Below are 82,757 nucleotides of genomic sequence, written 5' to 3'. Positions count from 1 at the left end.
AGGGAGCTTGCTCCCGCTGGACTGCGCAGCAGTCCCCCACTTGAGCGACCTTAACCAGCAGGCACACCGCATGTGAGGTTGGGACTGCTGCGCAGTCCAGCGGGAGCAAGCTCCCTCGCCACAACGGTGCTATCGATGATTACAAATCGCTAACACAGGTCTTTTCCTGACCGATGCGTCAAGGCGTAGAATGGGCCGCCTGTGTGCATAATTTTTCTGGACGCTCTGCCCTTGAATGCCGTGACTGAACGCTCTGACGCCGCCCCCCTCACCCGCCCTGCCCGAGTTCGCCTGGAGCTGAGAAACCTGCTCGGCCTGGCGCTGCCGATCATGGTCGCGCAGCTGGCGACCACCGCGATGGGTTTCGTCGACGCGGTGATGGCCGGCCGGGTCGGGCCGCGAGATCTGGCGGCGGTGGCCCTGGGCAACTCGATCTGGGTGCCGGTGTTTCTGCTGATGACCGGCACACTGCTGGCGACCACGCCGAAAGTCGCCCAACGCTTCGGTGCCGGCACCCACAGCGAGATCGGTCCGATCGTGCGCCAGGCCCTGTGGCTGGCGCTGGTCGTGGGCGTGCTGGCGACCGCCATGCTGCTTGGCGCCGAGCCGATTCTGCACATCATGAACGTCGATCCCGAACTGATCGGTCCCTGCATGCAATACCTGCACGGCATCGCCAGCGGCTTGCCCGCGGTGGCGATCTATCATGTGCTGCGCTGTTTCAGTGACGGCCTCGGGCGTACGCGGCCGGCGATGGTCCTGGGTCTGTGCGGGCTGGCGCTGAATATTCCGCTGAACTACATCTTCATTTATGGCCATTTTGGCGTGCCGGCCATGGGCGGCGTCGGCTGCGGCTGGGCCACGGCGATTGTCATGTGGGTGATGGCGCTGGGCATGGCGGGCTGGGAACGCTGGGCGCCGGCGTATCAGTCGAGTCAATTGTTCAGTCGTTTCGACTGGCCGCAATGGACGGTGATCAAGCGTCTGCTGAGCATTGGTTTGCCGATCGGCATCGCGGTGTTCGCCGAATCGAGCATCTTCGCGGTGATCGCGCTGTTGATCGGCAGCCTCGGCGCAACGGTGGTCGCCGGGCATCAGATCGCGCTGAACTTCAGCTCGCTGGTGTTCATGATCCCCTACTCCCTGGGCATGGCCGTGACCGTTCGCGTCGGTCAGGCGCTCGGGCGTCAGCAGCCGCGTGAAGCGCGCTTCGCTGCCGGTGTCGGCATGGGCACGGCGCTGGCCTACGCGTGTATTTCCGCGAGCATGATGCTGTTGCTGCGCGAGCAGATCGCGACCATCTACACGGCTGATCCGACGGTGATTCACGTGGCGGCGATGCTGATTGTGTACTCGGCGCTGCTCCAGTTTTCCGACGCGATTCAGGTGACGGCGGCCGGCGCGCTGCGCGGCTATCAGGACACGCGGGTGACGATGATCCTGACCCTGTTTGCCTATTGGGGCATCGGTTTGCCGGTGGGCCACATTCTGGGGCTGACCGACTGGTTCGGCACGCCGAGCGGCCCGAGCGGGCTGTGGCAGGGTTTGATCGTCGGTTTGAGTTGCGCGGCGCTGATGCTGTCGATCCGCCTGACGCGCAGTGCACGCAAGAGGATCCGCATCAGCAGTTCGGCGGGTTAAGCGAGTTTCTTGCGGATCCAGTAGAGGTAGGTGCCTGCCTCTTCGTGCTGCGCGACCAGCTCGTGGTCGAGGAATACGCAAAACTTGGGGATATCGCGACGGGTCGACGGGTCGGTGGCAATTACCTTGAGCAAGCCGCCGGGCGTCAGGTCACGGATGTGCTGGTGCAGCATCATCACCGGTTCCGGGCAGTTGAGACCGGTGGCGTCGAGGGTGCCGTCTACCGGCGTATCAAACATTTCACTCATGATTCACTCCTGAAACTGGCCGGCATTGTCGCGCAATGCCGGGTTAACAGTCATCTGTGGCAAACACCCAACCTGTAGGAGCCGGCTTGCTGGCGAAACGGGCGCCGCGGTGGGTCGTATACACCGCGTAACGGCCATCGCCGGCAAGCCGGCTCCTACAGAGTTTGCGTCCAGTCAGCGGGATTTGGGCTTCTTCACATCCAGCCGACGCAAATGGCAGGTCACTTCTTCCCGATCGTGATACAGCTGCTTGCAGCCGATCTCGACCCGGATCCCGCGCTCTTTGAAGCCATCGGCGATGCGTTCGAGCAAGCGTTTCACTTCGGCATAACGTTGTTTCATCGGCAACTTGAGGTTGACCACCGCCTCGCGACAATGTCCCTCGCCGATCCACTCCTCCAGCATCGCCGCGTTGCGCGCAGGTTTCTCGACGATATCGCAAACCATCCAGTCCACCGGCTGACGAGGCTTGTAGGTGAAGCCGTCGGCCATCAGGTGTTGTACCAGCCCGGTGTCCATCAGGCTTTCCGCCATGGGACCGTTATCAATGGCGGTCACCAGCATGCCGCGATTGACCAGTTGCCAGGTCCAGCCGCCAGGCGCGGCGCCGAGGTCGACGCCGGTCATGTCGCTGTGCAGGCGCTCGTCCCACTGATCACGCGGGATGAAGTGGTGCCACGCCTCTTCCAGCTTCAGCGTCGATCGGCTCGGTGCCTCACGCGGAAACTTCAGGCGCGGAATGCCCATCGGCCACATCGCCGAGTTGTTCGACTCGGCCAGGCCCATGAATACTTCACGGCCGCTTTTGAAGGTCAGCAACAAACGCGGCTTGTGCGCATCGTCCACCAGTTTGCCGGCCGCCATCAGCGCTTTGCGCAGGTGGCCTTCAAACTTCTTGCAGAAGTTCGACAGTTCCTTGCCGTCGTTGGTGTCGACCATCTCCAGCCACAAACTGCCGCACAACGGGAGATCGGCCATGTGCGCAAGGATCACGCTAATGCGATCGGTTTCCGGCAAATCAATAAACATTCCGCGCGCCCACTGACGCGGGAAAATCAGCTCGGCGAAACGCTGGCCGCGCATCAGGCGCTCGGCGCCGTCTTCTTCGGTGCAGATGAATTCGGCGCAGGCGCTGGCGGTCTTGGCCTTGGTATAACCGGCCACGTTCAGCCGCGCGGCGTGCTCGGAAATCTCCGAGCAGACTTCGCCTTCGAAGCCCGGTCGGCAATGCATAAAGAGGGTGTTCATCAAATCTCCTGGGCAATCGGCAAACCATCGATGCGCAAACTTGCCCTGTAGCAAAGCCTGTCACGAAAACCGGCGCATGATAGCCGAGTTCGGAACCCTGGATGCGCTCATAGAGTCCAGTTATTAGCCAGCTACTTAAAACAGGGCTAGCTTTAATGCTCTGTCCGTCCCCTCAGTCCGTAGCCGTGCGGACTCAAAGGAGTGATCGTAATGCCGTCTGTTAATAGCCTGAATAGTCTTAAAACCTTACAAGTCGACGACAAGACCTACCATTATTTCAGCCTGCCCGACGCTGCCAAGAGCCTCGGTGATCTCGACAAGCTGCCGATGTCGTTGAAGGTCCTGCTGGAAAACCTCCTCCGGTGGGAAGACGAAAAAACCGTCACCGGTGCCGATCTGCGGGCGATTGCCGCCTGGCTCAAGGAGCGTCGCTCGGACCGGGAAATTCAGTACCGCCCGGCGCGGGTATTGATGCAGGACTTCACCGGTGTACCGGCCGTGGTCGACCTCGCCGCCATGCGCGCGGCGATGGCCAAGGCTGGCGGCGATCCGCAGCGGATCAATCCGCTGTCGCCAGTGGATCTGGTGATAGACCACTCGGTGATGGTCGACAAATTCGGCAGCGCCAGCGCGTTCGAGCAGAACGTCGACATCGAAATGCAGCGCAACGGCGAGCGTTACGCCTTCCTGCGCTGGGGGCAGAGCGCCTTCGATAATTTCAGCGTGGTGCCACCGGGCACCGGCATTTGCCATCAGGTGAACCTGGAATACCTCGGCCGCACGGTCTGGACCAAAGACGAGGACGGTCGTACCTATGCGTTTCCCGACACGCTGGTCGGCACCGATTCCCACACCACCATGATCAATGGCCTCGGCGTCCTCGGCTGGGGCGTCGGCGGCATCGAAGCGGAAGCGGCGATGCTCGGGCAACCGGTGTCGATGCTGATTCCGGAAGTGATCGGTTTCAAACTCACCGGCAAGTTGCGCGAGGGCATCACGGCGACCGACCTGGTGCTGACCGTCACGCAGATGCTGCGCAAGAAAGGCGTGGTCGGCAAATTCGTCGAGTTCTACGGTGATGGCCTCGCCGACCTGCCCCTGGCCGACCGCGCGACCATCGCCAACATGGCCCCGGAATACGGCGCTACCTGCGGTTTCTTCCCGGTCGACGACGTGACCCTGGAATACCTGCGCCTGTCCGGTCGTCCGCTGGAAACGGTGAAACTGGTCGAGGCCTACAGCAAAGCGCAAGGTCTGTGGCGGCTGCCCGGCACCGAACCGGCGTTCACCGACAGCCTGGCCCTGGACATGGGCAGCGTCGAAGCAAGTCTGGCCGGGCCGAAACGCCCGCAGGATCGCGTCTCGCTGCCGAATGTCGCGCAAGCGTTCAACGAATTCATCGAACTGCAATTCAAACCCGCCAGCAAGGAAGTAGGCCGCTTGGAGAGTGAAGGCGGCGGCGGTGTTGCAGTGGGTAACGCTGATCTCGTCGGCGAAACCGATTACGAATACGACGGCCGAACTTATCGTTTGAAGAACGGCGCGGTGGTGATTGCTGCGATCACCTCTTGCACCAACACCTCCAACCCGAGCGTGATGATGGCCGCCGGGCTGGTGGCGAAAAAAGCTGTGGAAAAAGGCCTGACCCGCAAACCCTGGGTGAAGAGTTCGCTCGCGCCCGGCTCGAAAGTGGTCACCGACTATTACAAGGCTGCAGGGCTGACCCAGTATCTGGACCAACTCGGTTTCGATCTGGTCGGTTATGGCTGCACCACGTGCATCGGCAACTCCGGGCCATTGCCGGAACCCATCGAGAAAGCCATCCAGAAGGCTGACCTCACAGTCGCTTCCGTGTTGTCGGGTAACCGCAACTTCGAAGGCCGCGTGCACCCGCTGGTGAAAACCAACTGGCTGGCCTCGCCGCCCTTGGTGGTCGCTTACGCGTTGGCCGGTACGGTGCGCACCGACATCAGCAGCGAGCCGTTGGGCAATGACCAAGATGGCAACCCGGTCTACCTGCGTGACATCTGGCCCAGCAGCGAAGAAATCGCCGAAGCGGTGAATCAAGTCAACACCGCCATGTTCCACAAGGAATATGCCGAAGTGTTCGCCGGTGACGAGCAATGGCAGGCGATCGAAGTGCCGCAGGCGGCGACGTATGTCTGGCAGGACGATTCGACGTACATCCAGCATCCGCCGTTCTTTGATGACATTGGTGGCCCGCCGCCGGTGATCAAGGACGTCGCGGGCGCCAGGGTGCTTGCGCTGCTCGGTGACTCGGTGACCACCGACCACATCTCCCCGGCCGGCAACATCAAGACTGAAAGCCCGGCCGGCCAGTACCTGCGCGACAAAGGCGTGGAGCCGCGCGACTTCAATTCCTACGGTTCGCGGCGCGGCAACCATGAAGTGATGATGCGCGGCACCTTCGCCAACATCCGCATTCGCAACGAGATGCTTGGCGGCGAGGAAGGCGGCAACACGATCTACATCCCTACCGGCGAACGGATGGCGATCTACGACGCCGCCATGCGTTACCAAGCAGCGGGCACGCCGCTGGTGGTCATCGCCGGACAAGAATATGGCACCGGATCGAGCCGTGACTGGGCGGCCAAAGGCACCAACCTGCTTGGTGTGAAAGCCGTTATCGCCGAAAGTTTTGAGCGGATTCACCGCTCGAACCTGGTGGGTATGGGCGTACTGCCGCTGCAATTCAAACTGGATCAGAATCGCAAGAGCCTGAACCTCACTGGCAAGGAGACGCTGGATATTCTTGGCCTGACAGGCGTTGAGCTGACGCCGAGGATGAACCTGACGCTGGTGATCACCCGCGAAGACGGCCGCCGTGAAAAAATCGAGGTGCTGTGCCGGATCGACACGTTGAATGAAGTGGAATACTTCAAGTCGGGCGGGATTCTGCATTACGTACTGCGGCAGTTGATCGCGTCGTGATTGTCCGCTGACAACAGCACCGCCTTCGGGCGGTGTTTTTGTTTATGGCCGCAGGTCCCTATAATCCGGCACCGTTTCGCGAGCAACACTAACTCCCCCTGTAGGGAAATGAGTGGTGCCTGCGGAATCTTGACACTAGGACATCAAATGCCCGCCCTGCCATGGACGTATCTCGCCCTCCTCTCCCTCGGCTACGCACTCGCGCTGATCTTCGGCCAACTGAGCTGGCTCGCCACACTTTCGGTGGTGTTGCTGCTGATCGCCGCCGTTGCCGTGCGCCAGCGGGAGATTCGCATTGCGCCTTACCTCGGTCACGCACTGTTCCTGTTCATGGCATTGGCGCTGGCGTTGCACTGGTTGCCGGGTTTTCACGGTGGTCGTGTCATCGCGCCACAGCGTTTTACCGATGATGCGGTGCGTTTCGCCATGTACCTGAACCTGGACAAACCGCTGATTGGTTTCTGGTTATTGCTGGTCTGCCCATGGATCGTCGGCCGGCGCTCACTGCGCCTTTCCTGTTATGCCACGGCGCTGGGCCTGGTGTTGAGCAGCGTGCTGGCGCTGGGCGGCGCGCTGTTGCTGGGGCTGATCAGTTGGGCGCCGAAATGGCCCGATCAGGCGTGGCTGTGGGTGCTCAATAACCTGCTGCTGGTGACGCTGGTCGAGGAGGCACTGTTTCGCGGCTACATTCAGGGCGGTCTGAGCCGGCGCTTCAAGCACTTGCCTTATGGCGAGGATCTGGCGTTGCTGCTCGCATCCTTGCTGTTTGGCCTGGTGCACGCAGGCGCGGGCTGGCAGTGGGTGTTGCTGTCCGGGCTGGCCGGGCTAGGTTATGGGCTGGCTTACCGGTTCGGTGGGCTCGGGGCAGCCATCGCCACCCATTTCGGCTTGAACTTGCTGCACTTCGGCCTTTTTACCTACCCGATGCTCGCCGGCTGACGCAACGCTGGTTTTGCGACGCGCCGCTGATTATTGAAAAATTAACTTCAATAAATTCCTGACGGCGCCGACAACCTCCCAAAGCCTCACGGATTGAAAAAGCCATGCGCAACAACCAGCCTGTTACACAACGCGAACGGACTTTTCCGGCTCAGCAGCGGTTGATTTCCACCACCGATGCCAAGGGCGTGATCACCTACTGCAACGACGCCTTCGTCGAGATCAGCGGATTTTCGCGTGACGAACTGATCCGTGCGCCGCATAACCAGGTCCGTCACCCCGACGTGCCGGCCGCGGTGTTCGCGCACATGTGGGGCACATTGAAACAAGGCCTGCCATGGATGGGCATCGTCAAGAACCGCTGCAAGACCGGCGACCATTACTGGGTTAACGCCTACGTGACGCCGGTGTTTGAAGGCAAGCAGGTGATCGGTTACGAATCGGTTCGGGTTAAACCGACTGCCGAGCAGATTCGCCGTGCCGAAGCGCTTTATCAACGCATCAACCAGGGCAAGTCGGCCATTCCTTCGACGGACAAATGGCTGCCGGTGCTTCAGGACTGGCTGCCGTTCATTCTGGTCAGCCAGTTGAGCTTCATGATCGGCGCGACGCTTACCTCGCAATGGGGTTTTGCGTTGGCGGCGGGCCTGTCGGTGCCACTGGGCCTGCTGGGCTTGAGCTGGCAACAGCGTGGCCTCAAGCGCTTGCTGCGATTGGCTGAACAGACCACCTCCGACCCGCTGATCGCGCAGATGTACACCGACAGCCGCGGCGCTCAGGCACGTCTGGAAATGTCGATTCTCAGTCAGGAAGCCCGCCTGAGAACCTGTCTGACCCGTCTGCAGGACACTGCCGAGCACCTGACCGAGCAAGCGAAACAGTCCGACACGCTCGCACATAACAGCTCTACCGGGCTGGAACGTCAGCGCGTGGAAACCGAGCAGGTCGCCACCGCCGTCAACCAAATGGCCGCCACCACCCAGGAAGTCGCCAGCCACGTGCAACGCACGGCCGACGCCACTCAGGAAGCCAATCGCCTGACCGGACGTGGTCGCGACATTGCCGGGGAAACCCGCGAGGCCATTCAGCGGTTGTCGGTGGTGGTTGGCGAAACCGGCCAAACCGTCACGCAACTGGCCAAGGACAGCGATGAAATCGGCGGCGTGGTCGACGTGATCAAAGGCATCGCCGACCAGACCAATCTGCTGGCACTCAACGCAGCGATCGAAGCGGCGCGCGCCGGCGAGATGGGTCGCGGCTTTGCGGTGGTGGCTGACGAAGTTCGCCAACTGGCGCAGCGCACTAGCGAGTCGACCGGACAGATTCACGCGCTGATCGCCAAGTTGCAGCACACCGCGAGCACTGCCGTGCAAACCATGGAAGCCGGACATCGTCAGGCTGAAGAAGGTGTGGCGCGAGTGCTGGAAGCGGATCAGGCGCTGGTGGGGATCAGCGAAGCGGTGGCGAACATCACCGACATGACCACGCAAATTGCGGCGGCAACGGAAGAGCAAAGCGCAGTGGCTGAGGAGATCAGTCGCAACATCAGCAATATTTCGCAACTGGCCGATCAAACGTCCGAGCAGGCGCAACACTCGGCGCTGCTGAGTGAAGAACTGACGAAGACGGCGAATACCCAGTATTCGCTGGTGGAGCGGTTTAACCGCTGATAGATACTGGAAAACAAAACCCGGACGGCGAAAGCTTCCGGGTTTTTTATTGTCGGTTCTGAATGAAATGTCCGGCAAATTCTTCTGATTTCCCAAGCCTAGAAATTCATGGGCTAAAGCCTACAACCAAGCCAGAATCCACCGACTTGTCTGTTTCAGAGACGAGCTCTATTGTTTGCCGCTCAAAACTTATTCACATAAGCTGGTCAGCATGAATACACATCCTTCGGAGGCTCCGATGGCCACCACCAGAAAGACCGACAAACCCGGCAAAAAGGAAGTTCGTGGTGAACTGACGTTCCTGGATGTTCGGCAGGCCGCGCGTGATGGGCAGAAGGTGTTCGATAAATTTGTGATCAGTGGCGGGCTACCCATTACGAAGTAGGCCTGAATGCCAGCGGTCAAAATTTCTGCTCTTTTTGAACAAATCAGTAACTGGCAAAATTTCGCCGCACACTTTCAAGATATGCAGTGAGTTACCCGGTATTTTTGGCCGGGATGAACGACTCGACTTAGGCTTCATGCACCACATCCACCTTGCGTCCACTCGATCGATACAACTGCGCTGGGCCAAAATCGATCGCCAGTATTACCGCACCGCTGCACGCGGCGACGCTGCCAATGATTTCTGGCTGATCTACGCCTATGACACTTTCCGTGATGAGTATTTGCTCTTGACGGTCACAGGTCCAGACGCCCTAACCGAGGAGAATGGGGTTCATTTCTTCGAACGATACAGTGCGAAATTGTCGAACCACTGGATAGTGGGCAAGCTTCATTTTCCTGACCTGAATGACTTCTAGCTCCAGACAAGGGCTGATCGGTGGATCGGCCTTGGCGCAATCATCGGTGCAAAAAACTGACCACGGCCTGCGCAGCCGCCGCCAAATGCTGCTCATGGGTAAACCCCGAAACCTTCAACGGCTTCAAGTCATGATCCCCCGCGGCTAACCAAAACACCTCGATCTGCGCCGATAACTCATACCCTTCAACCGTCTCGCGATTGCCCAGCGCATCCCTTTCGCCTTGCACAATCAGCGTCGGCGTTTTCAAAGTGGCCAGATGCTCAACCCGAGGTTTCTCCGGTTTTCCCGCCGCGTAAAACGGATACCCCAGGCACACCAGCGCATCCGCGCCCAATTCATCCGCGAGCAAACTGGCCATCCGCCCGCCCATGGATTTGCCGCCGACTGCTAACTGCCCAGTGACATGGCGTCGCACCACGGCGTACACCTCACGCCAGCATTCCAGCAGTTTCGGCGCAGGGTTGGGTGGCCGTCTGCCGCCGTCGACACGCCGTTGCGCCATGTATGGAAACTCGAAGCGCAGCACGTTGATCCCATGCGCAGCAAGGCGTCCAGCCATGTCGTTCATCCAGGCACTGTCCATCGGCGCGCCGGCCCCATGGGCCAGAATCAGCGTGGCCGAGGCCGGTCCCGCCGCTGCGTTCCACAGCCAGCCATGTTCGCGCACACACTGCGCCCATTGATCCCCGTCAATACTGGCCTTGTGCTGTTTGGTCATGCTTGCCTCGCTTTTAGTCTGCCTATAACTCCAGACAAGGGACGCGCTGCTTTATCGCAAGCGCGATCACCTCGACTGAACCGTGGATGGGGAACCATGAACACTTCTATCAGTACCGCCTACAACTACAAGGTGGTCCGCCAATTCGCCATTATGACGGTGGTGTGGGGCATCGTCGGCATGGGGCTCGGGGTTTTTCTCGCGGCTCAATTGGTCTGGCCCGAACTCAATTTCGATTTGCCGTGGACCAGTTTCGGCCGCCTGCGCCCATTGCACACCAACGCGGTGATCTTTGCTTTTGGAGGCTGCGCGCTGTTCGCCAGCTCGTTCTACTCGGTGCAGCGCACCTGCCAGGCGCAGTTGTTCGCGCCAAGAATCGCCGCATTCTGCTTTTGGGGCTGGCAAGTGGTGATTCTGCTCGCGGCCATCAGCCTGCCGCTGGGCTACACCAGCTCCAAGGAATACGCCGAACTGGAATGGCCGATCGACATTCTGATCACCATTGTCTGGGTCGCCTACGCCGTGGTGTTCTTCGGCACGATCATGCAGCGCAAGACCAAACACATCTACGTCGGCAACTGGTTTTTCGGGGCGTTCATCGTCACCGTGGCGATTCTGCACATCGTCAACAACCTTGAGCTGCCGGTGAGCTTCGGAAAATCCTATTCGGTGTACGCCGGGGCGACCGACGCCATGGTGCAGTGGTGGTACGGGCACAACGCGGTAGGCTTTTTCCTGACTGCCGGGTTCCTCGGGATGATGTACTACTTCGTGCCGAAACAGGCCGAGCGCCCGGTGTATTCCTATCGCTTGTCGATCGTGCACTTCTGGGCGCTGATCACCCTGTACATCTGGGCCGGCCCGCACCATTTGCACTACACCGCGCTGCCGGACTGGGCGCAGTCGCTGGGCATGGTGATGTCGCTGATCCTGCTGGCACCGAGCTGGGGCGGGATGATCAACGGGATGATGACGCTCTCGGGCGCCTGGCATAAGTTGCGCAGCGATCCGATCCTGCGCTTCCTCGTGGTGTCGCTGGCGTTCTACGGCATGTCGACCTTCGAAGGCCCGATGATGGCGATCAAGACCGTCAATGCCCTCTCCCACTACACCGACTGGACCATCGGCCACGTTCACGCCGGCGCGCTCGGCTGGGTGGCGATGATTTCGATTGGCGCGCTGTACCACATGATTCCGAAAATCTTCGGCCGCGCGCAGATGCATAGCATTGGCCTGATCAACGCGCACTTCTGGCTCGCCACTATCGGCACCGTGCTCTACATCGCCTCGATGTGGGTCAACGGCATCGCCCAGGGCTTGATGTGGCGCGCGATCAACGAAGACGGCACGCTGACCTACTCCTTCGTCGAAACCCTGGTGGCCAGCCACCCGGGCTTCGTCGTGCGACTGGTCGGTGGCGCGATCTTTCTCAGTGGCATGTTCCTGATGGCCTACAACACCTGGCGCACCGTGCGGGCCTCGCAGCCTGCCGAAGTCGCCGCTGCCGCGCAGATGGCTTGAGGAGTCCGCCATGAAACACGAAACAATCGAGAAAAACGTCGGCCTGCTGATGCTGCTGATGGTCCTGGCCGTAAGCATCGGCGGCTTGACCCAGATCGTCCCGCTGTTCTTTCAGGACGTGACCAACAAACCGGTGGAAGGCATGAAGCCGTACACCGCATTGCAACTGGAAGGTCGCGACATTTACATCCGTGAAGGCTGCGTCGGTTGCCACTCGCAAATGATCCGGCCGTTCCGCGCCGAGACCGAGCGCTATGGGCATTACTCGGTGGCCGGAGAGAGCGTATGGGATCACCCGTTTCTGTGGGGCTCCAAGCGCACCGGTCCGGACCTGGCGCGGGTCGGCGGTCGCTATTCCGAAGACTGGCACCGCGCGCATTTGTACAACCCGCGCAACGTCGTGCCGGAATCGAAAATGCCGGCCTATCCGTGGCTGGTGGCCAATCAACTCGACAGCAGCCACACCGAAAGCAAGATCAAGACAATGCGCACCCTCGGCGTGCCGTACACCGACGCAGACATCGCCGGCGCCACGGAATCGCTCAAGGGCAAGACCGAAATGGACGCCTTGGTCGCCTACCTGCAAGTGCTCGGCACTGCGATCAAGAGCAAGAGGTGAGCCATGCCCTTTGAAATCATCAGTGAGATCAGCAGCGGAATGATCCGCGGCCTGGGCACGGTCGTGGTGTTCGTGGCCTTCATCGGGCTGACGTTGTGGGTTTTCAATCGCAAGCGCAATGCGGATTTCGCCGAAGCGCGCCTGTTGCCATTTGCCGACGAGCCACCCACCGACAGCACTCAAGAACCCGTCACGAGGAGCACCCGCCCATGACCACTTTCTGGAGTACGTGGATCTGCGTACTGACCATCGGCAGCCTGATCGGCCTGACCTGGCTGCTGATCGGCACGCGCAAGGGCGAAACCAAGGGCAGCGTCGACCAGACCATGGGCCACAGCTTCGACGGCATCGAGGAGTATGACAATCCGCTGCCGCAGTGGTGGTTCGTGCTGTTCGCCGGCACGCTGGTATTCGCCGTCGGCTATCTGGTGCTTTATCCCGGCCTGGGCAACTGGAAAGGCATTCTGCCAGGGTACGAGGACGGCTGGACCGGCGTCCACGAATGGGAAAGGGAAATGAACAAGGCGGACGCCCGGTTCGGGCCGATCTTCGCCAAATTCGCCGCGATGCCGCTGGAGGAAGTGGCTAAAGATCCGCAGGCGTTGAAAATGGGTGGACGCCTGTTCGCCTCCAACTGCTCCGTGTGCCACGGCTCGGATGCCAAGGGCGCGTTCGGTTTCCCCAACCTCGCCGACAATAACTGGCGCTGGGGCGGCGATGCGCAAATGATCAAGACCACGATCATGGGTGGGCGCATGGCGGCGATGCCGGCCTGGGGTGAGATTCTCGGAGAGGCGGGCGTGAAGAATGTCTCCGCTTATGTACGTCATGAACTGGCCGGGTTGCCGTTGCCAGCGGACACCAGTGCCGATCTGCAGGCCGGGCAGCAAGCGTTCGCCGCCACGTGCACGGCTTGTCATGGAGCCAACGGTCAAGGCACCGAGGCCATGGGCGCGCCGAATCTGACGCAACCGGCCGGCTACATCTACGGGACGAGCCTGGCGCAACTGCAGCAGACCATACGCCATGGTCGTCAGGGTCATATGCCGGCGCAGAACGAGTTGCTCGGCAATGATAAAGTGCAACTGTTGGCGGCTTATGTGTACAGCCTCTCGCATGGGCTGGATACAGAACGCCTGCAGGCTGAACGCAAAAGCGAATAGTTCTCGACCGCTCTACTGCTGCATTCCAGCGGAATGCGGCAGTTCCCTGCCCCTTTGCGACCAAGTGTCGCACCCTCCCTTGGTACGCCTTTCGGTTCCCCGCATTCGGGTCTAAGCTTTCCCCGATGCGGCGAATATCTGCCGGTAAATAGTCGATTTCATCTGATGTGTTTGAACACATTTGCTCAAGGACAGGCCGCAAAGGCAGGTAGTTAACGGCTATGGTGCTCATTACGGACATTATCCTGCCCTCTGCGTTTGAACACACCCCGTTACAGATGACTTGAACCCTCTGACCTGTTCGCTCACTGCGACATTTTGTCCATGGGTAATTTTGCCCTTACGCGGCGCATGGAAAGGCCGCAGAATCAGCTTCTGAAAGCATTGACGCAGGTCATGGCGCGTTGCAATGACCCCCCGCTTTCTACATACTTGCGGCCGATTTTTACTCCTAATAAAACACCCAAACCGTGGAACCTTAGAATGAGCACAGCAATCAGTCCGACTGCTTATAACTATAAGGTAGTCCGCCAGTTCGCCATCATGACGGTGGTCTGGGGGATCCTTGGCATGGGGCTCGGTGTCTTCATCGCCTCGCAACTGGTCTGGCCGGAGTTGAACTTCGGTCTGGCATGGACGAGCTTTGGACGCCTGCGCCCGTTGCACACCAACCTGGTGATTTTTGCCTTCGGTGGTTGTGCACTGTTTGCCACTTCTTATTACGTCGTGCAGCGAACCTGCCAAACGCGACTGATTTCCGACAGCCTTGCGGCCTTCCACTTCTGGGGATGGCAAGCAGTAATCATCGGCGCAATCGTCACCCTGCCGATGGGTCTGACCACCACCAAGGAATACGCCGAGCTGGAATGGCCGCTGGCTATTCTGCTGGCCATTGTGTGGATCGTTTACGCGCTGGTGTTCTTCGGTACCATCGTCAAGCGCAAGACCAAGCATATCTATGTCGGTAACTGGTTCTACGGTGCTTTTATCGTTGTGACGGCGATGCTGCACATCGTCAACCACGCCTCGCTCCCGGTCAGCCTGTTCAAGTCCTACTCCGCCTACTCGGGCGCTACGGATGCGATGATCCAGTGGTGGTACGGCCACAATGCGGTGGGTTTCTTCCTGACCACCGGCTTCCTCGGGATGATGTACTACTTCGTGCCGAAGCAGGCCGAGCGCCCGATCTACTCCTATCGCCTGTCCATCGTGCACTTTTGGGCGCTGATCACCCTGTACATCTGGGCCGGCCCTCACCACTTGCACTACACCGCGCTGCCGGACTGGGCGCAGTCGCTGGGCATGGCGATGTCGATCATCCTGCTGGCTCCAAGCTGGGGCGGCATGATCAACGGCATGATGACCCTGTCGGGCGCCTGGCATAAGTTGCGCACCGACCCGATCCTGCGCTTCCTGGTCGTCTCGCTGGCGTTCTACGGCATGTCGACCTTCGAAGGCCCGATGATGGCCATCAAGACCGTCAACTCGCTTTCGCACTACACCGACTGGACCATCGGCCACGTACACGCCGGCGCGCTCGGCTGGGTAGCGATGATCTCGATCGGCGCGATCTATCACATGATCCCGAAACTGTTCGGTCGTGCGCAGATGCACAGCATCGCGTTGATCAACACGCACTTCTGGCTCGCGACCATCGGTACCGTGCTTTACATCGCGTCGATGTGGGTCAACGGCATTACCCAGGGTCTGATGTGGCGTGCAATCAACGATGACGGCACCCTCACCTACTCGTTCGTCGAAGCGCTGCAAGCCAGTCATCCTGGTTTCATCGTCCGCGCCGTGGGCGGTGCGTTCTTCGCCAGCGGCATGCTGTTCATGGCCTACAACGTATGGCGTACCGTACGTGCCTCGAACCCGGCTGAAGCCAAAGCTGCTGAACAGATTGCTGTAGTTGGAGCTCACTGATGAAGCATGAAGCAGTCGAGAAGAATATTGGCCTGCTGGCCTTCTTCATGGTCATCGCCGTCAGCATCGGCGGCCTGACGCAAATCGTTCCACTGTTTTTCCAGGACGTCACCAACAAGCCGGTTGAAGGCATGAAGCCCCGCACCGCGCTTGAACTGGAAGGCCGCGACGTCTACATGGCCAACGGTTGTGTCGGCTGCCACTCGCAGATGATCCGCCCGTTCCGTGCTGAAACCGAACGCTATGGCCACTATTCGGTAGCCGGTGAAAGCGTCTGGGATCACCCGTTTCTGTGGGGTTCCAAACGCACCGGTCCGGACCTGGCCCGTGTCGGCGGTCGTTACTCCGATGACTGGCAGCGTGCGCATTTGTACAACCCGCGCAACGTAGTGCCGGAGTCGAAAATGCCGGCCTACCCGTTCCTCGTGGAAAACAAGCTCGACGGCAAAGACACCGCGAAGAAAATGGAAGTCTTGCGCACGCTCGGCGTCCCTTACACCGACGAAGACATCGCCGGTGCCAGGGATGCAGTGAAGGGCAAAACCGAAATGGACGCGCTGGTGGCCTATCTGCAAGGCCTGGGCACCATCATCAAAAGCAAACGGTGATTTAGATGGATATCGGGATGATTCGTGGCCTGGGCACCGTTGTTGTAATGGTGGCCTTCATCGGACTGGCGCTGTGGGTGTTCAGCCCCAAGCGCAAGTCGGAGTTTGAAGACGCGACCTTGCTGCCTTTCGCGGATGATCCCGAAGCCATCAAGCACGTCGAGCAAGCTTCTAGGAGTAACAAAGAATGACTACGTTCTGGAGTCTGTACGTCACAGTCCTCAGTCTGGGCACCATCTTCGCCCTGACCTGGCTGCTGCTGTCCACCCGCAAGGGTCAGCGCGCCGAGCAGACGGAAGAAACAGTCGGCCACTCTTTCGACGGGATCGAGGAGTACGACAACCCACTGCCAAAATGGTGGTTCATGCTGTTCGTCGGCACCATCATCTTCGCGCTGGGTTACCTGGTGCTGTACCCGGGCCTGGGCAACTGGAAAGGCCTGCTGCCAGGTTACAACTACCTGGATAACGAGAAGCAGACCGCGTTCGCCAACGGCCAGAGCGGCTGGACCGGCGTTCACGAGTGGGAAAAGGAAATGGCCAAGTCGGACGCCCGTTTCGGGCCGATTTTCGCCAAGTTCGCTTCCATGCCTATCGAAGAAGTCGCCAAGGACCCGCAAGCCCTGAAGATGGGTGGCCGTCTGTTCGCCTCCAACTGCTCGGTCTGCCACGGCTCCGACGCCAAAGGCGCCTATGGCTTCCCGAACCTGACCGACGCCGACTGGCGCTGGGGCGGTGAGGCAGAAACCATCAAGACCAGCATCATGGGCGGCCGTCACGCCGTGATGCCAGCCTGGGCGGAAGTGATCGGCGAGCAAGGCGTGGCTGATGTTGCTGCGTACGTCGTGACCAACCTGGATGGCCGCAAGCTGCCGGAAGGCGCCAAGGCTGACCCGGTCGCCGGGCAGAAATTGTTCGCGGCCAACTGCGTGGCTTGCCACGGTCCTGCCGGTAAAGGCACGCCGGCCATGGGCGCACCTGACCTGACACATCCGGGCGCGTTCATCTACGGCTCGAGCTTCGCACAACTGCAGCAGACCATCCGTTACGGTCGCCAGGGCCAGATGCCTGCGCAGCAGGATTTGCAAGGCAACGACAAGGTTCACCTGCTGGCCGCTTACGTCTACAGCCTCTCGCATGGCGAGAAAGCTCCGGCGGAAGACAAGCAGTAAGGCAAACGCCTGACGCAACAAAAAAGGCCCTGTCCATGTGAATGGACGGGGTTTTTTTTAAGGATTTTTTCTGACGTTGCGACCGGAGGCAGGATATTTCGATGCCTCCGGGTTGTGAGATGATTTTTAAGGTAGTAACGTTTCTACAACAGAATCTCACACGGGACGGCGAACATGTCGATCACTACCATTTCCAGCCGCGAATTCAACCAGGACACAAGCAGTGCCAAAAAAGCTGCTTGCCAAGGCCCGGTTATCATCACCGACCGTGGCAAGCCAGCTCATGTACTGCTAAGCATTGAGGACTATCAAAAACTGACTGGCGTGAACGCAAGCATTGTCGACCTGTTGATGATGCCGGAAGCGGCAGACATCGAGTTCGAGACCGAGCGCGCCGTCATCACTCATCGCCCTGTGGACCTGTCCTGATGTTTTTACTGGATACCAACGTTATTTCCGAGCTGCGCAAACCTCACGCTGACCCAAACGTTGTGGCTTGGGCGAAGAGCGTCATCGCGCCACGCATGTTCATCTCGGCGATCACCTTGAAGGAGCTGGAAACCGGTGTGCTGCGCATGGAGCGACGGGACGCCGCGCAGGGCAAGATATTGCGCAGCTGGCTCAAGCGACATGTCATGCCGGCGTTCGATGCCCGCATCCTTCCGGTTGACGCCGCTGTAGCATTGCGCTGTGCGGGTCTGCATGTGCCAGACCGCGCCAACGAGAGCGATTCACTGATCGCTGCGACTGCTCTGGTACACGGACTGACCGTCGTCACCCGCAACGTCGGTGACTTTCAATCCAGTGGCGTCGCCCTGCTCAACCCTTGGACTGAATAAGCGCCGCGCTTCTCGAAACGGTCCATAATTCACCTGTCAATTGATTCAAGTCATTACACCATCAATTGAATTATCCCAACGCGACCAAAGGTCGCACCCTTGATCCAGAGCGACAGGCGTATCATTGCGCCACTGCAACATCCCTTTTGACCGCGGTCGGCATGTACTGACCGAGGCAATTTTCCACTGCCGTGGGATGCAACTGATGAGCAACCAGATTCCGGTACACGACGTCACTCCGCCTGCCAAAGACGCGAGCAAAACCGTCGATCTTTACGCATCGCGAGAGAAAATCTACACCCGTGCTTTCACCGGTCTGTTCCGCAATTTGCGCATGATCGGCGGCGCCGGCCTGTTCCTGCTTTATTTCGGTACGGTCTGGTTGAAATGGGGCGGCCATCAGGCAGTCTGGTGGAATCTGCCCGAACGCAAGTTCTTCATCTTCGGTGCGACCTTCTGGCCACAAGACTTCATCCTGCTCTCGGGCATTCTTATCGTCAGTGCCTTCGGCCTGTTCTTTATCACCGTTTACGCCGGCCGCGTCTGGTGCGGCTATACCTGCCCGCAAAGCGTCTGGACATGGATTTTCATGTGGTGCGAGAAGGTCACCGAAGGCGACCGCAACCAGCGCATCAAGCTCGACAAGGCGCCGATGAGCGCCAACAAGTTCTTGCGCAAGTTCAGCAAGCACACCTTGTGGTTGCTGATCGGTTTCGCCACCGGCATGACCTTCGTCGGCTATTTCTCGCCGATCCGCGAGTTGACCCTCGACTTTTTCACTGGCCAGGCTGATGGCTGGTCGTATTTCTGGGTCGGTTTCTTCACCCTCGCCACGTACGGCAATGCCGGCTGGCTGCGTGAGCAAGTGTGCATTTACATGTGCCCTTACGCGCGTTTTCAGAGCGTGATGTTCGACAAGGACACCTTGATCGTTTCCTACGATCCGCGTCGCGGCGAGTCCCGTGGTCCGCGCAAGAAAGGCGTTGACTACAAGGCCATGGGGCTGGGCGATTGCATCGACTGCACAATGTGCGTTCAAGTCTGCCCGACCGGCATCGATATCCGCGATGGCCTGCAAGTCGAATGCATCGGCTGTGCCGCCTGTATTGATGCCTGCGACAGCATCATGGACAAGATGGACTACCCGCGCGGCCTGATCAGCTATACCACCGAGCACAACCTGTCGGGGCAGAAAACCAATAAACTGCGGCCGCGCCTGATCGGTTACGCCGTGGTCTTGCTGACCATGATGGCGCTGCTCGCGGGTGCGTTTTTCATGCGTTCGCTGGTGGGCTTCGACGTCAGCAAGGATCGCGTGCTGTACCGCGAAAACGCCGAAGGCCGGATCGAGAACGTCTACAGCCTGAAGATCATGAACAAAGACCAGCGCGATCACACTTACCTGCTGGACGCGGTCGGTCTGCCGGATCTCAAACTGCAGGGCAGACGAGAAATAAAAGTCGCCGCCGGAGAAATCTTCAGTCAGCCGGTTGAGCTCTCCATGGCGCCGGAAAAGCTGCCGTCGAGCACCAACGAGGTGAAATTCATCCTCAAGGATGCCGACGACGCCGGGATTCACGTTGAAGCCAAGAGCCGATTCATCGGCCCACAAATTCGTTGAGAGAAGTGAACATGCCTGCAACAAACGCCGCAAGTCCTTGGTACAAGCACCTTTGGCCCTGGATCATCATTGCCATTCTGGCGTGCTCGGTGACGCTGACGCTGTCGATGGTGACCATCGCGGTGAAAAACCCGGACAACCTGGTCAACGACAACTATTACGAAGCCGGCAAAGGCATCAACCGGTCACTGGACCGTGAACTGTTGGCCCAAACCCTGCTGCTGCGCGCCAACGTGCACCTGGACGGCGAGACTGGCGAAGTCGATGTGCGCCTGAACGGCAACAGCCAACCGGCCAGCCTCGAGCTGAACCTGATTTCGCCGACGCAGCCGGAAAAAGATCGCAAGATCAGCCTGGTGCAAAGCGGCTCCGAACCGGGTCGTTATATCGGCCAGGTGAACGACAAGGTTGAAGGTCGACGCTTTGTCGAGTTGCTAGGCGTGCAGGACGGCCAGACCTGGCGCATGTTCGAGGAAGAACAGGTCAGCCACGACAAGGACATGCTGCTGGGTGACGAACCGCTGCAAGGCGCCGAAGACCTGAAAAACTAAAGTCGCGCTTCGCGCATCGCGAGCAGGCTCGCTCCCACAGTGGATTTCTGGTGTACAACATTTTGTGCAAGACACAGATCAAATGTGGGAGCGAGCCTGCTCGCGATGAGGCCCTTCCAGACGACATAGATCCGAATGATGACCACGCCAACCCCCTGCTACCACTGCGCCCTGCCCGTTCCGGCTGGCAGCCGCTTCACCGCCGCCGTCCTCGGGGATACCCGCGAATTCTGCTGTCCGGGTTGCCAGGCTGTGGCCGAAGCCATTGTGGCCGGGGGTCTGGAAAGCTATTACCAGCATCGCAGTGAAGCCTCGGCCAACCCGGAAGGCTTGCCGGTGCAACTGGTCGATGAGCTGGCGCTGTACGATCGCGCCGACGTGCAACAACCCTTCGTCCGCCACGACGGCGAACTCGCCGAAACCACCCTGTTGATGGAAGGCATCAGCTGCGCCGCGTGCGGCTGGTTGATCGAAAAACATTTGCGCAGCCTGCCCGCTGTCGCCGAAGCGCGCCTGAACCTGTCCAATCACCGTCTGCATGTACGCTGGGCCGATGCGCAATTGCCGCTGAGCCAGGTCCTGAGCGAACTGCGCCAGATTGGCTACGCCGGTCATCCTTATCAAGCCGACCGGGCCAGCGAACAACTGGCCGGCGAGAATCGTCTGGCGCTGCGGCAACTCGGCGTCGCAGGCCTGCTGTGGTTTCAGGCAATGATGGCGACCATGGCCACCTGGCCGGAATTCAACATCGACCTCAGCCCCGAGCTGCACACCATTCTGCGCTGGGTCGCACTGTTCCTGACCACACCGATCGTGTTCTACAGCTGCGCGCCTTTCTTCAAAGGCGCGCTGCGTGATTTGCGCACCCGGCACCTGACCATGGACGTTTCGGTGTCGCTGGCGATCGGTAGCGCCTATATCGCCGGCATCTGGACCTCGATCACTGGCGTGGGTGAACTGTATTTCGATGCGGTCGGCATGTTCGCGCTGTTCCTGCTGGCCGGGCGCTATCTGGAGCGCCGCGCCCGCGAACGCACCGCTGCCGCCACCGCGCAACTGGTCAATCTGCTGCCGGCCTCGTGCCTGCGCTTGAGCGCTGATGGCCAGAGCGAACGCATCCTGCTCAGCGAATTGCGCGTGGGCGATCACGTGCTGGTGCATCCCGGCGCGATCCTTCCGGCGGATGGCAAGATTCTCGAGGGGCAGTCGAGCGTCGACGAATCCCTGCTGACCGGCGAATACCTGCCGCAACCCCGCACGCCCGGCGATGCCGTCACCGCTGGCACACTGAATGTGGAAGGCGCGCTGACTGTCGAAGTGCTCGCGCTCGGGCACGACACGCGGCTGTCCGCGATCGTGCGCCTGCTCGACCGCGCCCAGGCCGAGAAGCCAAGGCTGGCGGAAATTGCCGACCGGGCCGCGCAATGGTTTTTGCTGCTGTCGCTGATTACCGCTGCCGTCATCGGTCTGGTCTGGTGGGAGCTGGATTCCTCGCGCGCGTTCTGGATTGTCCTCGCCATGCTTGTCGCGACCTGCCCGTGCGCGTTGTCCCTCGCCACACCAACCGCGCTTACCGCCGCCACCGGCACGTTGCACAAGCTCGGTTTGCTGCTGACTCGCGGCCATGTGCTGGAAGGCCTGAATCAGATCGACACGGTGATTTTCGACAAGACCGGGACGCTCACCGAAGGACGCCTGGCCCTGCGTGCCATCCGTCCGCTCGGCGCGCTCGACAGCGATCAATGCCTGGGGCTTGCTGCCGCCCTGGAAAATCGCTCCGAACACCCGATTGCCCGTGCGTTTGGCCGTGCACCGCTGGCCGCTGAAGACGTTCAGAACACCCCGGGGCTGGGCCTTGAAGGCCTGGTGGGCGAGCAACGTCTGCGGATTGGCCAGCCGGAATTTGTCTGCGGATTGAGTGGTGCAGCCGTTCCGTCGATGCCCGATGAACCGGGTCAATGGCTGCTGCTTGGCGGCGCTGATGGGCCGCTGGCGTGGTTTGTGCTCGACGATCGTTTGCGCGACGACGCGCCCGCGCTGCTTGCTGCCTGCAAGGCGCGCGGCTGGCGGACGCTGCTGCTGTCGGGCGATAGCTCGCCGATGGTCGCCAGCGTGGCGGCGCAACTAGGCATCGATGAAGCCCGGGGCGGATTGCGTCCGGACGATAAACTGCAGGTGCTGCAGCAGCTGCACAAGGAAGGTCGCAAAGTGTTGATGCTCGGCGACGGGGTCAACGACGTGCCGGTTTTGGCCGCCGCCGACATCAGCGTGGCGATGGGTTCGGCGACTGATCTGGCGAAGACCAGCGCCGATGCCGTGCTGCTTTCCAATCGACTCGACGCGCTGGTACAAGCCTTCAGTCTCGCTCGACGGACCCGGCGGGTGATCATCGAGAATTTGCTCTGGGCCGGGTTGTACAATGGCCTCATGTTGCCGTTTGCCGCCCTCGGCTGGATCACGCCAGTGTGGGCCGCGGTCGGTATGTCCATCAGTTCGTTGACCGTAGTGTTGAACGCGTTGCGCCTGACTCGCCTGCCGAGCGCGCCCGCCGCCAACGCCACGCCAGAAACCCGCCCGCTGCCGGCCTGAGCCGCGCGGGCATGGAGCTCACCCATGCCAGCTCTCTACGTGATGATCCCGGCCGCGCTGCTGATCGTTGGCATCGCGATCTATATTTTCTTCTGGGCAGTCGACAGCGGTCAGTACGACGACCTCGACGGCCCGGCCCACAGCATTCTGTTCGACGACCAGGACCCGAATCACCAGGCCGCCGTCGATGAGGCCAGCGGTCAGCCGGTGAAACCGGACGACAAGGCTCCACCCCATGCTTGAGTTGGCGCCACTGCTGGTGTCTGCACTAATCCTCGGCCTGCTTGGCGGCGGCCATTGCCTGGGGATGTGCGGCGGTTTGATGGGTGCGCTGACCCTGGCGATCCCCAAGGAACAACGCAGCCGTCGTTTTCGTCTGCTGCTGGCTTACAACCTTGGACGAATCCTCAGTTATGCCACGGCGGGGTTGCTGATCGGGCTGGCGGGATGGGCTGTTGCCAACAGTCCGGCGGCGATGTTCATGCGCGTCCTTGCCGGTTTGCTGCTGATCGCCATGGGCCTGTACCTGGCGGGATGGTGGAGCGGCCTCACCCGCATCGAAAGCCTTGGTCGCGGGCTGTGGCGGTACATTCAACCGGTTGCCAACAAACTGCTGCCCGTCTCGAGCCTGCCTCGCGCCCTCCTGTTGGGCGCACTGTGGGGCTGGCTGCCCTGCGGACTGGTTTACAGCACGTTGCTGTGGGCAGCGAGCCAGGGCAATGCGCTCGACAGTGCATTGCTGATGCTGGCTTTCGGCCTCGGTACCTGGCCTGTATTGCTCGCCACCGGCCTGGCCGCCGAGCGCGTCACGGCGCTGTTGCGCAAACGCAGCGTGCGCATGACCGGCGGCTTGCTGGTCATCCTCTTCGGCCTCTGGACCCTGCCCGGCCCGCATCAGCATTGGTTGATGGGTCATTAGGAGATCGCAGCCTTCGGCAGCTGCTACAGGTCGGCGCTCCCTTGATGCAAATCAACACGTCCCGAGCGCCTGCCTCATAGACTGGCTGACACTGCCAGCCTATCCGGGGAACGCCCGCATGATGCTCGACGCCATTCGTTGGGACACCGATCTGATCCGCCGATACGACCTCGCGGGACCGCGCTATACCTCCTATCCGACGGCCGTGCAGTTCGACAGCCATGTTGGCACTTTCGACCTTTTCCACGCTCTGCGCGAAAGCCGCAAGGCCCAGCGGCCGCTGTCGCTGTACGTGCATGTGCCGTTCTGCGCGAACATTTGCTACTACTGCGCGTGCAACAAAGTCATCACCAAGGATCGCGGACGCGCCTTGCCCTACCTGCAACGCCTCGAGCAGGAGATTCAGTTGATTGGCTGTCATCTCGACCCGGCGCAAAAGGTGGAGCAATTGCACTTCGGCGGCGGCACGCCAACCTTTCTGAGCCACGATGAACTGCGCCAGCTGATGGCCCGACTGCGCAAAAGCTTCAACTTGCTGGACGACGACTCCGGCGATTACGGTATTGAGATCGACCCCCGGGAGGCCGACTGGTCGACCATGGGCCTGCTGCGGGAACTGGGTTTCAACCGGGTCAGCATTGGCCTGCAGGATCTTGATCCAGCGGTGCAACGCGCGGTCAACCGCCTGCAAAGCCTCGAAGAAACCCGTGCAGTGATGGATGCTGCGCGAACCCTCCAGTTTCGCTCGATCAACATCGATCTGATCTACGGCCTGCCGAAACAGACTCCGGACAACTTCGCCCGCACAGTCGAAGAAGTCATCAGCCTGCAACCCGACCGCTTGTCAGTGTTCAACTACGCGCACCTGCCGGAACGCTTCATGCCGCAACGGCGCATTCACAGCCACGAGCTGCCGACCGCTGCGCAAAAGCTGGAAATTCTGCAGCGCACCATCGAGCAGCTGACCGCCGCCGGCTATCGCTACATCGGCATGGACCATTTCGCGCTGCCCGACGATGAGCTGGCAATTGCTCAGGAAGAATCCACCCTGCAACGCAATTTCCAGGGCTACACCACCCACGGTCATTGCGACCTGATCGGTCTGGGTGTTTCGGCGATCAGTCAGATAGGCGATCTGTACTGTCAGAACAGCAGTGACCTGAATCACTACCAGAACGCCGTGGCTTCGGCGCAACTGGCGACCCATCGCGGCTTGGTATGCAACGCCGATGACCGCCTGCGCCGCGCGGTCATCCAGCAGTTGATCTGCACGTTCCATCTGGAATTTGCCGACATTGAACAGGCCTTCAACATCGATTTTCGCGGCTACTTCGGCGCGCTGTGGCCGCAATTGCAAAGCATGTCCAGCGATGGCCTGATCGAACTCGATAACGAAAAAATCACCGTGCTGCCCGCCGGCCGGCTATTGGTCCGTTCCGTGTGCATGGTGTTCGACGCGTACCTGGAGCAACAGCACCGCCAACGGTTTTCCCGAGTGATTTGAATGCCTAAGGCAAAATCGCCGCAAGCTGGCCTGAATGTCCTGTCGTGGGTTACCCTTACGTCTTATGTGTGTTTTTCCCACAAGGATTGAAGAAATGTCTAAGCCAGTCAAATTGCGTGCTCACACCCAGGCCCATTGCAAGGATTGCAGTCTCGCCCCCCTCTGCCTGCCACTGTCACTGAATCTGGAAGACATGGATGCGCTGGACGAAATCGTCAAGCGCGGTCGCCCGCTGAAAAAAGGCGAATTCCTGTTCCGCCAGGGCGACGTTTTCGAAGCGGTTTATGCCGTCCGCTCGGGCGCCTTGAAGACCTTTGGCCTGAGCGATGGCGGTGAAGAACAACTCACCGGCTTCCATTTGCCGAGCGAACTGGTCGGGCTGTCGGGTATGGACACTGAAAAGCACCCGGTCTCGGCGCAAGCGCTGGAAACCACCTCGGTGTGTGAAATCCCCTTCGAACGCCTGGACGAACTTGCGCTGCAGTTGCCGCAACTGCGCCGGCAATTGATGCGCGTGATGAGTCGGGAAATTCGCGACGACCAGCAAATGATGCTGCTGCTATCGAAAAAGACTGCCGACGAGCGCATCGCCACTTTTCTGGTCAACCTGTCGGCGCGCTTCCGGGCTCGCGGCTTCTCGGCCAACCAGTTTCGTTTGAGCATGTCGCGCAATGAAATCGGCAATTATCTGGGCCTGGCGGTGGAAACCGTGTCCCGGGTTTTCACGCGATTTCAGCAGAATGAGCTGATTGCTGCCGAGGGCAAGGAAATCCACATTCTCGACCCGATTCAGCTGTGCGCGCTCGCGGGCGGCGCCATCGATAGTTGATCCGATGGATGGTGGCTGAGCGAAACGGTTCAGCCACCGTTATACTGCGTCGTTTGTAGCCTGCCAGGACACCTCGACGATGGTCTTCGACTCCTTCGACATCAAATCCCTGATCCGCCCCGTGATCGATTTCCCGAAACCCGGCGTGATCTTCCGCGACATCACCCCGCTGTTCCAATCGCCTACAGCGTTGCGCCTGGTGATGGACAGTTTCGCGCACCGCTACGTCGAGGCCGATTTCACCCACATCGGCGCCATGGATGCCCGTGGTTTTCTGATCGGCTCGGTATTGGCCTATCAGTTGAACAAGCCGCTGGTGCTGTTCCGCAAGCAAGGCAAACTGCCGGCCGACGTGTTGGCTGAAGGTTATGCGACAGAGTACGGCGAAGCGTTTCTCGAAGTTCATGCCGACAGCCTGTGCGAAGGTGATTCTGTGGTGATGTTCGATGACCTGATCGCCACCGGCGGCACCCTGATTGCAGCAGCGAACCTGATTCGACGTATGGGCGCGCGGGTGCATGAGGCGGCCGCGATTATTGATCTGCCAGAGCTGAACGGTTCGCAGCGATTGCAGGATATGGGCATACCGACGTTTTGCCTGACGCAGTTCGCGTTGACTGATAAGTAAGGCGGCGCACTCCAGGGATCATCGCGAGCAAGCTTTGCTCCCACAGCGAAGCTTTGGCTCCGACACCACGGGGTCAGAGCCCCATCTGCTTGCTGATGATCTCGTTCATCACTTCCCGCGTCCCTCCGCCGATCGACAGAATCCGGTTATCGCGGTAAAGCCGCTCCACCAGACTTTCGCGCATGTATCCCAGACCACCGAGAATCTGCACCGCATCGTGGGTGATCCGGTCAGCCGTGTCGGTGGCGAAATTCTTGGCCATCGAAATCTCCTTGATCACACTCTGCCCCGCCGCCATTTTTGCAGCCTGCCGATAAGTGAACTCCCGCGACACTTCCAGCGCCGTGGCCATCTCGGCGAGGCGATGCTTAAGCACCTGAAATTTGCCGATCGGCTTGCCGAACGCTTCGCGCTGCCGGGCCCACTTGAGGCTTTCTTCGAGCGCCAATTGCGCGGTCATATTGGCCATCAGTGCCAGGGCAAGGCGCTCGCTCTGGAAATTGCCCATGATGCAGGCGAAGCCCATGTTCTCGGCGCCGATCAAATTGCCTACAGGCACCAGGCAATTGTCGAAGAATAACTCAGCCGTGTCCGACGCCCACCAGCCCATTTTCTTCAACTGCCGACCGACCGTGAAACCCGGCGTGCCTTTTTCGATCAGCAACAGGCTGATGCCACCGAAACCGGTTGCGCCTGTGCGCACCGCGACGGTGTAAAAATCAGCGCGAACACCGCTGGTGATGAAAGTTTTGCTGCCGCTGACCCGGTAAAAATCACCTTCGCGCACGGCTCGGGTTTGCAAATTGGCCACGTCGGAACCGCCGCTGGGCTCGGTCACCGCCAGCGCGCTGATTTTTTCACCGGTCAGCACGGCCGGCACCACGCGCTCGCGGACTTCAGGACGGGCCCATTTGAGAATCGGCGGCAGGCCGATGTCCAGAGAGCCGAGGCCCGCGACCAACCCGCCGGAGCCACAGCGCAGCAATTCTTCGCTGGCGGCGATCTTGGCGAACAGGTCACCTTCGTGGCTTCCGCCCAGCGCTTCGGGATAACCGATGCCGAGGATGCCCGCTGCGCCTGCCTTGAGGTAGAGCTCGCGGGGAAAGCTTTCAGCTTCTTCCCACTGATCAATGTCCGGAAGGATCTCGCGCTCGACGAAACGTCTGACGCTGTCACGGACCAATTGGTGGCCGGGATCGAAGTATTCCTGAAAGGCAGGCATCGGCGAACTCCACTGAGGGGTTCAGCGAAGTTAACCGAGCGCTTGCTTGGTTTTCAACAGGATTGTGTGAAGCCGACGCACCGATTTGTTTGCATCGCGAGCAGGCTCGCTCCCACAGGAATTTTGTGAACGCTAGATACAATGTGGGAGCGAGCCTGCTCGCGATGGCGTCATTTCAAGTTTTACAAGGCTATCGGCTTACGCCCCGCAAACGAATGCGCCAGCGTCCCGCCATCGACCAACTCCAACTCGCCGCCCAGCGGTACGCCGTGGGCGATGCGGGAGGCAATCAGACCTTTGTTATTGAGTAACTGGGCGATGTAGTGTGCGGTCGCTTCGCCTTCGACCGTCGGGTTGGTCGCGAGGATGACTTCGGTAAACGTGCCTGCTTGCTGAATGCGCTCGAGCAATTGTGGAATGCCAATCGCTTCCGGCCCAAGGCCGTCCAGCGGCGACAAGTGGCCCTTCAACACAAAATAGCGACCGCGGAACCCGGTCTGCTCCACCGCATAAACGTCCATCGGCCCTTCCACCACACAAAGCAACGTGTCGTCGCGACGGGTGTCGGCGCATTGCGGGCACAGATCATCTTCAGTGAGTGTGCGGCACAAACGGCAGTGGCCCACCCCTTCCATGGCCTGGCTCAACGCCGATGCCAGACGCGAGCCACCGCTGCGATCACGCTCGAGCAGCTGCAATGCCATGCGTTGGGCAGTTTTCTGACCCACGCCCGGCAGAATTCGCAGGGAATCGATCAGTTGACGAATCAAAGGGCTGAAGCTCATGAGGAAACATCCGACAACATAACGAGACGCGGTTTATACCCGCGCCTCTGATGAGCGTCAAATAGCGGGCGACAATTACTCAGTCCTGAGCAACCCGCACCACCAGTTTGCCGAAGTTGCGCCCTTCCAGCAGACCGATGAATGCCTCGGGTGCGTTCTCCAGTCCATCGACCACGTCCTCCCGGAACTTGACCTTGCCGTCGCGTACCCACGGCGCCATTGCGCTGACGAATTCCGGCTGACGATCGCCGTAGTCGTCAAAGACGATGAAGCCTTGAATGCGTACCCGCTTGGTCAGCAATGTGCGCTGCAGCAACGGCAGGCGATCCGGACCACTCGGCGCTTCGTGCGCATTGTAGGAGGCGATCAAACCGCACAGCGGCACGCGTGCCTTGGCGTTGAGCAATGGCACAACGGCGTCGAACACCTTGCCGCCGACATTTTCGTAATAGATGTCGATGCCCTCGGGGCAGGCTTGAGCGAGCTCTTCGGCGAAATTGTCGCTCTTATGGTCGACACAGGCGTCGAACCCCAGCTCTTCCACCACGTAGCGGCATTTTTCCGCGCCGCCGGCCACGCCTACCACGCGCAGGCCCTTGATCTTCGCCACTTGGCCGACAACCGAACCGACAGCACCAGACGCGGCGGCCACGACCAGGGTTTCGCCTTCTTGCGGTTGGCCGATGTCCATCAGGCCCATGTACGCGGTCATCCCGGGCATGCCCAACACACCCAGCGCCATTGATGGGCTTGGCAGACCGGACGGCACCGGCATGATGTCGCGCCCGTCGCTGATGCTGTGGCTCTGCCATCCCGTCGCGCCGACGACCAAATCCCCTTCATGAAATTTCGGATTAAGTGAGCGCTCGACGCGGCTGACAGCACCGCCGGTCATCACTTCACCGATTTCTACCGGTGCCGCGTAGGACGGAGCGTCACTCATACGCCCGCGCATGTAGGGATCAAGCGACAGGTAAAGGGTCTTCAGCAACACCTGACCATCGGCGAGATCAGGCAGGGCTTCCCTTTCCAGACGGAAATTTTCCGGGGTCGGCGCGCCTGTCGGGCGGGACGCCAGTACGAATCGTTGGTTGAGGGTCAATGCGTCTGGCATGTGAGCGTCTCCTTTGATCGATGAAAATTGGCGGTATACGGAGCAGACCTGTTTGGGGGTGGGGGGTTCGATGTTTCGTCATGTGGACCGGAATGAGCTCATCGCGGGCAAGCCTTGCTCCCACGAGGTTGAGGAGATCCTGGGGAGTGGAGGTGATCTGTGCGAGCAAGCGGTGCGGCATTCCGACTCGGCCGCCATGGCGGCGCTACTGACAAAACAAAAATGCCAGGCGCGATGCCTGGCATTTTTTGTAGCTCATCCAAACCGCGTTGGCGAATCAGAACGGCAGTTTCATCCCCGGCGGCAGTTGCATGCCAGCGGTCATGCCGGACATTTTGTCCTGGCTGTTGGCTTCGATCTTGCGCACCGCGTCGTTGACGGCGGCGGCGAACACGGCTTCCAGCATCTCGCGGTCATCCTCGCTCAGACCTTCAACCATGCTCGGGTCGATGCTCACACGCTTGACGTCGTGACGACCGGTCATCACCACGGTGACCATATCGCCGCCGGCTTTACCGGTGACTTCGGCGTTGGCCAGTTCTTCCTGCATTTTGGCCATCTTTTCCTGCATCTGCTGTGCCTGCTTCATCAGGCCGGCCATGCCACCTTTCATCATGGGAATCACCTCAAAGTACTTGGATTAAAACAGCGTCCGGCCCTGCGACCAAACGCCTTCAGTTATTAGCCCTGACTGACCAGAGCTTCGACAGGTTCAATAGTATCGTTGCGGATGACCGCACCGAACTGCTGCATCATTTGCTGGATGAACGGATCACCATGGATCGACGCCTCGGCCTCGCGCTGGCGGTCGACCCGTCGACGAGACGCCGCCTGAGCCGGAGTTTCCTGCTCGGGCTTGATCAGTTCCATGCTCAGGGACAGCGTGCGTCCGTGATACTGGTTCAATGCGTCGTTGAGACGGCGTTGCTGGGTCGCGTTGAACAAGGCGCTATGGGCCGGGTCCAGGTGCAGCAACCAATTGTCGCCATCAACGGCGATGAGCGTGCAGTTGGCGGCGATGCTGCCGGTCATACCGGAAATCGGCAATTTCGGGAACAGCTCCAGCCATTGCAGCGCCAGACCGGTCGCCGGCATCGCGGCCGGTTCAGGTTCGGGTTCCGGCGTCGGTTCGGCAGCGTGCTCGCTGGCCAGCTCATCGAGGTAGCTGTAGGACGAATCCATGTCAGGCTCGATGTAATCTTCATCCAGCGGCGGCTCGTCATCAAGGTCGACGCCGGGCGTCGCGGCATCGACTTCGGCCACAGACGGTTCCGGAATCGGCGCGGCAGCCCACTCGGGGGCATCGGGCACGACACTGTCCGGGGTTGGCAACGGCATCGGTGGCAATTCGGGCTGCTCGGCGGCGGTTTCCAGCATGGGCTCTACCGCAGCCTGCTGCACCACTTCGGGCTCGACCGGGTCATTCCACGGCAGGTCGACAACCGGTTCGATCGCGACCGGCTCCGCTAAGGGCTCCGGTTCGGCAACCGGCGCCACCGGTTCAGGCTCGGGCGGCGTGCTCTCCACAACGGGTGCAGCCGCCATAGGAGCTACCGGCGCAATGACAGGCGCGGCAGCCACTGAATGTGCGGAATCAACTGTGGCCTGGCTGATCCCCACTGGCTTTAGCGGTTGCCTCGGGGCGTCTGCCGTGTCTGCCGGGCGGAATGCGAGCATCCGCAGCAGGACCATCTCAAACCCACCGCGGGGGTCTGGCGCCAGCGGCAAATCGCGGCGCCCGATCAGGCCCATCTGGTAGTAAAACTGTACATCCTCGGCCGGTAATGCCTGGGCCAGTGCCAGCACCCGGTCACGGTCACCGTGGCCATTATCGACGCCTTCAGGCAACGCCTGGGCGATGGCAACCCGGTGCAGCACATTGAGAATTTCCGAAAGCACGCCGTTCCAGTCCGGCCCTTGTTCAGCCAGATGGCGGACGGCTTCGAGCAACGCCTTGGCGTCGCCTTCGATCAACGAGTGCAGTACGTCATAGACCTGGCCGTGATCGAGGGTGCCGAGCATCGCCCGCACATCGGCGGCCATGACCTTGCCCTCGCCGAAGGCGATTGCCTGGTCTGTCAGGCTCATGGCGTCGCGCATCGAACCATCGGCGGCGCGACCCAGCAACCACAATGCATCGTCCTCGAACGGCACGTTTTCCACACCAAGAACGTGGGTCAAATGCTCGACCACGCGCTCCGGCGTCATGTTCTTCAGGGAGAACTGCAGGCACCGCGAGAGAATGGTCGCAGGCAGTTTCTGCGGGTCGGTGGTCGCCAGGATGAATTTGACGTAGGGCGGCGGCTCTTCAAGGGTTTTCAGCAGCGCATTGAAGGAATGGCTGGACAGCATGTGCACTTCGTCGATCAGGTAGACCTTGAAGCGCCCGCGGCTTGGGGCGTATTGCACATTGTCGAGCAGCTCGCGGGTGTCCTCGACCTTGGTTCGGCTCGCGGCGTCGATCTCGATCAGGTCGACAAAGCGGCCTTCATCGATTTCACGGCACACCGAGCACTCCCCGCAGGGTGTCGAAGTGATACCTGTTTCACAGTTCAGGCATTTCGCGATGATCCGCGCAATCGTGGTCTTGCCCACCCCGCGCGTACCGGTGAACAAGTAAGCGTGGTGCAGCCGCTGGCTGTCCAAGGCATTGATCAGAGCCTTGAGCACATGGGTCTGGCCGACCATTTCGCGGAACGAGCGCGGACGCCATTTACGTGCAAGAACCTGATAACTCATCGAAAACCGTCGCCACTGGAAAGCAGAAGCGGCTAATGCTAGCGGAGCAAGGGCAAAATTGCATCCGGTGCGCTCGTCTATTCTGGCTAAGATGCATTTTGCGGGCGCTCGCAGCTCGGTTTTCATTTGTATCGGAGTGTTTATGCGGCTGGCCTTGGGGGCAATGCTGTTGATGAGTCTGTGCGCTGCCGCCACCGAGCCGCCACTGCGCTTCGTGGTGCCCGACAGTTGGGCGATGCCGATGGTGCAACTGGAACGCGGCCGCCCAATCCAGGGCATCCTGCATGACGTCATGATCAGCCTCGCGACCCAGGTCGGCGCACCGGCGCAATTTCATGTATTGCCCCGGGCGCGTGTGCAAAACGCCATGGAACGCGGCGAGGTCGATATTCGCTGCTACGCCGCGCAGTCATGGCTGCCGAATCAGTCCGGCGACTACATCTGGAGCATTCTGCTCTGGAGCCAACCGGATCTACTGGTCAGCAAGCAGGCGTCAGCCACACCGATCGTTACGGCAGATCTGCCGCGACAATCCATCGGCACCGTGCACGGCTACAGCTACCCGACCCTGCAACCGCTGTTCGATACTGAGCGCCTGCTCCGAGAAGACGCACGCAATCAGGAGCAGGTGCTGGAGAAACTGCTGGCCGGGCGTTACCAATATGCGGTGAGCAATCAGTGGACGCTGGAGTGGTTCAACCAACGTCTGCAGCCCGAACAGCAACTACAAGGCGTTGCGGTATTGCAGGTGCACAAAGTCGGCTGCTTTGTGCGCAATGATCCGAACGTGCCGGTGCAGCGAATTCTGCGCACGCTGTTGAGGATGAAAATGTCCGGGGAAATTGATGACATTATTCGTCTATACATCGGCGGAAAACCCGCAGTCGATGGGGCCAATCGCTAAGACCCGGGGTGGGCCAGCGCTGCAATTTCCAATTGCGAGCCACAAAACGCAGACGAAAAAAAATCCGCCCCGGACAGCGTCCGTTGGCAGAGCATGAAAATAATAATGGGTAGGTAACGCGAAAGACATCCGTGTTGCGTTATGGAGGCAACCCCACCAGCCACACCCCGGCACACAATGTTCCCGCTGTGGCTGCTTCCTTCCGGATCTGACCAGGTTCACGGGTAATCGTTGCGGGGGGACCGATGGGGTCACCATAACGACGCTCGCCTGACGGTGAGCCGCGCCATTGTACCTGTCTGAGACGAAGTTACAACCGTTCGCGAAGATTAAAAAATATGAATGGGTTCAAGGACATGCACATCAAGCAAAACAGCGGCCGGGTGGCCGACGTTGCTCCCGCGCATCACCGCACCCTGTAGCAGCTGTCGAGCCTGCGAGGCTGCGTCCGGCTGCGCAGCAGTCGGTTAAACCCGCCGCTGCGAACTGTCAGCCCGACCGTGAACGCCGGGTTTACGACTGCTGCGCAGCCGGACGCAGCCTTCGGCAGCTGCTACAGGTTTGGGTGATTTTGCGGGAGGTTACAGGTCTTGCACCACCTCATCCGCCCTGCCGCCCTCTTGCTGGATCACCAAGTGGATGAAGTGCAGTTTGGCTATGACGGCTGGCGGCAGAACGAACGGATAGAAATCCGGCTGGCCCATGCTGCGCGACAACTCGTTGAGCATGCCGGCCAGTTCGATCCAGGCGTTGACGAATGACAGGAACGCCGCGCCACCCGGATGCTCGGGGTCGTAAAGCGTGCTGGGTGGAAATGGTTGGTAGTCGAGATCCATTTCCCGCGCACTCATGCCGAACCCCAGCGCGGTGTCCACGGCATCCATCATGTGCAGGTAGTGAGCCCAGGTTTCCGCCCAGTCTTCCCACGGGTGCATGGTCGCGTACTCGCTGACGCAGCATGTTTGCCAGTCGAGCGGTGGACCCTGCTGATAATGCCGCTCCAGGGCGTCGGCATAGCTGGCGCGCTCGTCCCCGAAAAGCGTGCGAAACGGCTCCAGCCATTGGCTGCCGGCGATCAAGCGATCCCAGTAATAATGCCCGACCTCATGCCGAAAATGGCCGAGTAAAGTGCGATACGGTTCGTGCATTTGCACCCGCACCTGCTCGCGATGGGCGTCGTCCGCTTCCTTGATGTCGAGCGTGATCAAGCCATTGGCATGGCCGGTGGTGGGTGGTTTACCCTCGAGATCGACGCCGATGAAATCGAACGCGAGCCCACCCGCCTCGTCCACGGTTTTCGGAATTACCTGCAAACCGAGGCTGATCAGCTGTGCAACCAGACGCCGCTTGGCCGTTTCTACTTTGCGCCAGCGTTGGTGGTTTTCGAGTATCGTCAGATCAGGAATAGTGTGATTCAAGCGGCAGGCGCTGCACAGCACCTCATGATCATCGGCCGGCAGTAACCAGTTACACGCGGCCGGGGAATCGAGGTTGCCACAGCGGCGGAAGATCCCGGCCTCAGGCTCGGCATCAAGTCGCCAGGTATCCGGCTGGGGACCCGGTTGCAGCGACGACAGGCGACTGTGCTGCGGCTGATAACCCAACATCGCCAGGCAGGCCAGGCATTGAGTGTTGGGAGAGAACAGCGACTGCCCGCAGCGGCACTGCCAGACCTTGCTGTTGCGCGAACGCTCGCCCATGAACGGCGCGGCGATGCGTGAGCTGAGCTGTTCGAAGAAGCGGTACATGGCGATCTCTCCCTGGGGGCTTGCCAAGACTAGATCATTACCCTGTCAAGATCGTTCCCGCTTACTGCGCGACGGCTGATATCGCCTTCGCGAGCAGGCTCGCTCCCACAGTGGATCGCATTCCGCAGAAGAAACACGGTCGACCTGTGGCAGCGAGCGTTCCCGTTTACTGCGCGACGGCTGATATCGCTTTCGCGAGCAGACTCGCTCCCACAGTGGATCGCATTCCGCAGAAGAAACACGGTCGACCTGTGGCAGCGAGCCTGCTCGCGATGGGCATCACGCGGTAATGCCGTGCGAACTCAAAAACGCCACAAACGCCTCTTCATCCATCACCTTCAACCCCAGCTCATTGGCCTTGGTCAACTTCGAACCTGCGCCCGGCCCGGCCACCACGCAATGGGTCTTGGCCGAGACCGAGCCTGCCACCTTGGCACCGAGGCTTTCCAGTTTGTCCTTGGCGACATCGCGGCTCATCAATTCCAGCGAACCGGTCAGCACCCAGGTCTGTCCGGCCAACGGCAACCCTTCGACGATTTTTTTCTCGCTCTGCCAATGCATTCCGAAATCGCGTAACTGCTGTTCGGCGGCTTCAGCGAGTTGACGGTTTTCAGCGATCGCAAAAAACTCTCGCACGGAATTTGCCTGTTTCTCCGGCAGGGCCTGACGCATGTCCAGCCAGTCTGCGGTGAACACGCCTTGCAGCGAACCGAAGCGGTCCGCCAGTTTCTGCGCCCCGCCCGGCCCTACCGAAGGAATGTGCAATTTGTCGAGGAAACCGCCCAGCGTGGTGCTGGCCGCGAATTCGGCGCCCAGGTCGCCCTGATCCTGAATCTGCAAACCGTGCTTGAGCAGATCCTTGATGACCTGCTGGTTGTGCTCTTCCTCAAAAAAGCTGTGAATCTCGTGCGCCACTTCCAGGCCCACATCCGGCAGATACGTGAGCACATGCGGCAGCGCTTGCTGAACCCGCTCCAGCGTACCCAGAGAGCGCGCCAACACTTTGGCCGTTTCTTCGCCGACATCAGGAATGCCGAGCGCGTAAATAAAGCGCGCCAGACTTGGCTTCTTGCTGTCCTCGATGGCGCTGAGCAGCTTCTTGCTCGACAGCTCGGCAAACCCTTCCAGGTCGACAATGTCGTCAAACTTCAAGGCATACAGATCGGCCGGCGAACCCACCAGACCTTCGTCGACCAATTGCTCAACGCTTTTGTCGCCCAGACCTTCGATGTCCATCGCGCGGCGCGAGACAAAGTGAATGATTGCCTGCTTGAGTTGCGCCCCGCAGGCCAGGCGGCCGACGCAGCGGTATACCGCACCTTCGCTTACGGTTTCGCGACCCTTGCTGCGCTTGACCAGTTGCGTGCGCTCAACTTGCGAGCCGCACACCGGGCAGTGCTCGGGAATCTGCACTGCCCGGGCGTTTTCCGGGCGGCGCTCGGTGACCACTTGCACCACTTGCGGAATCACGTCGCCCGCTCGGCGAATGATCACCGTGTCGCCGATCATCAAGCCCAGGCGTGCTACTTCGTCCATGTTGTGCAAGGTCGCGTTGGCCACGGTGACGCCGGCCACTTTCACCGGTTTCAAACGGGCCACGGGGGTGACCGCACCGGTACGACCGACCTGAAATTCCACGTCGAGCAACTCGGTGAGTTCTTCCATCGCCGGGAATTTGTGGGCGATGGCCCAGCGCGGTTCGCGGGCGCGAAACCCGAGTTCGCGCTGGGACGCGATACTGTTGACCTTGAATACGACACCGTCGATTTCATAGGTCAGGTCGTTGCGGCGTGAACCGATGTCGCGGTAGTAATCCAGGCACTCGTCGATGCCGTGGGCGAGTTTCAACTCGCGGCTGATGGGCATGCCCCATTGCTGAAGCTGCTTGAGATTGCCGATATGCGTGTCGGCGATGTCGGCGGAAATCTGGCCGATGCCGTAGCAACAGAATTCCAGCGGGCGGTTGGCGGTGATCTTCGAGTCCAACTGACGCAAGCTCCCCGCCGCCGCATTGCGCGGGTTGGCGAAGGTCTTGCCGCCTACCTCTAGTTGCGTGGCGTTTAGACGCTCGAAACCGGCCTTGGACATGAACACTTCGCCGCGCACTTCGAGGGTCGCCGGCCAACCGCTGCCTTGCAGCTTCAGTGGAATATTACGCACCGTGCGCACGTTGACGCTGATGTCTTCACCGGTGGTGCCGTCGCCGCGAGTGGCGCCGCGTACCAGCACGCCATCCTGATACAGCAGGCTGACCGCCAGGCCATCGAGTTTGGGTTCGCAGCTGTATTCCACCGCCGCTCCGCCGCCGAGCAAATCTCCGACCGGCAGATCGAGGCCTTCCGTCACCCGGCGATCGAACTCGCGCATGTCGGTTTCTTCGAAGGCGTTGCCGAGGCTTAGCATCGGCACTTCATGGCGCACTTGCGTGAACGCAGACAGCGCCGCGCTACCGACGCGCTGGGTCGGCGAATCGCTGGTCACCAGGTCGGGATTGGCCGCTTCCAGAGCCTTGAGTTCATGAAACAAGCGGTCGTACTCGGCGTCCGGGATGCTCGGCTCGTCCAGCACGTGATAGCGATAGTTGTGCTGATCCAGCTCAGCGCGCAGCTCTAAAATGCGGGTTTTAGCGGCGGTCATGGGTGTTCTCTCATAAAGCAAAAGAGCAGCCGAGGCTGCTCAATCTGATTTCATTTTTGTAGCAAGAGATCGCAGCCTCGTTTCACTCGACAGCTCCTACAGGTATTGCTGTGTCTGTAGGAGCTATCGAGTGCAACGAGCTGCGATCTCTTCGTCCTTAACGCTTCTGCGTCAAAGCACGACGCTCGAATTCAACAATGCGCTGGCGGTAATGCTCGATCGTCTGAGCCGTCAGAACGCTGCGCTGGTCATCCTTCAGCTCGCCGTTCAATTCTTGCGACAATTTACGTGCCGCGGCGACCATCACATCAAAAGCCTGCTTGGGATGACGCGGGCCTGGCAGACCGAGGAAGAAGCTCACGGCCGGGGTGCTGAAGTGGTCGATGTCGTCCAGATCGAAGATGCCGGGCTTGACCGCATTGGCCATCGAGAACAGCACTTCGCCGTTACCGGCCATGCTTTCGTGGCGATGGAAAATATCCATCTCGCCGAAACGCAGGCCGCTTTCGAGAATGTTCTGCAACAGCGCCGGGCCCTTGAAGCCCGCCGCATCACGGCAGATCACACTGATCACCAGCACTTCTTCAGCTTGCGGCTGCTCTCTGTCACTGGCCGATGGCGACGGTTTGGTGTCATCCGGGAAATCATCAGCACTGCTGAAGCTCGGGCCGCCGTCCAGATCCAGGTTCAGATTCAAATCACCTTGCGAAGGCTCACCGTGCCCGCGCTTGCCGCGCTTGGAACCCGATTCACGGGTTTCCCGGGCAGGCATGCTCACCGACGGCAAATCGTGCTCGTCCAGCTGCGGCTCCTTGTGGGTATCCAGTACCCGCGGCGGGCCCAATAGCTCGGCGCTGGTGTCCTCGTCGGGCAGATTGGACAAATTGCGGTCGAGACGAAATTTCAGTTTTCCCTTGCCGCCGCGCATCCGGCGCCAGCCATCGAAAAGAATACCGGCAATGACAATAATGCCGATGACGATCAGCCACTCGCGCAGACCGATTTCCATGTAATCCCGTGCCTCTATAAAAAATGCTGAAAAATAAGGGGTTTACAACTCGCAAACCGCTTTAAAACGTGGCGCCAACTCTATGTTCTGACAGGCGTTTTGCCCACGTATACGAAAAATTGACATTAAACTAGCACGACCAAAGGCAACTTTACACCGTCTGTCTCAACAGCTTCGACGATTATGTCGATTGGCCAGCAAGTAAAGGACGGTAAAAAAGTCCTACAGACTAAAAATACTTACCCTACAAGCGAATTCCTAGGCATCCACCATCGCCATCGCTTCCTCGACATCCACTGCCACCAGTCTCGAACAACCTGGCTCATGCATCGTCACCCCCATCAATTGATCAGCCATTTCCATGGCGATCTTGTTGTGGGTGATATAGATGAACTGCACCGTCTGCGACATCTCTTTGACCAGCCGGGCGTAGCGTCCGACGTTAGCGTCATCTAGTGGCGCGTCAACCTCATCGAGCATGCAGAACGGCGCCGGATTCAACTTGAAAATCGCAAAAACCAGCGCCAGCGCGGTCAAGGCTTTTTCACCGCCGGACAGGAGATGGATGGTGCTGTTCTTCTTTCCGGGCGGTCGCGCCATGATCGTCACCCCTGTATCGAGTAGATCTTCGCCCGTCAGTTCCAAATACGCGCTGCCACCACCGAAAACTTTTGGGAAAAGCGCCTGTAAACCGCTGTTGATCTGATCAAAGGTATCTTTGAAACGGTTACGGGTTTCCTTGTCGATCTTGCGAATCACGTTTTCCAGCGTATCAAGCGCTTCCACCAGATCGTCGTTCTGAGCGTCCAGATAACGTTTACGCTCGGATTGTTGCTGATACTCGTCGATGGCTGCGAGGTTGATCGCGCCCAGTCGCTGAATGCGCGCGGCGATGCGTTCGAGCTCTTCTTCGGCGTCTTTCTCGTTGGCCTCGGCGGTCAACGTGGCGAGCACGCCGTGAAGGTCGTAGCCGTCTTCCAGCAACTGGTCCTGCAGAGTCTTGCGGCGCACGGTCAGGGCTTGCCATTCCATGCGCTGCGTTTCCATCTGGCCACGGATCAGCTGCGATTGCTGTTCGGCCTGGCTACGGCGTTTTTCGGCGTCGCGCAGTTCGCGGTCGGCGTCTTCCATGGCGATCTGCGCGGTCTTGAGTTCCTCGTCGACGGTCATGCGCTTGTCGAGCAGCTCTTCGAGTTTGAGGCGCAACTCTTCCAGCGGTGCCTCGCCCTCCTCCAGATTGAGGCTCAGTTGCTCGCGCTTTTCAGTCAGGCGCTCGGACTGCATCTCCAGCCGCTCAAGAGCCTGGCGCGTCGAGTCATGCTGCGCCTTGAGCGAGCCCAGACGCACCGCCAGTTGATGCGCGTGATCCTTGTGCTGTCGGGCTTCCTGACGCACGCGATCGAGGCGCTCGCGCAGGCTGTCGCGCTGGGCCAATAATAATTCGCGCTGTTCGGTATCGAGCGCCATGGCGTCGAGGGCATCCTGCAATTGCAGGCGTGCTTCGCCGACACTTTCGTGCTCCAGCGCGCGCTGTTCGGCCAGCTCGGTGAGCTCTTCGTCGAGACGAGTGCGGCGCAAGGTCAGTTGTTCGGCCTTGGCTTTGCCAGCGGACAACTGCGCTTTCAATTCGCCCTGCTGACGCGCTTCGTCTTGCAGCAGACGGCGCAAATGTTCGCGGCCGTTTTCCTGCTGACGCTGCTGCGCGCGCAGATTTTGCAGCTGCGTTTCCAGGGTGTCGACCGTGGCTTCGCGCTCTTCACGCTCAAGGCTCAGGTCCTGAATTTCCTGGCCGCGCGCCAGCACGCCGCTTTCCGCTTCACTGGCGCGACGCACGCGTAAAAAGTGCCGACCAACCCAGTAACCGTCGCGGCTGATCAGGCTTTGCCCGGCCGACAACTGACCGCGCAGGGCCAACGCCTGTTCGAGGCTGTCGACCGGTTTGACGTGTGCCAGCCATGGCGACAGATCAATGTTCGCCTCGACCTTGTCGAGCAAAGTGCCAGGCACCCGCACGCCATCGCTGGCCGGGCTCACCAGACGCAGATCACCCTGGGAAAAACCGGCCAGATCATAGTCTCCAACGTCATCGACCAGCACCGCTTGCAGGTCGGCGCCGAGCACGGTTTCCACCGCCAGCTCCCATCCGGCTTCGACCTTCAAATCTTCGGCCAGACGCGGGCGATCCAACAGTTGCTGTTCTCGCAACCATTCTGCCGTTCCAGTGCCTGGGTCGAGCGCGGCTTGCTGCAAGGCTTCAAGTGAAGCGAGACGCCCGTTCAGACGTTGCAAATCGCCTTGGGCCTGCTGCTGCGCGGTCAGCGCTTGCTGCAACTCCTGACGCAACTGCTCGAGGCGTTCGACCTGCGCTTCTTCACTGGCCTGCAAATCTTCAAGCGTGGCTTCGGAGGCCGCCAACTGCTCGCTGATTTCCATGATCGCCGCATCTTCCGGATCGGCCGAAAGCAACGCCCGCTCTTCGCCGAGGCGCTTCTGGCGATCCGCCAGACGCTCCATGCTGGTTTCCAGCTGCTGAATGCGCGACTGCTGAACCTCGGACTGACGCCGCGGCTCGGCAGACGACAGGTTGAAGGCGTCCCACTGTTCCTGCCACGCGTGCATGGTGGTTTCGGATTCTTCCAGCGCGGCAGCGGCTTCTTCAGCGGCGGCACTGGTGACTTCCTGCTCGGGCGTGAGCATGTCGAGCTCTTCGCCGAGGGTCAGCAGCAACGTGCGGTCATGGCCCAGATGCGATTCGGTTTCCATGCGCGCGCGCTCGGCTTCTTTAAGGTCATCCTGCAATTGCCGTAAACGTTGCTGACCATGCTGAATGCTCTGCTCGACCCGCGCGATGTCACCGCCGACCGAATAGAATCGGCCCTGCACCAGATTGAAGCGCTCGGAGAGGTCGTGATGGCCGTCACGCAAGCGTTCGATGCTCGCATCGGCATTGCGCTGCTCGGCGACCAAGGCTTCGAAACTGACTTCCTGGGTGCCGATCACCGCTTCGCGCTGCCCGACCTGCTCATTCAGCGCCTGCCAGCGCAAGGCGGACAATTGAGCCTTGAGTTGCCGCTCCTCGCCTTTGTATTCCTGATATTTCTTTGCCGCCTCGGCCTGCCGGTGCAAGCGTTCAAGCTGACGCTCCAGCTCTTCGCGCAGGTCAGTCAGGCGGGCGAGGTTTTCGTGGGTGCGGCGGATGCGGTTTTCAGTCTCGCGCCGGCGCTCCTTGTATTTGGATATGCCGGCGGCTTCTTCGATGAAATTGCGCAAGTCTTCGGGCTTGGACTCGATCAGCTTGGAGATCATCCCCTGCTCGATGATCGAATAGCTGCGCGGGCCCAGGCCTGTACCCAGAAAAATGTCGGTAATATCACGACGTCGGCATTTGGTGCCGTTGAGGTAGTAAGTGGTCTGGCTGTCGCGGGTCACCTTGCGGCGAATGGAAATTTCCGCATAGGCGGCGTACTCGCCGAGCAGGGTGCCGTCGGAGTTGTCGAACACCAGCTCGATGCTGGCCTGACTCACCGGTTTGCGACTGGTCGAGCCGTTGAAGATGACGTCGGTCATCGACTCGCCGCGCAGATTTTTTGCCGAGCTCTCACCCATTACCCAACGCACGGCGTCGATAATGTTCGACTTGCCGCAACCATTGGGTCCGACTACTGCGGCCATGTTACTGGGGAAGTTCACCGTGGTCGGGTCGACGAAGGACTTGAATCCCGCCAGCTTGATGCACTTCAGCCGCACCCTTAAGCGTCCGCCAGGGCGGAAACCACCAGATCGCTGCTGCGCTGGGCATAGGCCGTCAGCACTTCGCGGATCAGTGGAAAGTCGCGAGCGAGCACGGCCGCGAGCAAGCGTTCGAACAGCTCGAGGAATTCGCTCATCGACGCCTTGCGCTGGTCGAGGGCAAGGAAATACGCGCGGCTCATGGCCGGTTGGAGATTCTCGACAGTTTCCTGCAAGTATGGATTGTTGGCGAACGGGTAAGCCGCGCGCATCACGCTGAAGCTGTCGTCGACAAAAGTGCGGATGTCCTGACGCTCGCAACTGGCCGCCAGACGCTGCTGAATCTGCACGAACGGCGCCATGTCGGCCTGAACCTGCCAGCCTTTGGCGACGGCGTTGCCGAGCAGAATGTACAACTCGCTCATCAGCGTGCACAGGCTCTGCACCTTGTGCACGGTGAGTTCGGTCACGTGGGCGCCACGGCGCGGCAGAATCGCGATCAAGTGGCGGCGTTCGAGGATCAGCAAGGCTTCGCGGACCGATCCGCGGCTGACGTTGAGTGCCAGCGTGACCTTCTGTTCCTGAATGCGCTCACCGGGCTTCATTTCGCCACGAATGATGCGCTCGGCGAGGTGGTGGGCGATTTGCTCGGCGAGGCTGTCCGGCGCCTTGAACGTCATGGTTGTCCCTTCAAACTCTTTGGTCTTCACAAGCGGCGCAGTGTAGCGCAAGTGAAGGGTCGTGGCGGAGTGCCCACTCGGCGGTTTTGGCATGATTCCCGCAAAAAAAGCAGGGTATCCCGTGAGGGTCAATAATGAAGTAACACGTTGTTGATCGACAAAATGAGCTTTCCTGACCTTTAAGTCAGAAAATCATTGACCACAAAGTCAGACCTGATAAATTCGGTCCACGTCGGTTAACAACAATAATGAGTCTGCGAGGCCTTCCGTGATCCAGTTTTTACTTAACCAGGAACTCCGTAGCGAGCACGCCCTGGACCCAAACCTGACCGTGCTCAATTATCTGCGCGAACATGTGGGCAAACCCGGCACTAAAGAAGGCTGCGCCAGCGGTGACTGCGGCGCGTGCACCGTGGTCGTCGGCGAACTGCAGACGGATGACAATGGCCGCGAACATATTCGCTATCGCAGCCTCAACTCGTGCCTGACGTTCGTCTCGTCGTTGCACGGCAAACAACTGATCAGCGTCGAAGACCTCAAGCACCAGGGCGAACTGCACAGCGTGCAAAAAGCCATGGTCGAGTGCCACGGTTCGCAATGCGGTTTCTGCACCCCGGGCTTCGTCATGTCGCTGTTTGCGTTGCAGAAGAACAGTGAGCAGCCGGATTCCCACAAAGCCCACGAAGCCCTCGCCGGCAACCTCTGCCGCTGCACCGGCTACCGACCGATTCTGGAAGCGGCCGAGCAATCCTGCTGCGCCAAGCAGCCCGATCAGTTCGATGCCCGCGAAGCGGACACCATCGTGCGCCTGAAAGCCATCGCCCCCACCGACATCGGCGAACTCAACAGTGGCGACAAGCGTTGCCTGGTGCCGCTGACCGTGGCCGACCTGGCCGACCTCTACGACGCTTACCCGCAAGCACGTTTGCTGGCCGGCGGCACCGACCTGGCGCTGGAAGTCACCCAGTTTCACCGCACCTTGCCGGTGATGATCTACGTCGGCAACGTGGCCGAAATGAAGCGCATCGAACGCTTCGCCGATCGCCTGGAAATCGGCGCCGCGACCGCCCTCTCCGACTGCTACGAAGCCTTGAAGAACGAGTACCCGGACTTCGGCGAATTGCTGCAGCGCTTTGCCTCGTTGCAGATCCGCAACCAGGGCACCTTGGGCGGCAACATCGGCAACGCCTCGCCGATCGGTGATTCACCGCCGCTGCTGATCGCGCTGGGTGCGCAGATCGTTCTGTGCAAAGGCGAAACCCGCCGCACCCTGGCGCTGGAAGATTACTTCATCGATTACCGCGTTACCGCTCGGCAGGAAAGCGAGTTCATCGAAAAGATCATCGTGCCGCGTGCCAGTGCCGAACAACTGTTCCGCGCCTACAAGGTTTCCAAGCGTCTTGACGATGATATTTCCGCGGTCTGCGCCGCCTTCAATCTGCGTGTCGACACTGGCGTGATTGCCGACGCCCGCGTGGCTTTTGGCGGCATGGCTGCGATCCCGAAACGCGCGGCCAATTGCGAAGCCGTTCTGATCGGTGCGCCCTTCAACAGCGCCACTATCGAACGCGCCTGCGCCGCCCTCGCCGAAGATTTCACGCCGCTCTCGGACTTCCGCGCCAGCAAGGAATATCGCCTGCTGGGCGCGCAGAATCTGCTGCGTAAATACTTCATCGAACTGCAAACACCGCACATCGAGACTCGGGTGACCGCTTATGTCTAATCATCACGCTGTAGAGAAGACTCAGGCTGAACTGGCTGAACTGTTCGCCAAGGATTTGACCAGCGGCGTCGGCCGTAGCGTCAAGCACGACAGCGCCGCCAAGCATGTGTCCGGTGAAGCGCAGTACATCGACGACCGCCTGGAATTTCCCAACCAGCTGCACGTGTACGCTCGCCTGTCGGACCGCGCCCACGCGAAAATCATCAGCATCGACACCAAGCCCTGCTATGCCTTCGAAGGTGTGCGCATTGCCATTACCCACGAAGACGTGCCTGGCCTGAAAGACATCGGGCCGCTGCTTCCAGGCGATCCGTTGCTGGCGATAGACGATGTGCAATTTGTTGGTCAACCGGTACTCGCGGTGGCCGCCAAAGACCTGGAAACCGCACGCAAAGCAGCGATGGCGGCGATCATCGAATACGAAGATCTGGAGCCGGTGCTGGACGTGGTCGAAGCCCTGCGCAAACGTCACTTCGTGCTCGACAGCCACACGCATCAGCGCGGCGATTCGGCCGGCGCGCTGGCGACCGCCGAGCACCGTATTCAGGGCACGCTGCACATTGGCGGCCAGGAACACTTCTACCTCGAAACCCAGATCTCTTCGGTGATGCCGACCGAAGATGGCGGGATGATCGTCTACTGCTCGACGCAAAACCCAACCGAGGTGCAGAAGCTAGTCGCCGAAGTGCTTGACGTGTCGATGAACAAGATCGTCGTCGACATGCGCCGCATGGGCGGTGGTTTTGGTGGCAAGGAAACCCAGGCCGCGAGCCCGGCGTGCCTGTGCGCGGTGATCGCGCACCTCACCGGCCAGCCGACCAAGATGCGCCTGCCGCGCGTCGAAGACATGTTGATGACCGGCAAGCGTCACCCGTTTTACGTTGAGTACGATGTCGGCTTCGACAGCACCGGGCGTCTGCACGGCATCGCGCTGGAGCTGGCTGGCAACTGCGGCTGCTCGCCGGACCTCTCCGCGTCGATCGTGGACCGGGCGATGTTCCATGCCGACAACTCGTATTACCTGGGCGATGCGACCATCAACGGTCACCGCTGCAAGACCAACACCGCGTCGAACACCGCCTACCGTGGTTTCGGCGGCCCGCAAGGGATGGTCGCGATCGAAGAAGTGATGGACTCGATTGCCCGTCACCTGGCACTCGATCCGCTGGCCGTGCGCAAGGCCAACTACTACGGTAAAACCGAACGCAACGTCACCCATTACTACCAGACCGTCGAGCACAACATGCTCGAGGAAATGACCGCCGAGCTGGAAGAAAGCAGCCAGTACGCCGAGCGCCGCGAAGCGATTCGTCGCTATAACGCCAACAGCCCGATCCTGAAAAAAGGCCTGGCGCTGACGCCGGTCAAATTCGGTATTTCCTTTACCGCGAGTTTTCTCAATCAGGCCGGCGCGCTGATCCACGTCTACACCGACGGCAGCATCCACCTGAACCACGGCGGCACCGAAATGGGCCAAGGGTTGAACACCAAGGTCGCGCAGGTTGTGGCCGAAGTGTTCCAGGTAGAAATGGACCGCGTGCAGATCACCGCGACAAACACTGACAAGGTGCCAAATACTTCGCCGACGGCAGCTTCCAGCGGTGCCGACCTGAACGGGAAAGCGGCGCAGAATGCGGCAGAAATCATCAAGAAACGCCTGGTCGAATTTGCTGCGCGGCAATACAAAGTCAGCGAAGAGGACGTGGAGTTCCACAACGGTCATGTGCGTGTGCGCGATCACATCCTGACCTTCGAAGCGTTGATCCAGCAGGCGTATTTCGCCCAGGTGTCGCTGTCGAGTACCGGCTTTTACAAGACCCCGAAAATTTTCTACGACCGCAGCCAGGCGCGCGGCCGGCCGTTTTATTACTACGCATTTGGTGCCGCGTGCGCCGAGGTCATCGTCGACACCCTGACCGGCGAATACAAGATGCTGCGCACCGACATTCTGCATGACGTCGGTGACTCGCTGAACCCGGCCATCGACATCGGCCAGGTCGAGGGTGGCTACATTCAGGGCGCGGGCTGGCTGACCATGGAAGAGCTGGTCTGGAACAACAAGGGCAAGCTGATGACCAATGGCCCGGCCAGCTACAAAGTCCCGGCCGTGGCGGACATGCCGCTGGACCTGCGCGTGAAGCTGGTCGAAAACCGCAAGAACCCGGAAGACACGGTGTTCCATTCCAAGGCCGTCGGCGAGCCGCCGTTCATGCTCGGCATCGCCGCGTGGTGCGCGATCAAGGACGCCGTGGCGAGCCTGGGCGATTACAAACATCAACCGAAAATCGACGCGCCGGCGACGCCGGAGCGGGTGTTATGGGGCTGTGAGCAGATGCGCCAGTTAAAGGTGGCGAAGGCTGTTGAGGCTGAAGTTGAGCTGGCTTCGCTCTAGGGACCGAGGCGGCTGGATTGCCAGCAAGCCGGCTCCTACAGATAGGCGGTGATTCGCGTTTATGCGGGCGACGCAAACTTTGTAAGAGCTGGCTTGCTCGCGAAGAGGCTCGAACAGACAACACAGATGTCGAGGTGAAACATGTACAACTGGATCGACGCCCTCGCTAACCTGCAAAATCGCGGCGAACCGTGCGTGTTGGTGACCATCATCGAAGAGCTCGGCTCGACGCCGCGCAATGCCGGTTCGAAAATGGTCATCAGCGCTAACCAGAGCTTCGACACCATCGGTGGCGGGCACCTGGAGTTCAAAGCCATGCAGATCGGCCGCGAGATGCTCGCCAGCGGTAAACAGGACACGCATCTTGAGCGCTTCAGCCTCGGCGCCAGCCTCGGCCAGTGCTGCGGCGGCGTGACCGTTTTACTGTTTGAACCGATGGGTCAGGTGCAGGCGCAGATCGCCGTATTCGGCGCCGGCCATGTCGGGCGCGCACTGGTGCCGTTGCTCGCCAGCCTGCCTTGCCGCGTGCGCTGGATCGACTCGCGGGATGCCGAATTCCCCGAACACATCCCCCACGGCGTGCGCAAAATCGTCAGCGAAGAACCGGTGGATGAAATTGATGATTTGCCCGCTGGCAGCTATTGCATCGTCATGACGCACAATCATCAGCTCGACCTGGAACTCACCGCCGCGATCCTCAAGCGCAACGACTTCGCCTACTTCGGCCTGATCGGCTCGAAGACCAAACGGATGAAGTTCGAACATCGTCTGCGTGATCGCGGTTTTGACAGCAGCGTGCTGCAACGCATGCGCTGCCCGATGGGCATCGGCGAAGTCAAAGGCAAGCTGCCTGTGGAAATCGCCGTCTCCATCGCTGGCGAAATCATCGCCACTTATAACGCCGATTTCGGCCAGCACACTGCCAGTGCCGGATCATCGATTGCCAAATTGCTGCCTGCGTCCCGGCGCAGCCAGGCTTCGAACTAACTGCCACGAATTGAGAACGACAATGCCTTTGACTCGCAAAGCTTATCGCGCCGCCATTCTGCACAGCATCGCCGACCCCGCCGAAGTCGGTATCGAGGCGTCTTATGAATATTTCGAAGACGGCTTGCTGGTGGTCGACAACGGTCAGATCAGTGCCGTCGGCCACGCCAGCGAGCTGCTGCCGACGCTGCCGGCGGATATCGAGATCACGCACTATCAAGACGCCCTGATTACTCCCGGCTTCATCGATACGCACATCCACTTCCCGCAAACCGGCATGGTCGGCTCGTATGGCGAACAGCTGCTGGACTGGCTCAACACTTACACCTTCCCGTGCGAAAGTCAGTTCGCCGACAAGGCCCATGCCGATGAAGTCGCGGACATTTTCGTCAAGGAACTGCTGCGCAACGGCACCACCACCGCACTGGTGTTTGGCAGTGTTCATCCGCAATCAGTGAACTCGTTCTTCGAAGTCGCCGAGCAGCTGGACCTGCGAATGATCGCCGGCAAAGTGATGATGGATCGCAATGCGCCGGACTATCTGGTCGACACCGCGGAATCGAGCTACGTCGACAGCAAGGCGCTGATCGAGCGCTGGCACGGCAAGGGTCGCCTGCACTACGCGGTCACTCCACGCTTTGCACCGACCAGCACCCCGGAACAATTGACCCTCGCCGGTCAGTTGCTCGGCGAATACCCGGATCTGTACATGCAGACCCACATCAGTGAAAACCTCAAGGAAGTCGAGTGGGTCAAGGAGCTGTTCCCGGAGCGTAAGGGTTATCTCGACGTTTACGATCACTTCCAGCTGCTGGGTGAACGCTCGGTATTCGCCCACGGCGTGCACCTGTGCGACGACGAATGCGCGCGGCTGGCGGAAACCGGTTCGGCGATCGCCTTCTGCCCGACCTCCAACCTGTTCCTCGGCAGCGGCCTGTTCAATCTGCCGATGGCCGAGAAGCATAAAGTCAACGTGGGCCTGGGCACCGACGTCGGCGGCGGCACCAGTTTCTCGCTGCTGCAGACCCTGAACGAAGCATACAAAGTGATGCAGTTGCAGGGCGCGCGGTTGAGCCCGTTCAAGTCGCTGTACCTGGCAACGCTCGGTGGCGCGCGGGCACTGCGTCTGGAAGACAAGATCGGCACGCTGCAGCCGGGCACCGATGCCGACTTTGTGGTGCTGGATTACAACGCGACCCCGTTGCTGAGCTATCGCCTGAAACAGTCCACCAACATTGCCGAAACGTTGTTCGTGTTGATGACGCTGGGCGATGACCGGACGGTGCTGCAGACGTATGCGGCCGGGAATCAGGTGCATCAGCGGTAAGATTTCTTCGGGCAAAAAAAATCCCCCGCGATCGTCAGATACCGGGGGATTTTTTTGATCCTCTGTGGGAGCGAGCCTGCTCGCGATACACCTGAGGGCGCCACGGGGTGTCAGGCTTCTCGCGTAATCGTTAACGACCATCGCGAGCAGGCTCGCTCCTACAGGGGGCGGTGTTAGATTTTGGCGCTCGAACGCCCAGGCTTTTTGGTCTGCAACAAATGCGAGAACACCGCATGTAAATCATCCGACGCGCTTTCTTCGTCGAGGTTGAGTTTGCTGTCGATGTGGTTCATGTGATGCATCATCAGATCGACCGCCAGCGTAGCGTTGCGCGCTTCGATCGCGTCGATCAACTGGGTGTGCTCGTCATAGGAACAGTGCGAGCGATTGCCGCTTTCGTACTGGGCGATGATCAGGGACGTTTGCGACACCAGGCTGCGCTGAAAACTGATCAGCGGGGCATTCCTTGCCGCTTCGGCCAGCTTCAGATGGAATTCACCGGAGAGACGGATACCCGCGCCACGATCACCACGGGAGAAGCTGTCGCGCTCGTCGTTGACCATCTGCCGCAATTCGGCGATCTGCTCGGCCGTGGCATGCTGCACGGCCAGTTCAGTGATGGCCCGCTCCACCAGACGCCGTGCCAGAAACACCTGACGAGCCTCTTCGACGCTCGGGCTGGCAACCACGGCGCCGCGGTTCGGACGCAGCAGTACGACGCCTTCATGGGCCAGACGCGAGAGTGCGCGGCGAATGATAGTGCGACTGACCCCGAAAATTTCCCCCAACGCTTCTTCGCTCAACTTTGTGCCGGGCGCCAGGCGCTGTTCGAGGATGGCCTCGAAGATATGCGCATAGACAATATCGTCCTGGGTGCCGCTGCGGCCGGCTTTGCCTGCCCGCGGTTGTTTCTTGAGGGGTTGCAACTGTTCGTTCATGGGCACTCGAGTCGGGAGAACTGCGGCGAATAGACCGTGACTGTAATACGGCACAGTGGGTCGCTGGCAAGTATCGCGTAAAAAACACGCCGATTGTACACAATGAATGGTGGCAACACGACTGTACGGCTGTTTGCGGCTTCGGCTGTATTGCGACGGGTCATCACATTTGAGTTTAGGCTTAACCACAGAATCCGCCGCTTTGCGCAGGGACTGTGGGAGCAAGGCTTGCCCGCGATGGCGATTTCGCAGACGCCTTCGCGGGCAAGCCTTGCTCCCACAAGATTGTCGATCGAGTCACCCTCTTTATCAAAACAAGGAAACACCGCCGTCATGAACGACGCTACGCGCACACAGCTTCGTCCTCTCGCCGACACTTCACCGTCAGCCATCGTCGCCGGCTTTATCGCGATGATGACCGGCTACACCAGTTCTCTGGTGTTGATGTTTCAGGCCGGCCAGGCGGCGGGGCTGAGCAGCGGGCAGATTTCTTCGTGGATCTGGGCGATTTCGATTGGCATGGCGGTGTGTTCGATCGGCCTGTCGCTGCGCTATCGCACGCCGATCACCATTGCCTGGTCGACGCCCGGCGCGGCGCTGCTGATCACCAGCCTGGGCGGCGTCAGTTATGGCGAAGCGATTGGCGCCTACATCACCTGCGCGGTACTGGTAACAATTTGCGGCCTGACCGGCAGCTTCGAGCGGCTGGTGAAAAAGATTCCCGCATCGCTGGCGGCCGCGTTGCTGGCAGGGATTCTGTTCAAGATCGGCAGTGAGATCTTCGTCGCCGCGCAGCATCGCACGGCGCTGGTGCTGGGCATGTTTTTCACTTACCTGCTGATCAAGCGGTTGTCGCCCCGCTACGCCGTGCTCGCTGCGCTGCTGATCGGCACCGCGCTGTCGGGATTCATGGGTCTGCTGGATTTCAGCAACTTCCATCTGGAACTGGCGACGCCGGTCTGGACCACGCCGCACTTCTCCCTGGCCGCAACGATCAGCATCGGCATCCCGCTGTTTGTGGTCGCGATGACCTCGCAGAACATGCCGGGCGTCGCCGTTCTGCGCGCGGATGGTTACAACGTGCCAGCCTCACCGCTGATCACCACCACCGGTATCGCCTCTTTGCTGTTGGCGCCATTCGGTTCCCACGGGATCAACCTGGCGGCGATCAGCGCGGCCATCTGCACGGGGCCGCATGCCCATGAAGATCGCAATAAACGCTACACGGCGGCGGTCTGGTGCGGGATTTTCTACGGCATCGCCGGGGTGTTCGGTGCGACGCTGGCAGCCTTGTTCGCCGCGTTGCCGAAAGAACTGGTGCTGTCGATCGCGGCGCTGGCCTTGTTCGGCTCGATCATCAATGGCTTGAGCATTGCCATGACCGAAGCGAAGGAACGGGAAGCGGCGTTGATCACCTTTATGGTCACGGCGTCAGGGCTGACGCTGTTCTCCATCGGTTCGGCGTTCTGGGGGATTGTCGCGGGGGTGTTGACGCTGGTGATTCTGAATTGGCGCAAGGTCTGAAAAGATCGCAGCCTCGTTGCACTCGACAGCTCCTACAGGGTAAGCGTATTCCAACTGTAGGAGCTGTCGAGTGCAACGAGGCTGCGATCTGTTGATCTTCAGGCATAAAAAAACGGCGACCCTAGGTCGCCGTTCTTTTCACAACATCAAGCTCCCGGATTGATCGGCTTTTCCGGGTACCAGACGTCGATCAGCGGGCTGACCGTCGCTTCGGTCAGTTCGCTGCGGCCTTTGAGCCAGGCTTCAACAGCAGCACGCTGCTCTTCGGACACCGAGCCGCGCTTCTGCAGGCAAACCAGACCGAAGTCGTCGCCGCCGACATAACCCAGACCGTTGGCTTCCATGGCTTCTTTCAGGAACGCGTCGAGGAAAGCATCAATGGCTTCATCAGCCAAATCTTCTTTGAAATCCAGGTTCAGCTCGAAACCCAGCTCTTGAAATTCATCGACGCACAGTTTTTTGCGCAGACGCTGGGAACGGTTAGTCGCCATTGGAACAATCCTCATAAGTAATAACGGGCGGCACTTTAGCAGTTTAAGCGGCCAATTGCCCGACTCTCTGGGTGGCGCTGGCGACCGTCGGTAAAAAAATAGCGGATTAGAAGACCGGGGCACGGCACAAGCCGACACACCTTGGGGCATAATGCCGACACTTTCATGACCACTGAGGGAATTTTTCAGCATGCCCTCGTCTTTTTCCCCCTCGGCTGTAGGGTTTTATTTCACATGATCAAATCTTTGCGTCCACTGTTACTGGCCGGTTTTCTTCTCCCGCTGGCCTTCACCGTTTCCGCCGCCCCTATCAATACCGGTCTGACGCCCAACATCGAAAAGGCGCTCAAGGCCAGCAAACTGCAAACCAACGCCCTGTCGCTAGTGATGATCCCGCTCAACGGCCCTGGCACGCCGACCATCTTCAACGCTGACGTTTCGGTCAATCCGGCCTCGACCATGAAACTGGTGACCACGTACGCCGCGCTGGAAATGCTCGGCCCGAACCATCAGTGGAAAACCGAGTTCTACACCGATGGCACCCTCAGCGGCGGCATCCTCAACGGCAACCTGTACCTCAAGGGTGGCGGTGATCCGAAGCTGAACATGGAAAAACTCTGGCTGCTGATGCGCGATCTGCGTGCCAACGGCGTAACGCAAATCACCGGCGATCTGGTGCTCGACCGCAACTTCTTCGTGCAACCGCAACTGCCGGACTTCAATGACGACGGCAATAACGACAACAAACCGTTCCTGGTCAAACCCGATTCGTTGCTGGTCAACCTCAAGGCACTGCGCTTTGTCGCGCGAAATGACAACGGCCGGGTGCTGATTTCAGTCGAGCCGCCGATCGCCACCGTTCGCATCGAAAACCAGGTCAAGGCCGTCAATTCCAAGCAGTGCACCGGTGGCGTGCGTTACAACCCGGTCAACCAGCCCGACGGCAGCGTCACCGTGACCGTCGGCGGTCAGCTGGGCGATGGCTGCAGCTCACAGACTTACCTGTCGCTGCTTGATCACGCGACCTACACCGCCGGCGCCGTGCGCGCCATCTGGAAAGAACTGGGCGGCAGCATTCAGGGGCGTGATCGACTGGCGACGGTGCCAAGCGGTGCCAAAGTACTCGCGCGAGCTTATTCGCCGGACCTGGCGGAAATCATTCGCGACATCAACAAATACAGCAACAACACCATGGCGCAGCAGTTGTTCCTGAGCCTCGGCCAGCGCTTCCGCACCGACGCGGATGGCGACGATGCCAAGGCAGCGCAGCGCGTAGTGCGTCAGTGGCTGGCGAAGAAAGGCATCACCGCACCCCATTTGGTGATGGAAAACGGCTCCGGCCTGTCCCGCGCCGAGCGTGTGAGCGCGCGTGAAATGGCTGGCATGCTGCAGGCAGCATGGAAGAGTCCTTATTCGGCCGAATTCATCAGCTCGATGCCGATTGCCGGCACCGACGGCACCATGCGCAAGCGTCTGAAACGTACGGCGATGGCCGGCGAAGCTCACGTCAAGACCGGCACCTTGAACACTGTACGGGCGATTGCCGGTTACAGCCGCGACATCAATGGCAATACCTGGGCGGTCGTGGCCATCCTCAACGACAAAGCCCCGTTTGGTGCTTCGTCGGTACTGGATCAGGTCCTGCTCGACCTGTATCGCCAGCCGAAATTGCCGGAAACCGCTTCGGTGCTGTAACGAACACCGATCCCAAAAGGTAGGAGCAAGCTTGCTCGCGATGACGCCGCCACATTCAGCCAATGTGTGACTGACAAATCGCAATCGCGAGCAAGCTTGCTCAGGACCTGCGCATAGGCTGGTTTCATTGCACCTCACCCTCAACCCGATCCCGACCTGCCTGTTTCGCCGCATAAACCCCCGAATCCGCGCGCAGCAGCAAGGCGTCGGCGCCTTCTCCGAGGCGCCAGCTGGCGATCCCGAAACTCGCGGTGACGATCCCGACATCGTCGATGGGTGTGCTGCGCAAGCCTTGCCACAACTCCAGTGCCAATATGCGGGCATGCTCGCCGTCGATGTCCGGGCAGAGCACCATGAACTCTTCGCCGCCCAGACGACAGAACACATCAGTGCGACGCAGGCGATGGCCGATCCGGGCGCAAACGGTCTGCAGCACTTTGTCGCCCACCGCATGGCCGTGTAGATCGTTGATGCGCTTGAAGTGGTCGATGTCGAGCATGATCACCGAGAGCTGACCACCGCCCCGCTCGACCCGGGCCATTTCCGTAGTCAGGCGCTCTTGAAAGTAGCGGCGGTTGTGAATGCCGGTCAGCGAATCAGTGATCGACAGTGCCCGCAACTCCTCTTCCACTCGCTTCAAATCGGAAATGTCCGAAATATAACCGTGCCAGAGTACGCCGCCACCGGGCAGCTCTTCGGGCGTCGCCTCGCCGCGAACCCAGCGCACGCCGCGCTGCGGCAGCTGCACGCGGTATTCCTCGCGCCACGGGCTGAGCGTTTCCGCCGAACCGCGAATCGAGGCGCGAACCCGGGTGGAGTCTTGAGGATGGATGCGGGTGAAAATCGCTTCGGCGTTGAGCAGCAGCACGTCGGGCTCCAGCTCGTAGATCTCGCGGATGCCGTCGCTGGCGTAGATCACACTGAATCGCCCGTCGAACTCCATTTTGAATTGATAGATCCCGCCAGGAACATGTGCGCTGAGCTTCTTCAGCAACGAGTCCCGGGCCGCCAGCGCTTCGTGTACACGCTTGCGTTCGGTGATGTCGATGCAGATGGCCAGGTGGCCGACCCACAAACCTTGCTCGTCGAGCAGCGGCGTCGCCAGCATGTTGACCGTCAAGTGGCTGCCGTCGTGGCGCAACAGCGTCCATTCCCGCGCTTCATGGCCGCCCTCCTCGCCGCCCTCGACCAGCATCGCCTGGCAGGTCGGAACCGGCTTGCCGTAGCGCGCGCTCAGCTCGGCCGAGCGTGCCGTCAGTTCGCGAGGAAAGTGCAGGCTTTCCAGGGTCATGTGCCCGACCACCTCCGCACTCGTGTAACCGAGCATCTGTTCCGCGCCGGCATTGAACGTGCTGATCACACCGCGTAGATCAGTGGCAATGATTGCCACTTGGGTCGCTGCATCCAGCACCCCGCGCAGTTGCCCGTGAGTGCCGCGCAACTCCTGCTCGCGGGCGTGCAGTTCCTCGGTGCGCAGGGCAACCAGTTTCAGCGCGCGCTGACGCTGACTCACCAACACGTAGAGCAACGCACTCAGCATCAGACTGAGCAAACCACCCAGCACCACTACGCTGGTCACCGACGAATGATTGGCTTTTAAAAATGCCTCGCTGGGCTGGATGTCCACCTGGTAATCATGATCGGCAAGGCGCAGCAGCCGGGTCGCCGCCAGATCACTGGGCGCCGCACGGTTCGCGGATTCATAGAGAACTTCGTGCTGATCATCGGTGGACAGGTCCAGAATGCGCACGGCGAGGTAATCGCGCGTGGCTTCAGGCAACCCATCCGCAAGCAACTGACGCATGCTGATCACGGCCATCACATAACCGTAAGGTTTGCTTTCGCCGGCATTGATGACCGGCGCCACCAGCAGCACGCCGCGAGCATTAGCGGGTTCGATGCTGACCAGATGCATCGGCTGCGACACCGCCATCTGCCCATGCTGGTCGGCCCGTTCCAGCGTGGCACGGCGCAAAGGTTGCGCGAGCAGGTCGTAGCCCAGCGGCGCACCGAGTTTGCTTTGAGTTCGGCTGAACAGCACCGGGACATACTCATCGCGGTCTCCGGCCAGTTGCAGTTGGCCGTTGGCGTCCAGCTCGCGAATGCTGAAGCCGGGCAAGCCTCCCTCGCGCATACGCCGCTCCAGCACGGGCCGCTCGGCCTTACTGACGCGCAATGCAAAGGAATACGCCTGAGTGCGGCGCAGCAGCGGCTGGGTATAGCCGTCGAATTCGTCGCGGTCGACGTTAACGGAATTGATGAAAAATCGGCGCAGGCCATCGAGGCGCTGCTGCTGATCATCAAAACGTTCTTCGATACGGCTGTAACGCTCATTGGCGAGCAGTTGGAAACGTTGCCGTAATTGTTGGTGAAACAAATTCAGCGTCGACCAGGCCAGCAATCCGGTGAAAAACCCGCCGATCAGCAATACCAGCAGCGCGACCCGCAGGGCCGAAACATCTTCACTGATAAAACCCAGAATCTTCGGGCGCACGGCGTGCAACGACATAGAGGCAACTCATAACGCCAGGTGCCGGAAAAGCCCATTGGCCATGATTGAGTTATAGCTATTAGCCACTAATTTGACCAGCACAGAAATGAACTGCAGGAGCGTCCACTGGCCGCTCCTGCAGTTCATTGTGGTGTTAACGTGCCATTATTTTCCAGGCCCGATGGATCTTGCCGTTACGGGCGAAATCCGGATCGATGGTCTTGGCCGTGATTTCTTCCACGGCGTAGCGTTCGGTCAGGTTCGGCTCAAGCTCAAACTTACGGAAGTTGTTGGAGAAATACAGCACACCACCCGGCGCCAGACGCGCCATGGCCAGGTCGATCAATTGCACCTGATCGCGCTGCACGTCGAAAATCCCTTCCATGCGCTTGGAGTTGGAGAACGTCGGCGGATCGATGAAGATCAGGTCGAACTCATCACGGCAGGCGTCCAGCCAGACCATCACATCGCCCTGCTCCAGACGGTTCTTGTCAGAGAAACCGTTCAGCGACAGGTTGCGTCGCGCCCAGTCCAGATAGGTCTTCGACAGGTCGACACTGGTGGTGCTGCGCGCGCCACCTTTGGCGGCATGCACGCTGGCGGTCGCGGTGTAGCTATACAGATTGAGGAAGCGCTTGCCCTCTGCTTCCTTCTGAATCCGCAAGCGCATTGGCCGGTGATCGAGGAACAGGCCGGTGTCGAGGTAATCGGTGAGGTTGACCAGCAGCTTGACGCCACCTTCGTTGACCTCGACAAATTTGCCCTGGGCGGCCTGTCTCTCGTATTGCTTGGTGCCACTTTGACGTTCGCGGCGCTTGACCACCACGCGGCTCTTGTCGACGTTCAACGCTTGCGGAATCGCAGCCAAGGCATCGAACATGCGCGCCGAGGCTTTTTCCGGATCAATGGATTTTGGCGCAGCGTATTCCTGCACGTGGACCCAATCGTGGTACAGGTCGATGGCCATCGAGTATTCAGGCATGTCGGCATCGTAGATGCGATAGCAATCGATGCCTTCACGCTTGACCCACTTGCCCAGCGCCTTGAGATTTTTCTGCAAACGGTTGGCAAACATTTGCCCGCCTTCGCTCAAGCGCGGTTGCTCGATCACCACCGGGGCCGGTTTGATCGGGTTGCCGTTCTTGTTGTATTTCTCGTATTTGCCCGGCGCCACGTCGTTGTCGGCGACTTCGACTTCGGCCTGCTCTCGCTCGACCTGACGCTGTTCCGGGGTGCGACGCTCACCGGTGACAAACTGATCCGGCGTAACCTTGATCAGCAGCAGTTTGCACGGCAGCGCGCCGTTCCAGAACGAATACTGTTTGTGACTGCGGATGCCCATGCGCTTGCCCAGGTCCGGCGCGCCGGTGAAAACGGCGGCTTCCCAGTTAAGGCAGGCCTGACGCAGACGTTCGCCCAGGTTCTGGTAGAGGTAAAGCAAACTCGCTTCATCGCCCAGACGCTCGCCGTACGGCGGGTTGCAGATGACCAGGCCTTTCTGGTTCTGGTCCGGACGCGGCTCAAAGGTGCCGACTTCGCCTTGGTAGATCTTGATCCACTCGCTCAGGCCGGCACGTTCGACGTTGTTGCGGCCCGGTTGAATCAGGCGCGGATCAGCTTCGTAGCCACGAATCCACAGCGGTGGTCTGGCCAGACCGGCAGCGGCACGCTCGGTGGCTTCTTCGTGAAGCTTTTTCCACAGTGCCGGGACGTGGCCCAGCCAGGCGGTAAAGCCCCACTGCTCGCGACGCAGGTTCGGCGCCATGTCGGCGGCGATCATCGCCGCTTCGACCAGGAACGTGCCGACACCGCACATCGGGTCAGCCAGCGCGCCACCGTCGGCGGCAATGCGCGGCCAGCCCGAGCGAATCAGAATCGCGGCCGCGAGGTTTTCCTTCAACGGCGCAGCGCCCTGCTGCAGACGATATCCGCGCTGGTGCAGGCTGTGGCCGGAAAGGTCGAGAGACAAAATGGCTTCGCCACGGTCCAGACGCAGGTGAATGCGCAGGTCCGGGTTGAGTTTGTCGATGGAAGGACGATCGCCTTGCGGCGTACGCAGTTTGTCGACGATCGCGTCTTTGACCTTCAAGGCGCCAAAGTGCGTGTTGTCGATGCCCGAGCCGTGCCCGCTGAACTCAACGGCCAGGGTGCCGTCGTTGAGCATGTGGTCTTGCCATTCGATGTCGAGCACGCCGTGGTACAGGTCCTCGGCGTCCTTCATCGGGAAACGCTTGAGCACCAGCAGCACCCGGTTTGCCAGACGCGACCACAGGCACAGACGATAGGCAGTTTCCATGGTGGCCATGCCGCGCACGGCAGAGGTGTGCTCGCGCGCTTCTTCAAGGCCAAGCCCGACGGCTTCCTCAATGAGCAGGCCTTCAAGGCCTTTTGGGCAAGTGAGGAAGAGTTCGAAACGATCGGACATGGTGATTCCAGAGCCTTTGGCTAGTGGACCGGCAACGCATTGCCGGCCCGGTTTTCAATCAGGCGCTTTTCTTGAAGAGCGCCCGCGTGGCACGAAGGTGTGCCGTCCCACCCGTGCTGCTCGGGTCAAATGAGCTTAGATGCACAGGCAGATAAAAAGCGTGATGCAACAAAATCTAATAAAGCGACCCTTCGTCGAATAATACTCGCAGCAACACGAGCGATTCTCGTTAAAGGTTTGAACCTGTCATTTACCGTGGGGGCCGATCATACCGGGGTTTGGCCAATAAACCTGCACCGAACATCATGTTACTTATGGCCATAGCACCTTAATGGTTACGTGCTTATGACAAAACGATCATTCCATCTGTGTGACTCATTGGTTAGAACTCAACACAGGTTGACGTCGCAACGGCGTCAACACCTTGGCTCGCGACGCCGGCAGCGAGCCCCAACGGCAGAGATTTTCTGCCAGACCTCAATTCGAGGTCAACGCGATAAATACAGTCAACAAGTGAGGGCAACACCCTATGAGAAGACTTAAGCGTGATCCGTTGGAAAGAGCATTTTTGCGCGGATATCAATATGGCGTTGGTGGCAAATCCCGTGAGCTTTGCCCATTTACTCTACCGTCGGTACGTCAAGCCTGGATTAACGGCTGGCGAGAAGGACGCGGCGACAACTGGGACGGTATGACCGGCACTGCGGGAATCCACAGACTCAACGAACTTCACGCCGTCGGCTGACACAGGGCTTAACACTCCGACACGACAATCTGATTACGTAACGACTTACCACGCACGCCCCATCCGGGCGGCGGGCTTCGGCCCAAGGGCTCCTTCGAGGAGCCCTTTTTTATGCTTTGGAAACGCGGTCACATGTAGCAGCTGTCGAGCACCGCGAGGCTGCGTCCGGCGGCGACGCCGCCGTGAAACCAGCCAATGCGATCAATCTGATGAACCGTGGGTGCAGAACTTACGACTACTTCGCAGCCGGACGCAGCCTCGCAAGCTCGGCAGCTGCTACAGATCAGCGCAGTGCCGCTATCGCATCCACGGACTCACGAATCAACGCCGGGCCTTTGTAGATGAAACCGGAATAAATCTGCACCAGGCTCGCACCCGCGGCGATTTTCTCGGCGGCGTGCCTGCCTTCGGTAATGCCGCCCACGGCAATGATCGGCAAGCGCCCGGCCAACTCCGACGCCAACACCTTAACGGTGTGCGTGCTCTTCTCGCGCACCGGCGCACCGGAAAGGCCGCCCGCCTCATCACCGTGCTCCATGCCTTCGACGCCGACGCGACTCAGGGTGGTGTTGGTCGCGATCACCGCGTCCATTCCGGTTTCGATCAGCGCCTGCGCGACCTGCGCAGTTTCCTCGTCGATCATGTCCGGGGCGATCTTGATGGCCAACGGCACATGTCTGCCGTGACGCAAGGCCAGTTCCGCGCGGCGGGTAGCAAGGTCGGCCAGCAGTTGCTTGAGCGAATCGCCGAACTGCAGGCTGCGCAGCCCCGGCGTATTTGGCGAGCTGACGTTGACCGTGACGTAACTGGCGTGGGCGTAAACCTTGTCCAGGCAGATCAGGTAATCATCGACAGCACGTTCGACCGGCGTATCGAAATTCTTGCCGATGTTGATGCCCAGCACACCTTTGTATTTTGCAGCTGCCACCCGCGCCAGCAAGTGATCGACGCCAAGGTTGTTGAAGCCCATGCGGTTGATGATCGCCTCGGCTTCCGGCAGACGGAAAATCCGTGGTTTCGGATTACCCGGCTGCGCACGCGGAGTGATGGTGCCGATTTCGACAAAACCGAAACCCAGTTGCGCGAAACCGTCGATGGCCGCGCCGTTCTTGTCCAGACCGGCCGCCAGCCCCACCGGGTTCGGAAAATCCAGGCCCATGACGGTCACCGGCATTTTCGCTGGCGCCTTGCTGAGCATGCCGTTGAGGCCCAAACGCCCGCCCGCGCCAATCAAGTCCAGGGACAGATCGTGGGAGGTTTCCGGGGAAAGTTTGAACAACAGCTGACGGGCCAGGGAGTACATGGGCGGCGTGGTCTCGAGTGCGGCGAAATGAGGCGGCGATTATAGCCGGGCATCACCGTCGTGCGCGAGGCACGCAGCTAAATCCACCGGCACTGGCATATGCCTTGCACCAGTCACTGCATCAGCACTCATGCCAACGACGGGATGAGTCGAAAGACAATGGCGTCGTCACAAGGCTCGGTTCTCGCGGGAGCCTGGGACGGCGTTTTTTTTGGAAGGTGTTTGCTCATGAAACAAACCACAGCCGGCCCGTTGGCCTGGGTCAACGGCAGCGACGCCCCGGAAAAGACCGAAATCAACCTCGGCTTCATGGCCCTCAGCGACTGCGCCTCGCTGGTGGTCGCAGCCACCCAGGGCTTCGCTCAGCCCTATGGGCTGAGCTTGAATCTCAAGCGTCAGTCGTCCTGGGCCAACCTGCGCGACAAACTGGTCAGTGGCGAACTCGACGCCGCGCACAGCCTGTACGGTTTGATCTACGCGGTGCACCTAGGCATCGGCGGCGTGGCCTGCACTGATATGGCCGTGTTGATGGGCCTGAACCAGAACGGCCAGAGCATCAATCTGTCCCATGGCTTGCAAGCGCTGGGCGTGACCGGTCCTGAAGCACTGGAACGACACGTGCACCAAACTCGCCCAAAACTGACCTTCGCCCAGACCTTCCCGACCGGCACCCACGCCATGTGGCTGTATTACTGGCTCGCGAGCCAGGGCATTCATCCACTGCACGATGTCACCAGCGTGGTGGTGCCGCCGCCGCAAATGGTCGCGCACCTGCAGGCCGGGCGCATCGATGGCTTTTGCGTTGGCGAGCCCTGGTCTGCCAGCGCAGTACAACACAACCTCGGGTTCACCATGGCGACCACGCAGACCCTCTGGCCGGATCATCCAGAGAAGGTGCTGGGATGCACCCGCGCCTTTGTCGAGCAATACCCCAACACCGCGCGCGCGCTGGTGATGGCGATTCTCGAAGCGAGCCGCTTTATCGAACAAAGCACCGAGAATCGTCGCAGCACTGCGCAGTTGCTGAGCGCGCCGGAGTTCCTCGACGCACCGCTCGACTGCATCGAACCACGCCTGCTCGGCGATTATGACGACGGTCTCGGCAATCGCTGGCAGGACCCCCACGCGCTGCGCTTCCACGGTAATGGCGAGGTCAATCTGCCTTATCTGTCGGACGGCATGTGGTTCATGACCCAGTTCCGCCGCTGGGGATTGTTGCGCGACGATCCGGACTACCTCGCGGTGGCCCGGCACGTGCAGCAACTGGACCTGTACCGGGAGGCCGCCACCGCTGTCGGGGTTGCTGCCAACGTGGCGGACATGCGCAGCAGCCAGTTGATCGACGGCAAAATCTGGGACGGCTCCGACCCCGTCGCGTATGCCCAGAGCTTCAAGCTGCACGCCCTGAGCGACAGCTCCGCCCTTCTCGCCCGCCGCTGACAGGAGATTGCGAACATGCTGCGTATCCTGCTGATCAACGACACTGCGAAAAAAGTCGGGCGCCTGAAAGCGGCGCTGATGGAAGCCGGGTTCGAGGTGATCGACGAGTCCGGCCTGACCATCGACCTGCCCGCGCGCGTCGAAACGGTGCGCCCGGACGTGATTCTGATCGATACCGAGTCACCGAGCCGGGACGTGATGGAGCAAGTGGTGTTGGTTTCCCGCGACCAACCGCGGCCGATCGTAATGTTTACCGACGAGCACGACCCGAATGTGATGCGCCAGGCGATCAAGGCCGGGGTCAGTGCCTACATCGTCGAGGGTATTCACGCACAACGTTTACAGCCGATTCTCGACGTCGCCATGGCACGCTTCGAAAGCGACCAGGCTTTGCGTGCGCAACTGCATGCCCGCGACCAGCAACTGGCCGAGCGCAAGCGCATCGAACTGGCCAAGGGCATGCTGATGAAGATGAAAGCGTGCAATGAAGAAGAGGCCTACACCCTGATGCGCCGTCAGGCGATGAGTCGCCAGCAGAAGCTGATTCAGGTGGCGGAGCAAATTATTGCGATGAGCGAGTTGCTGGGCTGAAGCCCTGTGGCGTCTGCAACGGCCCTTTCGCGAGCAAGCCCGCTCCCACCCTTGGAATGCATTTCAAATGTGGGAGCGGGCTTGCTCGCGAAGGACACGACTCGGTTCCAGACTGTTGGCACAAATCTCGCTATGTAATCACCACAGGTAACCAACGGCGGTTGCCCCACCCACGACAAAGACGTCGCTCACCTGGTTTGCCTCACCGCGAATCGGGTGGCGGCGTTTTTTTGTTTTGGCCCCGCGACACGGGGTCGGTGGTGCGGCCGTGCGGGCGCCCCACTCGCAAGCTCATGACTCTTTTCGAGACGACCAACCGCTGAGGTGCGCGATGAATTCAAGCTTCTGGAAATCCGGCCATACCCCGACCCTGTTCGCGGCCTTTCTGTATTTCGACCTGAGTTTCATGGTCTGGTATCTGCTGGGCCCGATGGCGGTGCAGATCGCCGCCGACTTGCAGTTGACCACCCAACAACGCGGCCTGATGGTCGCCACGCCGATTCTGGCCGGCGCCATACTGCGCTTCATCATGGGCATGCTCGCTGATCGCCTGTCGCCGAAAACCGCCGGGCTGATCGGCCAGGTGATTGTCATCTGCGCCCTGTTCGTCGCCTGGATGCACGGCATTCACAGCTACGAACAAGCGCTGCTGCTGGGGCTGTTCCTCGGCATGGCTGGTGCGTCCTTCGCCGTCGCCTTGCCGCTGGCCTCGCAATGGTATCCGCCGCAGCATCAGGGCAAAGCCATGGGCATCGCCGGTGCCGGCAATTCCGGGACGGTGCTTGCTGCGCTGATCGCCCCGGTACTGGCGGCCGCGTTTGGCTGGAGCAACGTGTTCGGCTTTGCGCTGATCCCGCTGATCGTGACGCTCATCGTCTTCGCCTGGCTGGCCAAAAACGCTCCCGAGCGGCCGAAAGCCAAGTCAGTCGCCGACTATTTCAAAGCCTTGGGCGACCGAGACAGCTGGTGGTTCATGTTTTTCTACAGCGTCACTTTCGGCGGTTTCATCGGCCTGGCCAGCGCCCTGCCCGGCTACTTCAACGATCAATACGGGCTGAGCCCGGTCACCGCCGGTTACTACACCGCCGCCTGCGTGTTTGGCGGCAGTCTGATGCGCCCCTTGGGCGGCGCGTTGGCCGACCGCTTCGGCGGCATCCGCACCCTGTTGGCGATGTACACCGTAGCGGCGATCTGCATTGCTGCCGTCGGTTTCAACCTGCCGAGTTCCTACGCGGCACTGGCCCTTTTCGTCTGCACCATGCTGGGTTTGGGTGCGGGTAACGGGGCGGTTTTCCAGTTGGTCCCGCAGCGCTTTCGTCGAGAGATCGGCGTGATGACCGGCCTGATCGGCATGGCCGGCGGCATCGGCGGTTTCGCACTGGCCGCAGGCATGGGCGCGATCAAGCAGAGCACCGGCAGTTATCAACTGGCGTTGTGGTTGTTCGCCAGCCTCGGCGTGCTTGCCTGGTTCGGTCTGCACGGTGTGAAACGTCGCTGGAGAACCACTTGGGGCTCGGCCGCCGTGACGGCGGCGCGGGTCTGAACACTGAATGAGCCTGCAACTGAGTTTCGCCGAAGCCAGCGCCACCGGGCCGCGCGAGGAAAATCAGGACGCCTTGCGCCTGGTGACACCCGCGCCGGCGCTGGCAGCGAGCAAAGGTTACCTGTTCGCCATCGCCGACGGCGTCAGCCAGTGTGCAGATGGCGGCCTCGCCGCGCGTTCGACCCTGCAGGCACTGGCGCTGGATTATTACGCCACCCCGGAAACCTGGGGTGTCGCGCAGGCACTGGACCGCTTGCTGCTCGCGCAGAATCGCTGGTTGCAAGCCAACGGCGGTGGCCAACCGCTGCTGACCACGGTCAGCGCTTTGGTGATGCGCGGCAGGCGGTTTACCTTGGCCCACGTCGGCGACTGCAGGGTTTATCGCTGGCACGCTGACCAGTTGCAACGCATCAGCGAAGATCACGTCTGGGATCAACCGGGCATGCAGCACGTGCTGAAACGCGCGCTGGGACTGGATCAACACGTGGTGCTGGATTTTCTCGACGGCGAGTTGCGTGTTGATGAAAGTTTTGTCCTGCTCAGCGATGGCATCTGGGCTGTTTTGGGGGATACGGCTATTGCGGCTATTCTGCGCGACCAGCCGGATTTATCCAGCGCCGCCCAGACGCTGGTCAGCGCGGCGCACCTGGCCGGCAGTCAAGACAACGCCAGCGCGATGTTGGTGCGGGTCGACGCGCTTGGCGAAACCAGCATTGGCGATGCGCTTATTCATCTGCAGCAATGGCCGCTGCCCCCCACGCTGAAACCGGGCCAGATGTTCGAAGGCTGGCAGATTGACGGGGTTCTTGCGCAGAGCCAGCAATCGCTGCTTTATCGAGTGCGCGATACGCAACAGCAATCCTGGTTATTGAAGACGTTACCGGCGGCACTACATGACGATCATCTGGCCGGGCAGGCGTTGCTGTCTGAGGAATGGTTTCTCAAACGCGTGGCCGGGCGGCATTTTCCGGAGGTGCATGCGGCCAGTCAGCGTCAGCATTTGTACTACGTGATGCGCGAATATTCCGGTTCCACCCTCGCGCAGTTGCACGCGCAGGCGGGGCCGTTGCCTTTGGCGCAATGGCAGGACCTGGCTGAGCGCTTGCTGCGGGCGCTGGGCATGCTGCATCGCCGGCAAATTTTGCATCGCGACATCAAACCGGAAAACCTGCTGCTGGGGGACGACGGTGAGTTGCGCCTGCTGGATTTCGGTCTCGCCTACTGCCCCGGCTTGTCCGAAGACCAGGCCTGCGCCCTGCCCGGCACCCCCAGCTACATTGCGCCAGAGGCTTTTCGTGGTGATGCGCCGACTGCGCAGCAGGATTTGTATGCGGTCGGCGTGACCCTGTATTTCCTGCTCACCGGGCATTACCCCTATGGTGAAATCGAAGCTTTTCAGCGTCCGCGATTTGGCCTGCCGGTGAGTCCTGGTCGCTATCGGCCGGATCTGCCGGAATGGCTGGCGCAAAGCCTGGAGCGCGCGGTTGCGGCGGAACCCGCAGGGCGATTTGAAACGGCGGAAGAATGGTTGCTGCTGCTGGAACAGGGCGAGCGTCGCAGTTTGAGTGTGCGCCCGCGACCGTTGCTGGAGCGCGAGCCGTTGAAGGTCTGGCGGACCATGGCACTGGTTTCGCTGGTGGTGAATCTGGTGTTGCTGGTGTTGGTTTTTCGTGGCTGAAAGATCTCAGCCTCGTTGCACTCGACAGCTCCTACAGGCCAGCGCCTACAAGCGAATCACGTTTCCCCGTAGGAGCTGTCGAGTGCAACGAGGCTGCGATCTTTTGCCTCAAAACGGGCACTTCGCCTTAATTCGGTGCAGCAAAGCCCTCCTTCACTCAAGCAATACCCGCAGATCCGCCGGGCCGCACAACTTGGCACAACCACTGCATTACCCATCCCATCACACATAAAGCCCAGCCTTCAACGATGAAGGGTGCGCTGCCCGAGAGAACGGGACCAGGACAAAGGTGTCCTCGCTAGGCAACTAGCGGGACGCCTTTTTTTGTTTGCGCGAAATATGTCGAGCACGACCTGAGCGCCTGATGAGGCCAGTGCGGACTCCCCGGAGAACCTGATGAAAAAATTGAAACTGGTGATGATCGGCAACGGCATGGCCGGGACTCGTACCCTGGAAGAGCTGCTCAAATTGAGCGACGAGCTGTACGACATCACGGTCTTCGGCGCTGAACCGCATGCCAACTACAACCGTATCCTGCTGTCACCCGTGCTGGCCGGCGAGCAAACGTTCGAGGAGATCGTGCTCAACGACCTCGACTGGTACTCCAGGAACAACATCACGCTGCTGCTCAACCGCAACGTGGTGGAAATCGACCGGATCAAACGCCGGGTCATCGCCGACGACGGCACCGAGGCCGAATACGATCGCCTGCTGATCGCCACCGGTTCGACGCCTTTCATCCTGCCGATCCCCGGCAACACCCTGCAGGGCGTGATCGGCTACCGCGATATTGCCGACACCCAGACGATGATCAACACCGCGAAAACGCATCAACACGCGGTGGTCATCGGCGGCGGGCTGCTAGGCCTGGAGGCGGCCAACGGACTGATGCTGCGCGGCATGCACGTCACGGTGGTGCACATCGGCGAATGGCTGCTCGAGCGACAACTCGATAAAACCAGCGGCCAATTGCTGCAAGCCGCCCTGGAAGCCCGGGGCCTGCAGTTTCGCCTGCGTGAACAGACGCTGGCCCTGCACGATGCCGGCAACGGGCGGGTTGGCTCGATTGAGTTCAAGAACGGCGACATCCTTCCCGCCGACCTGGTGGTGATGGCTGCCGGCATCCGTCCGCGCACCGAACTCGCGGAAAAATCCGGCCTGCCGTGCACTCGGGGGATTCTGGTCAACGACACGATGCAAACCTACGACCCACGGATTTACGCAATCGGCGAATGCGCCAGTCACCGTGGCATCGCCTATGGCTTGGTCGCGCCGCTGTTCGAACAGGCCAAGGTGTGCGCCAACCACCTGGCTCAATTGGGATTTGCCACTTACAAGGGCTCGGTGACCTCGACCAAACTAAAGGTTACCGGCATCGACCTGTTCTCCGCCGGCGACTTCATGGGCGGCGAAGGCACCGAGACCATCACCCTCTGCGACCCGATCAGTGGGGTTTATAAAAAACTGGTGATCAAGGATGACGTATTGGTTGGCGCCTGCCTGTATGGCGATACCGCTGATGGCGGCTGGTATCTCCAGAAAATTCGCGAGAACCACGGCATCGGGCCTATTCGCGATCACTTGATGTTTGGCGCCCAATCGATCGTCGCGACCGTTGACGAGGACGATGACCTGGCGCCCGTTCCCCTGCAGGAAGCCAGCTGATGAACCGTCAGATCACGGCCTCGACGTGCTGTTACTGCGGCGTCGGCTGCGGCGTGCTGATCGAACATGACGGCGAGCGCATCCTCGGCGTCAGCGGCGATCCGGCGCACCCGGCCAATTTCGGCAAACTGTGCAGCAAAGGTTCGACCCTGCACCTGACCGGCGACCTCACCGCCCGCGCTCTATACCCCGAATTGCGCCTGGGCAAAGGCCTCGCGCGCAGCCGCACCGACTGGGACACCGCGCTCGATCACGCCGCCAATGTCTTTGCCGAGACCGTCGCCGAGCACGGGCCGGACAGCGTGGCTTTTTACATCTCCGGCCAGTTGCTCACCGAAGATTATTACGCCTTCAACAAACTGGCGCGGGCCCTGGTGGGCACTAACAACATCGACAGCAATTCGCGGCTGTGCATGTCGTCTGCAGTGGTCGGTTACAAACGCAGCCTGGGCGCTGATGCACCGCCGTGCAGCTACGAAGACCTGGAACTGAGCGACTGTGTGATGATCGTCGGCAGCAACATGGCCTACGCCCACCCGGTCTTGTTCCGACGCCTGGAGGAAGCGAAATCCCGTCGGCCGCAGATGAAAGTCATCGTCATTGACCCGCGTCGCACCGACACCTGCGACCTGGCGGACTTGCACCTGGCCATCCTGCCTGGCACCGATGTAGCCTTGTTCCATGGGATTGTGCATCTGTTGCTGAAGGAAGAGTGGATTGACCGCGAGTTCATCGAAGCACACACCGACGGGCTGGAGGAACTTGAGGCGTTGGTGCGCGATTACACGCCACAGAGCGTGTCGGAGCTATGCGGGATCAGTCCCGCGCAACTGCGCCAGTGCGCCGAATGGGTGGGCACTTCGCCGAGCTTCCTGTCGCTGTGGTGCATGGGCCTGAACCAATCGACGGCGGGCAGCGCAAAAAACAGCGCCTTGATCAACCTGCACCTGGTCACCGGGCAAATCGGCCGTCCCGGTGCCGGACCTTTCTCTCTGACCGGTCAGCCGAATGCCATGGGCGGCCGGGAAACCGGCAGTTTGTCCAACCTGCTGCCGGGCCATCGCGAAGCGGCCAACGCTGAACATCGCGCTGAAGTAGCGGCTTACTGGGGCGTCGAACAACTTCCGGCAAGTACGGGGCTGACCGCCATCGAGCTGTTCGAGCAGGTGCGCAGCGGCAAAATCAAGGCACTGTGGATCGCCTGCACTAACCCTGCGCAATCGCTGCCTGATCAAAATGCCGTGCGCGCGGCATTGCAGGCCTGCCCTTTTGTGGTTTTGCAGGAAGCTTTCCGCACTACAGAAACGGCCGCCTTTGCAGATCTGCTGCTACCGGCCGCGAGCTGGGGTGAAAAGGAAGGCACGGTGACTAACTCCGAGCGGCGGATTTCCCACGTGCGGCAAGCGGTAGTCGCACCGGGTGAAGCCCGTCCGGACTGGTCGATTACCGTGGATTTCGCCCAACGCCTGGAGAAGCGTCTGCGTCCAGGCCAAACCAGCCTGTTTGCCTTCAAGTCACCCGCGCAGATTTTTGATGAATACAAACTGCTGACCCGCGGCCGCGACCTGGACCTGTCGGGCATCAGCCATGAGCTGATCGACCAACTCGGTCCTCAGCAATGGCCCTTCCCCTCAGGCGCGACGCACGGCACGGCACGGCTGTATCTGGATGGGGTTTTCCCCACCGCCAACGGCCGCGCGCGGTTCATTGCCGATCCTTACCTCGCGGCCAAAGAGCAACGGGATGCAGAGTTTCCGCTGACCTTGCTGACCGGGCGTCTGCGCGACCAGTGGCATGGCATGAGCCGAACCGGCACGGCCGCGCAATCATTCGGTCACGTCAGCGAAGCGCAGTTGAGCCTGCACCCGGATGAGCTAGGTCGGCATTCCCTGCAATCGGGCGATCTGGTCAGCCTTCAAAGTCGTCGAGGTTCGCTGATTGTTGCCGTCGCCAGTGACGACAGCCTGCGCCCCGGGCAGGCCTTCCTGCCCATGCATTGGGGCGACCGCTTCCTCAAGGGCGGTGTCAATACAATCACTCAACCGGCGTTCGACCCCTTGTCGAAACAGCCGGAGTTGAAATACAGCGGCGTGCGTCTCGAACCGGCGAATTTGCCATGGACGCTCTTCGCTCTGGTCGAAGGTGATGTTCAACAGCATTTTGAGACGCTACGACCGCTGTGCGAGGCGTTTTCCTACGTCAGCCTCAGCTTGGCAGGTCGAGAACGGCCAGCACTGCTCATACGCGCCGCCAGCCTTGCCGTGCCGGAGCCTGCCGTGCTGCACGCTATCGACCAGTGCCTGGGCCTGAGCGAAGGACCGGTGCTGACCTATGACGACCCGGGACGTTCGATTGGTAAACGCGTACGCATCGAAAACGGCCGGATCACCGCGATTCGTCTCGCGGGTGAAACCCTTGCCCAACATTGGCTGCAAAACCTCTGGCTCGAAGGTCGCGCGGACCAGGAGTTGCGGCGCTGGTTGCTGGCGCCGCTGAGCGCACCGCCGGGCAACGCCAGCATGCCGGCGGCGGGCAGCAAAATTCTTTGCAACTGCATGAACGTCAGCCAGGGCGCCATCTGCACCGGTATCAGCAGCGGTCTGGATTTACCGGGTTTAAAACAAAAATTGGGCTGTGGCACGCAATGCGGTTCCTGCGTTCCGGAAATCAAGCGCCTGCTGGCTGCCGCTGCGCAGCCGCTCGCCATCATCTCCTGAGGAAAACACTATGAATGCAAAAGTCTGGCTGGTGGGTGCAGGCCCCGGCGACCCGGAACTGTTGACCCTCAAGGCTGTTCGGGCACTGAACGAAGCGGCTGTGGTGTTGATCGACGATCTGGTGAACGGGGCGGTGCTTGAGCATTGTCCGCACGCGCGGATCATTCCGGTTGGCAAGCGCGGAGGATGCCGCTCGACGCCACAGGCGTTTATTCACCGGCTGATGTTGCGCTATGCCCGCCAAGGCAAATGCGTGGTGCGGCTCAAGGGTGGCGATCCATGCATTTTCGGTCGGGGCGGTGAAGAGGCGCAGTGGTTGCGGGAACAGGGAATCGAGGTCGAACTGGTCAACGGCATAACTGCCGGTCTTGCGGGAGCGACGCAGTGCGGCATTCCCCTGACTTTGCGTGGTGTGGCACGCGGCGTGACGCTGGTGACGGCGCACACGCAGGATGACAGCAGCCTGAACTGGCAAGCGCTGGCGCAAAGCGGCACGACCTTGGTGATTTACATGGGCGTAGCGAAGTTGAGCGAGATCCGCGAACAGTTGCTGGCCGGAGGCCTGGCTGCGGATACGCCGGTGGCGATGATTGAAAATGCATCCTTGCCGCATCAACGGGAATGTCGGAGCAACCTCACAGCAATGCAGGAAGATGCCTACATCTTTGTATTGAAGAGCCCGGCTATTCTTGTGATCGGTGAAGTGGCGGCGTACGGAGTACAGAGCGAATGGCAGCAAAACTTGCCCGCGATAACGGCAGACCAGTCAGCTTGAATGTTGCTGATTTCCCTTTCCCCAGGCAAATCGCAGACAAAGAAAAGCCCGGCCTGAGCCGGGCTTTCCTCAGAGCTGCGGCTAATTACTTAGCGTTAGCTTCAACCTGCGCTTCTACGCGACGGTTTACAGCGCGGCCAGCGTCAGTAGCGTTGTCAGCAACTGGGCGGGATTCGCCGTAGCCAACAGACTGAACGCGGGACGATTCAACACCGTACTGGTTGGTCAGAACTTGCTTAACGGCGTTTGCACGACGCTCGGACAGTTTCTGGTTGTAAGCGTCAGGACCGACGGAGTCAGTGTGACCTTCAACAGTAGTGCTGGTGGCTGGGTACTGCTTCATGAAGTCAGCCAGGTTCTTGATGTCGCCGTAGCTGTCGGTCTTAACAACAGATTTGTCGAAATCGAACTTAACGTCCAGCTCTACACGAACAACTTCAGCAACTGCTGGGCAGCCATCAGCGTCAACAGTTACGTTGGCTGGGGTGTCCGGGCACTTGTCAACGTTGTCGCAAACGCCGTCGTTGTCGCTGTCGGAGCAGACTTCAGCCGGTGCTGGAACTGGAGCAGCAGCAGGCTTGGAGCCGCCACCGAAGTTCACACCGATACCAACGCTAGGAGCCCACTCAGTGTCGCCCTGGTCGATATTGTACTGAGCTTCAACGCCGGCACGGGCGTAGAAGTTGTCAGTGAAGTACAGCTTGGCACCGCCGCCAACGTTGGCGAAGGTGGAACGGTTGCGGCCGTTGCTGCCATTCTGGTCGATGCTCTGGTCCGAGAAACCGGCCGAGACGTAAGGACGCAGCATGTCACCTGGGTTATTGAAGTGGTACAGAGCGTCCAGAGCGGTGTTAGCGCCTTTAACGTTCGTCCCGTCTTCAGTGCGCGCGTTGTGCACTTCGTCGTAGGCCAGACGCAGTTCAACGTCGTCGGTCAGGAAGTAACCGATCGAGCCGCCGAACAGGTTGCCGTTGTTTTTGAAGTCGCGAGCGCTGTCGAACATTTCTTTCTTAGCGAAGCCTTCGATTTCAACTGCGCCTTGGCCTTGTGCCAGAGCGCCGAACGAAGTGGCCGCAATAAGAGAACCAATGGCCAAGCCCAAGGTGTTTTTCAGTTTCATCCGTTAAATCCCCATCTGGTGATTGTGAAGCAGTCCCGCAAACCGGGGGACAACTCGGCGGCAAGTCTATCAGAACTTGCCTACACGTAAGAGATATTTGCGTCGAACTAAGTTTCAGCCACGCCTGCAAATTTCTCACGCAATTTATCTAGAGCACGTTTGTAACGCATTTTTGTCGCACTCAAACCCATATGCATGATATCCGCGATCTCCTGAAATTCCAGCTCTGCGACAAATCGTAGCACCAGAATCTCCCTGTCGATCGGGTTTACATACACCAGCCAGCGATCAAGTCCGCCCTTTTCTTCAGGGTTCGGCGCCTTTTCTTCAGACGCTTCCTCAAGCGGGTCCAGACTCAAAGCATCCATCAAGCGACGCTTTCGCCGTTCCTTCCGATACTGAGTGATGCATTCGTTGTACGTGATGCTGTAGAGCCAGGTTTTGAACTTCGATTTCCCCTCGAAGTTCTTCAGGCCATACAACACCTTCAACATCACTTCCTGACAGACATCGTCTGCGTCGCGATCGTTTCCAAGATATCGTGCACAGACGTTAAATAATGTTCGCTGGTAACGCCGCATCAATTCTTCATAGGCGCGCGTTACGTGAAACAGCTCGGTATGCGAGCGCGCGACCAACTCCTCATCAGAGAGCTCGCGGGGGTCGTAGCGCGTAGAGAGCGATTGAGCTTTATTCAAAACAAGTCGGGCCGACAGTCAGGTCAATGTCCGCCGCAACCCTGATGGGCATTTGCGGCGGCATACATTAGCAGGGTTTGCCGGGTTAGCGGCTACTCACATGCTGCTCCAGCAAGATCCGATTAGAGAGAGAGACTAGCTCACCCTCGTCGGTCAGCAGTGTGGTTTTAACCGTGCCGATCTCTTCGATCTGCCCTTCGACCTCGCCAACACGCACTTGTTGCCCAACCTCATACAACTCACGCACATAGATTCCCGCAAGAATCTGACCGGCAATTTCCCGGCTTCCAAGCCCCATGGCCAGCGCAACCGCCAGACCAACGGTAATCAATACGATGACAATCACGTGGTTCAGCAGGTCAGTCTTGACCTCCAACTGGCTGATTGCCACCGAAATACTGATGATAATCACCAGGCCCTGGGCAATTCGCCCCAGCCCTGAAGCGTAGTCCAGCCCTACGCCTTCTGCCGCGCCACGCACCAGCCCGTTGGCCAGTTGCGCCAGCAGCACGCCTACCAGCAACACCAGCGCGGCGCCAAATACTTTCGGCAAATACAGCGCAAGCATGTCAAGCGTAGCCGAGACTCGCTCAAGTCCAAGAGATTCCGCTGCAGAAACCAGGAAAATCAGCAAAACGAACCAGTAGACGATTTTGCCGATCAGCGTCGAAATCGGCACCTGCAGGCCAGCCCGGGACAATAATTTTGTCAGACCGGTGCCGCCCATCAGGCGATCTAGCCCCAGCTTAGCCAGCAACTTGGACAACAGGGTGTCCAGCAGCTTGGCGACCACGAAGCCCAACAGCAGCACAACCAGTGCGCCAAACAGGTTCGGGATGAAATTCGCAATCTTGGTCCACAACGCAGTCATTGCAGTGACGAGGCTCTGAGTCCAGAGATCAAGTTCCATATTCAATCAGCCTTATCAGCGGTGCGAACGGTAGGTTTGCGACGACGGGAAACCGGCGAGACGTGTGCCGATCCGTTATTCAGGGCGATCATCAACGCGGGCAGCCAGCGGCCCAACAGGCTGAACAGGTCGCCAGCGCCGACCTGGCGGTTAGCGGTTTTCAACACACGGCCAAGGCACGCATCATCGTCGCGGGTGGACGGTGAAGCGTTCAGCATGTCGCGTAAAGACTGTTCAAACGGATCGTGCATACGCACCTCTCGTGATGTCTGTGAAAGACGCGGCCAAATTTGCACAGGTCACATGACGCATTGTCAGACCCAACGCAAACGTCGGAATAACCACCACTGCCCGAGCGCCACGGAGGCCACCAGCAGGCAGGCAATCATGAAACCATAAGGGCTTTCGGAGAAGGGAATTCCTCCCACGTTGATCCCCAACAAACCGGTCAGAAAACTCATCGGCAAAAAGATCCCGGTGATGATCCCGAAGCGATACATCGTGCGGTTCATGCGCACGCTCAAGCGTCTGTCTTCGGCCTCGAGGACCAGCCCCACCCGCTCGCGGGTCAACTCCAGCTCTTCCAGATAGCGGGTAAGACTGTTGTTCAATTCGTTCCAGTAATCGCCGTCATCTTCGACGAACCAAGGCAGTTTCAAACGCGTCAGTTGGCCGAAAATTTCCCGTTGCGGCGCCAGGAATCGCTTCAGCGCAGCGGCCCGCCGGCGGATCTGCAAAATGGCACCATGCTCGGGTGTATACCGTTCGTCGGCATCCAGTTTTTCTTCCTCTTCATCGACCACTTCCGAGAGACAACTGACCAGATCCTGCACCTTGTTGGTGAGGTACTGCGCCATATAAAGGATGAGCTCGGATGCGGTTTTTGGCCCCTTGCCTTCAGCCAGCTGCATCAGCAATTCGTCGGTGGCGCGCAACGGTCGCAGCCGCAGGGAAATAACCCGCTGTGCCGCCGCGAAAATGCGCACCGAGACCATGTCTTCCGGCTCTGCCCCGGGGTTGAGGTTGACCCCGCGCAAGAACAGCAACAGTTCGGAATCCGGCAGCGCGAGCAGGCGCGGCCGGGTGTTTTCTTCGAGCAGCAGGTCGCAACTGAATTCGCTCAGCCCGCTGGATTTGCGCAGCCAGGTCTGAGTTTGCGGGTGACTGCGATCCCAGTGCAGCCACAGACTTTCATGCGCCTGCAGCTGCAATTCGTCGAGTTCTGTCCGGGCTATCGAACGCGCACCGCCTTTACCATCCAGCACCAGGGCATGCACCAGCCCCCACTGCGCGTTGTCTTCCTCGAACATCCTCACCCCTTGATTGATTCGCGATTTATTCAGGCATTTTCAGCGGACTTGGCGAAATGATCACGCCATTGTTGTCCGCGTAAACGTAGTGACCCGGATGGAAGGTCACGCCCGCGAAGGTGACAGCCACGTTGAGGTCACCGATGCCGCGCTTGTCGGTCTTCATCGGATGACTGGCCAGGGCCTGAACGCCAAGATCAGTCTGTGCGATGACGTCCACGTCGCGAATGCAGCCGTAGATCACCAGACCCTCCCAGCCGTTTTTCGCGGCTTTCTCGGCCAGCATGTCACCCAGCAGCGCCCGCCGCAGCGAGCCGCCGCCATCGACTACCAGCACTTTTCCTTTACCGTCCAGCTCGACCTGTTCCTTGACCAGCGAGTTGTCTTCGAAGCATTTGATGGTCACGATTTCACCGCCGAAGGAATCGTGGCCGCCGAAATTGCTGAACATCGGTTCCAGCACCTGCACCAGCTCCGGATAGGCGTCGCACAGGTCAGGCGTAAGGTAATGGTTCATCGAAAAACTCCTGTAGAAAAGAAGACGTCGAGGATGTCGCAATGTGACCGGAAAAGCGTAATGCGTCATAGCTTAGCCGTAAGCCGATCAGAGCGGAATGCCCTTGATAGAGCGTCAGCCTCCGACCACTGCGGCCAGAACCGGGGTATCACCGAGCAAAGGCGTCTGTTGATCGCCCAGCCACTGAGCCACCAACGGCCAGACTTCGAGTTGCGCCGCTTTGCTGACGAGCATCTCGACGTGGCCGAAATTATCGCCAAAGCCATTCTCGCGGCTCAGGTTGATAAATTGCTTGTGCTCTGAACCCAACTGATCGAACAGTTTCTGACACGCCCATGCCGGATCCTGGTGATCACCTGCCGCGCTCACGGCCAGCACCGGTAATTTCACCTCGGCCAACCCCGCCCACCAGTCCTTGTCAGCGTCGCCAAAACGTCCGAACAGGCCATACCAGCGCATGCTCTCCAGGGCCAGACCGATCGGCTCGTCCTCTGGCCCGCGCTTGAGCCGCGAACCGGACAGCTGCGCGAAACGTTTGAGGATGAAGCGACCGCCCCACTCCACCGGTGGAATTTTCAACGGCCAGTATGTGCGGCTGACTTGCGTGCCGAAGAACGCGGCTGACGCCACCACCGGCTCACCGATGTATTCGCCGCCCAGCGCCGCCGCCAGAGTAATGCCCCCCAGCGAATGGCCGACCCAGTGCGGGACCTGGCCGCTCTGCTCACGAACGAAGGCGCCGATCGCTGGCAAATCATAACGGGCGTAGTCGGCGACGCGGTTTCTGCGGTAGTGGTGGTTGCGCCGGGAAAGGCCATGACCGCGCATTTCGGGAATCCACACATCGAATCCCAGGCGGGCCAGGTAAGCGCCCAGGCCCAAGCCTTTCGGCGAAAACCAGAAGCGCCGATTGGAAAAACTGCCGTGCAACAGAATCACCGGTACGCCACGCACGGCCGGTTCATCGGCCAGGCCAAGGCGCGTGACGGCCAGCTCGACAGTTGCGTCGGGGCTGTTGCCGGGTTTCAAACGATAAACGTCTTCGCTCAGATCGCCGCGCCGCTCGGCGCTGATCAGGGCGACAGGAAACAGGTTGCTGCTGCTTTGCATAATGCTCTTGCACAAAAAAGGGCGGCTTCCAGAGGAGCCCGCCCTGATTGAATCAAAAAAACGGCCGCCGCTGACTTCATGTCCATCCCTGTAGGAGCCGGCTTGCTGGCGATGCAGGCACCGAGGTCTGTCAGGGAACCGTGGTGATGCAATCGCCAGCAAGCCGGCTCCTACAAAGGCATTTGAGCGGCCGTTTTACACCATCAAGCCGGCGCTTGACCTTCAGCCAGGAAGAACCAGGTTTCCAGCACGGAATCGGGGTTCAACGAAACGCTTTCGATGCCCTGCTCCATCAGCCATTTGGCCAGATCCGGGTGATCCGAAGGGCCCTGACCACAGATGCCGATGTACTTGCCGGCCTTGTTGCACGCGGCGATGGCGTTGGCCAACAGCTTTTTGACTGCAGGATTACGCTCGTCGAACAGGTGCGCGATGATCCCGGAGTCACGGTCCAGGCCCAGCGTCAGCTGAGTCAGGTCGTTGGAGCCGATGGAGAAGCCGTCGAAGAACTCGAGGAACTCCTCAGCCAGGATCGCGTTGGACGGCAGTTCGCACATCATGATCACGCGCAGACCGTTGTCACCCCGCGCCAGACCGTTTTCAGCCAGCAGATCGACAACCTGGCTCGCTTCGCCGAGGGTACGGACGAACGGCACCATGATTTCGACGTTGGTCAGGCCCATCTCGTTGCGCACGCGCTTGAGGGCGCGGCATTCGAGTTCGAAGCAGTCACGGAACGCTTCGCTGATGTAACGCGAGGCGCCACGGAAGCCCAGCATCGGGTTTTCTTCTTCCGGTTCATATAGCTTGCCGCCGATCAGGTTCGCGTATTCGTTGGACTTGAAGTCCGACAGGCGCACGATGACCTTTTTCGGGTAGAACGCTGCAGCCAGGGTGCTGATGCCTTCAACCAGTTTCTCGACATAGAAGCCGACCGGATCATCGTAACCGGCGATGCGTTTGTCGACGCTGTCCTTGATGTCTTGCGGCAGACCGTCATAGTTCAGCAATGCCTTGGGGTGCACGCCGATCATACGGTTGATGATGAATTCCAGACGGGCCAGGCCCACGCCGGCATTCGGCAGCTGCGCAAAGTCGAAGGCGCGGTCCGGGTTACCGACGTTCATCATGATCTTGAACGGCAGATCCGGCATGGCATCCACGGAGTTCTTCTTGATGTCGAAGCCCAGTTCGCCTTCGAAAATGTAGCCGGTGTCGCCTTCTGCACAGGACACGGTCACGCCCTGGCCGTCTTTCAACAACTGGGTGGCGTTGCCGCAACCGACCACGGCCGGGATGCCCAGTTCGCGAGCGATGATCGCCGCGTGGCAGGTGCGCCCGCCCCGGTTGGTGACGATGGCACTGGCGCGCTTCATGACCGGTTCCCAGTCCGGGTCGGTCATGTCGGACACCAGCACGTCGCCCGGCTGGACTTTGTCCATCTCGGACACGTCCTTGATGATGCGGACCTTGCCGGCGCCGATGCGCTGGCCGATGGCGCGACCTTCAACCAGCACGGTGCCGGTTTCTTTCAACAGGTAGCGTTCCATGACGTTGGCCGACGTGCGGCTCTTCACGGTTTCAGGACGCGCCTGAACGATGTAGAGCTTGCCGTCGTCGCCGTCTTTGGCCCACTCGATGTCCATCGGGCACCCGTAGTGCTTCTCGATGATCATCGCTTGCTTGGCCAGCTCGCTGACTTCGGCGTCGCTCAGGCAGAAGCGCGCGCGATCAGCCTTGTCGACGTCGATGGTCTTGACCGATTTGCCGGCCGTGGCGACTTCGCCGTAGATCATCTTGATGGCTTTGCTGCCCAGGTTGCGGCGCAAAATGGCTGGACGACCGGCGGCCAGCGTGTGTTTGTGCACGTAGAACTCATCCGGGTTGACCGCACCTTGTACAACGGTTTCGCCCAGGCCGTAAGCGCCGGTGATGAACACCACGTCACGGAAACCCGATTCAGTATCGAGGGTGAACATTACGCCGGCGGTACCCGTTTCGGAGCGGACCATGCGCTGCACGCCCGCCGACAGGGCGACCAGTTTGTGGTCGAAGCCCTGGTGCACGCGGTAGGAAATGGCACGGTCGTTGAACAGTGAAGCGAACACCTCTTTGGCGGCGCGAATAACGTTTTCGACACCCCGGATGTTGAGGAAGGTTTCCTGCTGACCGGCGAAGGAAGCGTCCGGCAAGTCTTCGGCGGTAGCGGAAGAGCGCACGGCCACGGCCATGTCAGGGTTGCCGGCCGACAGCGTGGCAAACGCGGTGCGGATCTCGGCGTTGAGCTTCTCGGGGAATTCCGCTTCCATGATCCACTGACGGATCTGCGCGCCGGTCTTGGCGAGGGCGTTCACATCATCGACGTCCAGGGCGTCGAGGGCGGCGTGGATCTGATCGTTCAGGCCGCTCAGTTCCAGAAAATCACGATATGCCTGAGCTGTCGTGGCAAAGCCACCAGGTACCGATACACCGGCGCCCGCCAGGTTGCTGATCATCTCGCCCAGGGATGCGTTCTTGCCCCCCACGTGCTCAACGTCGTGTTTGCCGAGCTTATCGAGGGAAACTACGTACTCTACCAAGGTGATCTCTCCACTAACTGTGTTGGAAAAGCTCAGAAGCCGGCGCTCTGGAAGAGCATTTGCCAGCTATATGGCCTGGACCTGGAAAATAAGTGAGAATGCGAGCCACTGGCGGCCGGCAAATCGCGCCTATCATATCCAAGAATCTTCATTAGCTTAAAGGCCCAAGGTGCAAATGAAACGATCTGCTTTCTTTATCTCCGATGGCACCGGCATTACTGCCGAAACCCTGGGTCAAAGCCTCCTGGCGCAGTTCGAAAACATTACCTTCAGCAAATTCACGCGGCCGTACATCGACAACGTGGATAAAGCGCGGGCCATGGTACAACAAATCAACAAAGCCGCTGAAACCGACGGCTTCCGGCCGATTATCTTCGACACCATCGTCAATCAGGACATCCGTGAGATCCTGGCAATGTCGAATGGTTTCATGATCGACATTTTCTCGACCTTCCTGGCCCCGCTCGAACAGGAACTCACCGAGCATTCTTCCTATACCGTGGGCAAATCCCACTCTATCGGGACCAACTCCAACTATATGGAGCGTATCGAGGCGGTGAACTTCGCCCTCGATAATGACGACGGCGCCCGCACGCATTATTACGACAAGGCCGACCTGATCCTGGTGGGCGTGTCGCGCTGCGGCAAGACGCCGACCTGTTTGTACATGGCCATGCAGTTCGGCATTCGCGCGGCGAACTATCCGCTGACCGAAGACGACATGGAACGCCTGCAATTGCCGAGCGCCCTGCGCGCCCACCAGCACAAGCTGTTTGGCCTGACGATCGATCCGGACCGCCTTACCGCGATCCGCAACGAGCGCAAGCCCAACAGCCGCTATTCGAGTTACGCGCAGTGCGAATTCGAAGTGCGCGAAGTCGAGAACCTGTTTCGCCGCGAGAACATCCCGCACATCAACTCCACGCATTTTTCGGTGGAAGAGATTTCCGCGAAGATTTTGGTGGAGAAAGGGGTGGAGCGGCGGTTCAAGTAATTCTTCAGTGCCTGTCCGGCCTCATCGCCAGCAGGCTGGCTCCCACAATTAATCTTCGGTGAACAGAAATCGTCGGTGGGAGCTAGCCTGCTGGCGATTGAACGATGACGCGGTATAACTCTTAGATCACAAACAAATCCACAAACCGGTTCACAGGCGTCGCCTCAAGCGCTGCCTGATCCTTGCACAACGCAAAAATCTCCTCACTTCGCTGACCGGTGAATCGTGTGAGCAAGTTCGCCATGAACTTATCCTCCAACAATGGAATGCCTTCAGCACGGCGCCGACGGTGGCCGATCGGATACTCCACCACCACGTTCGCGGTGCTCGTACCGTCCTTGAAAAACACCTGGATCGCATTGGCAATGGAGCGTTTGTCCGGCTCCAAATACTCACGCGTGTACTGGGGGTTTTCGACAATGACCATTTTCTCGCGCAATACATCGATGATCGGATGGGCTGCGTGAAAGTCGTCTTCGTAGTACTCGGCGATCAGGTTACCGAAGGCCAGCGGCACGGCGGCCATGTACTGAATGCAGTGGTCGCGGTCAGCCGCATTGGCCAGCGGACCGACTTTGGAGATGATGCGGATTGCCGACTCGTGGGTGGTGATGACGATTTTGTCGATGTCATGCAGGCGATTCCTCACCTGCGAATGCAAGGTCACTGCCGCTTCACAAGCGGTTTGCGCGTGGAATTCGGCAGGAAAACTGATTTTGAACAGCACGTTTTCCATCACGTAAGTGCCGTACGGCCGGCTGAAGCTGAAGGCACGTTTGTCTTCTGCCTTGAGCGCCAGGTCGTTATTGGTATGACTGAACAACACATCGTAGAAACCCCACTGCCTGGCGGTCAGCACGCCGGGGATGCCCATCTCCCCGCGCATGGCGATGTCTGCCAGGCGCACTCCTCGACTGGTCGCATCGCCCGCCGCCCAGGATTTGCGCGAGCCGGCGTTGGGCGCATGGCGATACGTGCGCAGTGCCTGACCATCGGCGAATGCATGGGACAAAGCGGACAGCAGTTGCTGACGATTGGCGCCCATGAGTTTCGCAGTGACAGCGGTCGAGGCGACTTTGACCAGAATGACGTGATCAAGGCCTACACGGTTGAACGAGTTTTCCAGGGCGATCACGCCTTGAATCTCATGGGCCATGATCATCGCTTCGAGCACCGCGCGAATCGTCAGCGGCGCGTCGCCATTGGCCAGACGCTTTTGCGACAGGTGATCGGCTACCGCGAGAATTCCACCGAGATTGTCCGAGGGATGACCCCATTCGGCAGCCAGCCAGGTGTCGTTGTAGTCGAGCCAACGGACGATGCAGCCGATGTCCCACGCCGCCTTCACCGGATCGAGGCGGTAACTAGTGCCCGGCACCCGCGCGCCGTGCGGGACGACAGTGCCTTCCACGATCGGACCGAGGTGCTTGGTGCATTCGGGAAAGCGCAGCGCCAACAGCCCACAGCCAAGGGTGTCGATCAAGCAGTTGCGTGCGGTGTTCAGCGCTTCCTCAGACTCGACTGTATAAGTGAGAACGTAGTCTGCGATGTCCTGCAGGACCGAGTCGTAGTCGGGGCGGTTGTTCTGGTCGACGTTGGTGCTCATGTTCGATTCACTCGTGAGGTGGTTCGTTGATGGGACCTCGGTTCAGGACTGATTTTTCTTATTGTTGGAATTCGTTCCCTGTAGGAGCCGGCTTGCTGGCGATCCAGGCAACCCGGTGTGTCAGGCAGACCGAGGTGCCTGGATCGCCAGCAAGCCGGCTCCTACAAGAGCGTTGTATGAATCTAG

66 protein-coding genes, 1 other RNA gene and 2 pseudogenes are annotated in these 82,757 nt (G+C 59.9%); 40 read left to right on the top strand and 29 right to left on the bottom strand.

The annotated features are described in order from the left end of the window. Positions 1 to 231: 231 nt before the first annotated feature. Positions 232 to 1,641: an MATE family efflux transporter gene (locus DU29_RS0108950; protein WP_028621436.1), complete on the top strand. Its 1,410-nt coding sequence runs from the start codon at positions 232 to 234 to the stop codon at positions 1,639 to 1,641. Here DU29_RS0108950 and tusA read toward each other — a convergent pair. Together tusA and rlmM are read right to left on the bottom strand one after the other, a co-directional pair. Beyond that, on the bottom strand, positions 1,638 to 1,889 hold the full coding sequence (gene tusA, locus DU29_RS0108945; RefSeq protein WP_028621435.1) for a sulfurtransferase TusA: 252 nt from the start codon (positions 1,887 to 1,889) through the stop codon (positions 1,638 to 1,640). The genes DU29_RS0108950 and tusA overlap by 4 nt on opposite strands. 174 nt (positions 1,890 to 2,063) lie before the next feature. Beyond that, positions 2,064 to 3,137, bottom strand: coding sequence for a 23S rRNA (cytidine(2498)-2'-O)-methyltransferase RlmM (gene rlmM / locus DU29_RS0108940; RefSeq protein WP_028621434.1), 1,074 nt, complete (start codon positions 3,135 to 3,137; stop codon positions 2,064 to 2,066). Positions 3,138 to 3,347: 210 nt separating this feature from the next. Here rlmM and acnA point away from each other — a divergent pair, with 210 nt between their 5' ends. The 5 genes from acnA (at position 3,348) to DU29_RS01000000129710 (ending at position 9,501) form a co-directional block, all read left to right on the top strand. Beyond that, positions 3,348 to 6,089, top strand: a complete 2,742-nt coding sequence (acnA, locus tag DU29_RS0108935) for an aconitate hydratase AcnA (RefSeq protein WP_028621433.1) — start codon at positions 3,348 to 3,350, stop codon at positions 6,087 to 6,089. Between the two features lie 147 nt (positions 6,090 to 6,236). After that, positions 6,237 to 7,028, top strand: a complete 792-nt coding sequence (locus DU29_RS0108930; RefSeq protein ID WP_028621432.1) for a CPBP family intramembrane glutamic endopeptidase — start codon at positions 6,237 to 6,239, stop codon at positions 7,026 to 7,028. Between the two features lie 104 nt (positions 7,029 to 7,132). Then, positions 7,133 to 8,698, top strand: a complete 1,566-nt coding sequence (locus DU29_RS0108925) for a methyl-accepting chemotaxis protein (RefSeq protein ID WP_028621431.1) — start codon at positions 7,133 to 7,135, stop codon at positions 8,696 to 8,698. A 238-nt stretch (positions 8,699 to 8,936) separates the two neighbouring features. Continuing rightward, positions 8,937 to 9,083 carry a hypothetical protein gene (locus DU29_RS1000000132980; protein ID WP_177326950.1) on the top strand — a complete coding sequence of 49 codons (147 nt, stop codon included), beginning with the start codon at positions 8,937 to 8,939 and terminating at the stop codon, positions 9,081 to 9,083. Positions 9,084 to 9,219: 136 nt separating this feature from the next. Next, positions 9,220 to 9,501: a hypothetical protein gene (locus DU29_RS01000000129710; RefSeq protein ID WP_236645594.1), complete on the top strand. Its 282-nt coding sequence runs from the start codon at positions 9,220 to 9,222 to the stop codon at positions 9,499 to 9,501. A gap of 40 nt (positions 9,502 to 9,541) precedes the next feature. Here DU29_RS01000000129710 and DU29_RS0108910 read toward each other — a convergent pair whose 3' ends face one another. Continuing rightward, on the bottom strand, positions 9,542 to 10,222 hold the full coding sequence (locus DU29_RS0108910) for an alpha/beta family hydrolase (protein ID WP_028621430.1): 681 nt from the start codon (positions 10,220 to 10,222) through the stop codon (positions 9,542 to 9,544). A gap of 96 nt (positions 10,223 to 10,318) precedes the next feature. On the opposite strand from DU29_RS0108910, the gene ccoN (DU29_RS0108905) reads away from it, so the two are divergent. From ccoN (DU29_RS0108905) to DU29_RS0108820, 18 genes are all read left to right on the top strand, one after another. Further along, positions 10,319 to 11,743: a cytochrome-c oxidase, cbb3-type subunit I gene (gene ccoN, locus DU29_RS0108905; protein WP_028621429.1), complete on the top strand. Its 1,425-nt coding sequence runs from the start codon at positions 10,319 to 10,321 to the stop codon at positions 11,741 to 11,743. A gap of 10 nt (positions 11,744 to 11,753) precedes the next feature. Beyond that, positions 11,754 to 12,362 (top strand): cytochrome-c oxidase, cbb3-type subunit II, encoded by a 609-nt coding sequence (ccoO, locus tag DU29_RS0108900; protein WP_028621428.1) that lies wholly within the window; start codon positions 11,754 to 11,756, stop codon positions 12,360 to 12,362. A 3-nt stretch (positions 12,363 to 12,365) separates the two neighbouring features. Then, positions 12,366 to 12,575, top strand: a complete 210-nt coding sequence (locus DU29_RS0108895; RefSeq protein ID WP_442961285.1) for a cbb3-type cytochrome oxidase subunit 3 — start codon at positions 12,366 to 12,368, stop codon at positions 12,573 to 12,575. Continuing rightward, on the top strand, positions 12,572 to 13,525 hold the full coding sequence (ccoP, locus tag DU29_RS0108890; protein WP_028621426.1) for a cytochrome-c oxidase, cbb3-type subunit III: 954 nt from the start codon (positions 12,572 to 12,574) through the stop codon (positions 13,523 to 13,525). The genes DU29_RS0108895 and ccoP (DU29_RS0108890) overlap by 4 nt, the downstream gene beginning before the upstream one ends. Positions 13,526 to 14,008: 483 nt before the next feature. Then, positions 14,009 to 15,451, top strand: a complete 1,443-nt coding sequence (ccoN, locus tag DU29_RS0108885; RefSeq protein ID WP_028621425.1) for a cytochrome-c oxidase, cbb3-type subunit I — start codon at positions 14,009 to 14,011, stop codon at positions 15,449 to 15,451. Beyond that, positions 15,451 to 16,059, top strand: coding sequence for a cytochrome-c oxidase, cbb3-type subunit II (ccoO, locus tag DU29_RS0108880; protein WP_028621424.1), 609 nt, complete (start codon positions 15,451 to 15,453; stop codon positions 16,057 to 16,059). Before ccoN (DU29_RS0108885) ends, ccoO (DU29_RS0108880) begins: the two co-directional genes overlap by 1 nt. Before the next feature lie 5 nt (positions 16,060 to 16,064). Beyond that, positions 16,065 to 16,250 (top strand): CcoQ/FixQ family Cbb3-type cytochrome c oxidase assembly chaperone, encoded by a 186-nt coding sequence (locus tag DU29_RS0108875; RefSeq protein WP_003175465.1) that lies wholly within the window; start codon positions 16,065 to 16,067, stop codon positions 16,248 to 16,250. Then, a complete protein-coding gene (gene ccoP / locus DU29_RS0108870; RefSeq protein ID WP_028621423.1) occupies positions 16,247 to 17,230 on the top strand; it encodes a cytochrome-c oxidase, cbb3-type subunit III in 984 nt (327 codons plus the stop codon). Before DU29_RS0108875 ends, ccoP (DU29_RS0108870) begins: the two co-directional genes overlap by 4 nt. Before the next feature lie 174 nt (positions 17,231 to 17,404). Continuing rightward, positions 17,405 to 17,659: a type II toxin-antitoxin system Phd/YefM family antitoxin gene (locus DU29_RS0108865; protein WP_028621422.1), complete on the top strand. Its 255-nt coding sequence runs from the start codon at positions 17,405 to 17,407 to the stop codon at positions 17,657 to 17,659. Next, entirely contained in the window at positions 17,659 to 18,069 is a 411-nt protein-coding gene (locus tag DU29_RS0108860) for a type II toxin-antitoxin system VapC family toxin (RefSeq protein WP_028621421.1), read from the top strand. The genes DU29_RS0108865 and DU29_RS0108860 overlap by 1 nt, the downstream gene beginning before the upstream one ends. 205 nt (positions 18,070 to 18,274) lie before the next feature. Further along, the gene (gene ccoG / locus DU29_RS0108855; RefSeq protein ID WP_028621420.1) at positions 18,275 to 19,690 is read left to right on the top strand and encodes a cytochrome c oxidase accessory protein CcoG; all 1,416 of its coding nucleotides are present in this window, start codon (positions 18,275 to 18,277) and stop codon (positions 19,688 to 19,690) included. Positions 19,691 to 19,701: 11 nt separating this feature from the next. Continuing rightward, positions 19,702 to 20,241: a FixH family protein gene (locus DU29_RS0108850; protein WP_028621419.1), complete on the top strand. Its 540-nt coding sequence runs from the start codon at positions 19,702 to 19,704 to the stop codon at positions 20,239 to 20,241. Positions 20,242 to 20,379: 138 nt separating this feature from the next. Then, positions 20,380 to 22,830 carry a heavy metal translocating P-type ATPase gene (locus DU29_RS0108845; RefSeq protein ID WP_028621418.1) on the top strand — a complete coding sequence of 817 codons (2,451 nt, stop codon included), beginning with the start codon at positions 20,380 to 20,382 and terminating at the stop codon, positions 22,828 to 22,830. Between the two features lie 24 nt (positions 22,831 to 22,854). Then, positions 22,855 to 23,073, top strand: coding sequence for a cbb3-type cytochrome oxidase assembly protein CcoS (gene ccoS, locus DU29_RS0108840; protein ID WP_028621417.1), 219 nt, complete (start codon positions 22,855 to 22,857; stop codon positions 23,071 to 23,073). Then, positions 23,066 to 23,749: a sulfite exporter TauE/SafE family protein gene (locus tag DU29_RS0108835; protein WP_028621416.1), complete on the top strand. Its 684-nt coding sequence runs from the start codon at positions 23,066 to 23,068 to the stop codon at positions 23,747 to 23,749. Before ccoS ends, DU29_RS0108835 begins: the two co-directional genes overlap by 8 nt. Before the next feature lie 121 nt (positions 23,750 to 23,870). After that, positions 23,871 to 25,253 carry an oxygen-independent coproporphyrinogen III oxidase gene (gene hemN, locus DU29_RS0108830; RefSeq protein ID WP_028621415.1) on the top strand — a complete coding sequence of 461 codons (1,383 nt, stop codon included), beginning with the start codon at positions 23,871 to 23,873 and terminating at the stop codon, positions 25,251 to 25,253. A 94-nt stretch (positions 25,254 to 25,347) separates the two neighbouring features. Beyond that, entirely contained in the window at positions 25,348 to 26,082 is a 735-nt protein-coding gene (gene fnr / locus DU29_RS0108825; protein ID WP_028621414.1) for a fumarate/nitrate reduction transcriptional regulator Fnr, read from the top strand. 79 nt (positions 26,083 to 26,161) lie between these two features. Beyond that, positions 26,162 to 26,710, top strand: coding sequence for an adenine phosphoribosyltransferase (locus tag DU29_RS0108820; protein WP_028621413.1), 549 nt, complete (start codon positions 26,162 to 26,164; stop codon positions 26,708 to 26,710). 73 nt (positions 26,711 to 26,783) lie between these two features. Here the strand turns inward: DU29_RS0108820 and DU29_RS0108815 are convergent, their stop codons facing one another. The 5 genes from DU29_RS0108815 to dnaX all read right to left on the bottom strand — a co-directional run bounded on the left by DU29_RS0108815 (position 26,784) and on the right by dnaX (position 32,570). After that, on the bottom strand, positions 26,784 to 27,932 hold the full coding sequence (locus tag DU29_RS0108815; RefSeq protein WP_028621412.1) for an acyl-CoA dehydrogenase family protein: 1,149 nt from the start codon (positions 27,930 to 27,932) through the stop codon (positions 26,784 to 26,786). 182 nt (positions 27,933 to 28,114) lie between these two features. Next, positions 28,115 to 28,717 carry a recombination mediator RecR gene (gene recR / locus DU29_RS0108810; RefSeq protein WP_028621411.1) on the bottom strand — a complete coding sequence of 201 codons (603 nt, stop codon included), beginning with the start codon at positions 28,715 to 28,717 and terminating at the stop codon, positions 28,115 to 28,117. 79 nt (positions 28,718 to 28,796) lie between these two features. Continuing rightward, positions 28,797 to 29,831 (bottom strand): NADP-dependent oxidoreductase, encoded by a 1,035-nt coding sequence (locus DU29_RS0108805; protein ID WP_028621410.1) that lies wholly within the window; start codon positions 29,829 to 29,831, stop codon positions 28,797 to 28,799. Positions 29,832 to 30,108: 277 nt separating this feature from the next. Beyond that, positions 30,109 to 30,447 carry a YbaB/EbfC family nucleoid-associated protein gene (locus DU29_RS0108800; RefSeq protein WP_028621409.1) on the bottom strand — a complete coding sequence of 113 codons (339 nt, stop codon included), beginning with the start codon at positions 30,445 to 30,447 and terminating at the stop codon, positions 30,109 to 30,111. 65 nt (positions 30,448 to 30,512) lie between these two features. After that, positions 30,513 to 32,570, bottom strand: coding sequence for a DNA polymerase III subunit gamma/tau (gene dnaX / locus DU29_RS0108795; protein WP_028621408.1), 2,058 nt, complete (start codon positions 32,568 to 32,570; stop codon positions 30,513 to 30,515). Between the two features lie 142 nt (positions 32,571 to 32,712). Here dnaX and DU29_RS0108790 point away from each other — a divergent pair, with 142 nt between their 5' ends. Beyond that, positions 32,713 to 33,474 carry a substrate-binding periplasmic protein gene (locus tag DU29_RS0108790; protein ID WP_028621407.1) on the top strand — a complete coding sequence of 254 codons (762 nt, stop codon included), beginning with the start codon at positions 32,713 to 32,715 and terminating at the stop codon, positions 33,472 to 33,474. A gap of 151 nt (positions 33,475 to 33,625) precedes the next feature. Here the strand turns inward: DU29_RS0108790 and ffs are convergent. From ffs to DU29_RS0108760, 6 genes are all read right to left on the bottom strand, one after another. Further along, positions 33,626 to 33,722: signal recognition particle sRNA small type (ffs, locus tag DU29_RS1000000131285), an RNA gene on the bottom strand. Positions 33,723 to 34,055: 333 nt separating this feature from the next. Then, complete coding sequence (locus DU29_RS0108780; RefSeq protein ID WP_028621406.1) at positions 34,056 to 35,222, bottom strand: zinc-binding metallopeptidase family protein; 1,167 nt, start codon at positions 35,220 to 35,222, stop codon at positions 34,056 to 34,058. A 279-nt stretch (positions 35,223 to 35,501) separates the two neighbouring features. Beyond that, complete coding sequence (gene ligA, locus DU29_RS0108775; protein ID WP_028621405.1) at positions 35,502 to 37,859, bottom strand: NAD-dependent DNA ligase LigA; 2,358 nt, start codon at positions 37,857 to 37,859, stop codon at positions 35,502 to 35,504. Between the two features lie 157 nt (positions 37,860 to 38,016). Beyond that, a complete protein-coding gene (zipA, locus tag DU29_RS0108770; RefSeq protein WP_028621404.1) occupies positions 38,017 to 38,868 on the bottom strand; it encodes a cell division protein ZipA in 852 nt (283 codons plus the stop codon). A 258-nt stretch (positions 38,869 to 39,126) separates the two neighbouring features. After that, complete coding sequence (gene smc / locus DU29_RS0108765; protein ID WP_028621403.1) at positions 39,127 to 42,615, bottom strand: chromosome segregation protein SMC; 3,489 nt, start codon at positions 42,613 to 42,615, stop codon at positions 39,127 to 39,129. Between the two features lie 2 nt (positions 42,616 to 42,617). After that, a complete protein-coding gene (locus tag DU29_RS0108760) occupies positions 42,618 to 43,277 on the bottom strand; it encodes a GntR family transcriptional regulator (RefSeq protein ID WP_028621402.1) in 660 nt (219 codons plus the stop codon). Between the two features lie 268 nt (positions 43,278 to 43,545). Here DU29_RS0108760 and xdhA point away from each other — a divergent pair, with 268 nt between their 5' ends. The 4 genes from xdhA (at position 43,546) to guaD (ending at position 49,706) form a co-directional block, all read left to right on the top strand. Beyond that, complete coding sequence (gene xdhA, locus DU29_RS0108755) at positions 43,546 to 45,000, top strand: xanthine dehydrogenase small subunit (RefSeq protein WP_028621401.1); 1,455 nt, start codon at positions 43,546 to 43,548, stop codon at positions 44,998 to 45,000. Continuing rightward, on the top strand, positions 44,993 to 47,392 hold the full coding sequence (gene xdhB, locus DU29_RS0108750; RefSeq protein ID WP_028621400.1) for a xanthine dehydrogenase molybdopterin binding subunit: 2,400 nt from the start codon (positions 44,993 to 44,995) through the stop codon (positions 47,390 to 47,392). The genes xdhA and xdhB overlap by 8 nt, the downstream gene beginning before the upstream one ends. A gap of 141 nt (positions 47,393 to 47,533) precedes the next feature. After that, complete coding sequence (gene xdhC, locus DU29_RS0108745; protein ID WP_028621399.1) at positions 47,534 to 48,379, top strand: xanthine dehydrogenase accessory protein XdhC; 846 nt, start codon at positions 47,534 to 47,536, stop codon at positions 48,377 to 48,379. A 22-nt stretch (positions 48,380 to 48,401) separates the two neighbouring features. Further along, complete coding sequence (guaD, locus tag DU29_RS0108740; RefSeq protein ID WP_028621398.1) at positions 48,402 to 49,706, top strand: guanine deaminase; 1,305 nt, start codon at positions 48,402 to 48,404, stop codon at positions 49,704 to 49,706. A 63-nt stretch (positions 49,707 to 49,769) separates the two neighbouring features. Here guaD and DU29_RS1000000133200 read toward each other — a convergent pair. Next, positions 49,770 to 49,847 (bottom strand): annotated as a pseudogene (locus DU29_RS1000000133200) (outer membrane lipoprotein carrier protein LolA); the annotation flags it as partial. A 32-nt stretch (positions 49,848 to 49,879) separates the two neighbouring features. Then, a complete protein-coding gene (locus DU29_RS0108735; RefSeq protein WP_028621397.1) occupies positions 49,880 to 50,644 on the bottom strand; it encodes a GntR family transcriptional regulator in 765 nt (254 codons plus the stop codon). Between the two features lie 333 nt (positions 50,645 to 50,977). On the opposite strand from DU29_RS0108735, the gene DU29_RS0108730 reads away from it, so the two are divergent. Beyond that, complete coding sequence (locus DU29_RS0108730) at positions 50,978 to 52,168, top strand: benzoate/H(+) symporter BenE family transporter (protein WP_028621396.1); 1,191 nt, start codon at positions 50,978 to 50,980, stop codon at positions 52,166 to 52,168. A 146-nt stretch (positions 52,169 to 52,314) separates the two neighbouring features. On the opposite strand, the gene DU29_RS0108725 is transcribed toward DU29_RS0108730, so the two are convergent. Then, a complete protein-coding gene (locus tag DU29_RS0108725; protein WP_028621395.1) occupies positions 52,315 to 52,659 on the bottom strand; it encodes a YggL family protein in 345 nt (114 codons plus the stop codon). Between the two features lie 234 nt (positions 52,660 to 52,893). Here DU29_RS0108725 and dacB point away from each other — a divergent pair, with 234 nt between their 5' ends. After that, positions 52,894 to 54,354 carry a D-alanyl-D-alanine carboxypeptidase/D-alanyl-D-alanine endopeptidase gene (gene dacB, locus DU29_RS0108720; RefSeq protein ID WP_028621394.1) on the top strand — a complete coding sequence of 487 codons (1,461 nt, stop codon included), beginning with the start codon at positions 52,894 to 52,896 and terminating at the stop codon, positions 54,352 to 54,354. Positions 54,355 to 54,478: 124 nt separating this feature from the next. Here dacB and DU29_RS0108715 read toward each other — a convergent pair whose 3' ends face one another. Together DU29_RS0108715 and rlmKL are read right to left on the bottom strand one after the other, a co-directional pair. Beyond that, positions 54,479 to 56,863 carry a sensor domain-containing diguanylate cyclase gene (locus DU29_RS0108715; protein ID WP_028621393.1) on the bottom strand — a complete coding sequence of 795 codons (2,385 nt, stop codon included), beginning with the start codon at positions 56,861 to 56,863 and terminating at the stop codon, positions 54,479 to 54,481. 136 nt (positions 56,864 to 56,999) lie between these two features. Continuing rightward, on the bottom strand, positions 57,000 to 59,270 hold the full coding sequence (gene rlmKL, locus DU29_RS0108710; RefSeq protein ID WP_028621392.1) for a bifunctional 23S rRNA (guanine(2069)-N(7))-methyltransferase RlmK/23S rRNA (guanine(2445)-N(2))-methyltransferase RlmL: 2,271 nt from the start codon (positions 59,268 to 59,270) through the stop codon (positions 57,000 to 57,002). 529 nt (positions 59,271 to 59,799) lie between these two features. Between rlmKL and rmf the strand changes: the two genes are divergently transcribed. After that, the gene (rmf, locus tag DU29_RS1000000131275; protein ID WP_003223300.1) at positions 59,800 to 60,015 is read left to right on the top strand and encodes a ribosome modulation factor; all 216 of its coding nucleotides are present in this window, start codon (positions 59,800 to 59,802) and stop codon (positions 60,013 to 60,015) included. Between the two features lie 283 nt (positions 60,016 to 60,298). Here rmf and DU29_RS0108705 read toward each other — a convergent pair whose 3' ends face one another. After that, entirely contained in the window at positions 60,299 to 61,318 is a 1,020-nt protein-coding gene (locus DU29_RS0108705) for a quinone-dependent dihydroorotate dehydrogenase (RefSeq protein WP_028621391.1), read from the bottom strand. Between the two features lie 228 nt (positions 61,319 to 61,546). Between DU29_RS0108705 and DU29_RS0108700 the strand changes: the two genes are divergently transcribed. The 7 genes and pseudogenes from DU29_RS0108700 (at position 61,547) to cobA (ending at position 71,727) form a co-directional block, all read left to right on the top strand. Then, positions 61,547 to 62,758, top strand: a complete 1,212-nt coding sequence (locus tag DU29_RS0108700; RefSeq protein WP_028621390.1) for a CmpA/NrtA family ABC transporter substrate-binding protein — start codon at positions 61,547 to 61,549, stop codon at positions 62,756 to 62,758. A 15-nt stretch (positions 62,759 to 62,773) separates the two neighbouring features. Next, positions 62,774 to 63,349: an ANTAR domain-containing response regulator gene (locus DU29_RS0108695; protein WP_028621389.1), complete on the top strand. Its 576-nt coding sequence runs from the start codon at positions 62,774 to 62,776 to the stop codon at positions 63,347 to 63,349. A gap of 331 nt (positions 63,350 to 63,680) precedes the next feature. After that, positions 63,681 to 64,892: a nitrate/nitrite transporter gene (locus tag DU29_RS0108690; protein WP_028621388.1), complete on the top strand. Its 1,212-nt coding sequence runs from the start codon at positions 63,681 to 63,683 to the stop codon at positions 64,890 to 64,892. Between the two features lie 7 nt (positions 64,893 to 64,899). After that, a complete protein-coding gene (locus DU29_RS0108685) occupies positions 64,900 to 66,570 on the top strand; it encodes a bifunctional protein-serine/threonine kinase/phosphatase (protein WP_028621387.1) in 1,671 nt (556 codons plus the stop codon). A gap of 396 nt (positions 66,571 to 66,966) precedes the next feature. Next, a pseudogene (locus tag DU29_RS01000000129705) lies at positions 66,967 to 68,175 on the top strand (NAD(P)/FAD-dependent oxidoreductase); the annotation flags it as partial. 59 nt (positions 68,176 to 68,234) lie between these two features. Next, the gene (locus DU29_RS0108675; RefSeq protein ID WP_028621386.1) at positions 68,235 to 70,952 is read left to right on the top strand and encodes a nitrate reductase; all 2,718 of its coding nucleotides are present in this window, start codon (positions 68,235 to 68,237) and stop codon (positions 70,950 to 70,952) included. A 10-nt stretch (positions 70,953 to 70,962) separates the two neighbouring features. Beyond that, on the top strand, positions 70,963 to 71,727 hold the full coding sequence (gene cobA, locus DU29_RS0108670; protein WP_028621385.1) for a uroporphyrinogen-III C-methyltransferase: 765 nt from the start codon (positions 70,963 to 70,965) through the stop codon (positions 71,725 to 71,727). Positions 71,728 to 71,812: 85 nt separating this feature from the next. Here cobA and DU29_RS0108665 read toward each other — a convergent pair whose 3' ends face one another. The 8 genes from DU29_RS0108665 to ppsA all read right to left on the bottom strand — a co-directional run bounded on the left by DU29_RS0108665 (position 71,813) and on the right by ppsA (position 79,971). Continuing rightward, complete coding sequence (locus tag DU29_RS0108665) at positions 71,813 to 72,847, bottom strand: OmpA family protein (RefSeq protein WP_028621384.1); 1,035 nt, start codon at positions 72,845 to 72,847, stop codon at positions 71,813 to 71,815. A gap of 107 nt (positions 72,848 to 72,954) precedes the next feature. Then, positions 72,955 to 73,545 carry an RNA polymerase sigma factor SigX gene (gene sigX, locus DU29_RS0108660; protein WP_028621383.1) on the bottom strand — a complete coding sequence of 197 codons (591 nt, stop codon included), beginning with the start codon at positions 73,543 to 73,545 and terminating at the stop codon, positions 72,955 to 72,957. A gap of 85 nt (positions 73,546 to 73,630) precedes the next feature. Beyond that, the gene (locus DU29_RS0108655; protein WP_028621382.1) at positions 73,631 to 74,455 is read right to left on the bottom strand and encodes a mechanosensitive ion channel family protein; all 825 of its coding nucleotides are present in this window, start codon (positions 74,453 to 74,455) and stop codon (positions 73,631 to 73,633) included. A gap of 2 nt (positions 74,456 to 74,457) precedes the next feature. Further along, on the bottom strand, positions 74,458 to 74,706 hold the full coding sequence (locus tag DU29_RS0108650; protein WP_028621381.1) for a hypothetical protein: 249 nt from the start codon (positions 74,704 to 74,706) through the stop codon (positions 74,458 to 74,460). Positions 74,707 to 74,769: 63 nt separating this feature from the next. Then, the gene (locus DU29_RS0108645; protein ID WP_028621380.1) at positions 74,770 to 75,765 is read right to left on the bottom strand and encodes a zinc transporter ZntB; all 996 of its coding nucleotides are present in this window, start codon (positions 75,763 to 75,765) and stop codon (positions 74,770 to 74,772) included. A 25-nt stretch (positions 75,766 to 75,790) separates the two neighbouring features. Then, entirely contained in the window at positions 75,791 to 76,282 is a 492-nt protein-coding gene (rraA, locus tag DU29_RS0108640; protein ID WP_028621379.1) for a ribonuclease E activity regulator RraA, read from the bottom strand. Positions 76,283 to 76,396: 114 nt separating this feature from the next. Next, complete coding sequence (locus DU29_RS0108635; RefSeq protein ID WP_028621378.1) at positions 76,397 to 77,392, bottom strand: alpha/beta fold hydrolase; 996 nt, start codon at positions 77,390 to 77,392, stop codon at positions 76,397 to 76,399. A gap of 203 nt (positions 77,393 to 77,595) precedes the next feature. Beyond that, positions 77,596 to 79,971: a phosphoenolpyruvate synthase gene (gene ppsA, locus DU29_RS0108630; RefSeq protein ID WP_028621377.1), complete on the bottom strand. Its 2,376-nt coding sequence runs from the start codon at positions 79,969 to 79,971 to the stop codon at positions 77,596 to 77,598. A 175-nt stretch (positions 79,972 to 80,146) separates the two neighbouring features. On the opposite strand from ppsA, the gene ppsR reads away from it, so the two are divergent. Further along, positions 80,147 to 80,965 (top strand): posphoenolpyruvate synthetase regulatory kinase/phosphorylase PpsR, encoded by an 819-nt coding sequence (gene ppsR, locus DU29_RS0108625; protein ID WP_028621376.1) that lies wholly within the window; start codon positions 80,147 to 80,149, stop codon positions 80,963 to 80,965. A 121-nt stretch (positions 80,966 to 81,086) separates the two neighbouring features. On the opposite strand, the gene prpD is transcribed toward ppsR, so the two are convergent. Further along, positions 81,087 to 82,571: a 2-methylcitrate dehydratase gene (gene prpD, locus DU29_RS0108620; protein ID WP_028621375.1), complete on the bottom strand. Its 1,485-nt coding sequence runs from the start codon at positions 82,569 to 82,571 to the stop codon at positions 81,087 to 81,089. Positions 82,572 to 82,757: the final 186 nt, after the last annotated feature.

The organism is Pseudomonas sp. Ant30-3 (genome assembly GCF_000690905.1).
GTDB lineage: Bacteria > Pseudomonadota > Gammaproteobacteria > Pseudomonadales > Pseudomonadaceae > Aquipseudomonas.
The sequence above is the reverse complement of the archived record's forward strand: the minus strand, read 5'-3'. Positions and strand labels throughout refer to the sequence as shown.

What these genes read in the sequence shown, in the direction of transcription:
- DU29_RS0108845 (WP_028621418.1), top strand. Translation starts at nt 20,380, where the DNA reads ATGACCACGCCAACCCCCTGCTACCACTGCGCCCTGCCCGTTCCGGCT.
- DU29_RS0108695 (WP_028621389.1), top strand. Translation starts at nt 62,774, where the DNA reads ATGCTGCGTATCCTGCTGATCAACGACACTGCGAAAAAAGTCGGGCGC.
- ccoP (WP_028621423.1), top strand. Translation starts at nt 16,247, where the DNA reads ATGACTACGTTCTGGAGTCTGTACGTCACAGTCCTCAGTCTGGGCACC.
- DU29_RS0108705 (WP_028621391.1), bottom strand. Translation starts at nt 61,318, where the DNA reads ATGTACTCCCTGGCCCGTCAGCTGTTGTTCAAACTTTCCCCGGAAACC.
- ccoO (WP_028621424.1), top strand. Translation starts at nt 15,451, where the DNA reads ATGAAGCATGAAGCAGTCGAGAAGAATATTGGCCTGCTGGCCTTCTTC.
- DU29_RS0108910 (WP_028621430.1), bottom strand. Translation starts at nt 10,222, where the DNA reads ATGACCAAACAGCACAAGGCCAGTATTGACGGGGATCAATGGGCGCAG.
- xdhB (WP_028621400.1), top strand. Translation starts at nt 44,993, where the DNA reads ATGTCTAATCATCACGCTGTAGAGAAGACTCAGGCTGAACTGGCTGAA.
- hemN (WP_028621415.1), top strand. Translation starts at nt 23,871, where the DNA reads ATGCTCGACGCCATTCGTTGGGACACCGATCTGATCCGCCGATACGAC.
- DU29_RS0108665 (WP_028621384.1), bottom strand. Translation starts at nt 72,847, where the DNA reads ATGAAACTGAAAAACACCTTGGGCTTGGCCATTGGTTCTCTTATTGCG.
- rlmM (WP_028621434.1), bottom strand. Translation starts at nt 3,137, where the DNA reads ATGAACACCCTCTTTATGCATTGCCGACCGGGCTTCGAAGGCGAAGTC.
- DU29_RS0108805 (WP_028621410.1), bottom strand. Translation starts at nt 29,831, where the DNA reads ATGCCAGACGCATTGACCCTCAACCAACGATTCGTACTGGCGTCCCGC.
- DU29_RS01000000129710 (WP_236645594.1), top strand. Translation starts at nt 9,220, where the DNA reads ATGCACCACATCCACCTTGCGTCCACTCGATCGATACAACTGCGCTGG.
- DU29_RS0108650 (WP_028621381.1), bottom strand. Translation starts at nt 74,706, where the DNA reads ATGCACGATCCGTTTGAACAGTCTTTACGCGACATGCTGAACGCTTCA.
- DU29_RS0108700 (WP_028621390.1), top strand. Translation starts at nt 61,547, where the DNA reads ATGAAACAAACCACAGCCGGCCCGTTGGCCTGGGTCAACGGCAGCGAC.
- zipA (WP_028621404.1), bottom strand. Translation starts at nt 38,868, where the DNA reads ATGGAAATCGGTCTGCGCGAGTGGCTGATCGTCATCGGCATTATTGTC.
- ccoG (WP_028621420.1), top strand. Translation starts at nt 18,275, where the DNA reads ATGAGCAACCAGATTCCGGTACACGACGTCACTCCGCCTGCCAAAGAC.
- tusA (WP_028621435.1), bottom strand. Translation starts at nt 1,889, where the DNA reads ATGAGTGAAATGTTTGATACGCCGGTAGACGGCACCCTCGACGCCACC.
- ccoS (WP_028621417.1), top strand. Translation starts at nt 22,855, where the DNA reads ATGCCAGCTCTCTACGTGATGATCCCGGCCGCGCTGCTGATCGTTGGC.
- DU29_RS0108860 (WP_028621421.1), top strand. Translation starts at nt 17,659, where the DNA reads ATGTTTTTACTGGATACCAACGTTATTTCCGAGCTGCGCAAACCTCAC.
- rraA (WP_028621379.1), bottom strand. Translation starts at nt 76,282, where the DNA reads ATGAACCATTACCTTACGCCTGACCTGTGCGACGCCTATCCGGAGCTG.
- DU29_RS0108850 (WP_028621419.1), top strand. Translation starts at nt 19,702, where the DNA reads ATGCCTGCAACAAACGCCGCAAGTCCTTGGTACAAGCACCTTTGGCCC.
- ccoP (WP_028621426.1), top strand. Translation starts at nt 12,572, where the DNA reads ATGACCACTTTCTGGAGTACGTGGATCTGCGTACTGACCATCGGCAGC.
- DU29_RS0108895 (WP_442961285.1), top strand. Translation starts at nt 12,366, where the DNA reads ATGCCCTTTGAAATCATCAGTGAGATCAGCAGCGGAATGATCCGCGGC.
- DU29_RS0108685 (WP_028621387.1), top strand. Translation starts at nt 64,900, where the DNA reads ATGAGCCTGCAACTGAGTTTCGCCGAAGCCAGCGCCACCGGGCCGCGC.
- DU29_RS0108675 (WP_028621386.1), top strand. Translation starts at nt 68,235, where the DNA reads ATGAACCGTCAGATCACGGCCTCGACGTGCTGTTACTGCGGCGTCGGC.
- rmf (WP_003223300.1), top strand. Translation starts at nt 59,800, where the DNA reads ATGAGAAGACTTAAGCGTGATCCGTTGGAAAGAGCATTTTTGCGCGGA.
- DU29_RS0108815 (WP_028621412.1), bottom strand. Translation starts at nt 27,932, where the DNA reads ATGCCTGCCTTTCAGGAATACTTCGATCCCGGCCACCAATTGGTCCGT.
- DU29_RS0108780 (WP_028621406.1), bottom strand. Translation starts at nt 35,222, where the DNA reads ATGTACCGCTTCTTCGAACAGCTCAGCTCACGCATCGCCGCGCCGTTC.
- DU29_RS0108635 (WP_028621378.1), bottom strand. Translation starts at nt 77,392, where the DNA reads ATGCAAAGCAGCAGCAACCTGTTTCCTGTCGCCCTGATCAGCGCCGAG.
- xdhC (WP_028621399.1), top strand. Translation starts at nt 47,534, where the DNA reads ATGTACAACTGGATCGACGCCCTCGCTAACCTGCAAAATCGCGGCGAA.
- DU29_RS1000000132980 (WP_177326950.1), top strand. Translation starts at nt 8,937, where the DNA reads ATGGCCACCACCAGAAAGACCGACAAACCCGGCAAAAAGGAAGTTCGT.
- DU29_RS0108655 (WP_028621382.1), bottom strand. Translation starts at nt 74,455, where the DNA reads ATGGAACTTGATCTCTGGACTCAGAGCCTCGTCACTGCAATGACTGCG.
- recR (WP_028621411.1), bottom strand. Translation starts at nt 28,717, where the DNA reads ATGAGCTTCAGCCCTTTGATTCGTCAACTGATCGATTCCCTGCGAATT.
- fnr (WP_028621414.1), top strand. Translation starts at nt 25,348, where the DNA reads ATGTCTAAGCCAGTCAAATTGCGTGCTCACACCCAGGCCCATTGCAAG.
- DU29_RS0108715 (WP_028621393.1), bottom strand. Translation starts at nt 56,863, where the DNA reads ATGTCGTTGCACGCCGTGCGCCCGAAGATTCTGGGTTTTATCAGTGAA.
- ccoN (WP_028621425.1), top strand. Translation starts at nt 14,009, where the DNA reads ATGAGCACAGCAATCAGTCCGACTGCTTATAACTATAAGGTAGTCCGC.
- dnaX (WP_028621408.1), bottom strand. Translation starts at nt 32,570, where the DNA reads ATGAGTTATCAGGTTCTTGCACGTAAATGGCGTCCGCGCTCGTTCCGC.
- DU29_RS0108835 (WP_028621416.1), top strand. Translation starts at nt 23,066, where the DNA reads ATGCTTGAGTTGGCGCCACTGCTGGTGTCTGCACTAATCCTCGGCCTG.
- dacB (WP_028621394.1), top strand. Translation starts at nt 52,894, where the DNA reads ATGATCAAATCTTTGCGTCCACTGTTACTGGCCGGTTTTCTTCTCCCG.
- DU29_RS0108925 (WP_028621431.1), top strand. Translation starts at nt 7,133, where the DNA reads ATGCGCAACAACCAGCCTGTTACACAACGCGAACGGACTTTTCCGGCT.
- ccoO (WP_028621428.1), top strand. Translation starts at nt 11,754, where the DNA reads ATGAAACACGAAACAATCGAGAAAAACGTCGGCCTGCTGATGCTGCTG.
- acnA (WP_028621433.1), top strand. Translation starts at nt 3,348, where the DNA reads ATGCCGTCTGTTAATAGCCTGAATAGTCTTAAAACCTTACAAGTCGAC.
- DU29_RS0108800 (WP_028621409.1), bottom strand. Translation starts at nt 30,447, where the DNA reads ATGATGAAAGGTGGCATGGCCGGCCTGATGAAGCAGGCACAGCAGATG.
- DU29_RS0108730 (WP_028621396.1), top strand. Translation starts at nt 50,978, where the DNA reads ATGAACGACGCTACGCGCACACAGCTTCGTCCTCTCGCCGACACTTCA.
- prpD (WP_028621375.1), bottom strand. Translation starts at nt 82,571, where the DNA reads ATGAGCACCAACGTCGACCAGAACAACCGCCCCGACTACGACTCGGTC.
- DU29_RS0108735 (WP_028621397.1), bottom strand. Translation starts at nt 50,644, where the DNA reads ATGAACGAACAGTTGCAACCCCTCAAGAAACAACCGCGGGCAGGCAAA.
- DU29_RS0108930 (WP_028621432.1), top strand. Translation starts at nt 6,237, where the DNA reads ATGCCCGCCCTGCCATGGACGTATCTCGCCCTCCTCTCCCTCGGCTAC.
- DU29_RS0108725 (WP_028621395.1), bottom strand. Translation starts at nt 52,659, where the DNA reads ATGGCGACTAACCGTTCCCAGCGTCTGCGCAAAAAACTGTGCGTCGAT.
- cobA (WP_028621385.1), top strand. Translation starts at nt 70,963, where the DNA reads ATGAATGCAAAAGTCTGGCTGGTGGGTGCAGGCCCCGGCGACCCGGAA.
- DU29_RS0108820 (WP_028621413.1), top strand. Translation starts at nt 26,162, where the DNA reads ATGGTCTTCGACTCCTTCGACATCAAATCCCTGATCCGCCCCGTGATC.
- ppsR (WP_028621376.1), top strand. Translation starts at nt 80,147, where the DNA reads ATGAAACGATCTGCTTTCTTTATCTCCGATGGCACCGGCATTACTGCC.
- ccoN (WP_028621429.1), top strand. Translation starts at nt 10,319, where the DNA reads ATGAACACTTCTATCAGTACCGCCTACAACTACAAGGTGGTCCGCCAA.
- DU29_RS0108875 (WP_003175465.1), top strand. Translation starts at nt 16,065, where the DNA reads ATGGATATCGGGATGATTCGTGGCCTGGGCACCGTTGTTGTAATGGTG.
- guaD (WP_028621398.1), top strand. Translation starts at nt 48,402, where the DNA reads ATGCCTTTGACTCGCAAAGCTTATCGCGCCGCCATTCTGCACAGCATC.
- DU29_RS0108690 (WP_028621388.1), top strand. Translation starts at nt 63,681, where the DNA reads ATGAATTCAAGCTTCTGGAAATCCGGCCATACCCCGACCCTGTTCGCG.
- ligA (WP_028621405.1), bottom strand. Translation starts at nt 37,859, where the DNA reads ATGACCGCCGCTAAAACCCGCATTTTAGAGCTGCGCGCTGAGCTGGAT.
- DU29_RS0108645 (WP_028621380.1), bottom strand. Translation starts at nt 75,765, where the DNA reads ATGTTCGAGGAAGACAACGCGCAGTGGGGGCTGGTGCATGCCCTGGTG.
- DU29_RS0108865 (WP_028621422.1), top strand. Translation starts at nt 17,405, where the DNA reads ATGTCGATCACTACCATTTCCAGCCGCGAATTCAACCAGGACACAAGC.
- DU29_RS0108760 (WP_028621402.1), bottom strand. Translation starts at nt 43,277, where the DNA reads ATGACGTTCAAGGCGCCGGACAGCCTCGCCGAGCAAATCGCCCACCAC.
- DU29_RS0108790 (WP_028621407.1), top strand. Translation starts at nt 32,713, where the DNA reads ATGCGGCTGGCCTTGGGGGCAATGCTGTTGATGAGTCTGTGCGCTGCC.
- rlmKL (WP_028621392.1), bottom strand. Translation starts at nt 59,270, where the DNA reads ATGTCCGATCGTTTCGAACTCTTCCTCACTTGCCCAAAAGGCCTTGAA.